This is a genomic window from Ruegeria sp. HKCCD6604, assembly GCF_013110635.1.
In the GTDB taxonomy this organism is placed as follows: Bacteria; Pseudomonadota; Alphaproteobacteria; order Rhodobacterales; family Rhodobacteraceae; genus Ruegeria.
Genome location: NZ_WVQW01000008.1, coordinates 79896 through 192496 on the forward strand (window position 1 = coordinate 79896; position 112601 = coordinate 192496).

At 58.3% G+C, this 112601-nt stretch carries 109 protein-coding genes and 1 riboswitch (1 of these 110 only partly in view); of the genes, 66 read left to right on the forward strand and 43 right to left on the reverse strand.

Going from position 1 to position 112601, the window contains the following annotated elements:
- From addB to GS614_RS17355, 5 genes are all read left to right on the forward strand, one after another.
- Window positions 1-2738: the 3' portion of a double-strand break repair protein AddB gene (addB, locus tag GS614_RS17335; protein WP_171726908.1), read on the forward strand. The gene continues 187 nt to the left of window position 1, outside the view; only the last 2738 of its 2925 coding nucleotides appear in the window; its start codon lies beyond the left edge, outside the window; its stop codon occupies window positions 2736-2738.
- A complete protein-coding gene (gene addA, locus GS614_RS17340; RefSeq protein ID WP_171726909.1) occupies window positions 2735-6091 on the forward strand; it encodes a double-strand break repair helicase AddA in 3357 nt (1118 codons plus the stop codon). Before addB ends, addA begins: the two co-directional genes overlap by 4 nt.
- Before the next feature lie 18 nt (window positions 6092-6109).
- Window positions 6110-6472, forward strand: coding sequence for a thioredoxin (gene trxA / locus GS614_RS17345; RefSeq protein WP_367396964.1), 363 nt, complete (start codon window positions 6110-6112; stop codon window positions 6470-6472).
- Between the two features lie 74 nt (window positions 6473-6546).
- A complete protein-coding gene (locus GS614_RS17350; RefSeq protein ID WP_171171547.1) occupies window positions 6547-6897 on the forward strand; it encodes a Lin0512 family protein in 351 nt (116 codons plus the stop codon).
- Window positions 6894-7256 (forward strand): Lin0512 family protein, encoded by a 363-nt coding sequence (locus GS614_RS17355; protein WP_171330680.1) that lies wholly within the window; start codon window positions 6894-6896, stop codon window positions 7254-7256. The genes GS614_RS17350 and GS614_RS17355 overlap by 4 nt, the downstream gene beginning before the upstream one ends.
- Before the next feature lie 61 nt (window positions 7257-7317).
- On the opposite strand, the gene GS614_RS17360 is transcribed toward GS614_RS17355, so the two are convergent.
- Window positions 7318-7512 carry a DUF1127 domain-containing protein gene (locus tag GS614_RS17360; protein ID WP_152459629.1) on the reverse strand — a complete coding sequence of 65 codons (195 nt, stop codon included), beginning with the start codon at window positions 7510-7512 and terminating at the stop codon, window positions 7318-7320.
- 197 nt (window positions 7513-7709) lie between these two features.
- On the opposite strand from GS614_RS17360, the gene hslV reads away from it, so the two are divergent.
- On the forward strand, window positions 7710-8267 hold the full coding sequence (hslV, locus tag GS614_RS17365; RefSeq protein ID WP_171171543.1) for an ATP-dependent protease subunit HslV: 558 nt from the start codon (window positions 7710-7712) through the stop codon (window positions 8265-8267).
- Here hslV and GS614_RS17370 read toward each other — a convergent pair.
- Window positions 8259-9500, reverse strand: a complete 1242-nt coding sequence (locus GS614_RS17370) for an MFS transporter (protein ID WP_171116678.1) — start codon at window positions 9498-9500, stop codon at window positions 8259-8261. The two genes, hslV and GS614_RS17370, sit on opposite strands and share 9 nt — an antisense overlap.
- 192 nt (window positions 9501-9692) lie before the next feature.
- Here GS614_RS17370 and hslU point away from each other — a divergent pair, with 192 nt between their 5' ends.
- The 3 genes from hslU to GS614_RS17385 all read left to right on the forward strand — a co-directional run bounded on the left by hslU (window position 9693) and on the right by GS614_RS17385 (window position 13416).
- Entirely contained in the window at window positions 9693-11000 is a 1308-nt protein-coding gene (gene hslU / locus GS614_RS17375; protein ID WP_152459626.1) for an ATP-dependent protease ATPase subunit HslU, read from the forward strand.
- 98 nt (window positions 11001-11098) lie between these two features.
- The gene (locus GS614_RS17380; protein ID WP_171726951.1) at window positions 11099-12199 is read left to right on the forward strand and encodes an alpha/beta fold hydrolase; all 1101 of its coding nucleotides are present in this window, start codon (window positions 11099-11101) and stop codon (window positions 12197-12199) included.
- Window positions 12199-13416, forward strand: a complete 1218-nt coding sequence (locus GS614_RS17385) for an MFS transporter (RefSeq protein WP_171726910.1) — start codon at window positions 12199-12201, stop codon at window positions 13414-13416. Before GS614_RS17380 ends, GS614_RS17385 begins: the two co-directional genes overlap by 1 nt.
- Here the strand turns inward: GS614_RS17385 and GS614_RS17390 are convergent.
- The 3 genes from GS614_RS17390 to GS614_RS17400 are packed head-to-tail and all read right to left on the reverse strand — an operon-like array spanning window position 13413 to window position 15696.
- The gene (locus GS614_RS17390; protein ID WP_171230156.1) at window positions 13413-14000 is read right to left on the reverse strand and encodes a Smr/MutS family protein; all 588 of its coding nucleotides are present in this window, start codon (window positions 13998-14000) and stop codon (window positions 13413-13415) included. The two genes, GS614_RS17385 and GS614_RS17390, sit on opposite strands and share 4 nt — an antisense overlap.
- Window positions 14000-15040, reverse strand: coding sequence for a murein transglycosylase A (locus GS614_RS17395; protein WP_171726911.1), 1041 nt, complete (start codon window positions 15038-15040; stop codon window positions 14000-14002). The genes GS614_RS17390 and GS614_RS17395 overlap by 1 nt, the downstream gene beginning before the upstream one ends.
- Window positions 15037-15696 (reverse strand): Tim44/TimA family putative adaptor protein, encoded by a 660-nt coding sequence (locus GS614_RS17400; protein ID WP_152459622.1) that lies wholly within the window; start codon window positions 15694-15696, stop codon window positions 15037-15039. The genes GS614_RS17395 and GS614_RS17400 overlap by 4 nt, the downstream gene beginning before the upstream one ends.
- A 108-nt stretch (window positions 15697-15804) precedes the next feature.
- Between GS614_RS17400 and GS614_RS17405 the strand changes: the two genes are divergently transcribed.
- Window positions 15805-16305, forward strand: a complete 501-nt coding sequence (locus GS614_RS17405) for an FxsA family protein (RefSeq protein WP_171726912.1) — start codon at window positions 15805-15807, stop codon at window positions 16303-16305.
- A 54-nt stretch (window positions 16306-16359) separates the two neighbouring features.
- A complete protein-coding gene (gene secB, locus GS614_RS17410; RefSeq protein WP_152459620.1) occupies window positions 16360-16860 on the forward strand; it encodes a protein-export chaperone SecB in 501 nt (166 codons plus the stop codon).
- Between the two features lie 24 nt (window positions 16861-16884).
- Here the strand turns inward: secB and dnaQ are convergent, their stop codons facing one another.
- The 4 genes from dnaQ to GS614_RS17430 are packed head-to-tail and all read right to left on the reverse strand — an operon-like array spanning window position 16885 to window position 19619.
- Complete coding sequence (dnaQ, locus tag GS614_RS17415; RefSeq protein WP_152459619.1) at window positions 16885-17607, reverse strand: DNA polymerase III subunit epsilon; 723 nt, start codon at window positions 17605-17607, stop codon at window positions 16885-16887.
- Window positions 17600-18193 carry a dephospho-CoA kinase gene (gene coaE / locus GS614_RS17420; protein ID WP_171726913.1) on the reverse strand — a complete coding sequence of 198 codons (594 nt, stop codon included), beginning with the start codon at window positions 18191-18193 and terminating at the stop codon, window positions 17600-17602. The genes dnaQ and coaE overlap by 8 nt, the downstream gene beginning before the upstream one ends.
- Window positions 18190-19023, reverse strand: coding sequence for a shikimate dehydrogenase (locus GS614_RS17425; RefSeq protein ID WP_171616643.1), 834 nt, complete (start codon window positions 19021-19023; stop codon window positions 18190-18192). The genes coaE and GS614_RS17425 overlap by 4 nt, the downstream gene beginning before the upstream one ends.
- Window positions 19020-19619 (reverse strand): nucleoside triphosphate pyrophosphatase, encoded by a 600-nt coding sequence (locus GS614_RS17430; RefSeq protein ID WP_171726914.1) that lies wholly within the window; start codon window positions 19617-19619, stop codon window positions 19020-19022. The genes GS614_RS17425 and GS614_RS17430 overlap by 4 nt, the downstream gene beginning before the upstream one ends.
- A 404-nt stretch (window positions 19620-20023) precedes the next feature.
- Here GS614_RS17430 and GS614_RS17435 point away from each other — a divergent pair, with 404 nt between their 5' ends.
- The 7 genes from GS614_RS17435 (at window position 20024) to GS614_RS17465 (ending at window position 27396) form a co-directional block, all read left to right on the forward strand.
- Window positions 20024-20473 (forward strand): CopD family protein, encoded by a 450-nt coding sequence (locus GS614_RS17435; protein WP_171726915.1) that lies wholly within the window; start codon window positions 20024-20026, stop codon window positions 20471-20473.
- Window positions 20474-20595: 122 nt separating this feature from the next.
- The gene (rho, locus tag GS614_RS17440) at window positions 20596-21867 is read left to right on the forward strand and encodes a transcription termination factor Rho (protein WP_170345848.1); all 1272 of its coding nucleotides are present in this window, start codon (window positions 20596-20598) and stop codon (window positions 21865-21867) included.
- Between the two features lie 31 nt (window positions 21868-21898).
- A complete protein-coding gene (gene mnmE, locus GS614_RS17445) occupies window positions 21899-23185 on the forward strand; it encodes a tRNA uridine-5-carboxymethylaminomethyl(34) synthesis GTPase MnmE (RefSeq protein ID WP_171726916.1) in 1287 nt (428 codons plus the stop codon).
- Between the two features lie 12 nt (window positions 23186-23197).
- The gene (gene mnmG / locus GS614_RS17450; protein ID WP_171726917.1) at window positions 23198-25066 is read left to right on the forward strand and encodes a tRNA uridine-5-carboxymethylaminomethyl(34) synthesis enzyme MnmG; all 1869 of its coding nucleotides are present in this window, start codon (window positions 23198-23200) and stop codon (window positions 25064-25066) included.
- On the forward strand, window positions 25063-25683 hold the full coding sequence (gene rsmG, locus GS614_RS17455; protein ID WP_171171518.1) for a 16S rRNA (guanine(527)-N(7))-methyltransferase RsmG: 621 nt from the start codon (window positions 25063-25065) through the stop codon (window positions 25681-25683). Before mnmG ends, rsmG begins: the two co-directional genes overlap by 4 nt.
- Window positions 25676-26479 carry a ParA family protein gene (locus tag GS614_RS17460; protein WP_152459610.1) on the forward strand — a complete coding sequence of 268 codons (804 nt, stop codon included), beginning with the start codon at window positions 25676-25678 and terminating at the stop codon, window positions 26477-26479. Before rsmG ends, GS614_RS17460 begins: the two co-directional genes overlap by 8 nt.
- 20 nt (window positions 26480-26499) lie before the next feature.
- Window positions 26500-27396 carry a ParB/RepB/Spo0J family partition protein gene (locus GS614_RS17465; RefSeq protein ID WP_171726918.1) on the forward strand — a complete coding sequence of 299 codons (897 nt, stop codon included), beginning with the start codon at window positions 26500-26502 and terminating at the stop codon, window positions 27394-27396.
- On the opposite strand, the gene GS614_RS17470 is transcribed toward GS614_RS17465, so the two are convergent.
- The 4 genes from GS614_RS17470 to rph are packed head-to-tail and all read right to left on the reverse strand — an operon-like array spanning window position 27386 to window position 30210.
- Window positions 27386-27739, reverse strand: a complete 354-nt coding sequence (locus GS614_RS17470) for a YbaN family protein (RefSeq protein ID WP_152459608.1) — start codon at window positions 27737-27739, stop codon at window positions 27386-27388. The genes GS614_RS17465 and GS614_RS17470 overlap by 11 nt on opposite strands.
- 2 nt (window positions 27740-27741) lie before the next feature.
- Entirely contained in the window at window positions 27742-28896 is a 1155-nt protein-coding gene (gene hemW, locus GS614_RS17475; RefSeq protein ID WP_171726919.1) for a radical SAM family heme chaperone HemW, read from the reverse strand.
- Window positions 28886-29500, reverse strand: coding sequence for an RdgB/HAM1 family non-canonical purine NTP pyrophosphatase (gene rdgB, locus GS614_RS17480; RefSeq protein ID WP_171171512.1), 615 nt, complete (start codon window positions 29498-29500; stop codon window positions 28886-28888). The genes hemW and rdgB overlap by 11 nt, the downstream gene beginning before the upstream one ends.
- The gene (rph, locus tag GS614_RS17485; RefSeq protein WP_171726920.1) at window positions 29497-30210 is read right to left on the reverse strand and encodes a ribonuclease PH; all 714 of its coding nucleotides are present in this window, start codon (window positions 30208-30210) and stop codon (window positions 29497-29499) included. The genes rdgB and rph overlap by 4 nt, the downstream gene beginning before the upstream one ends.
- Before the next feature lie 112 nt (window positions 30211-30322).
- Between rph and hrcA the strand changes: the two genes are divergently transcribed.
- Both hrcA and GS614_RS17495 read left to right on the forward strand, forming a co-directional pair.
- Window positions 30323-31387, forward strand: a complete 1065-nt coding sequence (hrcA, locus tag GS614_RS17490; protein ID WP_152459604.1) for a heat-inducible transcriptional repressor HrcA — start codon at window positions 30323-30325, stop codon at window positions 31385-31387.
- 10 nt (window positions 31388-31397) lie between these two features.
- Window positions 31398-31961, forward strand: coding sequence for a nucleotide exchange factor GrpE (locus GS614_RS17495; protein ID WP_171116719.1), 564 nt, complete (start codon window positions 31398-31400; stop codon window positions 31959-31961).
- 57 nt (window positions 31962-32018) lie between these two features.
- Here the strand turns inward: GS614_RS17495 and mutS are convergent, their stop codons facing one another.
- Entirely contained in the window at window positions 32019-34631 is a 2613-nt protein-coding gene (gene mutS / locus GS614_RS17500) for a DNA mismatch repair protein MutS (protein WP_171726952.1), read from the reverse strand.
- Window positions 34632-34792: 161 nt separating this feature from the next.
- Here mutS and GS614_RS17505 point away from each other — a divergent pair, with 161 nt between their 5' ends.
- A complete protein-coding gene (locus tag GS614_RS17505; RefSeq protein ID WP_171726921.1) occupies window positions 34793-37048 on the forward strand; it encodes an NADP-dependent malic enzyme in 2256 nt (751 codons plus the stop codon).
- Window positions 37049-37051: 3 nt separating this feature from the next.
- Window positions 37052-37924 (forward strand): ribokinase, encoded by an 873-nt coding sequence (locus GS614_RS17510; RefSeq protein WP_171726922.1) that lies wholly within the window; start codon window positions 37052-37054, stop codon window positions 37922-37924.
- Here GS614_RS17510 and msrA read toward each other — a convergent pair.
- From msrA to GS614_RS17530, 4 genes are all read right to left on the reverse strand, one after another.
- On the reverse strand, window positions 37921-38523 hold the full coding sequence (gene msrA / locus GS614_RS17515) for a peptide-methionine (S)-S-oxide reductase MsrA (protein ID WP_371809413.1): 603 nt from the start codon (window positions 38521-38523) through the stop codon (window positions 37921-37923). The genes GS614_RS17510 and msrA overlap by 4 nt on opposite strands.
- 260 nt (window positions 38524-38783) lie before the next feature.
- On the reverse strand, window positions 38784-39065 hold the full coding sequence (locus GS614_RS17520; protein ID WP_152459599.1) for an SCP2 sterol-binding domain-containing protein: 282 nt from the start codon (window positions 39063-39065) through the stop codon (window positions 38784-38786).
- Window positions 39066-39144: 79 nt separating this feature from the next.
- Window positions 39145-39549 (reverse strand): DUF1810 domain-containing protein, encoded by a 405-nt coding sequence (locus GS614_RS17525; RefSeq protein WP_171726953.1) that lies wholly within the window; start codon window positions 39547-39549, stop codon window positions 39145-39147.
- Between the two features lie 32 nt (window positions 39550-39581).
- Window positions 39582-40808 (reverse strand): argininosuccinate synthase, encoded by a 1227-nt coding sequence (locus GS614_RS17530; protein WP_171171502.1) that lies wholly within the window; start codon window positions 40806-40808, stop codon window positions 39582-39584.
- A 201-nt stretch (window positions 40809-41009) separates the two neighbouring features.
- Between GS614_RS17530 and GS614_RS17535 the strand changes: the two genes are divergently transcribed.
- Together GS614_RS17535 and ilvA are read left to right on the forward strand one after the other, a co-directional pair.
- Window positions 41010-41717, forward strand: coding sequence for a hypothetical protein (locus GS614_RS17535; RefSeq protein ID WP_371809411.1), 708 nt, complete (start codon window positions 41010-41012; stop codon window positions 41715-41717).
- Window positions 41718-41775: 58 nt separating this feature from the next.
- Window positions 41776-43002 (forward strand): threonine ammonia-lyase IlvA, encoded by a 1227-nt coding sequence (gene ilvA / locus GS614_RS17540; protein WP_152459596.1) that lies wholly within the window; start codon window positions 41776-41778, stop codon window positions 43000-43002.
- On the opposite strand, the gene GS614_RS17545 is transcribed toward ilvA, so the two are convergent.
- Window positions 42999-43328 carry an Hpt domain-containing protein gene (locus tag GS614_RS17545; protein WP_171726925.1) on the reverse strand — a complete coding sequence of 110 codons (330 nt, stop codon included), beginning with the start codon at window positions 43326-43328 and terminating at the stop codon, window positions 42999-43001. The genes ilvA and GS614_RS17545 overlap by 4 nt on opposite strands.
- Window positions 43329-43491: 163 nt before the next feature.
- Between GS614_RS17545 and GS614_RS17550 the strand changes: the two genes are divergently transcribed.
- Window positions 43492-44766: a PP2C family protein-serine/threonine phosphatase gene (locus GS614_RS17550; RefSeq protein WP_171726926.1), complete on the forward strand. Its 1275-nt coding sequence runs from the start codon at window positions 43492-43494 to the stop codon at window positions 44764-44766.
- Here GS614_RS17550 and GS614_RS17555 read toward each other — a convergent pair.
- The gene (locus GS614_RS17555; RefSeq protein WP_152459593.1) at window positions 44763-45206 is read right to left on the reverse strand and encodes an NUDIX hydrolase; all 444 of its coding nucleotides are present in this window, start codon (window positions 45204-45206) and stop codon (window positions 44763-44765) included. The two genes, GS614_RS17550 and GS614_RS17555, sit on opposite strands and share 4 nt — an antisense overlap.
- Before the next feature lie 76 nt (window positions 45207-45282).
- Here GS614_RS17555 and GS614_RS17560 point away from each other — a divergent pair, with 76 nt between their 5' ends.
- From GS614_RS17560 to GS614_RS17595, 8 genes are all read left to right on the forward strand, one after another.
- Window positions 45283-46269: an Hsp33 family molecular chaperone HslO gene (locus tag GS614_RS17560; RefSeq protein WP_171726927.1), complete on the forward strand. Its 987-nt coding sequence runs from the start codon at window positions 45283-45285 to the stop codon at window positions 46267-46269.
- Entirely contained in the window at window positions 46244-46858 is a 615-nt protein-coding gene (locus tag GS614_RS17565) for a CoA pyrophosphatase (protein WP_152459591.1), read from the forward strand. The genes GS614_RS17560 and GS614_RS17565 overlap by 26 nt, the downstream gene beginning before the upstream one ends.
- Complete coding sequence (locus tag GS614_RS17570; RefSeq protein WP_171726928.1) at window positions 46855-48009, forward strand: CCA tRNA nucleotidyltransferase; 1155 nt, start codon at window positions 46855-46857, stop codon at window positions 48007-48009. The genes GS614_RS17565 and GS614_RS17570 overlap by 4 nt, the downstream gene beginning before the upstream one ends.
- 191 nt (window positions 48010-48200) lie before the next feature.
- Complete coding sequence (locus tag GS614_RS17575) at window positions 48201-50039, forward strand: ABC transporter ATP-binding protein (protein WP_171726929.1); 1839 nt, start codon at window positions 48201-48203, stop codon at window positions 50037-50039.
- Complete coding sequence (locus tag GS614_RS17580; protein ID WP_171726930.1) at window positions 50036-51868, forward strand: ABC transporter ATP-binding protein; 1833 nt, start codon at window positions 50036-50038, stop codon at window positions 51866-51868. Before GS614_RS17575 ends, GS614_RS17580 begins: the two co-directional genes overlap by 4 nt.
- A 39-nt stretch (window positions 51869-51907) precedes the next feature.
- Window positions 51908-53137, forward strand: a complete 1230-nt coding sequence (locus GS614_RS17585) for a class I SAM-dependent RNA methyltransferase (protein ID WP_171726931.1) — start codon at window positions 51908-51910, stop codon at window positions 53135-53137.
- 21 nt (window positions 53138-53158) lie between these two features.
- Window positions 53159-53944 carry an ion transporter gene (locus GS614_RS17590; protein WP_152459586.1) on the forward strand — a complete coding sequence of 262 codons (786 nt, stop codon included), beginning with the start codon at window positions 53159-53161 and terminating at the stop codon, window positions 53942-53944.
- 59 nt (window positions 53945-54003) lie between these two features.
- The gene (locus GS614_RS17595) at window positions 54004-54522 is read left to right on the forward strand and encodes a murein L,D-transpeptidase family protein (RefSeq protein WP_171116742.1); all 519 of its coding nucleotides are present in this window, start codon (window positions 54004-54006) and stop codon (window positions 54520-54522) included.
- Between the two features lie 7 nt (window positions 54523-54529).
- On the opposite strand, the gene GS614_RS17600 is transcribed toward GS614_RS17595, so the two are convergent.
- The 7 genes from GS614_RS17600 to cysQ all read right to left on the reverse strand — a co-directional run bounded on the left by GS614_RS17600 (window position 54530) and on the right by cysQ (window position 62534).
- A complete protein-coding gene (locus tag GS614_RS17600) occupies window positions 54530-55957 on the reverse strand; it encodes a nodulation protein NodH (RefSeq protein WP_171171483.1) in 1428 nt (475 codons plus the stop codon).
- Window positions 55958-55963: 6 nt separating this feature from the next.
- Window positions 55964-57664 carry a beta-1,6-N-acetylglucosaminyltransferase gene (locus tag GS614_RS17605; protein WP_171206487.1) on the reverse strand — a complete coding sequence of 567 codons (1701 nt, stop codon included), beginning with the start codon at window positions 57662-57664 and terminating at the stop codon, window positions 55964-55966.
- Complete coding sequence (locus GS614_RS17610; RefSeq protein WP_171726954.1) at window positions 57661-58647, reverse strand: glycosyltransferase family 2 protein; 987 nt, start codon at window positions 58645-58647, stop codon at window positions 57661-57663. Before GS614_RS17610 ends, GS614_RS17605 begins: the two co-directional genes overlap by 4 nt.
- A gap of 184 nt (window positions 58648-58831) precedes the next feature.
- Entirely contained in the window at window positions 58832-59875 is a 1044-nt protein-coding gene (locus GS614_RS17615; protein ID WP_371809412.1) for a glycosyltransferase family 2 protein, read from the reverse strand.
- A 7-nt stretch (window positions 59876-59882) separates the two neighbouring features.
- Window positions 59883-60866 carry a UDP-glucose 4-epimerase GalE gene (galE, locus tag GS614_RS17620; RefSeq protein ID WP_171726932.1) on the reverse strand — a complete coding sequence of 328 codons (984 nt, stop codon included), beginning with the start codon at window positions 60864-60866 and terminating at the stop codon, window positions 59883-59885.
- Between the two features lie 70 nt (window positions 60867-60936).
- Window positions 60937-61737, reverse strand: coding sequence for a 3-deoxy-manno-octulosonate cytidylyltransferase (locus GS614_RS17625; RefSeq protein WP_152459580.1), 801 nt, complete (start codon window positions 61735-61737; stop codon window positions 60937-60939).
- A complete protein-coding gene (gene cysQ / locus GS614_RS17630) occupies window positions 61737-62534 on the reverse strand; it encodes a 3'(2'),5'-bisphosphate nucleotidase CysQ (protein WP_171233551.1) in 798 nt (265 codons plus the stop codon). The genes GS614_RS17625 and cysQ overlap by 1 nt, the downstream gene beginning before the upstream one ends.
- Window positions 62535-62656: 122 nt before the next feature.
- Here cysQ and GS614_RS17635 point away from each other — a divergent pair, with 122 nt between their 5' ends.
- Complete coding sequence (locus GS614_RS17635; protein ID WP_152459578.1) at window positions 62657-63481, forward strand: ABC transporter permease; 825 nt, start codon at window positions 62657-62659, stop codon at window positions 63479-63481.
- On the opposite strand, the gene GS614_RS17640 is transcribed toward GS614_RS17635, so the two are convergent.
- Window positions 63478-64080, reverse strand: a complete 603-nt coding sequence (locus tag GS614_RS17640; protein ID WP_171171469.1) for an alpha-ketoglutarate-dependent dioxygenase AlkB — start codon at window positions 64078-64080, stop codon at window positions 63478-63480. The two genes, GS614_RS17635 and GS614_RS17640, sit on opposite strands and share 4 nt — an antisense overlap.
- 212 nt (window positions 64081-64292) lie before the next feature.
- Here GS614_RS17640 and dnaK point away from each other — a divergent pair, with 212 nt between their 5' ends.
- The 14 genes from dnaK to radC all read left to right on the forward strand — a co-directional run bounded on the left by dnaK (window position 64293) and on the right by radC (window position 76798).
- Window positions 64293-66200 carry a molecular chaperone DnaK gene (gene dnaK, locus GS614_RS17645; RefSeq protein ID WP_152459576.1) on the forward strand — a complete coding sequence of 636 codons (1908 nt, stop codon included), beginning with the start codon at window positions 64293-64295 and terminating at the stop codon, window positions 66198-66200.
- A gap of 180 nt (window positions 66201-66380) precedes the next feature.
- The gene (locus GS614_RS17650; RefSeq protein WP_171116758.1) at window positions 66381-67106 is read left to right on the forward strand and encodes an FkbM family methyltransferase; all 726 of its coding nucleotides are present in this window, start codon (window positions 66381-66383) and stop codon (window positions 67104-67106) included.
- Window positions 67107-67109: 3 nt separating this feature from the next.
- Complete coding sequence (dnaJ, locus tag GS614_RS17655; protein ID WP_171116760.1) at window positions 67110-68258, forward strand: molecular chaperone DnaJ; 1149 nt, start codon at window positions 67110-67112, stop codon at window positions 68256-68258.
- 238 nt (window positions 68259-68496) lie between these two features.
- A riboswitch (TPP riboswitch) is annotated at window positions 68497-68602 on the forward strand.
- Window positions 68603-68646: 44 nt separating this feature from the next.
- Window positions 68647-69450 carry a bifunctional hydroxymethylpyrimidine kinase/phosphomethylpyrimidine kinase gene (thiD, locus tag GS614_RS17660; protein ID WP_171726933.1) on the forward strand — a complete coding sequence of 268 codons (804 nt, stop codon included), beginning with the start codon at window positions 68647-68649 and terminating at the stop codon, window positions 69448-69450.
- A complete protein-coding gene (gene thiO, locus GS614_RS17665; protein WP_171171462.1) occupies window positions 69447-70424 on the forward strand; it encodes a glycine oxidase ThiO in 978 nt (325 codons plus the stop codon). The genes thiD and thiO overlap by 4 nt, the downstream gene beginning before the upstream one ends.
- On the forward strand, window positions 70408-70602 hold the full coding sequence (gene thiS / locus GS614_RS17670) for a sulfur carrier protein ThiS (protein ID WP_152459571.1): 195 nt from the start codon (window positions 70408-70410) through the stop codon (window positions 70600-70602). The genes thiO and thiS overlap by 17 nt, the downstream gene beginning before the upstream one ends.
- A 2-nt stretch (window positions 70603-70604) precedes the next feature.
- A complete protein-coding gene (locus GS614_RS17675; RefSeq protein WP_171206481.1) occupies window positions 70605-71369 on the forward strand; it encodes a thiazole synthase in 765 nt (254 codons plus the stop codon).
- On the forward strand, window positions 71366-71962 hold the full coding sequence (locus GS614_RS17680) for a thiamine phosphate synthase (RefSeq protein ID WP_171171457.1): 597 nt from the start codon (window positions 71366-71368) through the stop codon (window positions 71960-71962). Before GS614_RS17675 ends, GS614_RS17680 begins: the two co-directional genes overlap by 4 nt.
- The gene (locus GS614_RS17685) at window positions 71959-72924 is read left to right on the forward strand and encodes a HesA/MoeB/ThiF family protein (protein ID WP_171171455.1); all 966 of its coding nucleotides are present in this window, start codon (window positions 71959-71961) and stop codon (window positions 72922-72924) included. Before GS614_RS17680 ends, GS614_RS17685 begins: the two co-directional genes overlap by 4 nt.
- Window positions 72925-72944: 20 nt before the next feature.
- Window positions 72945-73880 (forward strand): ABC transporter substrate-binding protein, encoded by a 936-nt coding sequence (locus GS614_RS17690; RefSeq protein ID WP_171116773.1) that lies wholly within the window; start codon window positions 72945-72947, stop codon window positions 73878-73880.
- The gene (gene tenA, locus GS614_RS17695; RefSeq protein ID WP_171116775.1) at window positions 73877-74551 is read left to right on the forward strand and encodes a thiaminase II; all 675 of its coding nucleotides are present in this window, start codon (window positions 73877-73879) and stop codon (window positions 74549-74551) included. Before GS614_RS17690 ends, tenA begins: the two co-directional genes overlap by 4 nt.
- The gene (locus GS614_RS17700; RefSeq protein WP_171726934.1) at window positions 74548-75276 is read left to right on the forward strand and encodes an ABC transporter ATP-binding protein; all 729 of its coding nucleotides are present in this window, start codon (window positions 74548-74550) and stop codon (window positions 75274-75276) included. The genes tenA and GS614_RS17700 overlap by 4 nt, the downstream gene beginning before the upstream one ends.
- Entirely contained in the window at window positions 75273-76007 is a 735-nt protein-coding gene (locus GS614_RS17705; RefSeq protein WP_171726935.1) for an ABC transporter permease, read from the forward strand. The genes GS614_RS17700 and GS614_RS17705 overlap by 4 nt, the downstream gene beginning before the upstream one ends.
- 35 nt (window positions 76008-76042) lie before the next feature.
- Window positions 76043-76798, forward strand: a complete 756-nt coding sequence (gene radC, locus GS614_RS17710) for a DNA repair protein RadC (RefSeq protein WP_152459563.1) — start codon at window positions 76043-76045, stop codon at window positions 76796-76798.
- A 3-nt stretch (window positions 76799-76801) separates the two neighbouring features.
- On the opposite strand, the gene GS614_RS17715 is transcribed toward radC, so the two are convergent.
- From GS614_RS17715 to secA, 3 genes are all read right to left on the reverse strand, one after another.
- Window positions 76802-78358 (reverse strand): phosphate ABC transporter substrate-binding/OmpA family protein, encoded by a 1557-nt coding sequence (locus GS614_RS17715; protein WP_171726936.1) that lies wholly within the window; start codon window positions 78356-78358, stop codon window positions 76802-76804.
- A 24-nt stretch (window positions 78359-78382) separates the two neighbouring features.
- Window positions 78383-79300 (reverse strand): hypothetical protein, encoded by a 918-nt coding sequence (locus tag GS614_RS17720; protein WP_171116782.1) that lies wholly within the window; start codon window positions 79298-79300, stop codon window positions 78383-78385.
- A gap of 99 nt (window positions 79301-79399) precedes the next feature.
- On the reverse strand, window positions 79400-82117 hold the full coding sequence (gene secA, locus GS614_RS17725; RefSeq protein WP_171726937.1) for a preprotein translocase subunit SecA: 2718 nt from the start codon (window positions 82115-82117) through the stop codon (window positions 79400-79402).
- A gap of 176 nt (window positions 82118-82293) precedes the next feature.
- Between secA and GS614_RS17730 the strand changes: the two genes are divergently transcribed.
- From GS614_RS17730 to mutT, 3 genes are read left to right on the forward strand one after another with little or no spacing between them, the layout of a single operon-like run.
- Complete coding sequence (locus GS614_RS17730) at window positions 82294-83142, forward strand: peptidylprolyl isomerase (RefSeq protein WP_171726938.1); 849 nt, start codon at window positions 82294-82296, stop codon at window positions 83140-83142.
- Window positions 83143-83148: 6 nt separating this feature from the next.
- Complete coding sequence (gene argJ / locus GS614_RS17735; protein ID WP_171726939.1) at window positions 83149-84375, forward strand: bifunctional glutamate N-acetyltransferase/amino-acid acetyltransferase ArgJ; 1227 nt, start codon at window positions 83149-83151, stop codon at window positions 84373-84375.
- The gene (mutT, locus tag GS614_RS17740) at window positions 84372-84770 is read left to right on the forward strand and encodes an 8-oxo-dGTP diphosphatase MutT (protein ID WP_171616574.1); all 399 of its coding nucleotides are present in this window, start codon (window positions 84372-84374) and stop codon (window positions 84768-84770) included. The genes argJ and mutT overlap by 4 nt, the downstream gene beginning before the upstream one ends.
- 24 nt (window positions 84771-84794) lie before the next feature.
- On the opposite strand, the gene GS614_RS17745 is transcribed toward mutT, so the two are convergent.
- The gene (locus tag GS614_RS17745) at window positions 84795-85223 is read right to left on the reverse strand and encodes a GFA family protein (RefSeq protein ID WP_253283952.1); all 429 of its coding nucleotides are present in this window, start codon (window positions 85221-85223) and stop codon (window positions 84795-84797) included.
- Between the two features lie 313 nt (window positions 85224-85536).
- On the opposite strand from GS614_RS17745, the gene GS614_RS17750 reads away from it, so the two are divergent.
- From GS614_RS17750 to GS614_RS17795, 10 genes are all read left to right on the forward strand, one after another.
- Entirely contained in the window at window positions 85537-87480 is a 1944-nt protein-coding gene (locus tag GS614_RS17750) for an AMP-binding protein (RefSeq protein ID WP_171616728.1), read from the forward strand.
- Between the two features lie 78 nt (window positions 87481-87558).
- The gene (locus tag GS614_RS17755) at window positions 87559-88377 is read left to right on the forward strand and encodes an ABC transporter ATP-binding protein (RefSeq protein WP_171116793.1); all 819 of its coding nucleotides are present in this window, start codon (window positions 87559-87561) and stop codon (window positions 88375-88377) included.
- 29 nt (window positions 88378-88406) lie between these two features.
- Complete coding sequence (locus tag GS614_RS17760; protein WP_152459553.1) at window positions 88407-89393, forward strand: branched-chain amino acid ABC transporter permease; 987 nt, start codon at window positions 88407-88409, stop codon at window positions 89391-89393.
- A 3-nt stretch (window positions 89394-89396) separates the two neighbouring features.
- Complete coding sequence (locus GS614_RS17765) at window positions 89397-89654, forward strand: hypothetical protein (protein ID WP_170345775.1); 258 nt, start codon at window positions 89397-89399, stop codon at window positions 89652-89654.
- 3 nt (window positions 89655-89657) lie between these two features.
- Entirely contained in the window at window positions 89658-90734 is a 1077-nt protein-coding gene (locus GS614_RS17770) for a branched-chain amino acid ABC transporter permease (RefSeq protein WP_152459551.1), read from the forward strand.
- A 74-nt stretch (window positions 90735-90808) separates the two neighbouring features.
- A complete protein-coding gene (locus GS614_RS17775) occupies window positions 90809-92092 on the forward strand; it encodes an ABC transporter substrate-binding protein (protein WP_171206469.1) in 1284 nt (427 codons plus the stop codon).
- 109 nt (window positions 92093-92201) lie between these two features.
- Complete coding sequence (locus GS614_RS17780; RefSeq protein WP_171171432.1) at window positions 92202-93035, forward strand: ABC transporter ATP-binding protein; 834 nt, start codon at window positions 92202-92204, stop codon at window positions 93033-93035.
- Window positions 93036-93054: 19 nt separating this feature from the next.
- Window positions 93055-94272, forward strand: a complete 1218-nt coding sequence (locus GS614_RS17785) for a phenylacetate--CoA ligase family protein (RefSeq protein ID WP_171726940.1) — start codon at window positions 93055-93057, stop codon at window positions 94270-94272.
- Between the two features lie 122 nt (window positions 94273-94394).
- Entirely contained in the window at window positions 94395-96059 is a 1665-nt protein-coding gene (locus GS614_RS17790) for an iron ABC transporter permease (protein ID WP_171364120.1), read from the forward strand.
- Between the two features lie 73 nt (window positions 96060-96132).
- Window positions 96133-96483, forward strand: a complete 351-nt coding sequence (locus GS614_RS17795) for a DUF2794 domain-containing protein (protein WP_117871396.1) — start codon at window positions 96133-96135, stop codon at window positions 96481-96483.
- Here GS614_RS17795 and GS614_RS17800 read toward each other — a convergent pair.
- The 3 genes from GS614_RS17800 to GS614_RS17810 form a co-directional block, all read right to left on the reverse strand.
- Window positions 96480-97217, reverse strand: a complete 738-nt coding sequence (locus GS614_RS17800) for an NlpC/P60 family protein (RefSeq protein WP_171726941.1) — start codon at window positions 97215-97217, stop codon at window positions 96480-96482. The genes GS614_RS17795 and GS614_RS17800 overlap by 4 nt on opposite strands.
- Window positions 97214-98596, reverse strand: coding sequence for a M17 family metallopeptidase (locus GS614_RS17805; protein ID WP_171726942.1), 1383 nt, complete (start codon window positions 98594-98596; stop codon window positions 97214-97216). The genes GS614_RS17800 and GS614_RS17805 overlap by 4 nt, the downstream gene beginning before the upstream one ends.
- A gap of 63 nt (window positions 98597-98659) precedes the next feature.
- A complete protein-coding gene (locus GS614_RS17810; protein ID WP_171116810.1) occupies window positions 98660-99049 on the reverse strand; it encodes a hypothetical protein in 390 nt (129 codons plus the stop codon).
- Between the two features lie 144 nt (window positions 99050-99193).
- Here GS614_RS17810 and GS614_RS17815 point away from each other — a divergent pair, with 144 nt between their 5' ends.
- A complete protein-coding gene (locus tag GS614_RS17815; RefSeq protein WP_152459543.1) occupies window positions 99194-99844 on the forward strand; it encodes a carbonic anhydrase in 651 nt (216 codons plus the stop codon).
- Between the two features lie 98 nt (window positions 99845-99942).
- Entirely contained in the window at window positions 99943-100479 is a 537-nt protein-coding gene (locus GS614_RS17820) for an SRPBCC family protein (RefSeq protein ID WP_171330590.1), read from the forward strand.
- On the opposite strand, the gene GS614_RS17825 is transcribed toward GS614_RS17820, so the two are convergent.
- The 5 genes from GS614_RS17825 to GS614_RS17845 all read right to left on the reverse strand — a co-directional run bounded on the left by GS614_RS17825 (window position 100476) and on the right by GS614_RS17845 (window position 106152).
- On the reverse strand, window positions 100476-101444 hold the full coding sequence (locus GS614_RS17825) for an endonuclease/exonuclease/phosphatase family protein (protein WP_171726943.1): 969 nt from the start codon (window positions 101442-101444) through the stop codon (window positions 100476-100478). The genes GS614_RS17820 and GS614_RS17825 overlap by 4 nt on opposite strands.
- Before the next feature lie 264 nt (window positions 101445-101708).
- Window positions 101709-102635, reverse strand: coding sequence for a DMT family transporter (locus GS614_RS17830; protein ID WP_171726944.1), 927 nt, complete (start codon window positions 102633-102635; stop codon window positions 101709-101711).
- A gap of 151 nt (window positions 102636-102786) precedes the next feature.
- A complete protein-coding gene (locus tag GS614_RS17835; RefSeq protein WP_171726945.1) occupies window positions 102787-103809 on the reverse strand; it encodes an aspartate-semialdehyde dehydrogenase in 1023 nt (340 codons plus the stop codon).
- A gap of 95 nt (window positions 103810-103904) precedes the next feature.
- Window positions 103905-104960, reverse strand: a complete 1056-nt coding sequence (locus GS614_RS17840; RefSeq protein ID WP_171726955.1) for a glycosyltransferase — start codon at window positions 104958-104960, stop codon at window positions 103905-103907.
- A gap of 19 nt (window positions 104961-104979) precedes the next feature.
- Entirely contained in the window at window positions 104980-106152 is a 1173-nt protein-coding gene (locus GS614_RS17845; RefSeq protein WP_171726946.1) for an MFS transporter, read from the reverse strand.
- A 141-nt stretch (window positions 106153-106293) separates the two neighbouring features.
- Between GS614_RS17845 and GS614_RS17850 the strand changes: the two genes are divergently transcribed.
- Window positions 106294-107436: a DUF3095 domain-containing protein gene (locus GS614_RS17850; RefSeq protein WP_171726947.1), complete on the forward strand. Its 1143-nt coding sequence runs from the start codon at window positions 106294-106296 to the stop codon at window positions 107434-107436.
- A 4-nt stretch (window positions 107437-107440) separates the two neighbouring features.
- On the opposite strand, the gene GS614_RS17855 is transcribed toward GS614_RS17850, so the two are convergent.
- Complete coding sequence (locus GS614_RS17855) at window positions 107441-108211, reverse strand: aldolase/citrate lyase family protein (RefSeq protein ID WP_171726948.1); 771 nt, start codon at window positions 108209-108211, stop codon at window positions 107441-107443.
- Between the two features lie 232 nt (window positions 108212-108443).
- Between GS614_RS17855 and hpaR the strand changes: the two genes are divergently transcribed.
- Window positions 108444-108878 carry a homoprotocatechuate degradation operon regulator HpaR gene (hpaR, locus tag GS614_RS17860; RefSeq protein ID WP_170345758.1) on the forward strand — a complete coding sequence of 145 codons (435 nt, stop codon included), beginning with the start codon at window positions 108444-108446 and terminating at the stop codon, window positions 108876-108878.
- Window positions 108879-109486: 608 nt separating this feature from the next.
- Complete coding sequence (locus tag GS614_RS17865; protein ID WP_171726956.1) at window positions 109487-110185, forward strand: fumarylacetoacetate hydrolase family protein; 699 nt, start codon at window positions 109487-109489, stop codon at window positions 110183-110185.
- Between the two features lie 3 nt (window positions 110186-110188).
- Here GS614_RS17865 and GS614_RS17870 read toward each other — a convergent pair whose 3' ends face one another.
- Window positions 110189-111409, reverse strand: a complete 1221-nt coding sequence (locus tag GS614_RS17870) for a winged helix-turn-helix domain-containing protein (protein WP_171726949.1) — start codon at window positions 111407-111409, stop codon at window positions 110189-110191.
- Window positions 111406-112431: a LacI family DNA-binding transcriptional regulator gene (locus GS614_RS17875; RefSeq protein WP_171116833.1), complete on the reverse strand. Its 1026-nt coding sequence runs from the start codon at window positions 112429-112431 to the stop codon at window positions 111406-111408. Before GS614_RS17875 ends, GS614_RS17870 begins: the two co-directional genes overlap by 4 nt.
- Window positions 112432-112601: the final 170 nt, after the last annotated feature.

Here is a 112601-nt window from a genome sequence, read left to right on the forward strand (position 1 = left end):
CTTGCCTTCTGCCCCGTCTCTCGTTGGTGACGGACTTGGGTGAAAGGGTTGATCTGGCGCGGATCCCGCCTGCTATCCCGCCTCTGCGGCGGCGTCTTGAGTTGACTCAGCTTGTATCCAAACTGCTGGAACAACAGCCGGACCTTGCCGCCCGGTCATCGATCTTTGACCTGTCCGACAGTCTGGCCGCGCTGATTGACGAAATGCAGGGCGAAGGCGTATCCCCCGAAGCGATTCGGCAGCTGGACGTCAGCGATATGTCCGGACACTGGTCGCGGGCACAAGCCTTTATCGGCATCGCGGATCAATTCATCGACACCGGCGGGCAGACGATGGATGCACAGGCCCGCCAGCGCCGCGTGGTCGAAAACCTGATCGCGCGATGGCAGATTGCCCCCCCGCAACACCCGGTCATTCTGGCGGGCTCTACCGGGTCCCGTGGCACCACCCTGATGTTGATGGAAGCCATCGCGCGCCTGCCGCAAGGCGCATTGGTGCTGCCCGGATTTGATTTCGACCAGCCGGATCACGTTTGGCAGGGGTTGGATGATGCGTTGACGTCTGAAGATCACCCACAATACCGTTTCCGCAAGTTGATGCGCGCGCTGGAACTTACACCGGGTCAGATCACCCAATGGACGGATTTATCGGCTCCCTCACCCTCGCGTAACCGCTTGATATCCCTAGCTTTACGTCCGGCACCCGTCACTGACGCCTGGATGACCGAAGGCCCCAGACTGTCCGATATAAAAGGCGCAACCGACGGCCTGACACTGGTCGAGGCTCAATCGCCTCGCGCCGAGGCATTGGCCATCGCCCTGCGCCTGCGGCAGGCGGCGGAAACAGGACAGACCGCCGCTCTGATCACGCCGGATCGCATGTTGACCCGCCAGGTCAGCGCCGCGCTGGATCGGTGGAACATCGTGCCGGACGACAGTGCGGGCCTGCCGCTGCAACTTTCCCCACCGGGACGTTTTCTGCGCCATGTGGCCAACCTGTTCACACGCCGTCTGGAAGGCGAGGCGCTGCTGACCCTTTTGAAGCACCCGCTATGTCATGATGGCGGTGACCGCGGAATTCATTTGCTGCACACGCGTGACCTGGAACTTGACCTGCGCCGTCACGGCCCGCCCTTTCCTGACAGTGCAAGCCTTGCGGCTTTTGCAGTGCGCAAAGAGGCCCAGGAAAGCTGGGTGAAATGGGTCGTGCAGCATTTCTGCGACCAGCAGATCACCAGTGAACTGCACCTCGCGGACTGGGTGGCGCGTTTGATGACACTGGCCGAGGCGATCTCGGCCGGCAGCACGGGTGAAACGGGCACTCTGTGGGACAAAAACGCAGGCCAAAAGGCACTGGGGGTGCTGAATTCTCTCAGCGCAGAGGCGCAGCATGGCGGCCTGATGACGGCCCATGACTTTGCCGATCTGCTGGGTGCTCTGCTTGCGGGTGAAGAGGTTCGTGACCGGGATGCGCCGCATCCGCACATCATGATCTGGGGCACGCTCGAGGCACGGGTGCAGGGCGCCGACCTGCTGATCCTTGGCGGGTTGAATGAAGGAAGTTGGCCAGAGGCGCCAACGCCCGATCCCTGGTTGAACCGGCAGATGCGTGACAAAGCCGGCTTGTTGCTGCCCGAACGCCGGATCGGCCTGTCTGCGCATGACTTCCAGCAGGCCATCGGCGCACCCGAAGTGTGGTTGACCCGCGCGACCCGCTCGGATGATGCCGAGACGGTACCGTCGCGCTGGCTGAACCGACTGACCAACCTGTTGCAGGGTTTGCCGGGTCAGGGTGGCCCCGAAGCTCTGGTCAAAATGCGCGCTCAGGGCGAAAAATGGTTGAACTGGTCCGAGGCACTGGAAGATGCGCCGCCGATCGACCCCGCACCGCGTCCTTCTCCGCGCCCACCGGCCGCCGCGCGTCCGCGCCGTCTGTCTGTGACCGAGATAAAGAGGCTGATCCGCGATCCATACGCGATATACGCCAAACATGTGCTTCGACTGAAACCGCTTGATCCGCTTGTACAGGCCCCCGATGCCTTGCTGAGAGGAATTGTGATTCACGAAATCCTCGAGCATTTCATCAAGGACAGCGTCCTCGACAGCGCTTTGCTGACGCGGGACAATTTCCTGAAACGGGCGCATGCTCTGTTGGATCAACACGTCGCCTGGCCGACGGCCCGCAAACTGTGGCTGGCCCGGCTTGAGCGGATCGCGGATGATTTCCTCGGGGCAGAGCTCGCGCGCCGGAAGGATGGTGGCCCCGTGGCATTTGAGGCAGCGATGAAACTGGCGCTGCGCCCCCTGGATTTCACCATTGTCGGGCGCGCGGACAGAATCGATTGCAACAGCCGGGGCGCGTTGCGCATCATCGACTATAAAACCGGCGCACCACCGACGGAAAGCCAGCAATCCAAATTTGACAAGCAGTTGCTGATCGAGGTGGCCATAGCCGAGCAGGGCGGGATTGAGGGCCTTGACCCGACAAGCGTGGCCCAAGCCATCTTCATCGGTATGGGTGGCAGCTATAAGGAGGTTGCGGCGCCTTTGGACAAAGAACCGACCGACAAGGTTCTTGCCGAGCTGAAAGAGTTGATTTCCGCTTATTTAGAGCCTGATCAGGGGTTTTCGTCCCGTCGTATGCTGCACAAGGATACGGATATGGGTGACTATGATCACCTGGCGCGGTTCGGCGAATGGGACCGGACAGCGGAAACGTACCCCGAGGATCTGTCATGAGCCCGCGCAACGATGCAACCGAACGGCAGGTACAGGCCGCGCGCCCCGATGCCTCGACGTGGCTGGCGGCCAATGCCGGGTCCGGCAAAACCCGGGTTCTGACCGACCGTGTGGCGCGTCTGCTGCTGGGCGGGGTCCAGCCTCAGCACATTCTGTGCCTGACCTACACCAAGGCCGCCGCCAGCGAGATGCAGAACAGGTTGTTCAAGCGCCTTGGCGAATGGGCCATGCTGGATGATACCCCCTTGTTGGAGGAGCTGACCGACCTGGGTGTACCCGGCGAAATCGGTTTCGACCGGTTGGCGCAAGCACGCACCCTGTTTGCCCGCGCCATCGAAACGCCGGGTGGTCTGAAAATCCAGACCATCCACTCGTTCTGCGCGTCATTGTTGCGACGCTTTCCGCTGGAGGCTGGCGTTAGCCCGCAGTTCACCGAAATGGAAGACCGCGCAGCAGCCTTGTTGCGAGAGGAAATTGTCGAAGATTTCGCCGCAGGCCCGCAGGCCGGGTTGATTGAAGATGTGGCCCGGTTCGTCACGGACACGGGGTTTGAGAAACTGACCGCTGCGATCACGCAAAAACGCAGTCTTTTTGCGCAGCCGCTCGAATGGTCCGATCTGCTGAAACGCTTCGATCTGCCCGCCGGCTTTGACGAAACAGTGCTGCTAGCGCGGGTTTTTCTTGGTGGCGAAGTCGAACTCATCCAATCCATGTTGCCCGCTTTGACCGAAAGCGGAGGCAACAATGCCAAGGCCGCCGCAAAACTGGCCGCGTTCAACGAAGCCAGATTGATACATCTACCCATGTTGGAAAGCGTGTTTCTGACCGGGAAGGGCGCAAAGGAACCCTTCACGGCCAAACTCAACGCTTTTCCCACCAAACCCCTGCGCGAAGGTGCGCTGGCCGACCGGATGCCGCAGATCGAGGCCTTCATGCAGCGGATCGAAACCGCGCGTGAACAACGCCTGGCGCTGGTCGCAGCGCAGAAAACCGCGGTTCTGCACCGCTTTGCCGCAGCCTTCCTGCCGGAATATGAACGGCGCAAGCAGTTGCGCGGCTGGCTGGATTTCGACGACCTGATCCTGCGCGCACGGCAGGTGTTGAACGATCCAGCAGTGGCCGAATGGGTGCTGTACCGACTGGACGGTGGCATCGATCATATTCTTGTGGACGAAGCGCAAGACACCAGCCCCGATCAATGGGACGTGATCGAGAAACTGGCACAGGAATTCACCAGCGGGGAAGGGGCCCGATCCGGGGTCGAGCGCACGATATTCGTCGTCGGCGACAAGAAACAATCGATCTATTCCTTTCAGGGCGCCGATCCACAGGCCTTTGACAGAATGCAGGAAGAGTTTGGCCGGAAATTGGCTGAATCAGGCTCTAAACTGTGGGATTCGACGTTGGAATACTCGTTCCGATCCTCCAGCGCGATCCTGACTCTGGTCGATATCCTGTTTGAAAACCGCTCTGGTGCGGGGTTTCACAAGGACAGTCTGCACCGTGCTTTCAAGGCCGATCTGCCGGGTCGTGTTGATCTTTGGCCCGTTGTCGAAAAAGTAGCGGATGCCGAAGTCGGGGATTGGACCGATCCGGTCGATCGTCCCGGCGCACGGCATCACACCGTCATTCTGGCCGAGAATGTCGCACAGTCGATCAAAGACATGATCGAACGGGGCGAGACGATCCCGGAAGATGACAAATCCGGCCAATTCGTTCGTCGAAAAGTGCAGCCGGGGGATTTTCTGATCCTTGTGCAACGCCGCTCGGACCTGTTTGCCGAGATCATCCGTGCCTGCAAGGCGCTGCACCTGCCTATCGCCGGAGCAGATCGGCTGAAAGTGGGCGCTGAACTGGCGGTCAAGGATCTTGCGGCCTTGCTCAGCTTTCTGGCCACGCCCGAAGACAGCCTGTCCCTGGCGACGGTTCTCAAATCCCCCTTGTTCGGTTGGTCCGAACAGCAGCTTTTCGATCTGGCGCACCGTCGGAAGGAACAGTTCCTTTGGGCCGCACTGCGCAACCGCGCCGAAGAGTTTCCGGAAACACTGTCCGTGCTGAATGATCTGCGCAGCCAGATCGACTTTCTGCGTCCCTATGATCTGATCGAACGTATCCTGACCCGCCATGACGGACGGCGCAAGCTGTTGGGGCGGTTGGGGGCGGAAGCCGAAGACGGTATCAACGCGCTGTTGTCCCAGGCTCTGGCCTATGAGCGAACGGATATCCCCAGCCTGACGGGATTTCTGGTCTGGATGCAGACTGACGATCTGGAAATCAAACGACAGATGACCGGCGTCGGCAACAGGATCCGGGTGATGACCGTTCATGGCTCAAAAGGGTTGGAGGCGCCGATCGTCATCCTGCCGGATACCGGCAAACGCCAGCCCCCGCGTGACGCCGAGATCATGTTGGCCGGCGGAACACCCTTGTGGAAAGTGTCGGCGGACGCGTCACCAAACCTGATCTCGCAGGCGCGGGAAGAGGCGCGCAACCGCGAGGAAAACGAACGGCTTCGGTTGCTGTATGTGGCTCTGACACGGGCGGAAAAGTGGTTGATCGTGGCGGCGGCAGGCGATTTGGGGAAAGACGGCAACAGCTGGTATCAGATGGTCGAGGCGGCGATGGATCGGGCCGGGGCCGCGCAGGTGCCGGGTACCGATATCCGCCGCCTGTCCCACGGGGATTGGGACGCGCTGCCCTTGATCGATCAACCGAACACTGTCGTTCAGCAGGTCGAACTGCCGGATATGTTCCAACATCCGGCACCGGATCCGGTTGCGCCTGCCGGCACGCTCAGCCCTTCGGATCTGGGTGGTCCTAAGGCGTTGCCCGGAGATGCCGGCCTAGATGAAGATGCGGCCAAACTGCGCGGAACCCGCCTGCACCTGTTGCTGGAACACCTTCCCGTGGCCGAGAAAGACCTTTGGCCAGAGCTTTGCGCGCGGTTGCTGCCCGATATGCACGAAACGGACCGGCACGAGATTTTGAACGAAGCCGTAACTGTGCTGACAGCGGAAGGTTTGCAGCCCGTCTTTGCACCTGACACGTTGGCCGAGGTGCCCATTACTGCCGCTCTGAACGGGCAGCGGATGCTTGGGGTTGTCGATCGTCTGATCTTGTCGGAATCGGACGTGCATGTGATTGATTTCAAATCAAATGCCACCGTTCCAGACCGCGCGGAAGACTGCCCCGACGGCCTGCTGCGACAGATGGGGGCATACGCGCAGGCGCTGGCGCAGATCTATCCGGATCGCAGCATTCGTACCGCCATTCTGTGGACCCGCACGGCGCGGCTGATGTGGTTGCCACACGATCTTGTGACAGATGCTTTGGCCCGCACCCAGATATCTTGACCTTACCCGAAGCGGCACATACGTTCTGTTCCCAAGTTTACCCCATTCAGGAGACAGAATATGTCGACCGTAGCCGTTACCGACGACACCTTTGACGCCGAAGTCAAGAATTCGACCGTTCCCGTGGTCGTGGATTTCTGGGCCGAATGGTGCGGCCCCTGCAAGCAAATCGGCCCTGCGCTGGAAGAGCTGGCGGCCGAGTATGGCGACAAAGTCAAAATCGCCAAGGTCGATGTGGACAGCAACCCGAACTCAGCCGCCGCCATGGGTGTACGTGGCATCCCCGCGCTGTTCATCTTCAAGGACGGTCAGGTCGTTTCCAACCGCGCGGGCGCGGCGCCCAAAGCTGCCCTGCAAAGCTGGATCGACGAATCCATCTGATCTGGTTCTAACAGATTATCTCGAAGGCGCCTCAGATCGGGGCGCCTTTTCTATTGAAGACATCGGAGACACCAATGGCAAAAACGCGGGTCCTTGTGGAATTCGGGATGGGCACATCCCTGCGCCGGATGGACTATACTCAGGCGTCACTGCGGGCGATCAAGGATGCGCTTTGGCACAACTCGGTCAACATGGCGGAACTGTTCGGGTTTCCGAAAGAGGCGATGATCATTGATGCCGAAATAGGGGTTCAGCAGCCGGATCAGGTGGACACCGAAGCGTTGAAAGCTGTCTTTCCCTATGGTCACCCCAACATTACTGTCACCAAAGGCGGGCTGGACATCGCAAAGCCCCACAGTGACGGACACACGGTCATTGCCAACGCCGCCCTGATCGTTTCCTTCGACATGGAGCCTGCACAATGAGTGAAAAACGCATCATTCTGGAGATGGGAACAGGTAACGATCTTTACGGCCAGGACTATACCAAGGCAGCCCGCCGCGCGGTGCAGGATGCTTTGCACCATTCATCCATCACGTTGTTTTCAAAGCTGGGGATCGACCATTCCGAAATGCGCGTCAGCGTCACGATCGGCGTGCAGGATCCTGAACAGGTGGATTGCGATCTGGTTGCCTCGGATCTGCCGCGGGGCAGGGCCGAGGTTCGCGCAGTCAAAGGTGGGCTTGACGTTGTCGACGAAGAAGCGGGAACGCGGCACGTGGTTGCAACTGCGGCGATCGAGGCGTTTCTGCCTGATCTTTCTGGAAAATACGTTCAGGGCTGAAAAAAGAAAAAGCCGCTCGGAAATCCGTGCGGCTGTCTCGAGTTGCTGATCTGCGGGAACATCAGAGATCGGCGATGTCTGCGCGGCTCAGGCCGATATCGTCAAGCTGGGCGTCGCTGAGTTCCGACAGGAGTTTGCGGGTTTTGCGGGATTCTTTCCATTCGACAACGGTGTTGACGACATTGGTGAACGCGTCCACTACGTGCAGGATGGTAGCTGCTCCGAGCGGCGCATGAATGTTAGCTGTGGTTGCCATGTGCGCGGTCCTTTGTGAAGAAACAGCCGACCCGTTGTCGGTTGTAAGCCTCATGTAGTCCTGCATGCCCGGACTCACAATTGCTGGTCTGGTAACCCCGGAATGCGTTTTTTGCATATCTTTTAGGCAATTGAAGAACGGGTTGCGCCAACCTGCGACCCAGCCCATATATACCGCCAGCGAAAACGGAGACGATCATGGCAGACAACGACTTTCCCGGTTGGCACGGCACGACGATCATTGGCGTCAAGAAGGACGGTCAGATCGTCATAGCCGGTGATGGGCAGGTCAGCCTGGGTCAAACCGTGATCAAGGGCACGGCTCGCAAGGTGCGTCGCCTGTCCCCTGGAGGGTCCGAAGTTGTCGCCGGCTTTGCCGGGTCGACGGCCGACGCCTTCACCTTGCTGGAACGGCTGGAGGCCAAGCTCGAGGCGACACCGGGCCAACTTGCCCGTGCTTCTGTGGAATTGGCCAAAGACTGGCGTACCGACAAATACCTGCAAAAGCTCGAGGCGATGCTGATCGTCACGGACGGCAAGGACATGTTCGTGATCACCGGGGCGGGTGACGTGCTGGAACCTGAACACAACGTGGCTGCCATCGGGTCCGGGGGCAATTTTGCCCTGGCCGCTGCCCGCGCGATGATGGACAGTGACAAGTCGGCGGAAGAGGTCGTGCGTCAGGCAATGGCCATCGCGGCCGATATCTGTGTCTATACCAATGGTAATCTGACGGTTGAGACGATCTCAGGCTAACAGCGCCGAGATCTCCTTGCCTTTCCAGCGGCGATGCATGCCGATCAGGCCAATGATCGCTGCGATGATCACGATGTAGTAGGGCACGCGGATATCGATGCTCATCAATCCGCCCCCGATCAGCGACATGATCCCGCCCGCAAGGCAGAACACGGCAGTGGTCACACCCATGACCCAGCCCTGATCCGCTTCGCTGACGCTGGAAGAGAACAGCCCAAGCATGGTGGGGTAGGCGATTCCGAACAGGAAATAGAAGAAAAAGACCGGCACATAACTGAACACGCCGCTTGGGCTGAAGGCGAACGCGAAACCGCAGATCACCATGACGATGAGTGACGTGTGGATTATCGCATGTTTGCTGAATTTCTCTTGCGCGGGTTTCACCAGGAACGTGCTGGAGAAGGCCAGCGCCACACCGATGACGACCATCGCCATACTGCCGCCGATGACTCCGTATCCGAAGGCGCTGGTCAGGAAATTGTCGACAAAGACGTAGAAGGTGACATTGGCGATCATGAAGAACGAATAGACCGGCAGGATCTTCAACACCATCGGATGACCACGCACCGCCATCAGGCTGTCTGTTATGTCACGGGGACGGAAGACAAAGGGCGCGCGATCCGTTCGGGTATCCTGGAAGAAAAACAGGACCAGAAAGATTGCAATCAGCACAAGGACAAATGCGCCGTAAAAAGGCGTTCTCAGCGTGGCGAAACCGCCCAGCAGGGCGGCGTCAGACAAGACCGCGCCGATGATCGGCCCGCCCACAAGGCCAAAGCTGACGCCCGTCACGATATAACCCATGTTCCGGTCCCGGTCTGTCGCGTCGGTGCTGCCGTCGATCATCGCCGCTTGCGCAATGGGTTGGTTGCCCGCAGTAAATCCGGTGATCGAACGCCCGACGATCAGCAGAAGAAGGCTGTTGAGATAAAGCGCGGCAATGGTCAGGGCATACCCGGCCAGAGCACCGCCCAGGCACACCAGCAAAGCGTTCTTGCGCCCGATCGAATCCGATACTTTCGAAACATAGACAACGCCCAAAAACCAGGACAGGAAAAAGCACCCGATCACGAGGCCGTAATAGAAATGCCTGCGCCCCTCGGGCGTGTTTTCGGGCAGAAACCCGGATTTCGTTTCCATGATCAGCGAGTTGATGATCGGAAAGACCAGCCCCTGTCCGATCAGATCCACAAACACCACAAACAGAAGGGTAATCTTGGCAATATTTGTCATGTCTTACGCTCCTGACCCTCAAACCCTTGAAATCACTGTAGCAGAGGGTTCGCGCATTCCCCAAGCAAAGCATTTGCAAACCTGAGCCGGCATTGCTAACCAACGCGGCCATGAATACAGGCTTGGTTGTTTTCGCCCGCGCGGTGATTACCTAAGCCGCATGACACAAATGCCGACCGAAAGGACTGCCCTTTGACCGACCTAACCCCGCGCGAGATTGTCTCGGAACTGGATCGCTTCATCATCGGGCAGAAGGACGCCAAGCGCGCCGTAGCCGTCGCCCTGCGCAATCGCTGGCGCCGCAAGCAATTGCCGGACGACATCCGGGAGGAAGTCTATCCCAAGAACATCCTGATGATCGGCCCCACCGGCGTTGGCAAGACCGAAATCAGCCGCCGTCTGGCCAAACTGGCACGCGCGCCGTTTATCAAGGTCGAGGCCACCAAGTTCACCGAAGTCGGATATGTCGGTCGTGATGTGGAACAGATTGTGCGCGATCTGGCAGATGCGGCCATCCTGCAAACCCGCGAGTTCATGCGCGAAGACGTCAAGGCCAAAGCCCATCAGGCCGCCGAAGATCGGGTGATCGAAGCCATTGCAGGCGCGGATGCGCGCGAAGGCACGCGCGAGATGTTCCGCAAAAAGCTGAAAGCCGGCGAACTGGACGACACGGTGATCGAGCTGGAACTGTCCGACACCTCGAACCCGATGCCGATGTTCGACATTCCGGGGCAGCCGGGCGGTCAGATGGGCATGATGAATCTGGGCGACATTTTCGGCAAGGCCTTTGGTGGACGGACCGTCAAGAAACGCATGACCGTCGCCGAAAGCTATGATGCGCTGATCGGGGAAGAGGCCGACAAGCTGCTGGATGATGAAACCGTCACCCGCACCGCGTTGGAATCCGTCGAACAGAACGGCATCGTATTTCTGGATGAGATCGACAAGGTGTGCGCCCGCTCTGACGCACGCGGCGGCGATGTCAGCCGCGAAGGCGTGCAGCGCGACCTTCTGCCCTTGATCGAGGGAACCACCGTCAGCACCAAGCACGGCCCGGTCAAAACGGATCATATCCTGTTCATCGCCTCGGGTGCGTTTCACATCGCCAAACCGTCGGATCTGTTGCCGGAATTGCAAGGGCGCCTGCCGATCCGCGTCGAACTGCGCGCCCTGACCGAAGAAGACTTCGTGCGCATCCTGACCGAAACCGACAATGCCCTGACCTTGCAATACACGGCGTTGATGGGCACCGAAGACGTGACCGTCAGCTTTACCGAGGACGGCATCGCGGCGTTGGCGAAGATTGCGGCTGACGTGAACCAGAGCATCGAAAACATCGGCGCGCGGCGGCTTTACACGGTCATGGAGCGGGTTTTCGAAGAACTGTCCTTCGCTGCACCGGACAAAGCCGGTTCGGAGATCACCGTTGATGCACAGTTCGTCAGCGACAATCTTGGTGAATTGACCAAGTCTTCTGATCTGAGCCGTTACGTTTTGTAACACGGCCAGCCGTTTTTTGCCGTTGTTTTGGTCTTGCCATGCTGGACGTCGGGCAAGAATAGGATAGCGTGTGCACAAGTCACCCCGAGGTCTGGCCCGTGCTGCGATACTTCGTCATTCTGTTCATATCCCTTTCGCTCAACGCCTGTGTCGACCGGACGGTGTCCGAGGTCGTGCCCGGTGCCGTGAACATCGGAACACCTGAAACCATCTTCGCAAGCACGACCCGCGCGCGTGAGGCCGATGGATCCTATGGATTCCGACGCGGTGAAACGCTCAGGTTCCTGGAAACGACGGTTTCTATTCCACCCACACATACTCCGGGTACTCTCCGCTTCTCCTACGCGAACCCGAATCCGCGGAAAGAATTCGTTCTGGCAGACGTGACCGAGTTGGATGGACCGCAGGGGCTGCGCAAACACCTGCGAGGACAGGATGACGTCACTATCTTTGTGCACGGCTACAATTCGACTCAAACCGAAACGATCTTCCGCGCGGCGCAGCTAACACATGACATCGGCCTCCCCGGATCAACGCTGGTGTATTCCTGGCCCAGCCGCGCGACGGGCTATGGATATGCCTATGATCTGGACAGTATGCTGTTCGCCCGCGACGGGTTGGAACAGACCATCCGCGAACTGAAAGCCATGGGTGTCAAACGCGTTATTCTGGTCGCGCATTCCATGGGCGGCGCGTTGACGATGGAGATGATGCGGCAAACCGAATTGCAGGAACCCGGCTGGGCCAAGCGAAACATCGAAGGGGTCGTTCTGATCTCGCCTGACCTTGATCTTGATCTGTTTCGCTCGCAGATGAAACGTATCGACAACCCCCCCGATCCGTTCATCGTAATGGTGTCGCAAAAGGACAAGATCCTGAACATCTCGGGCCGTTTGCGTGGCACGGATGAGGGCCAGCGGTTGGGGAACATCAGTTCGGTTGACTCGCTCGAGGAATTCCCGATCAGCGTGATCGACACGACTGCTTTCAACAGTGACGCGGCATCCTCGCATTTCGTTGCCGCGACCTCTCCGGCTTTGTTGTCGATCCTCAACTCGTTGCGGCGTGTCAACAATACCTTCGGGCGGGAAGACCGACCGGCCATTGATATTCTGGTGCCACCCAGCGAGCGCAATCCAGACGGGGCCACTGAAATTGTTCTGACGGAAACTGGGCAGGCACAGGTTACCACTCCGTGATGCGGTTCAAGCTGCGTCGGTATCTTCTGGACAATGCCACCTGGCTTGGCGCCGGCGTTCTTCTGACATTTTTATCCAGCTTCGGGCAGACATTCTTCATCTCGATCTTTGCCGGTGAAATCCGCGCGGAATTCGGCCTCGGCCACGGTGCGTGGGGTGGGCTATACACATTGGGCACAACCCTGTCGGCCATCGTGATGATCTGGGCCGGAGGGCTGACGGATATCTTTCGCGTCCGGGTGCTGGGTCCGGCGGTTCTGGCTGGGTTGGCCCTGGCCGCCCTTGTCATGGCGCTGAATACCTGGCTGCTCCTGTTGCCAGTGGTGATTTTTCTGTTGCGCCTGCTGGGTCAGGGGATGAGCACACATCTGGCCGCGGTCGCCATGGCGCGGTGGTTTACGGTCACGCGGGGCAAGGCGCTTTCCATTGCATCCATCGGCTATGCCATCGGTGAGGCCCTGCTGCCCCTGATCTTTGTTGCAGCCATGGTTTACCTGGACTGGCGTTGGCTGTGGGTCGTCGCGGCGGGGATGACTGCCTTGGGAATTCCCGTTCTGATGCGGCTGTTGCGCGAGGAACGAACACCGCAAAGCCTTGCCAGCGAATCCTCTGCCATTGGGATGCAGGGTCGCCACTGGAGCCGTCGCGACGCGTTGTTTGACCCCTTGTTCTGGTTCATGGTGCCCGCCGTGCTTGCGCCATCGGCATTCATCACCGCGTTTTTCTTCCATCAGGTCTATTTCGCCGAGGTCAAAGGCTGGCAGCATATCCAACTGGTCGCTCTGTTCCCGATCTTTACCGGAGTATCACTGCTGTCGATGTTTGCTGCGGGCTGGGCATTGGACAAATGGGGCACTGCGCGCATCATGCCATTCTATCAGCTTCCGATGGCGGTTGGGTTTGTGGTTCTGGGCATGACTGAATCAATCAGCGGCGCGACGATCGGGTTGGTGTTTCTTGGCCTGACGGTCGGAGCGAACAGCACGTTGCCCAGCGCGTTCTGGGCAGAATTCTACGGGACCCGGCATATCGGGGCCATCAAGGCGATGGCTGCGGCTGTCATGGTACTGGGGTCAGCCATCGGCCCCGGTCTGACCGGCGTTCTGATTGACCTTGGTATCCCGCTGAGCATTCAGTTTTTCTGGATTGGCCTGTTCTTCGTGCTGGTATGCAGCCTTGTTTGGGTCGGTATTTCCCGCGCGTGTCGCGACCTTTAACGCACCCGCCTGAGATACACGTAATACGCCCCGTCTCCGCCGTGGCTGATATGAGCCGGCGTGACCTGCAACACCGCCTGCGCCAGCGGTGGGATCGACAACCAGTGAGGAACCTGATTACGCAGAACACCGCGCGGCGTCGGAATTGGACCGGGCTCGTCCCGATCCTTGCCTTTGCCGGTCACGACCAAAACCAGACGCTTGCCCTGTGCTTGCGCGCTCAGGATGAATCGGATCAGCGCCGGATGGGCCGAAGCCACCCGCATACCGTGCAGATCCAGCTTGCCTTCGGGTTTCAGCTTGCCGCGCTTCATCCGGCCAAAGGCCTTGTTGTCCATTTGAACCGGTGCATTGCGCAACGCATCCGTCACCGTGGGCTTCAGGTCGTTCGGTTTCGGTTTCGACTGATGGGCCTGTCCAAGTTCGAATGCCTGAAAACGGGGTTTCGGGGTTTTCTTGGGCTTGGGTTTCGGCAAAGAGGTTGGATGGATCGTCTGCGGGATTTCCGGGTGCAGCCTCTCGGCTTGTTTGGCGACCTTGCGCCACAGCTCGATCTCTTCGCTTGTCAGTTTGCGCCGGGTCATCAGAATTCATCCGGCAGCAGGGCATAGGCACGCTGGATGGGCAGCAACAGCACCATCCGACCGGGATCCTTCAGCTTGCCCGCGGCCTGACCGGCTTCGTCCCCCGTTCCGAAAAAGATATCAGCCCGTTGCGCGCCTTTGATGGCCGCACCTGTATCCTGCGCGATCATCAGGCGGCGGATCGATTCCTTGCCGTCCTTTTCCACCCAAACCGGCGCACCCAGCGGGGTATAGGCGGGATCAACCGCGATGCTGCGCATGGTCGTGACAGATCGGTTCATGGCGCCCAGCGGCCCAAGCTCGGGCGCGACACGTGAAACTTCGCGGAAGAACACGTATGATGGGTTGTGGAGCAGCAATTCCGCGCCGGCCTCGGGGTTCTTGCGCACCCAGGCGCGGATCATCTGGGCGCTGACCTCATGCGCGCCAAGAATGCCGCGCCGCACCAGTTCCACGCCAATTGACCTATAGGGATGCCCGTTCGCACCGCCATACCCGACGCGCAAAGCGCCGCCATCCGGCAATCGAACGCGGCCCGAACCCTGGATTTGCAGAAAAAACAACTCTACGGGGTCATCGACCCAGGCAATCTCAAGCCCGCGGCCCTGCATGACATCACTGGTCAGGATTTCTCGCCGGCTCAGCCAGGGCCCCTCAGCGCGGGCCTCGGGCGGCATTTTGTAGATGGGATACTTGAAACGATCCGTCCGGGTACGCGCACCATCAAGTTCGGGTTCGAAATACCCCGTGAACAGGGCATCCTCACCATCCTCGACCAGAACAGGGCGAAAAAAGAGCTCAAAGAACGACCGTGCCGCTTCGGCATCATAGGTTCTTGCCACACCGCACAGGGCCCGCCAATCGGGATCCTTCAGATCCCCGCAGGTGTTCAGAAAAACTGACAGGGCTGCACCGTGGTCATCCTCGGCCCAGCCACGCAGATCATCGAACGACAGAATGGATCGCGTTGCCTCGGCCCCGGCAGCGCTGGTAGTGGTCATTGCACCCACCAGTAAAAGCGACCGGAGCGTGGCAATCATGCGTCCGTGGCAACAAGCAGCCAGTTCGGATCGTCCTTGCCCATCACACGGGCAAAGGTCCAGCTGTCCTTTTGGCGTTTCACGGTGTTGGGGCTGCCTTCGACGATATCGCCACCGCGATCCCGCACGACCGATGTCAGTTCACCCACGAATTTCATGGTGATCTCGGCCTGATTGGTATCCTTGTCGAACTTCACATCCGTCAGGGTTGTCTCTCGGACACCGATGAACTCGGCCTCGATCGTCAGGCCCTGATCTTCTCGTGCGGCGACGCCCGCAACGAAGGATTCAAAAACTTCTTCCGACAGGAATGGCTGGATCTCGTCCAGGTTGCCCTTCTCAAACCCCATCACGATCATTTCATAGGCACCGCGCGCACCCTGAACAAACTCGGTGACGGAAAAACCGGGTTCAACGCGTTTCATCGCCGCCAGCGTCTGTGCCAGCTCGCTGTCTTCCGGGACATGGTCTGTGATGTCATGATCCGGGCCGCCTTCGATCACTTCGAAATCGCGGCGCGACTTATGCGCTTCGGGCTGCTGCTGCACAGGCGGTTTCTCAAAACCTTCACGCGTGCCCAACACGCTCTTGAGGCGCAGGATCAGGAAAACGGCAATTCCGGCCAGGACCAGCAACTGGATCATGGGTTCGTTCATTTCATCCTCTTTTCAGAACCGCGGCTTTGTATACGCGGCCTCATGCCACTATGTAGGTGACCGTAGGTGGCAAGTCCACAGCCCGGCCTAAGGGAAAGGATAACGCAAATGTATCTGTTCTTGGCATTTTTGTTGGTGCCCATCATCGAGATTGCGCTGTTTATTCAGGTTGGCGGGTTGATCGGCTTGTGGCCAACCCTTGCCATCGTAGTACTGACGGCGGTTTTGGGCACTGTTTTGGTGCGGACACAAGGTCGCATGGCGTTGGGAAACCTGCAACGGTCGTTTGCCGAACTGGACGACCCGACCGAGCCGCTGGCGCATGGTGCGATGATCCTGTTGTCGGGTGCTTTGTTGCTTACACCGGGATTTTTCACTGATGCCATTGGATTTGCGTTGCTTGTTCCGGGCGTACGGGTTGCGGTTTTCAGGTACCTCAGATCGAAAGTCACCGTTGCCCAGTTTCAGATGGGTCAGGGCCCCGGTTTTCGGTCACGGGAAAATCCGTTCGATCAGGGTGACATCATAGACGGCGACTTTACCGAGGTCCGCCCGAAAAATGATCCGTCAAAGCCGTCTAAATGGGTGGAAGGCCCCCACCGGCATTGAGGTGCCGCGCCCAACTTGATAAGCAGTGGCGAATTTCATTTTTGGAGTAGATCCATGGCCGAAGAAAAAGCTGCAGAAAACACTGCGGCCAAAGCCGCCCCGCAAGTTCAGATGCGTGTTCTGGGGCAGTTCATCCGCGACATGTCCTTTGAAAACGTGATGGCCCAGAAGGGTGTTTCCGGTGACGTACAGCCCGAAATCGCGGTTCAGGTGAATCTGGACGCCAAGAAGCGCCCGGCAGACCACCAGTTCGAAGTGTCGATCAAGCTGAACCTGACATCCAAAGCCAAAGGTTTGGAAGACGTTCTGTTCCTGTGTGAACTGGACTATTGCGGCCTGTTCCACGTGGAAGGTGTGCCGGAAGACCAGTTGCACCCGTTCCTGATGATCGAATGCCCGCGGATGCTGTTCCCGTTCCTGCGCCGCATCGTCAGCGACATCACCCGCGACGGCGGTTTCCCACCGGTGAATCTGGACAATATCGATTTCGTCGCCCTGTACCGCAACGAACTGATGCGTCGTCAGGCCGAACAGTCCCAGAAGACAGATGCCTAAGGGTTTGGCCCGTGCCTGACAGGGTCAGGTGCGGGTCCATAGGGCATTGTCGCCCAGTTTTTCTATGAATGCATCATGTGCCGCGCGTTCATCCTCGGTAATACGAGACGGCAGTGGCGTTGCTCGTGGTGCCGGTCGCCAATCATCGCCGCCGCCTGCCACGGATGATGCAGATGTTGACAGTCCAAAATCGGGCTGTCGTCCTCCGATCAGCTCAAGATAAACCTCGGCCAGGATTTCAGAGTCGAGCAACGCGCCGTGCAGTACACGGTTCGAGTTGTCGATATTGAAGCGACGGCAAAGCGCATCCAGTGAGGCCGGCGAACCGGGAAACCGTTTGCGCGCAATCGCTAGCGTATCCAGCGCCTGTTCCATCGGGATGAGCGGGGCACCCATCCATTTCAGTTCGGCATTCAGGAACTTCATGTCGAAAGATGCATTGTGGATCACCAGCCGCGCATCGCCGACGAATTCGCGAAAAGCGTGACCGATCTTGGCAAAAACCGGTTTGTCTTTCAGCGTCACTTCACCCTTTTCGGGCGGGCGTGGGTTTTCCAACAGGTCCGGGCCGATGCCATGCACGCCAAATGCCTCTTCCGGCATCGAACGTTCGGGGTTGATATAGACGTGATACGTCTCACCCGTTGCGACGTGGTTCCACAGTTCAACGGCGCCGATTTCCACGATCCGATCACCGCTTTCAGGATCGAAACCCGTGGTTTCGGTGTCGAGTACAATTTCACGCATCTGCCATCCCCGCCCGTATCTGCCTGACCACATCCTGCACCTGCGCGCGGGCGTGGTCCAGAGTGTCGGTCACGATGACGTAATCCGACCGCGCGCATTTTTCTTCATTCGGCATCTGCTTGGCTCGGATTTGCTCGAACTGCGCCTCGGTCATTGTGCCCCGTTCCATGACACGCCGCTTTTGCTCGTCGGCCGGGATCGAAACACAAGCCACCGCGTCCATCGCCACGTCACCGCCCGTTTCAAACAAAAGCGGAATGTCGAACACCAAGATGTCGTTTGTCGCGGCTTCACGAAATGCTATGCGGTCAGCAGCGACCAGAGGGTGGACGATGGCTTCGATGGCCTTCAGCGCAGCAGGATCGGCGGCAATTATCTGCTTTAGCGCCTCCCGGTTGACCGCACCGTCCTGAATGGCCGACGGAAACAATCGTTCCATGGGGCCAACGGCCGCGCCCCCCCTGGAATACAGGCGATGCACCGCCGCATCCGCATCCCACAAGGCACAACCTTCTTCGACGAACATCTGCGCCGTTGTGCTTTTCCCCATGCCGATGGAACCGGTCAGGCCAAGCGCAAAATTCATGCCATGGCCGCCGCACGTGCATCAGCATCAACTTCGGGGCGCACGCCGAACCAGCGTTCAAAACCGGGCACTGCCTGATGCAACAACATGCCCAGCCCATCGACTGCGGTGCATCCAGCCTGTTCAGCGGTTTGCAACAGGCGGGTTTTCAATGGCGCATAAACCAGATCCGTCACCACGGCACCGGGCTGCAACCCATCAAGCGGAACCCGCAATTCCGGTTGGCCCTGCATGCCCAACGAGGTGGTGTTCACCACGAGTTCTGCGTTTTCGATGACATTTCCGGCCTGAACCCAATCCACCACGCGGATACGTTGACCGAATTCCTCTTTCAGATGATCCGCACGGGCGCGGGTTCGGTTGGTCAGCAGGATTTCCGGAACACCCGCGTCAGACAATGCCTGCAACACGGCGCGCGCGGCCCCTCCGGCCCCGAATACAACAGCTGGCCCGTCCTTTGCATTCCAGTCCGGCGCACCGGTGCGAAGATTCTCCATGAACCCGTATCCGTCAGTGTTATCCGCGTGGATCGAGCCATCTTCACGAAACACCAGAGTGTTCGCCGCACCTATCACCGTCGCACGGTCAGACGCATGATCCGCGATCTTCAGGGCGGCTTCCTTGTGGGGAACGGTCACATTGGCGCCGACAAAACCCGCCCTGGGCAGGGTGCGCAACACAGTTTCCAGGTCGGCGGGCGCCACATCCATCGGGATGTAGTGACCGGCAAGACCGTATGTCTTCAGCCAATGACCATGCAGTTTGGGGGATCGTGAGTGACCAATGGGATGTCCAATCACACCGGCCAAAGGAACCCGATAGTCCGTCATTGATCGATTACCCCTTTGACAGCCAGAAAGTTGAGCAGCTCCAACAGGGGCATACCCAAAACGTTAAAATAGTCGCCGTCAATGGTGGCGAACAGGCGGACACCTTCTTCCTCCAGCTTGTAAGCTCCGACGGCGTGGCGGATACTGTCCCAGTTTCGCGCGACGTAATCTTTCAGATAGGCATCGGAACTGGCCCGCATCCGCAATCGTACCTGCCCCACATGCCGCCAGACCGGCTGAGCATTCTGATAGATCACCGCTGCGGACAAAAGCATGTGACGCTTGCCACGCATGGCTTTCAGCTGGGCCAACGCCTGTTCGGGGGTTTCCGGCTTTGACATCAGCTGACCGTCAAAATCCAGAACCTGATCGCATCCCAGGACCATGGCACCGGGGTTTTTGTCGCTGACTTTCCGCGCCTTCATTTCTGCGAGTGTGTCGGCAATGTCCCGTGGAGATGCGTTTTCAGCCAGCAGGGCGCGTTTGGCCGTCTCTTCATCCACGCGCGCGGTTTGAACCAAAAACGGTACGCCTGCATTTTCAAGCAGCTGCGCGCGAATGGCAGACCCGGAAGCAAGAAGAATGGGGACAGACATGTGGAAAACCCCGTGTGCAAATCATTGAGAGTTCAGGGGTGCTTTGTATGGTTTTCCAGTTGACACGCAACCCCGGGGATTTCGCGCCAGAGATCCCCGAGTCGCTCAAATCCCATCCCGTCCGGACAAGGATAAGTCAGTTTCTCTGGAAAAGCCCGATATCCCAAATTCTCCTACCAGTTATCCCCAAGTGGAACAAGGAATACTGATAATAAATAATTGATTTTAAATGATAAAAATATCCACCAACAGAATCACATGAAAAAATCCATGTTCTGTCCACCTGGGGAAAACACTTGTGTAAAAAAGTAATCCACGGATTTTACTCACCCTACAAAACCATCATCCTTTTTCTTTTCTTATTTTTTTATTAGGGAGGGTCCCGAACAACGCCCGGAGCCGAAATGACCGATCTTCTGTTCACTTTGTACCCATGGGTGAAATCGCTCCATATCATGGCGGTGATTTCGTGGATGGCGGGCCTCTTCTATCTGCCCAGGTTGTTTGTCTATCACGTCGAAAAGGCACAGGCCGTAGAAGGCGCACAGGACATTTTCTTTGAAATGGAAGAAAAGCTGCTGCGTGTGATCATGAGACCGGCGATGATCGTTGCCTGGGTTTGTGGTTTGATCATGGTGTTTACGCCGGGCATCGTGGGGTGGGACTGGAGCTGGCCCTGGGTCAAGGGCGCTGCCGTGATCGGCATGACCTGGTTCCATCACTGGCTGATGGCGCGACGCAAGGATTTTCTGGAAGGGCGAAACAAGCTCACTGGGCGGCAGTTTCGCATGATGAACGAGGTCCCGACCGTTTTGATGGTTGCCATCGTTCTGGCGGTTGTTCTGAAGTTCTGAGGGCCTGTTTGACTCCGCCCCTCACTGCGCTTATGTAGGGATCAACACGCCCGTCCGGGCGGCGTATCTTCCATACTGAATTTCCACTTCGTGCCGCACTGTCAGCGGTGAAGGTATATATCATGACAACCGAATCCCTGAATCTTGCTGATCTGAAAGCCAAAAGCCCCAAAGACCTTCTGGCGATGGCCGAAGAGCTGGAGATCGAAAACGCCTCGACCATGCGCAAGGGCGAGATGATGTTCCAGATCCTGCGTGAACGCGCGGATGAAGGCTGGACCGTTGGTGGCGATGGCGTGCTTGAAGTGCTTCAGGACGGTTTCGGCTTCCTGCGCTCGCCCGAGGCGAACTATCTGCCCGGCCCGGATGACATCTATGTCTCACCCGAGATGATCCGCCAGCACTCATTGCGGACAGGGGATACCGTGGAAGGCGAGATCAAAGCCCCGGATGAGAATGAGCGCTATTTCGCGCTGACGAAGGTGACCAAGATCAACTTCGAAGACCCGGAAAAGGCCAAGCACAAGATCCTGTTCGACAACCTGACGCCGCTTTATCCGGATGAGCGGCTGAAGATGGAAATCGAGGATCCGACCATCAAGGACAAGTCCGCACGGGTGATCGACCTGGTCGCGCCGATCGGCAAGGGCCAGCGGTCGTTGATCGTGGCGCCGCCGCGCACCGGTAAGACGGTGATCCTGCAAAACATCGCGCATTCGATCGAGCGCAACCACCCGGAATGCTACCTGATCGTGCTGCTGATCGACGAACGCCCCGAAGAGGTGACGGACATGCAGCGGTCTGTGAAGGGCGAGGTGGTGTCCTCGACCTTTGATGAACCGGCGTCGCGTCACGTTGCCGTGTCGGAAATGGTGATCGAAAAAGCCAAGCGTCTGGTCGAACACAAACGAGATGTTGTTATCCTTCTCGACTCGATCACAAGGCTTGGTAGGGCTTTTAACACCGTGGTCCCATCCTCGGGTAAAGTTCTGACCGGTGGTGTGGACGCAAACGCCCTGCAACGGCCCAAGCGGTTCTTTGGTGCGGCGCGGAACATCGAGGAAGGCGGATCGCTGACCATCATCGCAACCGCACTGATTGATACCGGCAGCCGGATGGACGAGGTCATCTTTGAAGAATTCAAAGGTACAGGCAACTCGGAAATCGTTCTGGATCGCAAGATCGCGGACAAGCGAGTGTTCCCGGCCATCGACATCCTCAAATCCGGCACGCGGAAAGAGGATCTTCTGGTCGACAAGGGTGATCTGGCCAAGACCTTCGTTCTGCGGCGTATCCTCAACCCGATGGGCACGACCGACGCAATCGAGTTCTTGTTGTCCAAGTTGAAGCAGACAAAGACAAACAGCGAATTCTTCGATTCCATGAACACCTGACATTGGTCTTTAACTCTAGCGAGGCCTTCGAATGGATACGATATTCGCCTTGGCCAGCGCGCAGGGCAAAGCCGGGGTGGCGGTCATCCGCCTCTCGGGTCAGGACTCCCATTCAGCAGCGGCGCGCCTGACGGGTGGAGCGCTGCCAAAGCGTGGCATGGTCCTGCGCACTCTGACCGATCATGGCGGAGCACGTTTGGACGACGGATTGGTCTTGACCTTCCAGGCTCCGGCCAGTTTTACCGGTGAGGACGTGGCCGAGCTTCAGATTCATGGAAGCACCGCCTCTGTCAACGCCGTTCTGCGCTGCCTGTCGGATACAGAAGGGTTGCGCATCGCTGAACCGGGTGAGTTCACACGCCGAGCGCTGGAAAACGGCAAGATGGACCTGACTCAGGTTGAAGGCCTGGCCGATCTAATCGATGCAGAAACGGAAGCACAACGGAAGCAGGCTCAGACCATTCTGGCGGGTGAGCTGGGCACATTGGCTGAACGGTGGCGTCGGGATTTGATACGGGCTGCGTCCCTGTTGGAGGCTGTCATCGATTTTGCTGATGAAGAAGTTCCAACCGATGTCACGCCGGAAGTGCGCGAGCTGATCCAGGGCGTCATGTCCGACCTTCATCGCGAGGCAGATGGAGTCAAGATTGCCGAGCGAATTCGTTCAGGGTTCGAGGTTGCGATCGTCGGCCTTCCAAATGCGGGAAAATCCACCCTTTTGAATGCCTTGGCAGGCCGTGAGGCGGCCATTACTTCGGAATATGCTGGAACCACGCGTGATGTGATCGAAGTTCGAATGGATCTGGCTGGATTACCGGTGACCTTGCTGGATACGGCAGGGCTGCGAAAGACCGAAGATCATGTCGAAAACCTGGGTATCGAGCTAGCGCGCAGCAGAGCGGAGGCCGCCGATCTTCGCGTTTTCCTGTCTGAAACACCGAAGGACCTAGGGGTGGAGATGCGGGAAGATGATATACATGTTTTGCCCAAAGCAGATCTTAGAGGGATCGGGGAAAAGGGTGTGTCAGGGAAAACAGGCCAGGGAATAGATGCGTTAGTAGACGATATATCGTGTGTTCTGCGTCAGCGAACCACTACCCATGGTATTGCAACTCGGGAACGTCACCGCATTGCAATCACCAGAGCATTGGACTCACTCACATCTGCAATCTCGGTTCTGGAATCAGGCCCAGACCTGTATGATATCGCAGCAGAGGAGCTGAGAACCGCCATTCGCGCCCTTGAATCCCTGGTGGGCAGAATAGACGTGGAAACTCTGTTGGATGAAATCTTCTCCAGCTTCTGTTTGGGAAAATAAGGAGTGTTTCACGTGAAACATTCGAAGTTTGATGTCATCGTCATCGGCGCAGGTCATGCCGGAACCGAGGCCGCTCATGCATCAGCCAGAATGGGCGCTACAACGGCGTTGGTGACGCTGTCTGCAACGGACATTGGCGTCATGTCCTGCAATCCAGCGATTGGCGGTTTGGGGAAAGGCCATCTTGTGCGTGAGATCGACGCCTTGGATGGCGTCATGGGTCGCGTGGCGGATCAGGCCGGCATTCAGTTTCGATTATTGAACCGTCGAAAGGGGCCCGCCGTTCAGGGGCCGAGAGCGCAGGCGGATCGCGCCCTTTATCGTCTTGCTATGCAACAGGTAACGGAGAAGCAGGATAACCTGTCCGTCGTTGTTGGCGAGGTTGTCGATTTCCTGATGAACGGCGAAAAGGTTGCAGGTGTTGTTCTTTCCGATGGATCAGAACTTTCCGCCCGCGCCGTTATTCTGACGTCCGGTACGTTTCTAAGGGGCGTCATCCATATCGGTGACGTGTCTCGCCCAGGCGGGAGAATGGGGGATCGGCCCTCCATCAAATTGGCTGAGCGGTTGGATGGATACGATCTTCCTATGGGGCGATTGAAAACCGGCACACCGCCGCGTCTGGACGGGCGGAGCATTGATTGGTCCGATCTTGAAAGGCAGGACGGCGACGATGAGCCAACCCTGTTTTCTTTCATGTCGAAATCCGTTGTCGCGCCCCAGATTTCTTGCGGAATTACACATACAAATGCGCGAACGCATGAGATCATTGCGGAAAATCTTTCGAAATCTGCCATGTATGGCGGTCACATCGATGGGGTAGGCCCGCGTTATTGCCCTTCTATCGAAGACAAGATCGTACGCTTCGCCGACAAGGAATCGCATCAAATCTTCCTTGAACCCGAAGGGATCAACGACCACACAATCTATCCGAACGGCATATCGACATCTCTGCCCCAGGATGTTCAGCTGGACTATGTGCGGTCAATCAAAGGCTTGGAAAATGCAGAAATTCTGCAACCGGGATATGCAATCGAATACGACTATGTTGATCCGCGTGTCCTGAGCGCTTCTTTATCCTTGCCGGCTGTTCCCGGGCTATATCTAGCGGGACAGATAAATGGGACCACAGGATATGAGGAAGCCGCGGCTCAGGGCATGGTGGCTGGCCTCAACGCGGCGTTGGAGACCCAAGGGCGGGAGCCCATCCATTTTACACGATCCGACAGTTATGTTGGCGTAATGATCGACGATTTGACAACTCGAGGGGTTGCCGAACCTTACCGCATGTTCACGTCGCGCGCGGAGTTCCGGCTATCTTTGCGTGCCGACAATGCTGATCAACGGTTGACACCGCTTGGTTTGGAGCTGGGGTGCGTCGGAGAAGGGCGCAAGATTCAGTTCGGAGATAAAATGAACCAACTTGAGAGTGTGAAGTTAAAGCTGACGGAACGCACTTACACACCCAAGGAAGTTCTCGCTGCCGGTATAAACGTTAATCAGGACGGAAACCGTAGAGATGGGATGGCAATTCTGGCATTCCCTGATACCTCGTTTGAAGATTTGTTGCCTCTCGTTCCTGATTTGCAGGACGTCGACCCAAAAATCAGGCTCCAGATCGAGCGGGACGCCTTGTATGCCAACTACATTGCCAGACAAAAGCGGGATGTCGAAGCAATGAAGCGGGATGAATCCTATGTCATCCCGCATGAGTTCGACTATTTTGCCTTGGACGGCCTGTCATCGGAGATGAAACAGAAGCTGTCGCAAGCGAAGCCCGCCAATATCGCTCAGGCAAGCCGTGTCGAGGGCGTTACTCCGGCAGCGCTGACGCTTGTTCTGGCAAAACTACGCCGGGATCAAAGAGCTCGTCAGGCATGAAGGTTGATTTTTCGAAGTTTGAAGACCTGAATGTTTCACGTGAAACATTCGAGCGCCTCGTGACCTATGTTGATCTCGTGAAGCGTTGGAATTCTAAGATCAACCTCGTGTCTAAGAACAGTTTGGAGCATATCTGGGACCGGCATATTCTTGATTCCGTGCAAGTCTATCGGTGCGCTGACAGGTTTGATACTTGGGTGGACCTTGGAAGCGGAGGCGGATTCCCTGGTATGGTCTGCGCCATCATCGCTGCGGAAGAAAACCCAGGCGCCGCATTCAATATGATCGAGAGCGACCAGCGGAAATCGGCTTTCTTACGTAGCGTTGCGCGGGAATGCGGCATAAATTGTACGGTGATTTCAAAAAGGATTGAATCGGTTGATCCTTTGGCTGCAAGCATTATTTCCGCTCGAGCGCTGGCTGACTTGCGCACCCTGTTGTCCTTTTGTGACAGGCATTTACACACCAGCGGGACAGCGTTGTTGCCCAAAGGCGCAAATTGGAAAAAAGAGCTGGACGACGCACGTGAGGAATGGAATTTCGAAGCTGAGGCGATTACAAGTTTAACTGAACCTCAAGCCGTTATCCTTAAGATAAATGGAGTATCACGTGGTTGATTTGTCTCGACCTTCAGGGCCTCGGATAATTGCTGTTGCCAATCAGAAGGGCGGGGTCGGAAAAACAACCACAGCAATCAACCTTGCAGCGGGTTTGGCTGAATCCGGGTGTCGGGTCCTAGTGGTTGACCTTGACCCGCAGGGGAACGCTTCTACGGGTTTGGGTGTCGAAGATCGAGACTGGACAACTTATGATCTGATCCTTGACGACGCACCATTGGAGGCCGTCGTTCAGGAGACGGAAATCGAAGGTCTTTTCGTTGTTCCGGCGACCGTTGATCTGAGTTCCGCCGATATTGAACTGATCTCCAACGAAAAACGCAGCTATCTTTTGCATGATGCTTTGAGGCAGCCAGCCATAGATGCGTTTGAACTGGATTTTGTGCTTATCGACTGCCCGCCGTCCTTAAACTTGCTGACCGTGAATGCTATGGTTGCTTCGCATTCGGTGCTGGTGCCGCTGCAGAGCGAGTTCTTTGCCCTTGAAGGGCTTTCACAACTGATGCTCACGATTCGAGAGGTCCGCCAAACGGCTAACCCGGATCTGAGAATCGAAGGTATTGTGTTGACCATGTATGACAACCGCAACAACTTGTCCCGTCAGGTTGAAAAGGACGCGCGTGACAATCTGGGTGAGATGGTCTTTAAAACGAAAATACCCAGAAATGTGCGGGTCAGCGAAGCGCCGTCATATGCGCTGCCTGTTTTGCAATATGACTCGGGATCGCTTGGGGCCATGGCCTACCGGCATCTTGCTCGTGAGATCTTGCACAAGAACAATAAGACCGCTGCCTGAGCGGGAACGAGGAGGGCGACATGAGCGCCAAGAAAGCAAAGTCCAGAGGTTTGGGGCGGGGGTTGTCTGCCCTTATGGCGGATGTGAATCCTGAATCAGAAGGCCGGATTTCAACGGATGCACGCAGACCGGATCTGAAAGTCCCGATTGAAAAGCTGAAAGCCAACCCCAACCAGCCGCGCCGGACATTCATGCCCGAGCAGTTGGACGAGCTGGCAGCGTCGGTCAAGGAAAAAGGTATCATTCAGCCGTTGATTGTTCGCGCGACGGGGTCCGATGAATATGAAATCGTCGCGGGAGAACGCCGTTGGCGTGCGGCGCAGATGGCGCAGTTGCATGATATCCCGGTTATTGTACGTGATTTTGATGATACGGAAGTGTTGGAAGTTGCGATTATCGAAAACATCCAACGCGCGGATCTGAACGCGGTGGAAGAGGCCGCCGGCTACAAGCAGTTGATGGACCGGTTTGGTCATACACAGGAAAAGCTTGCCGAGGCCCTGGGCAAAAGCCGCAGCCACATCGCAAATCTTTTGCGGCTTCTGTCCTTGCCGTTGGATGTGCAAACCCTTGTTATTGAAGGTAAATTGTCTGCGGGGCACGCCAGGGCACTGATTACGGTGGAAAATCCGTCGGAACTTGCGAAACAGATCGTCAAGGATGGCTTGTCGGTGCGCGCAACCGAGGCTTTGGTCAAAAAACAGCAGCAAGGCAGTGCCGAACGTTCCGCACCCCGCTCCAGAAATCTGGATGCTGGAAAGGATGCAGACACACGTGCCTTGGAAAAAGACCTGTCCGCGATCCTGGCGATGAAAGTGTCAATCAATCACAAGGCCGGAACGGAAACGGGACAAGTTGTTCTGACCTACGAAAATCTGGATCAGCTGGACGACTTGTGCGCCAAGCTCAGCCGTTAGGACGTGACCAGATAAAGATCATGACACCGCCCAGCACAACCGCCTGAATGATCAACACGAAAAGCGGTGCTGACAACAAAACAGAGAGTCCGAAAACGGCGGCGATCGAGACGGTTGCCGCCTTTTTTGCGGCTGGTCGAATGGCGCCGGAGCTTTGCCAATCAAGAATCAGTGGCCCAAAAAGGTTATGGGTCACAAGCCAGTTGTGCAGCCGCGAGGATGAGCGGGCGAAGAAAAACGCGGCAAGCAGAAGAAAAGGCACCGTAGGAAGAAGGGGCAGGACAACCCCAACAGCCGCCATGGCAACACAAAGCAATCCCAGTCCGGCCCAAAGATACTGCATGCTCAGTCCAACAGCTCCCCGATGACTGCGTTCAATACGGCGCGCCCATCTGATGTCGCGATGAGGCGCCCGTTGCTGCGCCGAACCATGTTGATGTCGGTCAGATGATCTATGGTTTCAGAGGGAAGAGAGCGGCCAGACAAAGTTTGCCACCTGTCCATATCTAGTCCCTCAGTAATTCTCATACCCATCATAAGGTATTCATTTGCCTGATCTTCAAGGGGCAAAGCGCTGCGGTTCTTTTCACCACAGCCTTGATTGGCGGCATCAAGCCAACGCTGGGGGTTCAGATAGGTTTCGGTCGCGTATTTCTGACCATTCAGGGTAATCCTCCCATGGGCGCCGGGGCCGATGCCCACATAGTCGCCATACCGCCAGTAAATCAGGTTGTGCTGCGATTCTGCGCCCGGTCGGGCATGGTTCGAAACCTCATAGGCCGGCAAGCCATGTGCTTCGCAGATTTCCTGCGTGGCCAGATACATGTCGGCGGCACTGTCATCTTCGGGCAAGCCGCGTAACTTACCGACGGCGTATCGATCCCCAAAGGCCGTCCCGTCTTCGATCGTCAATTGATAGAGCGACAGGTGGTCGATGGCCATCGATAGCGCTTGGGTCAGTTCCTCTTGCCAGGCGTCCAGCGTCTGGTGTTGGCGCGCATAGATCAGGTCAAAGCTGACCCGGTTGAAACAGTTTCGGGCGATGTCAAAGGCGGCGCGGGCCTCTGCCACGGTGTGGATGCGGCCCAGCCGCCTCAGGTCTTCGTCATTCATCGCCTGAATGCCCATCGAAACCCGGTTCACGCCTGCATCGCGATAGGCGGCGAACCGCCCGGCCTCGACCGAACCGGGATTGGCCTCGAGCGTGATTTCCATGTCATTGGCGGGCCGCCACAGGGCGCGGGCGGTGTCGATCACGGCGGCGACAGTTTCGGGCGCCATCAGTGATGGGGTGCCGCCGCCAAAGAAGATCGTGTTCAAAACCCGATCGGGCGTTTCGGCAGCAGATCGGTGAAGCTCGGACAAATAGGCGTCAAGCCATTGTTTCTGATCAATATTTTTGGAAACATGGCTGTTGAAGTCGCAATAGGGGCATTTGGCCTCGCAAAAGGGCCAATGCACGTACAGGCCAAAGCCCCCGTTGCGCCAATCATCCGCCAAAGCAGCCTTTCACGAACATTTCCACCGCGCGACCACGATGGCTGATCTTGTTCTTTTCCCAGCGATCCATCTCGGCAAAGGTAATGTCGTAGCCGTCGGGGACAAACATCGGGTCATAGCCGAACCCATCCTTGCCGCGGATCGGCCAGACCAGATGACCGGGCGCGACGCCTTCGAACACCTCGTCGTGCCCGTCGGGCCAGGCCAGAACCAATGTGCAGCGGAATTGGGCCGTGCGGGGGTGCGGTGCGTTTTTTGCTTCGAGCTCATCTTGGGCGCGGGTCATGGCCATCAGAAAATCGCGGCCATTTCCGGTTTCGGCCCAATCAGCCGTGTACACGCCCGGCGCTCCGTTCAGCGCGTCGATGGTGATCCCGGAATCGTCGGACAGGGCGGGCAGTCCGGTGGCCTGTGCGGCGGCGTGAGCCTTTATCCGGGCGTTGCCGACAAATGTGTCCTCGGTCTCTTCCGGCTCGGGCAGGTCCATCTCGGCCGCGCCCACGACCGTCACGCCAAAGGGCTCGAGCAGATGCGCCATCTCTTCGAGCTTGCCTTTGTTGTGGGTGGCGACCAGCAACCTGTCGCCGTCGAACTTGCGGGTCATGCGGTGGCGGCCCTTTGCGCGGCCGCCAGTTCGGACACGCCTTTTTCCGCCAGATCCATCAGTTGATCCATTTGGGCGCGGCTGAAGACCGAGCCTTCGGCGCACATCTGCACTTCGATCAGTTTGCCGGATCCGGTCATGATGAAGTTGCCATCTACGCCCGCTTCGCTGTCTTCGGGGTAATCAAGGTCCAGCACCGGCTGACCTGCATAAATGCCACAGGACACGGCCGCGACCGGATCAACCAGCGGGTCCGAGATCACGTCGCCGGTCTTCATCAGCTTGTTCACCGCCAGACGCAGCGCGACCCAGCCGCCGGTGATTGACGCGCAGCGGGTGCCGCCATCGGCCTGGATCACATCACAGTCCACGGTGATCTGACGCTCACCCAGCGCAACCCGATCCACGCCGGCGCGCAGAGCGCGGCCGATCAGGCGCTGGATTTCGACGGTACGGCCCCCTTGTTTGCCCGCGGCCGCCTCGCGCCGCATCCGCGTATTGGTGGCACGGGGCAACATGCCGTATTCGGCTGTGACCCATCCCAGGCCCGAGCCCTTGATAAACGGCGGCACGCGATCTTCGATCGTAGCGGTGCACAGAACATGCGTGTCGCCCATTTTGATCAGGCAGGAACCTTCGGCATGTTTCGTGACTCCCGTCTCGATTGAAACGGCGCGCATTTCACTTAAATCTCTTCCAGAGGGTCGCATCGGAATTCCTTTGTTTGCTGGGTTGGGGATAACGCCCCGCAGCGTTACGATGCAACCCCGATTGACCTTTCATTTGCCTGCTATTTAATGACAAACGAGCAGGGGAACACGGATGAGCGAAGCGAGCAAGATTCTGGACGAGATGAACGACCGGTCACGCGAAGTGTTCCGGCTGATTGTCGAGAGCTATCTGGAAAGCGGAGAGCCCGTCGGCAGCCGTACTTTGACGCGTACGTTGTCAGAAAAAGTCAGCGCTGCAACTGTCCGCAATGTGATGCAGGATCTGGAGTTTCTGGGCCTTCTGGATAGCCCCCATGTCAGCGCCGGCCGAATCCCGACGCAGCAAGGCCTGCGAATGTTTGTGGACGGATTGCTTGAGGTCGGCGACCTGGGTGCCGATGACCGGCAGAAACTGGAGCAGACATTAGGCTCTAACACGGGTGATGTTGGTGGAATGCTGGACCGTGTCGGCTCTGCCTTGTCAAACGTGACACAAGGGGCCTCGCTGGTTCTGACGCCCAAGCATGAATCGGAAATCAAACATATCGAATTTGTTTCTCTGGGCCATGATCGGGCTTTGGTGGTTTTGGTTTTCTCGGACGGACATGTAGAAAACCGGCTGTTCACGCCGCCACCTGGGCAAACGCCCAGTTCCATGCGCGAGGCCGCGAATTTCCTGAACGCACTCATCGAGGGGCGGACACTCAGCGAAGTGCGGCGGCAAATGCAGACGCAGATCGATGCGCGCAAGCAGGAAATCGACACTCTGGCGCGTGAGATGGTCGAAAGCGGAATGGCCGTTTGGGACGGAGACGGAAGCGACTCGGCCCGTTTGATCGTGCGCGGGCGCGCGAATCTTTTGAACGAACCCGGTCAGGCCGAGGAACTTGACCGCATCCGCACCCTGTTCGATGACCTTGAGCGCAAGCGAGACATCGCCGAATTCCTTGAATTGACCGAAGAAGGCGAGGGTGTGCGCATTTTTATCGGGTCTGAGAACAAACTTTTCTCACTTTCGGGTTCCTCTTTGGTGGTGTCTCCTTATATGAACGCTGATCGAAAGATAATCGGTGCGGTGGGGGTTATCGGACCCACACGTCTGAATTATGGGCGGATCGTACCGATCGTGGATTATACGGCGCAACTGGTCGGCAAGCTGATATCCGACCGGAGCTAGAGGGTAAAAGATGGCAGAGCCGAAGAACGAAGATTTTCTGGACGATATCGCAACCGCCGAGGCCGAAGAGCTGGCCGAAGAGCTGATGGATATCAGCGAAGAAGAACTGGAACTGGACGCGCTGCGGGCCGAACGGGATGACTATAAAGACAAGTTCATGCGCGCGCTGGCGGATGCCGAAAACATGCGCAAGCGCAGCGACAAGGCGCGCCGCGATGCGGAACAGTATGGCGGGTCCAAGCTGGCCCGCGATATGCTGCCCGTCTATGACAACATGAAACGCGCCCTTGAAGCTGCGACGGATGAGCAGAAAGAAGTGGCTGCTGGTTTGCTGGAAGGCGTCGAATTGACCATGCGCGCTTTGAAGGATGTGTTCCAGAAGCACGGAATCGAAGTGATCACACCCGAAGTGGGCGACCGGTTTGATCCGAACGTGCATGAGGCCATGTTCGAGGCGCCTGTTCCCGGAACCAAGGCAGGAGACATCATTCAGGTGTCCGCCGAAGGGTTTATGTTGCACGATCGCCTGCTGCGCCCGGCACAGGTGGGCGTGTCGTCAACCCCGGCCAGCTGATACGCGCCCAAGGGCACGGCCTTCGGCGAGAGTATTTGGGAAAAGATGAAGGGGCGGTCAGGATCTGGCCGCCTCTTTCAGTTTGTAGATCAGATCGAGGGCTTCGCGCGGGGTCAGCTCGTCCGGCAGGATCTGGTCCAGCATATCGGTGACGGGCGACGCTTTCGGGACCGGCGGCGGGGGCGGTGCGGCGGAAAACAGCGGCAGATCGTCGATCAGCGCCTTCTGCTTGCCGCCCTCACGTTCCGTTTTCTCCAACTGGTCCAGAACCACACGCGCGCGCTCGACGACCGAAGCCGGCAGACCGGCCAGTTGTGCGACCTGCACGCCATAGGACCGGTCGGCCGCGCCCTTGTGGACCTCGTGCAGGAAGATCACCTCGCCGTCCCATTCCTTGACCGCGACAGTGGCGTTTTCGACGCCTTCCAGCTTGCCGGCCAGCGCGGTCAGCTCGTGGTAATGCGTGGCGAACAGCGCGCGGCAGCGGTTGGCGGCGTGCAGATGTTCCAGCGTGGCCCAGGCGATGGACAGGCCGTCATAGGTGGCGGTGCCACGCCCGATTTCGTCGAGGATCACCAGCGCCCGGTCATCGGCCTGGTTGAGGATGGCCGCGGTTTCCACCATCTCGACCATGAATGTCGACCGGCCCCTTGCCAGATCGTCAGAGGCGCCCACGCGGCTGAAAAGCTGGCTGACCACGCCGATATGAGCTTGCTCGGCCGGGACGTAGCTGCCCATCTGGGCCAACAGGGCGATCAGCGCATTCTGGCGCAGGAAGGTCGACTTACCGGCCATGTTGGGGCCGGTCAGCAACCAGATGGCAGCGCCGTCCTCTGCGCTGAGGTCGCAGTCATTGGCGATGAAGGCATCACCGTTTTGCTGGCGCAGCGCGTGCTCTACCACCGGATGCCGACCGCCCTGAACACTGAACGCCCGGGAGGCGTCTACCTGTGGTCTGCACCAGTTTTCTCCGCGGGCCAGATCTGCCAGCGCGGTGGTCTGATCCAGTTCGGCCAGCCCTCGGGCGGCTTGATTAAGTCGCGCAGCGAGGTTCAAAATCTCATCAGAAAGCCTTTGATAGAGCCTTTTTTCGATCTCAAGAGCCAGGTTGCCGGCGTTCAGGATGCGGGTTTCGATCTCGCTGAGCTCAACCGTGGTGAACCGCACCTGGTTGGCGGTGGTCTGGCGGTGGATATAGGTCTCGCTGAAGGGCGGGTTCAGCATCTTTTCGGCATGGGTGGCCGTGGTTTCGATGAAATAGCCCAGCACGTTGTTGTGCTTAATTTTCAGCGAGGCGATGCCGGTGTGTTCGGCGTATTTCTGCTGAAACCCGGCAATGACCGAGCGGCCTTCGTCCCGCAGGGTGCGGGCCTCGTCCAGTTCGGCGTCAAAGCCCGGCGCGATGAAGCCGCCATCGCGCGCCAGCAGCGGCGGGTCGGCGACCAGCGCCTGATCCAGCAGGTCGAGCAGATCGTCGAATCCCACAAGGTTCTGCACCGCAGTCGCCAGCAGCACCGGCAGGTCCTGACCTTCGCAAATCCCGGCGATCGCTGCGGCTTGGGTCAGCCCGTTGCGGATGGCGGCCAAGTCGCGCGGGCCGCCTCGGTCCAGCGACAGGCGCGACAAGGCGCGGTCCAGATCGGGCGTCTTGCGGAGCGCCTCGCGCAGATCGGCGGTGATCAGGCTGTCCTGGGCGGCAAAATCGACCGCGTCCAGCCGCGCGTGAATGACATCCAGATTGCGCGAGGGGCTGGACAGGCGTTGTTCCAGCAGGCGCGCACCGCCCGGGGTTACGGTCCGGTCCACCACCGACAGCAGCGATCCGGCCCGCCCGCCCGACAAAGATCGTGTCAGTTCAAGGTTGCGGCGGGTGGCCGCGTCGATCTGCACGACGCGATCTTCGGATTCTTTCAGCGGCGTTTGCAACAGGGGCAATTTGCCCTTCTGTGTGATCTCCAGATAATCAATCAGCGCGCCCATCGCGGACACTTCGGCGCGTCCAAAGCTTCCGAACGCGTCCAGCGCGCCCACGTGAAACAACCCGCAGATGCGTTTTTCAGCCGCCGTGCTGTCAAAACTGGCCCGTCCGACAGGGGTGAGAGAAATACCCAAATCGCGGACCGGCTCATTCAGTTTTTCCTGCACGCTGTCTGCCACGATCAGTTCCGACGGGGCCAGCCGGGCCAGCTCGGGGCTCAGCCGGACCGAGGTCAGCGGCATCACGTGAAACGCCCCGGTCGATATGTCCGCCCAGGCCAGTGCGGCCTCGTCGCGCACCTCGGCATAGGCGGCCAGAAAGTTGTGGCGGCGCGCCTCCAACAGCGCGTCCTCGGTCAGGGTGCCGGGGGTGACAAGGCGCACCACATCGCGCTTTACCACCGATTTAGAGCCTCTTTTCTTGGCCTCGGCCGGGCTTTCCATCTGTTCGCAGACGGCGACGCGAAAGCCCTTGCGGATCAACGTCAGCAGATAGCCTTCGGCCGAATGCACCGGCACGCCGCACATGGGGATGTCTTCGCCATTGTGCTTGCCGCGCTTGGTCAGGGCGATGTCCAGCGCCTCGGCGGCGTTCACGGCGTCTTCAAAGAACATCTCGTAGAAATCGCCCATGCGGTAAAACAGCAGGGCATCCGCGTGGGCCTCTTTGATTTCCAGGTATTGCGCCATCATCGGCGTGACGTTGGACAAGGCTGCTCCCCTCTGGCGTATTCCGGCGCGACCTTACAAACCCGGCTCCTGCGACGAAAGGTGAAAACGTATTGTCGTTGAGACGCGCCTTTGCCTGCGCTATGAGGCAAAAGCCCAACAGATGTAAAGAAACGACGTATCCGATGCCCAAAGCGAAGATCACCAAAGAAGAGGCGCTGGCCTTTCACCTCGACCCGACCCCCGGCAAGTGGGAGGTGCAGGCCACCGTCCCGATGACCACGCAGCGGGATCTGTCATTGGCCTACAGCCCGGGTGTGGCTGTCCCATGTGAAGCCATCGCCGAGGCGCCGGAAACCGCATATGACTATACCAACAAGGGTAATCTGGTCGCTGTGATCTCGAACGGAACGGCGGTTCTGGGTCTTGGCAACCTTGGTGCGCTGGGCTCGAAACCGGTGATGGAGGGGAAATCCGTTCTGTTCAAGCGGTTCGCCGACGTGAACTCGATCGATATCGAGCTGGACACCGAAGACCCGGATGAATTCTGCCGCGCGGTGCGACTGATGGGGCCGACCTTCGGCGGGATCAACCTGGAAGACATCAAGGCGCCCGAATGTTTCATCATCGAACAGCGCCTGAAAGATGAGATGGACATCCCCGTCTTTCACGACGACCAGCACGGCACGGCCGTGATCTGTGCGGCCGGGCTGATCAACGCGCTGCATATCTCGGGCAAGAAGATCGAGGATGTGAAGATCGTTCTGAACGGGGCCGGGGCGGCGGGGATCGCCTGTATCGAATTGCTCAAGGCGATGGGCGCGCAGCACGAAAACTGCATCGTCTGCGACACAAAGGGTGTGATCTATCAGGGCCGGACCGAGGGCATGAACCAGTGGAAATCGGCACATGCGATCACCACGGATCTGCGGACTCTGGAAGAGGCCATGAAGGGCGCGGACGTGTTCCTGGGCGTGTCGGTCAAGGGCGCGGTCACGCAGGAGATGGTCGCAAGCATGGCCGACAATCCGGTGATCTTCGCCATGGCCAACCCCGATCCGGAAATCACCCCGGAAGAGGCGCACGAGGTCCGTGTGGACGCCATCGTGGCGACCGGGCGCAGCGACTATCCCAACCAGGTCAACAACGTTCTGGGCTTTCCCTATTTGTTCCGCGGCGCGCTGGACATTCACGCGCGTGCCATCAATGACGAGATGAAGATCGCCTGTGCCCATGCACTGGCCAATCTGGCGCGCGAAGACGTACCGGATGAGGTCGCGATGGCTTATGGCAAATCGCTGACCTTCGGGCGCGACTACATTATTCCCACGCCGTTTGATCCGCGCCTGATCCACCGTATCCCGCCCGCTGTTGCCAAGGCGGGAATGGATACCGGTGCGGCCCGCCGTCCGATCATCGACATGGACGCATATGAGCTGAGCCTGAAGTCCCGGATGGACCCGACCGCAAGCATCCTGCGCGGGCTGAACGCCCGGGCGCGACAGGCGCAAAGCCGCATGATTTTTGCCGAGGGCGATGATCCCCGCGTGCTGCGTGCCGCCGTCATGTACCAACGTTCAGGCTTTGGTAAGGCGCTCGTGGTCGGTCGGGCAGATGATGTTAAAGACAAACTGGAAGCCACCGGTCTTGGCGATGCTGTGCGGGAAATCGAGGTTGTGAACGCTGCCAACACCGCGCATCTCGAGACCTATTCGAATTTCCTCTATGAGCGTTTGCAGCGTAAAGGCTTTGACCGCAAGGATATTCACCGACTGGCCGCGCGGGACCGCCATGTGTTCTCATCCCTGATGCTGGCCCATGGCCACGGAGACGGGTTGGTCACAGGTGCAACACGAAAATCGGCACACGTAATTGATCGTATCAATCATGTATTCGACGCCGATGCCGCCCATGGTGCTGCCGGTGTGACGGCACTTCTGCATAAAGGCCGGATCGTTCTGATCGGCGATACACTGGTGCATGAATGGCCGGATGAAAACGATTTGGCCAACATTGCCGAGCGTTCCGCAGCAGTGGCCCGACATATGGGTCTGGAGCCCCGGGTTGCTTTTGTCAGCTTCTCGACATTTGGATACCCGGTTTCGGAACGTGCCGAGAAGATGCACCGAGCGCCGGCGGTTCTGGACCAGCGCGGTGTCGATTTCGAGTATGAGGGCGAAATGACAGTGGATGTTGCCCTGAACGTGGATCAGCAAGCGGCTTATCCGTTTTCACGCCTGACTGGGCCTGCGAACATCCTGATCGTCCCCGCACGACACTCAGCGTCGATTTCGACCAAGCTGATGCAGGAAATGGGCGGTGCCACCGTGATCGGGCCGATCCTGTCGGGCGTCGACAAGCCGATTCAGATTTGCTCGACCGTCTCAACCGCGAACGATATTCTGAACATGGCCATTCTGGCCTCGTGCGACATCGGATAAACCATGACAATCTGGAACCTTGGCTCGATCAACGCGGATATGGTTTATGACCTGCCGCATCTGCCTGCGCCAGGGGAAACTCTGGCCGCCCACGGGCTGGACCGGTTCCTTGGCGGGAAAGGTGCCAATATGTCGGTGGCGGCTGCGCGGGCCGGATCACGCGTCAGCCATATTGGCGCCGTTGGGCATGATGGGCGCTGGGCGAAGGATCGACTGACGGAATATGGCGTGGACACACGCTATATCTCTGAGGTGGATCTTCCGACGGGGCACGCGATCATTGCGGTGGACGCCGAGGGTGAGAACCTGATCATCCTCTATCCGGGGGCCAACCACGCCTTGGATATCAGCCATCTGGGGCAGGCGCTGTCATCGGCAAGCACCGGTGATCTGTTGATCTTGCAGAATGAAACCAATGCGCAAGTCGAAGCCGCGCAATTCGGGCGCAAACTTGGATTGACCGTGTGTTATGCCGCCGCACCGTTTCAGGCACATGCGGTTCAGGCGGTTTTGCCCTGTCTGGATTTCCTGATCCTGAACGAGATCGAGGCCGAACAATTGCGGCAGGAAACCGGGATGGGTGCGGCTGACCTGCCCGTACGGCATGTCATTGTCACGCTGGGCTCAAAAGGGGCACGGTATTTGCAGCAGGGCAATGACCCGGTGGAATTTTCGGCTCACAATGTGCAGGCCGTGGATACCACCGGGGCAGGTGATACTTTTACCGGCTACGTACTGGCTGGAATGGATCGGGGAATGCCGATGGAACAGGCCATTCTGCAAGCGAACCGCGCCGCTGCCTTGATGGTCACGCGGCACGGGACTGCGGATGTCATTCCCGATCTGAGAGAAGTGCGCGACGCGACCTTCGATTAAGAACCGGCAAAAGGTGCATCTGAACCCCAAAGCTGTTTGACACGCGCGTCACGGCCACAGGCTTTGCGATATGCTTTATAGGCGTTTTGCTGACGTTTGGGCCCAAAGCGGGTAAAGATCAGCTTGTTCCCTTTGTAGTAATCCTGATGATAGGCCTCGGCAGGGTAAAACGTGCCCGCGTTCAGGATCGGGGTGACCACCTTTTGGCCCAATGCCCGCTCTGCGTCTTTCTTCGCCTGTTCCGCCAACGCCTTTTCGCCCGGGTTAGAGACGAAAATTGCGGTTCGATAGCTGTCGCCCCGGTCGCAGAACTGACCACCGGCATCCGTGGGGTCAACCGAGCGGAAGAACATGTTCAGAAGCGTTTCACGTGACACCCGGGCCGGATCGAAAGTGATCTGAACCGCTTCATAATGGCCAGTGCCACCTTTGGAGACCTGGTCATAGGTGGGGTTGGCCGATTTGCCGCCGGTATAGCCCGACACGGCCCCAATAACGCCCGGCACCGATTCAAAATCGGACTCGACACACCAGAAACAGCCTCCCGCAACTGTCAGCGTTTCGGCCCCTGCCGCGGGGGCGGGCAGAGCGCGTAACATCGCAGCCAACGTGATCAGGGTGAACAGAATGGCCGGTTTGAAGGCTTCCAGAAAAGCGGTTCGTGACATGTCGGGTCTCCTTTCGGCACCAAGGTGACCCGAACCCGAATGACATTCAATTGCCTGACATCTGATGTCACGGGCTGGTGAGGCAAGTTTATCGGCGGCGGATGTCGGTGGAACACCTTGCGCCGGGCCGTCTTGGCGGTTGGATAGGGCGCCCCGGCGAGGTGGAATTCCGCGGTGAACCTGCCTTCGGCTTAACCCAGAAGCTGCCCCAATTTCATCGCAACGCCCATATTGCCCGAGATTTTGAGCTTGCCCAAAGCGACACCTGTCATCGGGTTCAGTTTTCCGGTCAGAAGCTTGGTCAGGTTGTCCTGCGAGATGCGGATCGTGCAATCCGTTTCCTGGTCCTGTGTCGATGCCTGACTGTCGGCCAGAACAATCACGCCGTCCTCGCCACAATCGAATTTCAATGAGCCGTCAAAGGTTTTGCCGTTCAGGCCTTTTTGAATTTCGTCGGCGATATGCTGAAGCATCCGGGTTCCTTTCGCAGTTTCCGAATGCGTAAAACGTCAGGTATCGAACAGGCAAGGCTGACCCGACTGGAACTTCCGATCACGATGCGCCAAGGCTCTGAACGGTTCGCGCGCAAGGCTCGGCATCGTAGAAAGCGTCAAGAATTGCCTGAAACTCGGCCGGAGCATCTGCCACCAAGGAAAACAATGTCATCGAAGAGCGAAGCTTTTTCGCGTCAACCCCACCCAGAATGTCGCTGGCGGCGCGCCCCTGATGCAGCAACATCAACGAGGCCGCTTGCGTCAGACGGTGGCGCAGTACCGGGTGGTTCAGATAGCGCGTGGCTTCATCCAGATCTTCGATGCCGTAAAGCTGCGCCATATGGGACTGGCCCAGCTCGGCCAGTTGCGGAAACACGAACCACATCCAGTGGCTGGTCTTCTGCCCCTGTTCCAGTTCGCGCAGGACATCGGCCCAGACCGTGTCCTGCGCTTCGATGAACATTTCCAGTTCGTCGTTCAGACCGTCATCTTCGGTCACTTGGACAACCGCTTGTCGCGCGCGGCCAGCAGTTTCAGCCGCAGCGCGTTCAGTTGGATGAAGCCCGCGGCGTCTTTCTGATCATAGGCACCCGCGTCTTCTTCGAAGGTCACATGCGCTTCGGAATACAGCGAGTGATCCGACCAGCGGCCCACGGTCGAGGCTAGACCCTTGTACAGCTTCACGCGGACGGTGCCGGTGACGTGTTCCTGGCTCTTGTCGATGGCGGCTTGCAGCATTTCACGTTCAGGCGAGTACCAGAAGCCGTTATAGATCAGCTCGGCATACTGCGGCATCAGCTGGTCTTTCAGGTGCATCGCGCCGCGGTCCATGGTGATGGATTCGATACCGCGGTGCGCTTCCAGCAGGATGGTGCCGCCGGGAGTTTCATAGATGCCACGCGATTTCATGCCAACGAAACGACCTTCGACCAGGTCCAGACGACCAATGCCGTGTTTGCCGCCGTATTCGTTCAGCTTGGTCAGGATTGTGGCCGGGCTCATCGCTTCGCCATTGATGCTGACCGCGTCGCCTTTTTCAAAGCCGATCTCGATGAATTCGGGCTCGTTCGGCGCGTCCTCGGGGTGGACGGTGCGCTGATAGACATAGTCCGGCGCCATATCGGCGGGGTCTTCCAGAACCTTGCCCTCGGACGAGGTGTGCAGCAGGTTGGCATCGACCGAGAAGGGGGCCTCGCCGCGCTTGTCCTTGGCGATCGGAATCTGGTTCTGTTCGGCGAATTCCAGCAGCTTGGTGCGGCTTGTCAGATCCCACTCGCGCCAGGGTGCAATCACTTTGATGTCGGGGTTCAGCGCATAGGCCGCCAGTTCGAACCGCACCTGATCGTTGCCCTTGCCGGTCGCACCATGCGCCACGGCGTCAGCGCCGGTGGCTTCGGCGATTTCGACCAGACGTTTCGAAATCAGGGGGCGTGCGATAGACGTGCCCAGCAGGTACAGACCTTCGTACTGCGCGTTGGCCCGGAACATCGGGAAGACGAAATCGCGCACGAATTCCTCGCGGATATCCTCGATATAGATGTTCTCGGGCTTGATCCCCAGCAGCTCGGCCTTTTTGCGGGCGGGCTCCAGCTCTTCACCCTGACCCAAATCGGCGGTGAAGGTTACAACTTCACAACCATATTCGGTCTGCAACCATTTCAGGATGATCGAGGTATCAAGGCCACCGGAATAGGCCAGAACAACTTTCTTGGGCGCGGACATCTGACTTCCCTTTATGCGTAGAACGATTGGCCCCTAGCGGGTTTTGAGCGCGGGGGCAAGTTGTGAGGATTGACGCAGTACCTGAATTGGGGTGAAACGGGTGCAGAGAATAACAAGCATTGGTTGAAGGGGCGGTTTCAAATGTTGGGATGGCAGATTTTCTTGCATTCTGTGCGGATGGTATTTGGAAACATCAAGCAGGTGCTGCAGATTACGGTTGGCCCTGCTCTTATTGCGACGATCATCATCGTGGGCGTGTTCTTGGCGCTTGGTATTCCGCTTGAGGCGCTTGAAGACAACGCAGGCGCGTTGCCGTCAGGTGCAACTGCAGGTTCAGCCTTTGTTCTTGTGGTCGTTTTGCTGGCGGTAATGTCCGTCACGATGTTCTGGATTGCGGTGTCATGGCACCGCTTCATCCTGATGGAAGAGTATCCCACGGGAATACTCCCGACATTCCGCTTCGACAGGATTCTTGCCTATTTCGGTCGTTTTCTGATGTTGGGGATTTTGATGGTGATCGCGTATATCCCCATGGGTCTGGTCGCTGCTGCACTAGGCGAAAGCCTTGCGGTGCTTTCGACCATTCTGGTGATTGTTTACACCGTTTTTCTGGTCGTGTGCTTCTATCGCCTGTCAATTATTCTGCCCGCGGCGGCGATAGGAAATCCCATATCGATCGGTGAGGCATGGAACAACACGTCCGGGGTCAGCGGTGCAATCTTGTTGCTGCTACTCGTCGCCCTCCTGTTCCAGATTCTGGTGCAGCTGGCTTTCACCCTTCTGGCAATAATACCTGTGCTGGGCGTATTGCTGACCGTGTTCTTTGGCACGCTCATTCTGCCGATGATCAATGTCAGTATCCTGACCACGATGTACGGAATCTTCATCGAAAAACGCGAACTGTCCTGAGCGGCGTACACATATGTATTCCTTGCCCTTATCGCGATGATGGGGCAGGGAAATCGACATGACTGATTTCATGACCTGCGCCCGCGCTGCCGAACAGGCGATGCGCACCGTGTTTCCGGCAACACCGTTGCAACGGAATGCCCATTTGTCTGACCGTTATGGGGCCGATATCTGGCTCAAGCGCGAAGACCTCAGCCCAGTGCGGTCTTACAAGATCCGTGGTGCGTTCAATGCCATGCGCAAGCAGCAGGGGCAGGACCTGTTCGTCTGTGCCAGTGCTGGCAACCACGCGCAGGGCGTGGCGTTCATGTGCAAGCATCTGGACGTGCGCGGAGTGATCTTCATGCCGGTGACGACGCCGCAGCAGAAAATTCAAAAGACCCGCATTTTCGGCGGCGACAATATCGAGATCCACCTGACTGGCGACTATTTCGACGATACTCTGGCCGCCGCGCAAGCATGGTGCGCGCAGCAGGGCGGGTATTTCCTGTCACCCTTCGATGACGCTGATGTCATTGAAGGCCAGGCCTCACTGGCGGTCGAGATCGAAGAGCAAATGGGCGGTGTGCCGGATCACGTCGTTCTGCCGGTTGGCGGCGGCGGCATGTCCTCGGGCGTGGCCACGTGGTTCGGGGATCGCAGCCATTGTCTGTTTGTCGAACCGGCCGGAGGTGCCTGTTTGCGCGCTGCGCTGGCTGCGGGGCATCCTGTGTCGCTGGATCATGTGGATACCTTTGTCGATGGCGCTGCGGTTGGACGGATCGGTGAGAAACCGTTCGAACTGCTGAAATCACGCCATCTGTCGGACGTACTGGTTCTGTCCGAGGACCGAATCTGCACCACCATGATCGAGATGCTGAATGTCGAAGGCATTGTTCTTGAGCCCGCTGGCGCGCTGGCGATCGAAGCGGTGGGTGATATCCAAAGTTTTGTACGGGGCAAAACCGTGGTCTGTGTAACGTCGGGCGGCAATTTCGATTTCGAGCGCCTGCCCGAGGTCAAAGAACGCGCCCAACGCTATTCCGGGGTGAAGAAGTATTTCATCCTGCGCCTGCCGCAACGCCCCGGCGCGCTGAAAGAATTTCTGGGTATTCTGGGCCCCGAGGACGATATCGCCCGCTTTGAATACATGAAAAAATCGGCGCGCAATTTCGGCTCGGTCCTGATCGGGATCGAAACCCGCAAGCCTGAAAACTTCATGCGTCTGTTCGCGCATCTGGATGAGGCAGGGTTCACCTACACCGATATAACCGAAGACGAAACGCTGGCGCAGTTCGTTATTTAATCCAGATTCTGGCGCAGCTCAGCCTCGAATTTCTGTTTCGAGCTGTCAAATACGGCCAGAATAGCGGGCACATCGACATCCTCGCCCTGACCCGCGGCCGCCTGCCGTTCGCCGTCCTGACAGAGTTTCGAGAACTGATCGAATCCAAGACTGAGCGCGCTGCCTTTCAGGAAGTGCAGGTTCTGTTCCAGTTCGGACCGGCTTGTATCCTGATGCAGGCGGGCGATGACCTCCTGCACTTCTTCCAGAAAGATGTCGACCACCTCATCAAACTCATCCGGGCCAACCTCGTCCCGCAATTGTCGGACTCTGCCCCAGTGGATCATACTGCGTCACCTGCCGTTGAACATGCGTTTTCAGGAATAGGCAACAGCAGTAAAAACCGGGTTAACGGCCAAGCGGGATTGCTGCCTTCGGTCTTCACCGGATGTTAAAACCGCCGCCACTAGGATCGCCCTGTGTGAATGAACGCATCAGGTCAGAGGGCAAATGGTGCCAAGGGCGAGTCTTGAGGAAACCAGATCAGATCTGGATTTCGGCGCGATCCGAAAGGTGCTGGTTGTTGATGACAGCCGTCTACAGCGGCGCATCCTGGTCGCATCGCTCAGAAAATGGGGCTTTGAGGTGGTCGAGGCCGATACGGGCGATGCCGCTTTGGCGCATTGTCTGGACGATCCGCCCGATCTTGTTCTCAGCGATTGGGTCATGCCGGGGATGAGCGGGCTTGAGTTCTGCAATGCGTTTCGCGCCCTGGATTCCGATCAATATTGTTATTTCATCCTCCTGACTTCCAAAAGTGAAAAGCAGGAGGTTGCGCGCGGGCTGGATGCCGGGGCAGACGATTTTCTGATCAAACCCCTTGAGGCGGATGAATTGCGGGCGCGCATATCCGCAGGCGCGCGCATTCTGGACATGCAGCGCGAGCTTTCGCAGAAAAACCGCCTGATTGAATCCGCGCTGGAAGAACTCAGGCTGGCGCATGACGCGATCGACAAGGACCTCATACAGGCCCGAAAAATCCAGGAATCGCTGGTTCCGGAGTTCACGCGGAGCTTTGGAAAATCCCGGGTCAGCCTGTTGTTGAAACCCTGTGGCCATATCGGAGGAGACCTTGTTGGCATGTTTTCGCCCGGGGTCAATCGGCTGGGGTTCTACAGCATCGATGTATCAGGGCATGGCATCACCTCGGCCATGATGACGGCGCGTCTGGGCGGTTATCTTTCCAGCAAGCATTTCGATCAAAATGTCGCAATGGAAAAGAGGTTCAACAAATTCTATGCACTGCTGCCTCCGGAAGACGTCGCCAGTATGCTCAATTCCCGATTGATGGCGGATGAAGGGATCGAGGAATATTTCACGATGGTCTACGCCATTGTGGATCTTCGAAACGGGCATCTCAAGATGGTGCAGGCCGGGCATCCGCATCCGCTTCTGCTGCGGCAGGATGGCAGCACTGAATTTCTGGGTGATGGCGGGTTGCCGATCGGGCTGATCGAAGACGCGAGCTTTCAGCAAATCGAGATTCACATGAAACCCGGCGACAAACTGTTGGTGTATTCGGACGGATTTACCGAATGTCAGCTTGCCGAAGGCGGTTTGCTGGAGGAAGACGGTTTGCGACAGATGGCCCAGCAGTGCATTTCTGAAAAGGGCGGGTCGGAGTTTCTGGACGACATGTTCTGGCGATTGACCCAGGAGATTTCGCCCAAAGATGGCATTGGGGATGACGTATCCGCCGTTTTCTTTGAATATAACGGGCCTTAAAGCGAACTGAGATGCATTTCCGCAAAGTGCCGGTCACCGTCATTGCCCAGCAATTCAACGGCATCGGCGGCTTCCATCCACAGTGCTTCGTGGAATGCCTCACTCGGCGGGCCTTTGCGGCGTACGGGACGGGCGCGGTAGATCAGGCAGACCTTTTCGGCCCACAGATCGTATTCGGGCATATAGGTGAACCGGCGAAATGCGCCGATCCGACGCGGGTTGGCAACGTGCCACCCGGTTTCTTCATAGACTTCGCGATGCAAGGCCGAAATCGGTGATTCGCCCGGATCGATGCCTCCACCCGGCAATTGCAGATCCGGGCCCGGTTCGGTCTGACAGGTCAACAGCAATTGGCCGCCACGTGGCAAAAGGGCATATACGCCAACCCTTCGGGTGTATTTCCGCCCCGTCTCGGGGGTTTCACCGAACCGCCTGATCATGTATGGCCCCTTTCAACCCGATCTGTACGACCTATATGGTGCCGGTATGCCAACCCGTGGCGTGTAAGGAAACCCCATGTCTCTTGGAACAAAAATCGCGTGGGACGATATCGTCCTGCCCTTTCAACTTGATGCATCCGACATGCGCGGCCGCGTGGCCCGTCTGGATGGCGTGCTGGATGGTATCCTGAAACAGCATGACTATCCCGAGCAGGTCGAGGCGCTTGTGGCCGAGATGGCCTTGCTGACCGCGTTGATCGGCCAAACGGTTGCGTTGCGCTGGAAACTGTCGTTGCAGGTACAGTCCAAAGGGGCGGTGCGCATGATCGCAACCGACTATTATGCGCCGCAGGAAGAGGGCCAGCCCGCCCAGATACGGGCTTATGCCAGCTTTGACCGGGACCGGCTTTCCAATTCTGCGCCTTTCGATCAGGTGGGCGAAGGGTATTTTGCCATCATGATCGATCAGGGAGAGGGCACGCAGCCGTATCAGGGCATCACTCCGCTGGCCGGTGGATCGCTGAGCGCCTGCGCCGAGTCGTATTTTGCGCAATCCGAACAGCTGCCGACGCGGTTTTCGCTGAGCTTCGGCAAATCGACCGAGCCGGGCATGGGCGAGCATTGGCGTGCAGGCGGCATCATGCTGCAACACATGCCCAAAGCGTCGCCCTTTGCCGCGTCGGGTGAAGGAACCGGTGACATCCTGACCGCTGCCGATCTGGTCGATGGCGAAGAAGGTGAAAACTGGGGTCGCGTCAATATCCTGCTGGATACCGTCGAGGATTTGGAGATGATCGGCCCCTCTGTTGCGCCGACCGACCTTCTGGTTCGCCTGTTTCACGAGGAACAGCCGCGTGTCTATGATGCGCAGTCCGTGCAATTTGGCTGCACCTGTTCCGAGGATCGTGTGCGACAGAGCCTGTCGATCTATTCGGCCAAGGATATCGAAAAGATGACCACGCCCGAGGGCGAAGTCACCGCGGATTGTCAGTTCTGCGGGGCTCATTATGTGTTGGACCCGGCAACTGTCGGATTCGATGCCGAAGACCCCAAAGGTGCATGACCCGGTTGAAAAGATCCGGGCGGCCCTGCGCCGCCCCGGTCACGGGTCCAGCGACTTTGACTTGAACCCGGATACCGTTCTGCCGCCCGGACGACGGTTGCGACCCGCCGGTGTTCTGGTGGCCATTTCCCTGGCTGATGACACACCGCAGGTCATCCTGACGAAACGCTCATCCGCGTTGAAGCATCACCCGGGCCAGATCGCCTTTCCCGGTGGCAAACAGGACGAAACCGATGCTGATGTTACGGCTGCGGCTCTGCGGGAAGCTGAGGAAGAGATCGGCCTGCCCCCTGAAATGCCCGAGATCCTGGGATTTCTGCCGACGCATGAGACCGTGACCTCGTTCACAGTAACACCGGTTGTCGCAGTTTTGCGGGACAGGTTCCAACCCGTGCCTGAACCCGGCGAAGTGGACGAAGTTTTCTCGACCCCCCTTGCCCATCTTTTGAATCCTGAGAATTATCTGGTCGAGTCGCGCCGATGGCGCGGCCAGAGACGCAGATACTACGCAGTTCCGTACGGCCCCTATTACATTTGGGGCGCGACCGCCCGCATATTGCGCGGGCTTGCTGCACGGGTGAATGAATGATGCTGATTGACGAAGCTTGGATCAGTGAACCAGCGACGCAAAAGGTCTGTTCGGCCCTGACCTCATCCGGGGCTCAGGCGCTTTTCGTGGGTGGATGCGTGCGCAACGCGCTGCTTGGTGCTCCAGTGTCGGATATCGACATCGCCACCGATGCAAGGCCCGGGCAGATCGTCGAGCTGGCGCAGGCCGCCGGGCTCAGGGCCATTCCGACCGGCATCGAGCATGGTACGATCACGGTGGTCAGCGCGGGCATCCCGCACGAGGTCACCACCTTCCGCCGTGACGTGGAAACCGATGGCCGTCGCGCGGTGGTGGCATTTTCCGATCATGTCGAAGAAGACGCGGCGCGACGGGATTTCACCATGAACGCGCTCTATGCCCAACCCGATGGCACCGTGCTGGACCCTCTGGGTGGTCTTCCCGACCTCGAGGCCCGGTTGGTGCGGTTCATTGGAACCGCCGAGAACCGCATTCGCGAAGACTATCTCCGCTCGCTTCGCTACTTCCGTTTTCACGCCTGGTACGGGGATCCGGATGGCGGTTTCGACCCCGATGCCCTGGCCGCCATCGGCGCCAATCTTGACGGGCTGGAGTCATTGTCGCGCGAGCGGATCGGGGCAGAGCTGCTGAAATTGCTGGCATCGCCTGATCCGGCCCCTGCCGTTGCGACCATGCGCAGTACCGGTGTTTTGGCCCGGGTGTTGCCGGGGGCGGACGATCGGTCTTTGGCCCCTTTGATCGCGCTGGAACGGGCGGCCGGTGCCGATCCCGATCCGGTGCGCCGTCTGGCAGCCATTGCCGCGCCCGAGGATGCCGCGACATTGCGGTTGAGCCGTTCGCAGTTGCAACGCCTGACAAGGATGCGTGAAGAGGCACAGGCCGAAACCAGTATAGCTGAACTGGGATACCGCTATGGCGACGAAGGCGGATTGCACGAGACGCTTTTGCGCTGCGCCTTTCTGGAACAACCCTGGTCCGAAGATTTGCGGCGCGATCTGCATGCAGGCGCAGCAGCGCGTTTCCCTGTCCAGGCCAGGGATCTGATCCCCAACTTCACAGGCCCGGCGCTGGGCAAGAAGCTGGCCGAGCTGGAAAAACGCTGGATCGCTTCCGGTTTTGCGCTGTCTCGCGAAGAGTTGCTGGCACATTAGTGCGAAGTCTCAAGAAGGGATGACAACTTTGATCCTTTGTGCTTAGGTGCGCCTGTTACATGGATGGAGGACTGCGAATGTATTACGGGATCTGGTTCGGCTAAAGCCGGGACACTTGCCCCGTAAAGGGTGGTGTTCAGGCGCCATCTTTCTTCGCACGTCTTTGTTTCTGCAAAATCGGAGCACTCTCCATGTTTCGCTATTTCGAAAACCTTGTTGACCCTTTTGTTGCCTACCGCGAGGCTGACATTCCGCCGACGCGCTTGTGGCCCTTCATGCTGGACTATTCGCGACCGTTCTTTCGGGTATTTGTATGGGCGGCGCTGATTTCCATTGTCGTCGCGGGCGTTGAAATCGGGCTCATCTACTACATGGGTCGCGTTGTGGATCTGTTGGGCGGCACGCCGTCAGAGGTCTGGCAAAATCACGGAATGGAATTGTTGTTGATGGCGGCCTTTGTATTGCTGTTGCGTCCGCTTCTGCATTTGGTCGACGTACTTCTGCTGAACAATACGATTTTGCCGAACTTTGGTACGCTGATCCGTTGGCGTGCGCACAAACACGTGTTGCGTCAGTCGGTCGGCTGGTTCGAAAACGACTTTGCCGGGCGGATTGCAAACCGGATCATGCAGACACCGCCCGCGGCGGGCGAAGTGGTCTTTCAGGTATTTGACGCGATTTCATTTTCGCTGGCCTATCTGATCGGTGCGGCGATCCTGCTGTATGCGGCGGATCCGCGATTATTGATCCCGCTGCTGATCTGGTTTGCGTTCTATGCGGCACTGGTTCGTTGGACCGTTCAGCGTGTCGGCCCGGCGTCAAAGGCGGCATCGGACGCGCGTTCGACGGTCACGGGACGGGTGGTGGACAGCTATACCAACATCCATTCGGTCAAAATGTTTGCCCATGGCCCGCAAGAGCTGGACTATGCCCGCGAGGCGATCGAGGAAACCCGCCGGACATTTCAGATCGAAATGCGGATTTTCACCATCATGGATGCCGTTCTGGTCACTTTGAACGGTATGCTGATCGTGGGTGTTGTGGGCTGGGCGATCGCGTTGTGGATGCAGGGCAGCGCTTCGGTCGGAGTTGTTGCGGCGGCTACCGCCTTGACCCTGCGCCTGAACGCCATGACCGGATGGATCATGTGGGCCCTGACCAGCTTTTTTCGCCAACTTGGTATCGTGGCCGAGGGGATGGAGACCATTGCCCAGCCCATCGATTTGATCGACGCACCTGATGCAAAACCCTTGCGGCTTACCAAGGGAGAGATCCAGATCCGCGACCTCTCGCATCACTATGGACGCGAGGCCGGCGGTTTGGACCATATCAACCTGACCATCCAACCGGGTGAAAAGATTGGCCTGATCGGTCGCTCCGGCGCTGGCAAGTCAACCCTGGTAAAGCTGCTGTTGCGGTTCTACGACGTCGAACGCGGTGCGATTTATATTGACGGTCAGAACATTGCGAACGTCACCCAGGACAGTCTGCGCAGCCATATCGGTATGGTTCAACAAGACAGCGCCTTGCTGCATCGCTCGGTTCGCGACAACATCCTTTATGGCAGGCCGGATGCGTCCGAGGCGCAGATGATCGCCGCCGCCAAACAGGCCGAAGCGCATGAGTTCATCCTCGATTTGCAAGATCCGCAGGGTCGGACCGGGTACGACGCGCATGTCGGTGAACGGGGGGTGAAGCTGTCAGGTGGCCAGCGGCAGCGTGTGACGCTGGCGCGGGTGATCTTGAAGGATGCGCCGATCTTGTTGTTGGATGAGGCGACATCCGCCCTAGATTCTGAGGTCGAAGCGTCAATTCAGGAAACCCTCTACGGCATGATGCAAGGAAAAACCGTAATCGCCATTGCCCACAGGCTCAGTACCATCGCGCAGATGGATCGCATTCTGGTGATGGATGCAGGCCGTATCGTCGAGGAAGGCACGCATTCCGATCTTCTGGCGCAAGGTGGCCTTTACGCCCAATTCTGGGCGCGGCAATCTGGTGGTTTCATGAACCCGGAGGCTGCTGAATGAGGATTGCCGACCTCATCTATCCGTTCAGGAACATCGAAACGCCCCCACCGCAGACGTTGGGGGCGTTCATCCGCTGGAGCCTGTCCGGGGCGTGGCCGATGCTGTTTGTTGCGGCGTTCTTCTCGGCCATTGCAGGCGCGATGGAGGCGGTCACGGCATGGATGCTGGGCCGCGTGATTGATGTGGCGACCGCCAGCGGGCCCGAGAATTTTCTGACCGCTGCAAATATGTGGATGATCCTCGGTGCGGTCGCCTTCTTCATGTTGCTTCGCCCGATCCTGTTTGGCCTGTCATCCTTGTCGAACAACTACATTGTCATGCCAAACATCACACCTTTGGTTCTGGCCAAGCTGAACCGTTGGACCTTGGGTCAGTCGGTGACCTATTTCGACGATGATTTTGCCGGTCGGATCGCGCAAAAGCAGATGCAGACATCGAACGCCATGGCTTCGGTCGTGTCGGAAACGATCAGCGCGATTGTGTTTGCCCTGGCGTCTCTGGTGGGGTCTTTGCTTTTGTTAGGGTCTATTCATCCTTTGGTGATGCTGCCCTTCGCGGCATGGCTGGCTGTGTATTTCATGCTGGTGCGCTGGTATCTGCCGCGCATCCGCAAACGTTCCGCCGCGCGGGCCGGGGCGCGGGCGATGGTGTCTGGGCAGGTGGTCGATACGATCACCAACATCAAAACCGTGAAGCTGTTCGCCCACTCAGAATTCGAAGATCAGGCGGCGCGTGAATCGATGGTGGATCTGCGTGAAAAATCGCTGGATTTCGGCAAGTTGTCGGCAAGTTTCCGGTTCATCCTCATGACGCTGGCTGGTGTCCTGCCTGTCTTGCTGCTGGGCGCGACCTTGTGGCTGTGGCAGGGCGGCATGGCGACCGCCGGGGATATCGTGGCTGCCGGGGCCGTTTCGATCCGAATTGCTCAGATGACCGGTTGGGTCAGTTTCACCTTGATGGGGCTGTATGCCAATGTCGGTGAAATCGAAAACGGGATGAAGACGCTGGCCAAGCGTGACCGGGTCGAAGATATGCGCGGGGCGAAGGACCTTGACGTGACCGAAGGGTCGATTTCTTTCGAAGGCGTCAGCTTTGCTTACGGTCGCGATATCGGTGGCGTCACGGATTTGAGCCTGACCGTCAACCCGAGCGAAAAGCTGGGCATTGTCGGTGCATCCGGGGCGGGGAAATCCACGCTCGTCTCACTGTTGCTCAGGCTCTATGACAGGGAAAGTGGCGCCATTCGTATCGATGGCCAGGACGTGTCACAGGTAACGCAGGACAGCCTGCGCCGACAGATAGGAATGGTCACGCAGGAAACGGCGATGTTCAACCGGTCTGCTCGTGAGAACATTCTGTATGGCCGGCCGGACGCCTCAGAGGCCGAGATGATCGAGGCCGCAAAAAAGGCCGAAGCGCATGATTTCATCCTGAGTCTTGAAGATGCTCATGGTCGAAAAGGCTATGATGCTCATCTGGGTGAACGGGGCGTGAAACTCAGCGGCGGGCAACGACAGCGGATTGCTCTGGCGCGCGCCATTCTGAAAGATGCTCCAATTCTGGTTCTCGACGAAGCGACATCGGCTCTGGATTCCGAGGTTGAAGCTTCGATTCAGACCGCGCTGCATCGGGTGATGCAGGGCAAAACGGTTCTGGCCATCGCGCACCGGCTGTCGACACTCAGCGAAATGGACCGGATTGTTGTTTTGGACGAGGGCCGGATCGTCGAAACCGGAACGCATGAGGCGCTGCTGGACCTGGGCGGCCTGTATGCGCGGTTCTGGCACCGCCAGTCGGGCGGGTTCATTCAGGCAGAAGCTGCGGAATAAGGGTTTTTTTGCTGCGAAAGCCCGGCTATCAGGCCTCTCATGACGCAGCAATTCACAATCACACGGCTTGGACATCAGGGCGACGGCATTGCCGATGGTCCTGTTTACGCCCCTCGTACCCTTCCCGGCGAGATCGTCAGCGGCACCCTTGTCGGTCAGCAAGTGACCGATATCCGGGTCGAGACACCGTCCGAACACCGTGTCAAAGCGCCTTGCCGCCACTACAAAGCGTGCGGTGGCTGCCAGTTACAGCACGCATCCGATACATTTGTGGCCGACTGGAAAATGCAAATCGTCCGCAAGGCGCTGATGGCGCAGGATCTCGAAGCACCCTTGCGCCCGATACACACATCGACCGAACGGTCACGTCGGCGGGCTACGATTGCCGTAAGGCGCACGAAAAAGGGCACGTTGGCGGGGTTTCACGGTCGTGCATCCGACACAATCACCGAGATACCCGATTGCCGGTTGCTTGACCCGGCCTTGATCGCGGCCATTCCGGTGGCCGAGGCGCTGGCCAACCTGGGCGCAAGCCGCAAGGGCGTTCTGGCTGTCACGCTCACACTGTCCGAAGCTGGTCTGGATGTGGCCGTAACAGGTGGCAAACCGCTGGACGGCCCCTTGGAACTGGCGTTGGCGCAGGCGACCGAGAAACATGGGCTGGCCCGGCTCAGTTGGGATGATGAGGTTATTGCCATGCGGCATGCGCCGGTTCAGCGCTTTGGAGCAGCCGGAGTCACGCCACCCCCCGGAGCTTTCTTGCAAGCAACAAAGGACGGAGAAAAGGCTCTGTCAAAGGCAGTTTCCGAGGCTACACGGGGTGCGAAACGTATCGTAGACCTGTTTGCAGGCTGCGGAACGTTCTCTCTGCCGTTGGCGGAAAGCGCCGAAGTTCACGCGGTTGAAGGCGAGGCCGCCATGATTGATGCGCTAGATCAGGGCTGGCGCCGGGCACACGGGCTGAAACGCGTAACAACCGAGGCCCGTGACCTGTTCCGCCGCCCGCTGATGCCGGACGAGCTGAAATCTTTCGACGCCATTGTTCTGGATCCGCCTCGTGCCGGTGCCGAAGCTCAGGTAGATGAGATTGCACAGGCGCAACGCCCGGTGATCGCCTATGTCTCGTGCAATCCCGTCACCTTTGCGCGTGATGCGAAAACGCTGGTTAACGCGGGTTACACCCTTGAATGGGTACAGGTCGTTGACCAATTTCGATGGTCAACACACACGGAACTTGCTGCGCGGTTTGTTCTGAACGCAGCATCTTGATCTTACCGGGGAAACTGACACATGGGGTCCAAACAGCGTTTGCTGAATATTATCGAAGCGCCCGTTTTCGGGCGGTTCATAACGGCCGTGATCATTTTCAATGCCATTCTTTTGGGGATGGAGACATCGCCGACCCTGATGGAACTGGCCGGCCCCTTGATCGTGGCGCTGGACAGGCTTTGCCTGGCGATCTTTGTGGCTGAAATTTCCATGAAACTGATTGCCACCGGGCGCAGGTTCTTCACAAATGGCTGGAACATATTCGATTTCCTGATCGTTGGAATTGCCCTGGTTCCCAGCGCCGGAGGTCTGTCGGTGCTGCGCGCCCTGCGAATTCTGCGGGTGTTGCGCGTGATTTCCGTGGCGCCTCGTCTGCGTCGCGTGGTCGAAGGGTTCATCTCGGCCCTTCCCGGCATGGCCAGCGTGTTTCTGCTGATGGCAATTCTGTTCTATATCGGTGCGGTAATCTCGACCAAGCTGTTTTCGGCATCGTTCCCGGATTGGTTCGGCGATCTGGGCCTGTCTGCTTATACGCTGTTCCAGATCATGACGTTGGAAAGCTGGTCGATGGGCATCGTGCGTCCGGTGATGGAGGTCTATCCCTATGCCTGGGTCTTCTTTGTTCCCTTCATCATGGTCACGACCTTTGCGGTGGTGAACCTGTTGGTGGGTCTGATCGTCAATTCGATGCAGGATGCCCATCATGCCGAGGATGAGGTTAAAACCGATGCCTATCGCGATGAGGTTCTGGAACGGCTGGAAAGCATCGAACGTAGACTGGCCGAGCAGTCGAACATCAAAAAGTGATTTCAGTTTTTCCCATTTTTGGCATAATGATCGAAAAAAAGCAGAGCAGGCAGTGAAACATGGATCGTCGAGTATTCGGTTTAGGCGCGTTGGCAACGCTGAGCCTTTCGGCTTGTGCCTCTAGCGGCCCAAGATTTCTGACTTATAACGGACCCGAGGTGACCTCTTTGGTGGTCAACAAGGGCACGCGCAAACTTTACTTGTTGCACAACGAAAAGATCCTCAGGGAATATGACGTCGATTTGGGGTTTGCGCCGAATGGAACAAAGAACCAGCGCGGTGACGGCAGAACGCCCGAGGGCACCTATCTGATTGACCGTCGCAACCCCAGAAGCCGGTATCATCTGTCTCTGGGCATTTCTTATCCCAACTCGCAGGATGTCGCCAAAGCCAAGGCTGCGGGTGTTGATCCGGGTGGGGATATTTTCATCCACGGTGAACCCAATCTGCGTTCTGAGCGGAGACGCGCAAAAAAGAAGCGGGATTGGACAGCTGGATGCATCGCGGTCAAGAATGACGAAATCGAAGAGATTTATGCGATGGTTAACAAAGGTACGCTGATAACCCTGCGCCCTTAGGACGTTTTTAGCGCCAGTCACTGAATCCGAATGCTTCATAGTCGCGCTGATAGGCGTCAACCGCCAGCGCTTCGAGGTTTTTGTCGTAGATCTGGTCCAAAGCGTATGGTTCATCCGGTGCGCAGGAGCCAGGCTGAGGCGGGTTTGAATGCCCCATGCTACGCGCCAGATCCGGCAAGGCCGTCATCAGATCCTCTTCTCTCAGAATCAGATCTGGCATCGTGAAGGATGCGATTCCCTCCAACGTCCTGGACTGGCTGCACCACGTTCCGTCCACACGGACCGGTGTCTGCCCGTTGAGGTTAAGGCGCAGAAAGTCCAGAAAGCCCGAAAAAGCTTCGCGGTGTTGTTCGGCAGAATAATTGTTGTCCCGCACTTGCCCCGGGATCGGCAGCTTAAGCCGGTTGCGAAGATAATTCCGCACCATCTTGTAGCTGCCTGGTCCGGTATTCAGAATGTGACTGCAAAACGCCGTATGTGCCCGCGCCAGAGGGTGACGCAGAACAGTGAATTGCCGATGTCCGGGATGGCCCTGTTTCCATGAGCGGACCTGTTTGCGGTTTCGATCCGTGATCAGCTTGTCGGTCTGACATCCGTCCAGATCAGCCAGCCATTGCACGATAACAGGCTCTATTCCGCCCCGAATGGGCAAATACATCAAAGGAGACCTTGCAGCGGCAACATAAAGCGGTACAGCCGCGCCGCGCTGCGGCTCAAAGCTTGTTGACCGATGCAATCCGAACCGATCCTGATCGCACAGGGCTTGTTTCATTTCATCAGGATTGGTGACCTTCGACAATGCCGGCGCCGGGTTTTGCGGTTTCAGGGTATCATCCAGTCGGGTCAGCCGCCCCTCAACCCCCAGCCATACAGCCAGCCCGTTTATGACCTCCAGCTCGGTCAGGTCGTCATAGTGAATGAAGAACCCGGTTTGGCCTGTCTTTTGCAGGTGCCGTTGCACCATAAGCTGATGGTCTTGCAGCTGGTTCAGGTAATCCGAAAATTCGTCGGCGTCGAAGTCAACCTGCGCGTCGACGCGGCGTTTCACATTCTTCAGCAGCCACTGCTGCGTTTTCTGTGCTATTTTCAGCGACAGGTAACTGTCCAATGGGTTGCGGGTCAGAATGATCTTGGCACAGCGCGGGTCGTTCAGCATGGATTTCAGGATACGTGGGTCATGGTCTTCGAAATATCGGAAGCCATTGATGTCACCCGGTGCTGATTTGATGGCCTTGAGCATTCTCATGGGGTCCGCATCCCGGTCTTCCAGCGAAAGGCCAAGCAGACGATCGGATTTCAGGCTGCCCGCAAAATGCGGATTGAACGCCTCTCCGTGACAGGTGACCCCTTCCAGCGCGTTCAGGTTGGCCTCAAGCAGGTTCGAACCTGTGCGCATGGCGGCCAGAATCACGAAGTAATCAAAATGGGCTGACATGGGCAATCACTGCACCAGATACGGTTTTCGATATGGCTTTTCCTGGCGACCGAACACATCGTCCGCCGGGAAATCACCCATCAGATATGGGTGCATTCCCTGATTCTTGAGGTTTTGCAGAAACTTCCCGAATCCGGACAGATCGACCATGGTTGGCACTTCGGTCAGATGGCTGGTCTGCTGCATGCCGATTTCTTCTAGAATACCCTGCAAGGCATCCATCGGAGATTCAATGAAGTCGGCCAGCGTCCAACTGCGCATCCGCGCCTTGGTCCAGACCGATGTCAGCACCTCCAGCTGCTTGGTTTCAATCTGTTGCAGGCGCGCCGCTTCACTCCGGATTTCCGAGAAGTTCATATTGGATCGGAACAATGGGATCGCCCAAGCGCCGGTGATGACCGAAATCTGAGCGTTCTTGTCCCGCGCCAGAAACCAGTTGATTTCCTGAGTGTCCCGCGGGCTGAACTGGAAACACTGGCGTTCACCGCGCGTATTCCAGATCAGGTTCGACAGAAAGGCGGTCGGGTTATAGTCCCGCAGCGCCGCACTGTCGCTGAGGGCACCATTTGTTATGGCTTCTCCTTGCGAAAATTCGGCGCGTTCCGGCCCGAATAGATGCCCGTGGACTCTGGCTCCGGTGGTTGCGGCCAACCAAGGTTCGAAATCCTCGAACAATTCCGAAAAGCCTTGGAATACGGAATATTGTGACGATGTCAGACCGTTTTCACTGCCATGGCGGGGAAAACGGCTTTGCATATACAGCCCGTCGCGCCCACGAGTTCGCCGTTCCACCGCTTTGGAAAATACGCGATCTATCTTGCCCGGATTGGGTTCCGCCGGTTTCATCGCCCCGGCCTGATCTGTCAGGAATGCCTGGTACAATCGCTCTGCGCGGGGCCAGATTTTTCGGGCGACAAAACAATCCGATCGACGCAGCAATTGCAGATGATCGTCATAAAAGATGTGCGGGCGGCCCTGGTAATCGAATTTGGATAGGGTCAGGGACCTGCTTTCAATATGCGTGGAATACAACCGCGCAAGCGTCTGGAAATAGCTTTCATCCGGAATCCAGACATGACGGAAATACTTGTCATACAGCTTGCGCCTGGGGTCTTGAAGGATTGCCGACAGCGTTTGGCGGGTCAGGCACCACCACTGGCTTCCCATATGCGGAACCAGGCCGTCGGGGATTTTCCTGCGAAACCCTATCAGACGCTGAAGTTTTACATATGTGTCGAATAGTTTGCGATGCTTGCGCCACGAAAACGGAAACCGCAAGGTGAACCGTTCATGATCCAGCCCGCCGATGGTCCAGCTGACATCGGATGTCGTCGCGCTTTCGATGAAATCGACACGCGGCCGGTCAGACAGGTAATCGATCAGTTCCTGAACCGGTCGCAATGGCAGGCAGGCCCCCGAGGCAAGAAATACATGCCGAACTTCGGGGAAACGCTCCAGCATCAACTCGGACGCGCTTTGCGAGGCGGCAACGATACCCCAGCCCCCCCAATCGCACCGATGTCGGTCTGAAAACACGATCGATGGATTGTTCGAACAGGACGCAACAAACCGGGAATAGACAGTGTCTGGCACCTTGCGATCGACATGGATGACCACCGGGCATCCCGCTGCTGTCCAGTGGCGCGCGACCTGCTCGGCACGGTCCAGTGAGGTATGAACCAACATGACAATACCTAGACCGCTCATGCCCAGTTTCCTTTCGACATGAGGCCCAGGATCTCAAGCTGTCGCCAGTTGATATAGGCCTCCGACCACTCGCACCAGAAAACAGGCTTGTCCTCAAGCTGAGTGGCATAGGCCTTGTATTCGCCCGAGCCCCGGTAGTGCTGGCCACGCAGCAATTCCTCGCGGGCTTTTTCCCCAAGAGTATTGATCAACTTGGCATGAAGCAGTGACCCGCTGGCCTTTTCGCCGCCCCATTCGTCGTAAACCTGGTTGAGCCCGCGTGGCAAAAGCGAATGGGTCGAGCTGACATAGACATAGCGCCGGTTCCATTTTACCAGCGGAATCTTGTTCAGCGCCGGTGCTTTGGAGGGGTTGTCCTGAAAGAACACGCGCGCCCGTGGGCCCCCTTGAATCCAAAGGTTCTTGTACTCGGGGTTCTTGGTGATCATGTAATTCCCGGGATCGAACCAGCGCGCGATTTCGAACGGGTTCTGACCTTCGGCATAGGGGTCGGCGTCCACCGGACCTTCGGGGTACATGTCGATCAGCATCGTGCCAAAACTGCGCACGGCACTGCCATCCAGCCAATCCGTCAAGGCTCGGATTGGACGGGTGTCGCAGAACGGATAGATGAAGAATTCGTCCGGATCGACGCTCAGCACCCAGTGATCGTGCGCGTATTTGCGCAGCAGATAGTTCGACCAGTCCAGACCATAGCTTGCCCGTTTGTAGCTGGTCGTCGTCCGCCAGACCGAAACGTCAGCCTGTTCTTTCAAAAATTCAAAACTGCCATCATCGCTGTTGTTGTCGACAAACAGAAAATGGTTGATGCCCAGTTTGCGATAATATTCAAGAAAGAAGGGCAGGCGAACTTTCTCGTTCCGCACAACGCTCATCAGCAGGATATCATCACGCCGTATAGCTTGTGTGTTGTTGCTGACTGGCTTGAGCTCGCGGCGTCGTCTGAGGCAGCGCAGAATACGGCGCTTGCGCCGCAATCTCATTTTGTAGGATTCAAACAGGCTCACGTGACTGCCCAACCTTTTTATAACGCGAGCTTTCCCCGAACCAGCCGTGACCGTTGGCACGACATGGCATTACCGGTTTATGCCATCTTTGCATCTTCTGACGCAACGTCTTTAAAACCCGCAAACTGTAAACGTGCGGTTGATGCCCTTGTTTTCGTTTTCAATCCCAGCCTCCGCCGTTCATCAGACCCAACTGTTCCAGCTGGCTCCACCCGGTGTAGCGCACCGACTGTGGGGTCCACATGTCCGGCTGGTTGATTATCCCATCGTAGTATGGCCCGAATTGGTCCGGATCATGAAAATGTTGGCGTCGCTGCTTTTCGGTGTTGGATTTCTCGATAACGTCCGGCAGGAACTTCGTGTGCAGCAACACGCCCGACGGGGTATCGCCGCCCGGTCCATCATAGGTTTCGTTCAGACGGCGCGGCAGTGCGGAATGGCATGAGTTCACGTAGGCATAGCGCCGCGACCAGCGCATCAGCGGGATCTTGTTCAGTGTGGGCGATCTTTGCCGCGTTTGCGTAAAGAACATCCGTTCCCGCGCGCCACCCTGCACCCACAGATTGCCCATCGGGCTTTGCCGCTGCGCGCGATACGGTCCTGCATCGAACCAGCACAGCAGATTTGTGGGGTCGGTGTCCGGGTCATAAGCCGCATCACCCAAGGGGCCCTTGGGATAGAGGTCCAGCATCAGCGTCCCAAACCCGATCTTCCCGTGCCGGTCCAGCCAGGTTGTCAGGTCATGCAGGGACCGGGTGTCGCAGTGGGCATAGACCAGCAGTTCATCCGCATCCACCATCAGGCACCAGTGGCGGTGGCCATAGCGCATCTGCAACCAGGTCAACCAGTCCAGGCCAAACCGCGATCCACGATAGCTGGAATGGGTTCTCCACACCGAGACATCCGGTTGATCTTGCAGATACTCGGATGATCCATCGTCGCTGCCGTTGTCGACGATCAGAAAATGATCGACGCCCAAGGCGCGATAGTGACGAAAGAACCAGGGCAGGCGGATGATTTCATTGCGCAAGGTGACAAAGGCCAATATGTCACCCCGCTGGATTCGGGATGTCTGATCTTTTTGGCAGGTCAACTGATGTCGGCTGCGTAGCGACCTCCAGAGCAGCCGCCGGCGTTTCCAGCGCAACCTGTACTTCCGTGCCCATCCGATCCGGGGAAGTGTCAAAGCAGTGCTGGATGTCACCGGGTCCTCATTTTTCGTAGTGGCCGTTCTGGTGCCAGCGCCAGGCATCTGCGATCATCGTCTCTAACGTAGATCTTTTGGGCTTCCATCCCAGTTCATTTTCAGCCCGCACAGAACCAGATACCAGCTTGGTGCAATCTCCCGCGCGACGAGGGCCTACAGTATACGGCACGGGACGGTTGGTGACGGACCTGGATTGCTCGATCACCTCTAGAACGGAAAACCCGGACCCGGTGCCCAGATTGAAGACACGGCTGCCTTTGCCCTGTTCCAGCCAGCCCAGCCCCAGAATATGCGCATCTACCAGATCGCAAACATGTACATAATCGCGGATACAGGTGCCGTCGGGCGTATCATAATCCGTGCCAAAGACGGTCAGACCGTCCCGCTTGCCGTCAATCGCGTCCAACATCAGCGGGATCAAATGGGTTTCAGGGCGATGAAACTCGCCCACGTCCCCTTCGGGGTCTGCACCTGCAACGTTGAAATACCGGAAAATGACATGGCGCAGCCCATGAGCCGCCTCGAAATCCTTGAGGATATCTTCGATCGCGCGTTTTGATGCCCCGTAGGCGTTCAGGGGATACTGCGCCGTGGATTCATCAAGAACCACATTGTCGTGCTCGCCATATGTGGCACATGTGGACGAAAAGACGAAATCCAGACAGCCGGCCGCAACGGCTGCTTCAATCAGATTCAGTGAACCCGTGACATTGTTCGACCAATACACGCCGGGCTGACGCATGGCATCGCCAACCTGGCTGAGCGCCGCGAAATGCATCACTGCATCTGGTTTGTGTTTCGCGAACACCTCATCCAGGCGGTCCCGATCCAAAAGGTCGCCCTGTTCAAAAGGGCCAAATTGCACCGCATCCTGCCAACCCGTGATCAGGTTGTCGTAGGTCACAGGAAGGTAACCTGCCTGCGCAAGCGCCTTGCAGGCATGTGAGCCGATATACCCGGCACCACCGGTGACAAGAATTGTCTTCATGGCATATCCATCGGGGCTGGTTGAGGAACAGTTTCGCCAAAGGCGCCGTCAGAGTCATGGGGAAAAGACGTCACTCCAGCCCCATGGCTGCCATCATCTCTTCAATCTTGGGCACGTCCTGCGGGTTGTTCAGCTCCCAGAACTGACGGCCCCTTGCCTCGACCTCGACGCACAGAACCTTGCGCCCGTTTTCCATGAACCTGAGCTGTTCCAGGCCTTCCAGCTGTTCCAGAGGCCCGGCTGGCCAGCCCGGATACGCCGCAAGGGCGTCGGGCCGATAGGCGTAAACGCCGACATGGTGAAACACGGGTGTCGCTTCATCGCCGGCGTATGTCTGCGACGTGAAGGGGACGACCTCTTTCGAGAAGTACATCGCACTGTGATCGCGTCCGAACACTGCCGTCGTGCCACCGACACGGCCATGCTTGCGGTCGTTCAGCAGACTGTTCAGCGCACTGCCGTCACAGCGCAGGACAGGGGTCGCAACACCGGCATCCGGGGCGGCGCGCAGGCCGGAAACCAGATCTTCGACAAACCAATGCGGGGTCAGCGGAGCGTCGCCTTGCAGGTTGACGATGATGTCATACCCGCCACCCAGAACCTCATGCGCTTCGGCGCATCGTTCGGTGCCGTTCTGACAGGTTTCCGAGGTCATCACGACCTCGGCCCCAAAGCCCTCGGACACGTCGCGAATGCGCTCATCATCCGTCGCAACAACAACGCGATCGACACCCGAGACTGACCTGGCTGCACGCCAGGACCGTTCGATCAGTGTCATGGACGCGCCTTTTGCGCCGGTCAGGGGAACCAGCGGCTTGCCGGGATAGCGGGTCGAAGCGTAACGGGCGGGAATGGCAATCAGTACAGACATCAGGCTTCCTTCAACTCAACACCCGGAGCGTAGGCAATAAAGAACGGATTTGCATAGCCATCCTTGCCATAAAGCAACGGAGTATGGTCGTCAAAACGCACAACCCGGCCACCGGCTCCGGCCAGTACCGCATGGCCTGCCGCCGTATCCCATTCCATCGTGCGCCCGACGCGCGGATAGATGTCCGCCTCGCCCGTGGCAACCAGACAGAACTTGAGTGACGACCCCGCGCTTTTGCTGTCCTTCACGTGATATTTGTTGATGTAGTCCTCGGTGGCCTGATCCCTGTGGGACTTCGACGCCACGACCAAAAGCCCGGAATTATCCGGTTCAGAGACTGATACGGGTGTCAAAGGACCGGTCTCGTTTTTGTCGAAAGCGCCTGTTTCCTCGACCGCGCGGCCATCAGCCAGCGTGAAGAACATACGACCCCGCGCCGGGGCATAGACCACTCCCCGGGTTGGCACTCCGTTTTCGACAAGTGCGATGTTGACGGTAAAGTCGCCGCGACGGTTGATGAACTCCTTGGTGCCGTCCAGCGGATCAACAATGAGGAAAGTGTCGCCTTTTTCAGAATGGGAAGCGGCCTGTTCTTCGGTGACCAGAAGAATATCCGGGAATGCCGCACGCAAGCCTGCCGAAATCAATGCATCAGCGGCTTCGTCTGCCTCGGTCACAGGGCTGGAGTCGGATTTGACTTTGACATCGAAATCATCCGCCTCGTAGATTTCCATGATCTTGTCGCCTGCCTCCAGAGCCAGTCGCCGGATGACGGGAATAAGCGCGTCGTAGGTCACAAAAAAGCTCCGTTCCTGTGGTTTGTTGATCCAAAATCGCGATCGACTTATGATGCGGCGGTTACGGAACGGCAAGATATTCATGCCAGTTTAGAGGCGACGAAGCAGAAAAGACCCTTTGAATGTTCTATTTCAAGCGCAACCAAACGCTGCTGGGCGGCGCTTTCACGACGGCTGAGCTGGTATTCCATGCCACCGTGCGAAAGGTGCGCTCGCAACATCCGAATGCAATAGTCGCCATCCTGATCAATGTTTTGCAGCTTGTGGTGATGGGAACCACTTTCTACCTGCTCATGTCACTGATGGGCCGGGGTGGAATACCGAAAATCAGGGGCGAATTTCTGCTGTATGTCCTGTCCGGCGTGTTCCCCTTCATGCTGCACATCCAATCGATAGGCGCGATTTCAGGGGTTGGGTCCGCGAACAATCCGATGATGCTCCATTCGCCGATGAATGTGATGGTGACGATCCTGTCTGCGGCGCTCGGTATTCTTTACAAGCAACTGCTGGCCATGTTCGTGATCCTGTTCATCTACAGTGTCGCGGTCGCCCCGATCGAGGTGCAGGATCCCGGCGGTGCTTTCGCGATGCTGATAATGGCCTGGTTTACCGGATGCGCGGTGGGTTTGGTGTTCATGGCGATGAAACCATGGTTTCCGACGACTGTGGGAATGCTCACCAATATCTACCGTCGCCTGAACATGGTGTTTTCGGGAAAGATGTTCGTTGCAAACACACTGGGCGGCGGATTGCTGATGATGTTCGCCTGGAACCCGCTGTTTCATATTATCGACCAGTGCCGGGGCTTCATCTTCCGAAACTACTTTCCGCGAAACACAAGTTGGGAATACGCGCTATGGGTCGGGATAGCCTTGTTGATGATCGGTTTGATGGCTGAGTTTTTCACGCGCCAGCATGTTTCGCAAAGCTGGAACGCGCGCCGCTAACATGCGACCCGCAGCGTCAAGTTGATCCGTCCGCCTTTTGGCAACAGTCGGGATGATCCGTATCTGATCCGGTCGATTCCGTGATAGGCCAATCGTGCCGGACCGCCCATGATCACCACGTCGCCCGAGCCAAGCCAGATCGACTCGGTCTTGCCGCCACGGGTTGTGTTCCCAATTCGGAACAAGGCGTCATCGCCCAGGGAAACCGACAGAACGGGCCAGGAAAAATCTGCCTCGTCCTTGTCCTGATGCAGGCCCATTTTGGCGCCTTCCCCGTAGTAGTTGATCAAACAGCAATCCGGCGCGCGCTCGGTGCTGACCAGATCGTGCCAGATATCAAGAATGACCGGGGGGATTTCAGGCCAGACCCCGCCTTTCGGGTGCTTATCCTGATAGCGATAGCCTGCCTTGTCGGTCACCCACCCCAGATCCCCGGCCGAGGTCATGCGCACCGACATCTCTTTGCCCGACGGCGTGACGGGTCGAAACAAGGGTGCCGCTTTCAGAATCGGTCGAAGGGCCGCGATCAGCCGTGCCTGGGCAGCAGGGTCAATATAGCCTTTTCTGATTTCGAACCCTCGCAAGACCACCCGCGTCATTCCGGAAACCCCAAACCTTTCCAATTTCTTGCCAAAAAAGACCTCAAATTCCCGAAAACCTGCACTCTACGGTGCTTGCAGGCCTCTTGCCTCGCCCTTATATACGCCGGGACGCGCGATGGTAGTGCTGTCGCGCACATCAGATCGGGGGTGGGATGCCATAAAGGGTCCGACCCTCGGGACATCGCCTTGAAGAGAAAGGGATTGCAAAAATGGGAAAAGTAATCGGGATTGACCTCGGAACCACGAACTCCTGCGTAGCCATTATGGAGGGCTCGCAGCCGAAGGTCATCGAAAACGCCGAAGGGGCGCGGACCACGCCTTCGATCGTCGCCTTCACCGAAGATGAGCGACTGGTCGGTCAGCCTGCAAAACGTCAGGCGGTCACCAACCCCGACAACACGATCTTTGGCGTCAAACGTCTGATCGGTCGTCGCGTGGATGATGCCGAAGTAGAAAAAGACAAGAAAATGGTGCCGTATTCCATCGTGAATGGCGGCAATGGTGACGCGTGGGTTGAAGCCCGCGGTGAAAAATACTCCCCCAGCCAGATTTCCGCTTTCATTCTGGGCAAGATGAAGGAAACCGCCGAGAGCTATCTGGGCGAAGATGTCACCCAGGCGGTCATCACCGTTCCGGCATATTTCAACGACGCCCAGCGTCAGGCCACCAAAGATGCCGGTAAAATCGCCGGTCTGGAAGTTCTGCGGATCATCAACGAACCGACAGCTGCTGCGCTGGCCTATGGTCTGGACAAGGAAGAAACCCAAACCATCGCGGTCTATGACCTTGGTGGTGGTACTTTCGACGTGACAATCCTGGAAATCGACGATGGCCTGTTCGAGGTCAAATCGACCAATGGTGACACCTTCCTGGGTGGTGAAGACTTTGACATGCGCATCGTCAACTACCTGGCGGATGAGTTCAAAAAGGAACACGGTGTCGATCTGTCTCAGGACAAGATGGCCCTGCAGCGTCTGAAAGAAGCCGCGGAAAAAGCCAAGATCGAACTGTCCTCGACCTCGCAGACCGAGATCAACCAACCCTTCATCTCGATGGGCGCCAACGGTCAGCCGCTGCACATGGTCATGAAACTGACCCGTGCCAAGCTGGAATCGCTGGTGTCGGACCTGATCAAGAAGTCGCTGAAGCCCTGCCAGGCCGCTCTGAAAGACGCGGGTCTGTCGGCTGCTGACGTGGACGAAGTTGTTCTGGTCGGTGGTATGACCCGGATGCCGAAAGTGATCGAAGAGGTCACCAAATTCTTCGGCAAAGAGCCGCACAAGGGCGTGAACCCGGACGAAGTGGTTGCCATGGGCGCCGCCATTCAGGCCGGTGTTCTTCAGGGCGACGTCAAAGACGTGGTTCTGCTGGACGTGACCCCGCTGTCGCTGGGTATCGAAACGCTGGGGGGCGTGTTCACCCGCCTGATCGACCGCAACACCACGATCCCGACCAAGAAGTCTCAGGTCTTCTCGACCGCCGAGGACAACCAGAACGCCGTGACCATCCGCGTGTTCCAGGGTGAGCGTGAAATGGCTGCGGACAACAAGATCCTGGGTCAGTTCAACCTTGAAGACATCCCGCCGGCACCGCGCGGCATGCCTCAGATCGAGGTGACTTTTGACATCGACGCCAACGGCATCGTCTCGGTTTCGGCCAAAGACAAAGGCACTGGCAAAGAACAGAAGATCACCATCCAGGCATCGGGCGGACTGTCCGACGAGGATATCGAAAAGATGGTCAAGGACGCCGAAGAGAACGCGGAAGCCGACAAGGAACGCCGCGAGCTGATCGAGGCGAAGAACCAGGCGGAAAGCCTCATCCATTCGACCGAAAAGTCGATGGAAGAGCATTCCGACAAGGTCGACCCGACCACGATCGAAGCCATCGAGTTGGCGATCGCCGCGTTGAAGGACGAGCTGGAAACCGAAAATGCCGACAAGATCAAGTCGGGCATCCAGAACGTCACCGAAGCCGCGATGAAGTTGGGCGAAGCCATCTATAAGGCGCAAGCCGAAGAAGGCGAAGAGGAACCTGCTGCCGCAGACGCTGCACCAGGCGACGATGACATCGTCGACGCCGAGTTCGAAGACCTCGACGACGACAAGCGCGCCTAACGCGTTAATCGGTTCCGGCAGGCCTGGTTCGGGCCTGCCGGAACGGTCTTGACCATGCAGCACGCGTCTCCGAAACCTTCTTTTGGCACCTACGCTCTCTCACATCGGATGGAAATATTGCGCCGGTGGTCTGAGGGCATGCCGCGTCAATGGATGTCGTCCGGAATTCGCAGGATAGTAATGGCCTCTCAGCGAGAGCCTTACGATGTTGAGGTGTTTGGCGGACAGAAATGCCGATTGTACCCATCTGACAACTGGGCCGAACGTCGCGTCATAACCGGCTCGCAGTTCTTTGATCTGGATGAGCGTCAATCGCTGGCCAACCATATGTCGCAGGGCTCTGGCGATTATGTCTTTGTCGACGCCGGTGAAAATGTCGGGCTGTACACCCTGTGGGTCAGATCAGTTGCGCAGAAGTTGGGGCGCAACCTGAAAACACTGGTTGTTGAACCGGATCCGGTCAACAAGGCTCGCCTTGGTACCAATCTGGCTGCCAATCAAGCCAGTGAGGTCATCCATTGCGACAAGGCCTTGTCCAACAAACCGGGTGAGGTGTGGTTCGAATCCGCGAACCTTGGCGATCGGGGTCATGCCAAAGTTGCCGAGTCGGGCGATCTGTGCGTTCAGGCGATTCCGTTGTTGGACGCGATACGCGATGCCGGGCTGACCAAGGTTGATGCCATGAAAATGGATATCGAAGGTCAGGAAACCCGCGTATTGCGCGCTTTTTTCGAAGACGCACCGCGGGAGATTTGGCCCGAAGTGCTGCTGATAGAAATCAAGCATTCGGATGACGGGCTTGACGAGGTCTTGAATAAGGCAGGTTACGTGGCCAGTTTTGCAAACAACACCAACGGCGTGTACAGGCTCAATGAAAGCACCGCGTCCGGCGGCACGAAGGAATAACAAATGTCAAAGCGCGACTATTACGAAGTGCTCGGCGTGTCCAAGGGCGCTTCGTCGGATGAGATCAAGAAGGGTTTTCGCAGGAAAGCCAAAGAGCTGCACCCTGACCGCAACAAGGACAACCCGGATGCCGAGGCGCAGTTCAAGGAAGCCAACGAGGCTTACGACGTTCTGCGTGATGCCGAAAAGAAGGCAGCTTACGATCGCTTTGGCCATGCCGCATTTGAAAACGGCATGGGCGGCGGTGGCCGCCCCGGTGGCGGCTTTGGCGGTCAAGGCGACTTCTCCAGCGCATTTTCGGATGTATTTGACGACCTGTTCGGCGATTTCATGGGTGGTCAAAGGAGTGGCGGCGGGCGTCGCGCCGCGCGCGGCTCGGACCTGCGCTTCAACCTGCGTGTGACGCTGGAAGAAGCCTACTCGGGCCTGCAAAAAACCATCAACGTGCCAACGGCCGTGGCGTGTTCGTCCTGCGAAGGTACCGGGGCTGAAGGTGGCGTTGAACCCACATCCTGCCCCACCTGTTCGGGCATGGGGAAAGTGCGGGCACAACAGGGCTTCTTTACGGTGGAACGGACTTGCCCCACCTGTTCGGGGCTGGGTCAGATCATCAAGAACCCCTGTAAATCCTGTCAGGGGGCCGGCAGGGTCGAAAAAGACCGCGCTTTGTCGGTGAACATTCCTGCCGGTGTCGAAACCGGTACGCGAATTCGTCTGGCAGGCGAAGGTGAGGCGGGAATGCGCGGCGGCCCTCCGGGCGATCTGTATATTTTCGTCGAAGTGGCCGAGCACAAACTGTTCGAACGCGACAGCGTGAACCTCTACTGCCGCGTGCCGGTCAGCATGGCCAAGGCGGCGCTGGGCGGATCGATCGAGGTTCCGACCATCGATGGCGGTCGCGGCCGCGTTCAGATTCCGGCCGGAAGTCAGTCGGGTCGGCAAATGCGTCTGCGCGGCAAAGGCATGCCTGCGTTGCGCGGCGGTGGTGTGGGTGACATGTTCATTGAGCTGGCCGTGGAAACCCCGGTCAACCTGACCAGCCGTCAGAAAGAATTGCTGCGCGAGTTTGATGATCTGGGTGAAGACAACCATCCGGAATCAAAAAGCTTTTTCTCGTCTGTCAAGTCTTTCTGGGACGGTATGAAAGGCTGAACGACCAGGAACGGGGGCTCTGCTCCCGCCGCCCTTCGGGCGACTCCCCCGGGATATTTGCAGCCAGATGAAGCATGGGACCCGTTCTTCATCTGGCCCAAAATATCCCGGAGCGCGAGGCAGAGCCTCGCATGCCTCTGTCATTTACATGCAGTTTTGGCCTTAGCAGAAAGCTGAAAGTGGCAATATATCTGGAAAATTGAGTCTTGATTCCGGCCCTCGACCCTGAGATTGTCCGCCTCAACCGTTGGGGTGCCCTTTGAGAGGGCTGAGAGACGCAACCGCGTTAACCCATCGAACCTGATCCGGGCAATTCCGGCGTAGGGAACGGTCTCTTGAACACAGACGTTTTCTCTACTCCGTTGCCCATAGAAGATGGAGCAACGACATGGCGGCAATTGCCCTGACCATAGCAGGATCCGACAGTGGCGGCGGCGCGGGAATTCAGGCTGACCTGAAGGCAATGTCGGCGCTGGGTGTTTTTGGCGCAAGTGTCATCACCGCCGTTACCGCGCAGAACACGCAAGCTGTCACCGCGGTGCATGGGATTCCGCTGGATGTGATTTCCGCTCAAATCGACGCGGTTCTGAACGATCTTGACGTCAGGGCCGTCAAAATCGGCATGCTTGGCACACCTGAGATCATTCATACGGTCGCCAGGGGGCTGGCGGCTTTCGAGGGTCCCGTGGTTCTTGATCCGGTCATGATCGCCAAATCCGGCGACGCTCTGTTGGCGCAAGAGGCGGTCCGGACGCTGCGCGATGTGTTGTTGCCAACGGCGACGGTTCTTACGCCGAATCTGCCTGAGGCGGCGTGCCTGCTGAACATGCCAGCGGCGGAAACGCGTGAGCAGATGGCTGAACAGGGCCGGGCATTGTGCGCCTTGGGTGCGGGTGCAGTCGTGATGAAAGGCGGACACGGGTCAGGTGAAATCTGCCACGATTTTCTGATCGATCGGTCGGGTGTCATGGCCGAGTTTCAGGCCCCGCGTCAGGATACGAAAAACACCCATGGAACAGGATGCACCCTGTCGTCATCCATCACCGCCGGTTTGGCCACGGGGCTGACCCTGAGGGACGCGGTTGCGCAGGCGCATGACTATCTGCAAGGGGCCATCGCGCGCGCGGATGAGTTGAATGTCGGCGCTGGGCACGGCCCGGTGCATCATTTCCACCGGGTTTGGCCCTCGTGACGCTTTGGTCTGTCATAGGGGCAGGGGTTGCCGGTCTTGCCGTTGCCAGCGAACTGGTGTCGCGCGGTGCAAAAGTGCAGATATTCGACCCCGGCGGGCCACCGGGCCCGCATGGGTGTTCGTGGTGGGCCGGGGGAATGCTGGCACCTTGGTGCGAATATGAAAACGCGGAAGAACCGGTGCTGCGCCTTGGGCAGTCAGCGATTGAATGGTGGGCCCAACGTACCAAAGTGACCCGTCGGGGAACGCTTGTTGTCGCAAGTGCCCGTGATGTGCCGGACCTGCGCCGATTTGCGCGTCGGACAAAAGAGTTCACCAAGGTCGAACGGGCAGAAATATCTGAATTAGAGCCTGATCTGGCAGGGTTTGGCCAAGGCCTGTTCTTCGAACGCGAAGCCCATGTTGATCCGCGTCAGGCGCTGCAAGATCTGTGTCGTCAATTGCAAAGCCAGGGTGTCGCGTTCCACCGGAAGCTGGCGCCCGCTCAGTTGGAAAAAGCAATTGACTGCCGTGGCCTTCACGCCCGCGAATACCTGCATGATCTGCGCGGCGTGAAGGGTGAGATGCTGGTCATACGATGCCCTGACGTGGAACTGACGCGCCCGGTTCGTTTGCTGCACCCGCGGATGCCGCTTTATATCGTTCCGCGCGGCGGCGGTGTCTATATGTTGGGTGCGACCATGATCGAATCCGAGGACAGCAGCCGCATTACCGCCCGTTCGATGCTGGAATTGCTCAGCGCGGCCTATGCCGTGAACCCGGCTTTTGGCGAAGCCGAAGTGTTGGAGATAGGCGTCGATCTGCGCCCCGCCTTTCCCGACAACTTGCCGCGCATCCGGCGTTTGGGCCGGACGATCTATGCCAACGGGCTTTATCGCCACGGATATCTGCTGGCACCGGCGCTGGCGCGGGGTGTTGCAGATCTGGCGCTGAACAACACACATTCGGAGATGGTCGATGAAGATCGTGCTTAACGGCGAGACGCGCGAGGTGCGCGCCGAAACCCTGTCGGAATTGTTGGATGAATGCGGTTTCTCGGGCCGTGTGGCCACCGCCGTGAACGAAGATTTCGTGCCCTCAAGTCTGCGCGTCGCTCACAAGCTGGCCGAAGGCGACCGGGTCGAGGTCGTCGCACCGATGCAGGGGGGCTGAAGATGAAGACGTTTTACGGCACTGAACTGCCCAACCCGCTGATGCTGGGCACGGCGCAATATCCAAGCCCGGCCATTCTGGAACAGGCGTTTCGCGAAAGCGGTGCAGGCGTTGCCACTGTATCCTTGCGGCGCGAAGCGGGTGCAGGCCAGACCTTTTGGAACATGATCCGCGAATTGGGAGTTCTGATCCTGCCCAATACGGCCGGTTGCCATACGGTGAAAGAGGCCGTTACGACCGCCCATATGGCCCGCGAAGTGTTCGAGACCCGATGGATCAAGCTGGAACTCATCGGACATACGGACAGTCTGCAACCGGACGTTTTCCAACTGGTAGAAGCCGCCCGCATTCTGACCGAGGATGGGTTCGAGGTGTTTCCCTACACCACCGATGATCTGATCGTGGGCGAACGCCTGTTGGAAGCGGGATGCGAGGTGCTCATGCCCTGGGGCGCACCGATCGGGTCAGGACGAGGGCTGAACAACGAATACGCCCTGCGTGCGATGCGGGCCGAATTTCCTGACATTCCCCTGGTGGTGGATGCCGGTATCGGTTTGCCCAGCCACGCGGCCCGCGCGATGGAGCTGGGCTTTGACGCGGTTCTGCTCAACACCGCTGTGGCCCGTGCCGGAGATCCGGTTCTGATGGCCAAGGCAATGGCGCAGGCAACCCTTGCCGGGCAATTGGCCCATCAGGCCGACCCGATCGAGCCGCGCGATATGGCGGAACCCTCTACCCCTGTTGTTGGAAAGGCCTTCCTGTCATGACGCTGGACCGTTTCTATCCGATCTTTGATCACTCGGACTGGCTGCGGCGGATGTTGCCGCTGGGTGTCAAACTGGTGCAGCTGCGCATCAAGGATCAGCCAGACGATGCGGTGCGCGACCAGATTGCCGTCTCACGCGAATTGTGCCGCGACCATGGGGCGGTTCTGGTGGTCAATGACTATTGGCAACACGCGATCGATCTGGGCTGCGACTGGATCCATCTGGGGCAGGAAGATCTGGACGACGCCGACCTGAAAGCCATCCGAAAAGCGGGTCTGAAACTGGGCGTTTCCACCCATGACGATGATGAGCTTGAGCGTGTGCTGGCCATGGATCCCGATTACGTGGCATTGGGCCCGGTCTACCCCACCATTCTGAAAAAGATGAAATGGCATCAGCAGGGCCTGCCCCGCGTAACGGAATGGAAGGCGCGGGTTGGTGATATTCCCTTGGTCGGTATTGGCGGGATGAGTGTCGAGCGCGCGACCGGTGTGCTGAAGGCCGGGGCGGACATCGTCTCGGCGGTCACGGATATCACACTGAACCCCGACCCCGAAGCACGGGTGCGCGCGTGGATCGAGGTCACACGATGAGCCGATATGCCCGCCAGACGCTTTTGCCCGAAGTCGGGGCGCAGGGGCAGGCACGCCTGTCGGCGGCCCGTGTTCTGGTCGTCGGTGCGGGCGGTCTGGCTGCACCGGTTCTGCCACTTTTAACAGGGGCCGGGGTGGGGCGGATTACGGTCATGGACGGTGATACCGTCGATCTGTCCAACCTGCACCGTCAAACGTTTTTCTCCGAGGCCGATTGCGGGCACTCCAAGGCGGAAACCGCCGAGGCGCGCTGCCGCGCGCTGAATGGTGAAACTGATGTCATCGGTCTGAATCAGGCTCTGACCAGTGAAAATGCGCCTGGCTCGGTGTCGCAAGCCGATATCATTCTGGATTGTGCCGACAGCTACGCAGCCAGCTACATCCTGTCGGACACGTGTCTGGCGCAGGGCAAGCCTTTGATCAGCGCCTCGGTGCTGGGGCTTTCGGGTTATGTGGGCGGGTTCTGCGGCGGGGGCCCGTCGCTGCGCGCTGTGTTTCCCGATGCACCGGACAGTGGCGCCAGTTGCGCCACTGCGGGGGTTTTGGGCCCCGTGGTTGGCGTGATGGGGGCGATGCAGGCGCAGATGGCGCTCAGCTTGATCCTTGGACTTGATCCCTCGCCCCTTGGGCAGTTGGTTCAATACGATGCAAGAACCCTGCGCAGCACCGGGTTTCGCTTTGATGACGCACCCGAGCCCGGCAACTGCTTTCGCTTTCTGTCCGCAAGCCAGCTGAAAGACACGGATCAGATCATCGAGCTGCGCAGTTCGCAGGAAGCCCCTGTTCCCATCCATTCGAACGCGACGCGCATTTCACCGGATAATTTGCGAAGAATAGATCCTAACAAAGGAAAAAGGCTGGCTCTTTGCTGTGCCACCGGTTTGCGGGCATGGCGTGCCGCCGAACAGATTCAACCAGATTGGCCGGGCGAGATTGTCCTCGTCGCGGCCTCAACCTCGTGAAGAAAAGGGAAACGCGAGACATGAAAAAGCTGATGACAGCCATCGCCCTTCTGGCCGCCGGGCCGGCATGGGCCGAAGACAAAATGACCGTCCTGCTGGACTGGTTCATCAACCCTGACCATGGTCCCATCATCGTGGCGCAGGAAAACGGCTACTTTGCCGAACAAGGGCTTGAGGTCGAGATCGTTCCGCCCGCCGACCCGTCCGCCCCGCCCCGTTTGGTGGCTGCCGGCCAAGCCGACCTGGCGGTGTCTTACCAGCCGCAATTGCACTTGCAGATTCACGAGGGCCTGCCGCTGAAGCGCGTCGGCACATTGGTTGCGACGCCGCTGAACTGCCTTCTGGTGCTGGAAGACGGGCCGATCAAGTCGCCTGCTGACCTCAAGGGTAAAAAAATCGGCTTCTCGGTCGCGGGGGTCGAAGAAGCCATCCTTGGCACCGTTCTGGGCAAATATGATGTTGCGCTGGGCGATGTCGAGCTGATCAATGTCAACTTTTCCCTCTCGCCGTCGCTGATGACCGGTCAGGTGGATGCGGTGATTGGCGCATATCGCAACTTCGAACTGAACCAGATGGATATCGAAGGTCGTCCCGGCACTTGCTTCTATATCGAGGAAGAGGGCGTTCCGTCCTACGATGAACTGATCTATGTCGCCAATCCTGAAACGATGGACAAGGACAAGATCGCCCGGTTCCTCGCCGCGACTGAAAAAGCGACCCAATATATCGTCAACAATCCGGAAAAAAGCTGGGAAATCTTCGCGGCGACCTCGCCGGAACTTCAGGACGAGCTGAATGCCCGCGCCTGGGTCGATACACTGCCGCGCTTTGCGCTGCGCCCGGCAGGTTTTGATGCCGGTCGTTATGCCCGGTTCGAAACCTTCCTGAACGAAAGCGGGATGATCGACAGCGTCCTTCCGGTCAGTGACATCACCATCGACGTGACCGCGCAATGAGCAATTATGGCAAAGCCTTTGCGCTGATGCGCGATGCTGCGGCGGAGCCGTGGCGGGATTATACCCGCCACGCCTTCGTAGAGGGCATGAAAGACGGAACGCTGCCACGCGAGGCGTTTCTGCACTATCTGCGGCAGGATTACGTGTTTCTGATCCACTTCTCACGCGCCTGGGCGCTGGCCGTGGTGAAATCAGAAACGCATGAAGAAATGCTTGCCGCATCGCGAACTGTGAACGGTTTGATCAGCGAAGAGATGAAACTGCATATCGGTATCTGCGAGGCAGAAGGTATCTCGCAGGCAGAGTTGTTTGCCACGCCAGAGAGGCACGAGAATCTGGCCTATACCCGGTTTGTCCTGGAAGCAGGCTACAGCGGAGATCTTCTGGACCTGCTGGCGGCCCTTGTTCCTTGCGTCATGGGGTATGGTGAGATCGGTACGCGCCTGTCCGCCGAGGCAACGTCCGAGGCATATCGCGGCTGGATCGACACTTATGCCGGCGAAGATTACCAAGGCGCATGTGTGGCGGTTGGCGAGTTGCTGGATCAGGCTCTAACACGGCGTATCGGGGCTGATTTTCAGGGGTCGCCACGCTGGGATCGACTGTGCCAGACCTTCCGCAAGGCGACAGAGCTTGAAGTCAACTTCTGGCAGATGGGGTTGACGCCATGACACCTGCGCCCGAACTGACCATCAGTGGCACTGCCACGATCGACGGCGCGACCCTGTTTGCGCCGTTGTCCCTGACCCTTGGGGCCGGGGCGTGGGCATGCCTGCTGGGCGGTTCGGGCGTGGGAAAAACAACGGTTCTGAGGTTGATTGCGGGGCTCGAGACCGGGGCTGTCTTCGCTGGGCGGATCACGGCCAGTGATGGCTTGCCTGTGGCTGAGCGTGTCGCATACATGGCGCAGGATGATCTTCTTTTGCCTTGGGCAACCGTCGCGCAGAATGTCTCGCTGGGTGCGCGTCTGCGCGGGGAAACCGTTGATCTTGATCGACGCGGCCGCCTTATAAAACGTATGCGGTTACAGGATCACATGAACAAGAAGCCTAGCGCGTTGTCCGGCGGGCAACGTCAGCGTGTCGCCCTGGCCCGGACGCTGATGGAAGATCGCCCCGTTGTTTTGCTGGACGAGCCCTTTTCGGCCCTTGATGCCCGCACCCGCGCTGACATGCAGGATCTGGCCGCCGAAGCATTGCACGGTCGAACCGTCCTTCTTGTGACCCATGATCCCGCAGAGGCCGCGCGTCTGGGGCAATCCATCGTGGTGATGACGGAACACGGATTGACGCAGTGCGAACCGCCCCGGGCCCCGGCCCCGCGCCGCGTGGATGATCTGGAGACATTGGAAACCCAGGGTGCCTTGCTGCGTCTTCTCCGCGAGGGCGCGGCATGAAGTATTTTTCTGCATTGGCCGCAACTTTGTTTGCCTTGCTGATCTGGCAGGGCATCGCGACCCTGACCGGGTTGCCGAAGTTCATCCTGCCCGGACCCGCCGTCGTGGCCGAAACCTGGTGGCAGAACCGCTGGGTGATCGCAGAGCATACCTGGATCACCGCGATCGAAGTGGTGATCGGTCTGGCATGCGGAACGCTGCTGGGTGTCGTTACTGCGTTGCAACTGGCGAATTCGCGGGCGGCGCGGGTGCTGGTGCAGCCGATGCTCGTGTTTACGCAAGCTCTGCCGGTATTCGCATTGGCGCCGTTGCTGACGCTGTGGTTGGGCTATGGGCTGTGGTCCAAGGTCGCCATGGCGGTGTTGATCATCTATTTCCCGATCACCTCATCCTTTTTTGACGGGCTTATGCGCACCCCTTCGGGGTATCTGGATCTGTCCCGAACGATGCAGGCCAGCAGGCGCGCCGTATTGTGGCATATCCGTATTCCGGCCGCTCTTCCGTCGCTGGCGTCGGGGATGCGGCTGGCGGCGGTCTATGCCCCGATTGGAGCGGTGATCGGCGAATGGGTCGGCTCGTCGCAGGGGTTGGGATACCTGATGCTGCTGGCCAATGGACGTGCCAAGACCGATCTCATGTTTGCCGCGATGCTGACCCTGGGCGTATTCTCGATTCTTCTGCACATGATTGTCCGCCGGGCCACGGCACGCATGGCGGGTGAGGTGCGTTAACCAATCAGAAACCGATTCTGGGTCAGGGTGCGCTCATGACACAGGACGCCTTTGCTGAAGCCCCGATGCTGTTTGATACGGACGAAGCCCCGGCGCAGCCGCTGCCCTCTGGCCGGCTACCCTCCTACATAAAAGACCACCGCAAGCGGCTGCGCGAACGGTTCATGACCGGCGGATCGGCGGCGATGCCGGATTATGAACTGCTTGAACTGGTCCTGTTCCGGTCCATTCCCCGGCAGGATGTGAAGCCACTGGCACGGGCATTGATGGACACTTTTGGTGATTTCAATCGTGTCCTGACCGCGCCCGAGGAACGACTGCGCCAGATCAAAGGCGTTGGCGATACCGTGGTTACCGACCTGAAAATTCTTGAGGCCTGCGCCCACAGGATGGCCCGCGCCCGGGTGATGCAGCGGCATGTGATCTCGGGCTGGGATGCGCTGCTGGATTATTGCCACACCACCATGGCGCATCGTGAAATCGAACAGTTTCGCGTGTTCTATCTGGATCGCAAGAACGTAATGATCGCGGATGAGGAACAGGCCAAAGGCACCGTGGATCACGTACCGGTTTACCCGCGTGAGGTTGCCAAACGAGCGCTGGAACTGAATGCCTCGGCCCTGATTCTGGTGCACAACCACCCGTCGGGTGATCCGACGCCCTCGCAATCGGATATCGACATGACAAACCGTATTCAGGATGCCTGTTCGGCGTTGGGCCTGACCCTTCACGACCACCTGATCATTGGAAAATCGACCGAGTTGAGCTTTCGCTCCGAAGGGTATCTGTGACCTTCACTGCACCCAGATTTCAACCCGGCGGTTGACCTTGCGGCCCCATTCGGTGTCGTCACAGGCCATCGGCATTGCTTCGCCAAACCCTTCCGCGACCACCTCGATACTGTCTGATATCGATGTCTCGGCCGCAGCCAGTACCGCGTTTCGTACGGTCTGTGCACGCCGCAAGGCAATGCGGGCGTTGGTGGCGGCCCCGCCATCCCCGTCGCTGAAGCCGGCAAACACCAGCTTGCGTGCCTTCAGTGTTCCGGCGTCAAGCATATGTGCCAGTTGCTGAATATTGGAGCGTGACTGCGCATCAGGTCGGGATGATCCGGGCTCGAACCGAACCGACAGGGACAGGCGCGACAGCGGGCGCAGCGTTTCGATCATGCGCTGAAGCTCGTCCAGCCCAACTTCGGGCCCACCGGTGGCGATGGCATTGGCAAGCCGGTCGCCTTGTACGCCAACCGGCAAGGTTTCAGGCGACTGATCCACATAACCTGCGTCACGAATGGCCATCTGGGCCCCGGGGCTTAGACTAAAGGCCAGAAACTGCCGTGCGATCCGTGGCAGGCGGCGTTCGGGCAGATACAGGAACATCGGCAGATTCAGCGGATAATCTTCGGTCTTGATCGATTGACGGGTTGCGGCCAGCGGATGCCCACACCCTCCGGTCAACGGCAGGGCGCGGGTATCGCCGGCTGTCGCCTTGCTGGCGATTCCGATGGAAAACGGGTCTTTGGCCACGGCCTTGGTCAGGTCGTTTGTTCGAATATGACGAATTGCGGTATCGGTCAGTTCCACACCAGCGGTCTTCAATACCTGATCCTCGACAGCCTGCGCCAGCCCCGAACCCGGATCCGGCACATGCAAGGCGATCGGAGCATCCGGCCCGCCCAGGTCCACCCAGTTCTTCACTTCACCTGACAGAATGCGCGCCAAATCGGCCAGCGAAATCTGACGCATCACACTATCGGGCGCCACCACCGGAACCATGGCGTCCAATGCAACAACCCTGGATCGCCGGGCCCGTTTCAAATCACCCAGCCCCGCGGCTTCGGCTGCATCCCGCTCTGCCTCGCGTACTTCGCGCAGGGCCATCACGATATCTGTCTGGTCTTCGATCAGCTTGGCGAACCCACGATCCGTGGTCCCGACGTCAAAGTAGAACCGCGCCAACGGGGCGTCACGGCCTGACTGAAAAAGTTCATAGACGAAGGTGTCCGAATCCACGCGGGCAGGCGTTGCGGTCAGATCTTCCTGCCGCGCAAACCCGATGATCAGGGCGGGCAGGACCGTTTCGGCCATGACAGACGATCCGGAAAACCACAACTCGGCTACGAAATCCGTCAGGCTGGGGCACGCAGGTCCGTCGCAGGTGACGCCCGAGCCATCAACGGTCAACTCACCGAACTGCGTATCGACGCGGTAGAATTCGCCGTCAAAGCCCAGCAGGTTGCCTGTTACTTCGACCTTGCCGTCATGAGACGTCAGCGTGATGTCCTGCGCCATTGCACAGGTCGCACCTGCAACGGTAAACAGCGCGGTCACAGCCGCACGAAAGAAAGTCATAAGAGAGTCGAGCCTGCCTGCGGATTACTTTGCCGCAATTGTCAGGTCTGAGAGCAGATTATTCAACACCAGAAACTCACCGGCCTGCGAACAATCCGGAAGGGTCAGGGACATGTCGCGCGACCGCAGGCGGCTATCTGACAGAAGTTCCAGCGCCTGCACATTCAGCGTTTGCCCGCAGTTGGATTTGGTCACTTCGGCTTCGACCGTCAGGTCGATGCTGCCGGACCGATCCGACGCGCCCGTCGGAAAGGAATATACTTCGATATTCTTGGCACGACCCAGACCCGTCTGGCCCAGGCGCAGAACCTCTCCTGCGCCATTTGCCGAGGAATCATCCCACACGTGGCCGCTGCTGCCATAGCTTGCCCCGAATTCCAGCGCGTGAATCTGCAACTCGGTTTCACCCTGCCATTGCAGGACGACGCGGTCATATTCGGCAATGTCGGTCACGTGAGTGGTGGCGACCGTACCCGTTTCATCTTCGAACGAAATCAGGAAAATCGCGTATTCCGACAGTGCCGGAATGGTCATGTCCAAGGCGCCGGAATCGTCGGTGTTCTGGCTGACCGTCAGGCCGCTGTGATGAATTTCAACGCGTTCGTTTCGGTGGCAGGGTGCCCGCAGCGACAGCTGTGCCATGGCGCCGGGGACGGCGACGGCGCGCGCGCTAATGTTGCAATCCGTCGTTTTCGGTGCTGACGGAACTGCGCGAGGTTCGGGCGCTGCCGCCCCGGAATCTGCGTCAGACGCCGAAGCCGAAGTCAGTACGATAGCATCCAACCCCGACAGAACCGAGGATTGCTGAGATGCCGAGGCAACATCAACACTATCCCCCGCGTTCGCCGGCTGCGCGGTTGGTCCGTTTTGCATCAGGTAGCCTATGCCCAAAGCACAAGCGACCGTGCCGCACATGGTCACGTAGTTTCGAACTACAAACAAGACACCCTCCCCAGTTGAAGGAGCAAATCGCACATTCGCCACGAATCGCGGCCAATTTGTGGCCGCGAGACGAACACATTGTGGATTCGGCGGGTGACGTTAGGTCAGTCGGCCATGGCAGTGTTTGAACTTCTTGCCCGAGCCACACGGGCACGGATCATTTCGCGACGGGTTGCCCCAGGTCGATGGGTCGCTTTCGTCGAACCCCGGAAGCGCATCACCCGAGGCCGCAGCCTCGGCCTTGGCTTCGGCCTGTTTCGCGGCCTTGTCCACGGCCTCCTGCGCCTGAGCCTGCTGCCCTGCCATCTGCGCCAGCATTTCTTTCTGTTCTTCTTCGGTCAGCGGACGTACGCGCGACAATTGCTGTGTCACGGTCTCGCGCAGGGAATCCAGCATGCTTTCGAACAGCTGAAAGCTTTCGGTCTTGTATTCGTTCAGAGGATCGCGCTGGGCATAACCGCGGAACCCAACGACCGAGCGCAGATGTTCCAGGGTCAGCAGATGCTCGCGCCATTTGCTGTCGATGGTCTGAAGCAGAACCTGTTTTTCGATGTTGCGCATGTTTTCAGGGCCAAAGGCGACGGCCTTCTGGGCCATCATCTCATCCGCGGCCTTGATCAGACGTTCGCGCACCTGCTCGTCATCCACGCCTTCTTCGGCGGCCCAGTCCTGAACCGGGACGTCCAGGTTCAGCTTGTCCTTTATTGCCTCGTGCAGACCCTCAGTATCCCACTGATCAGCATAGGATTTCGGTGGCATGTATTCGTCAATCAGGTCGTCAATCACCTGTTCGCGCATATCCGAGACGATCTCGGACAGGTCGTTCGCAGACATGATTTCGCGGCGCTGGCTAAAGATCACCTTCCGCTGGTCGTTCATCACGTCGTCGAACTTCAGAACGTTCTTACGCATGTCAAAGTTGCGTCCTTCGACCTTGGACTGCGCGCGTTCCAGCGACTTGTTCACCCAGGGGTGAATGATCGCCTCGCCTTCTTTCATGCCCAGCGTGGTCAATACCTTGTCCAGCCGTTCCGAGCCGAAGATGCGCATCAGGTCATCCTCGAGGCTCAGGTAAAATACCGTTCGGCCCGGGTCGCCCTGACGGCCGGAACGGCCACGCAGCTGGTTATCGATGCGGCGGCTTTCGTGGCGTTCCGACGCCATGACGTAAAGGCCGCCAGCAGCCAGAACCTTTTCTTTTTCTTCGGCGTGGCGTGCTTCTTCGGCAGCCCGCAGCTCGGACGGATCCGCGTCTGGATTCTCGGCAATCGCTTTCAGCACCTTCATCTCGACATTGCCGCCAAGCTGAATGTCGGTGCCGCGACCGGCCATGTTGGTGGCGATGGTTACCGCGCCCAGACGACCGGCATCGGCAACGATCTGAGCCTCTTGTTCGTGCTGGCGAGCGTTCAGAACGTTGTGCTTGATACCTTCCTTGGTCAGCATCTGGCTGAGCAGTTCGGATTTTTCGATCGACGTGGTCCCCAGCAGAACCGGCTGGCCCTTTTCCTGCGCCTTTTTCGTCTCGGCGATCATTGCATTGTATTTTTCGGCGGCAGTACGATAGACCTGATCATCTTCGTCGATACGAGCAATCGGCAGGTTGGTCGGAACTTCGACCACGCCCAGACCGTAGATCTCGGCAAATTCTTCGGCCTCGGTCAAAGCAGTGCCGGTCATGCCGCTCAGTTTGTCGTACAGGCGGAAATAGTTCTGGAATGTCACGCTTGCCAACGTGACGTTTTCCGGCTGGATCTGAACCTTTTCCTTGGCTTCGATCGCCTGATGCAGACCTTCGGACAGGCGACGCCCCGGCATCATGCGGCCGGTGAATTCATCGATCAGAACGACGTTGCCGTCGCGCACGATGTAATCCTTGTCGCGCTGGAACAGCTTGTGTGCACGCAGCGCCTGGTTGACGTGATGCACGACGGTGGTGCTTTCCGGATCATACAGGGAATGGCCTTCGGGAATCAGGCCGGCCTGAAGCAGCTGTGCCTCAAGAAATTCGTTGCCTTCATCGGTAAAGGTCACATTGCGCGATTTTTCGTCCAGGGTGTAATGATCATCGCTCAGCGTCGGGATCAGGGCATCAATGGCGGTGTACAGATCCGACCGGTCCTGCGCAGGACCCGAGATGATCAGCGGCGTCCGTGCTTCATCGATCAGGATCGAGTCGACCTCGTCCACAATCGCAAAGTTGTGATGTTTCTGGTAAACCTGCTCCAGATCCGCCTTCATGTTGTCGCGCAGATAGTCAAAGCCCAGCTCATTGTTGGTGGCATACGTGATGTCACAGGAATACGCGGCCAGTTTTTCCGCGTCGGGCTGGCCGGACCAGATCACACCAGTTGTCATGCCTACGGCCGCAAACACCTTGCCCATCCATTCCGCGTCACGTTTGGCCAGGTATTCGTTCACCGTGACAACATGCACGCCCTTGCCGGTCAGCGCGTTCAAATAGGCCGGGAAGGTGGCGACCAGAGTCTTGCCTTCGCCCGTCTTCATTTCCGAGATGTTGCCCTGATGCAGGAAAATGCCGCCCATCAACTGCACGTCAAAGGCCCGCAGGCCAAGTGCGCGCTTGGCGCCTTCGCGTACGTTGGCAAAGGCCTCGGGCAGCAGGTCGTCCAGGCTTTCGCCATCCACTGCGCGCTTGCGCAGGTCTTCGGTCTTGTCGATCAGACCTTGATCTGAAAGCTTTTCAAACTCTGGTTCCAGCGCATTGATCTTTTCGACCAGAGGGCGGGTCGCCTTGATCTTGCGGTCGTTCGGTGTTCCGAACACCTTTTTGGCGAGCGTTCCGAGTCCCAGCATGTTCACTCCAGAGGATCTGTTCTTTTCGTGGTTGCGACAGGCTTGCCCACCTTGCGCGCAACCCATAGATACGGGGGGTGAAAGGCGGCCCTGTCCAAGGCTTCAAAGCGATGTAAGCGGCAGGTTCCAGAGTGTCAACGCCGCGCCCTGTCGCGGCAAGAAAATAGGATGATTCAATGCCCAAAGGTCTCACTTTTCTGCCATCGCTGGCCCTGGCCGCTGTGATGGCCCTGCCGCTGGCCGCCGAAACCCAGCCGGATGCGTCGACCGTGGTCGCTCGGGTAAACGGGGATGAGATCACATTGGGTCACGTGATCGCCACCGTCGCTTCTCTGCCACCGCAATATCAACAGGCGGAAGACGACGTGCTGTTCGATTTCGTTCTGGAACAGCTGATCCAGCAGCAATTGCTGGGACAGCAACAGGACGGCCTGAGCAAGCAAAACGCGCTGACACTCGACAATGAAAAGCGGTCGCTTCAGGCGGTTCAGACGGTCGCGGCTCTGACCAACGATCTCGTCACAGAGGAAGCCATTCAGGCCGCTTACGATGCGCGTTTCAATGATTTTGCGGGTGAAGACGAATTCGACGCCAGCCATATTCTGGTGGAATCGGAAGAAGAAGCCAAAGCGCTCAAGGCACAGCTTGATGATGGCGCCGACTTTGCGGAACTTGCCCGCGAGAACTCGACCGGTCCGTCCGGCCCGAATGGTGGCGCGCTGGGATGGTTCGGAAAAGGCCAGATGGTACCTGAATTCGAGGCAGCAGTGATCGCGCTGGAAAAAGGGCAGGTGTCGGCTCCGGTGCAAACACAATTTGGCTGGCATCTGGTCAAGCTGAACGACAAGCGCAAAACCGAAGCCCCCGAACTGGACGCGGTGCGCGATGAGCTGGCCCAAACGATCCAGCAAGATGCCATTCAGGCGCGGATCGACGAGTTGACGCAGCAGGCACAGATCGAACGCCCCGCGCTGGAAGGCGCAGGCCCCGAGATCATGCGCCAGCTGGACCTGATTCAGGAGTAAAGACCAGTGGCCACGATCACGAAGGTTTCGCCGCTGGCGCCGGCGTCTTTCCCTGAACTGCCTGCGATTGACGGTGTGCGTTTTGCCACCGTCGAAGCGGGTGTGCGCTATCAGGGTCGCACGGATGTCATGCTGGCTGTTCTTGATCCGGGCACGTCGGTGGCGGGTGTCTTCACCCGCTCGGCCACCCGCGCGGCACCGGTTCTGGATTGTCAGGAGAAAATCGGCGGCCCCAGCGATGGGCCTGCGACGATCCTTGTGAACTCGGGCAACGCCAACGCCTTTACCGGGCATTATGGCCAGACATCGGTTGCCGAGGTGACGCAGGCCGTTTCCAAAGCGACCGGTGTCCCCGTCGAACGGGTCTTTACCTCGTCCACCGGTGTCATCGGTGAACCGCTGCCGCATGATCGCATCATCTCGCAGCTTGAGGCGTTGAAATCCGGCCTCAGCCGCCATGCAATCGAAGACGCCGCGCGGGCGATCATGACGACGGACACGTTCCCGAAAGGGGCGAGCGCACAGGTCGAAATCGGTGGCAAAACAGTCTCTATTGCAGGGATTGCGAAGGGTTCTGGAATGATCGCGCCAGACATGGCGACGATGCTGGTCTATACCTTCACCGACGCACGGGTTGAGCAATCGGCGTTGCAGGAAATGCTGAGTGCCCAGACAGATCGCACCTTCAACTGCATCACTGTGGACAGCGACACCTCGACCTCGGATACGCTGCTTTTGTGCGCCACCGGGGCCTCGGGCGTCGATGCCACCGCCAACGCTGCATTTGCCGAGGCGCTGGAAGGCGTGATGCTGGATCTGGCGCAACAAGTGGTGCGTGACGGGGAAGGCGCCACGAAATTCGTGGAAATCCGCGTGACCGGAGCCGCCTCGGACGCTGACGCCAAGACCCACGGTCTGGCCATCGCCAACTCCCCTCTGGTGAAAACTGCCATTGCCGGTGAGGACCCGAACTGGGGCCGTATTGTCATGGCCATCGGCAAGTCGGGCGCGGCGGCCGATCGCGACAAGCTCAGCATTTCCTTCGGTGATATTCTTGTGGCCGAGAACGGCTGGGTCAGTCCCAACTACCGCGAAGAGGACGCCGCCGAATACATGAAAGGCCAGGATTTGGTGATTGCCGTTGATCTGGGGCTGGGCGAGGGGAAATCCACCGTCTGGACCTGTGATCTGACCCACGGCTATATCGAGATCAACGCGGATTATCGCTCGTGAGAACCGTGTTAGTCTCTGCTGTCGCCCTGATCGACATCGAGGGCCGCGTGCTGCTGGCCCAACGCCCAGAAGGCAAATCCATGGCCGGATTGTGGGAATTCCCCGGCGGCAAGATCGAGCCCGGCGAAACCCCCGAGGCCGCCCTGATCCGTGAATTGCACGAGGAACTGGGCATTGACACCTGGGCCTCGTGCTTGGCGCCGCTGACCTTTGCCAGCCACAGCTATGACGATTTCCACCTGCTGATGCCGCTGTTTGCCTGCCGCAAATGGGACGGCATCCCGCAGTCGAAAGAGGGTCAGGCGCTGAAATGGGTGCGCGCGAAAGATCTGCGGAACTACCCGATGCCGGCTGCCGATGTGCCGCTGATTCCGATTTTACGGGATTGGCTTTAGGCGTTACTTAGACCCTGAATCGGCCTATTCGTCATAAGCACTCAAATCCTCTGGGGCGTGAAGGAGTGTGCCCTCGTACTTCGTCAGATCGTCTTCGATACGCAGCCATGGAAGTTTGCTTTGGTAGTTGACGTGGAAGGTCGGAACAAAGTCCTCTGGGTATTCCATTGAAGCGGCATATAAATGCATCCCGCCAGGGTAATGGTCTGCTTCAAAACCAACTGGAGAACCACAATCGCGGCAGAAATGCCGAAATACACCTTTTGAGCTTTCCAGTGTTTTGGGTGCTTGGGCAGTCCATTTGAAGTTCCGAAGTGGAACACCCAACCATGCAACTATGGGTGCGGCACAGTTTCGACGGCAATCATCGCAATGGCAGTAGCACGCCCATGTCACATCCCCGATAAACTCCCATTTCGTATTTTTGCACAGGCAATTGCCTCGCGTTGTCATGCCAAGCTCCTTGTTCATTTGCCAATGTGTATTGGCACGCCCATTGGCCCAAGACTGTTTGAAAGCGGACAGTTAAAGTACAAAACACGACTAGAATATGCGGTTTGAAACAGGATCAGACGATCACCCCTCCATTGTTACAATTCGTAAGAATTGAGAAAACATCACGAAAAAGTTGACGCTGATCGTCCTCCTTGTCCTTAATCGGGGCAACAGCGTTCCGGTCTGACCCGGCGACGCCGTTCCGGCCCGACCCGGGGCCGGATGGGGAGGAGAGATAGAATTGGCTCAGACGCAGTCGGGCGCCGAAGGGATGCACTCCCTTCCGGCGCTGCTACATCGCAATGCGACGCAGTTCGGGGATGCCCCGGCTTACCGCGAAAAGGAATTCGGGATCTGGCAATGCTGGACCTGGGCGGAAACGGTCGCCGAGATCCGCGCGCTGGCGCTTGGACTTCTTGAACTTGGCGTTGAAAAGGGTGACCACATCGCCGTAATCGGGCGCAACCGTCCCGCACATTACTGGTCAATGGTTGCGGCGCAGATGGTCGGTGCCATTCCGGTCCCTCTCTATCAAGACGCGGTTGCCGAAGAGATGGCCTATGTGCTGGAGCATTGCGGAGCGAAATATGTCGTCTGCGGCGATCAGGAACAGGTCGACAAGGTCATCGAGATTCAGGAAAACCTGCATCAGGTCAAACACATCCTCTATACCGACAAGCGCGGTATGCGGAAATACGACCACAGCCAGATGAATGCCCTTGACGACATCAAGGCCGAGGGCAGCGCCGGTCATGCGCGTTTCGACGCCGAACTGGACAGGCGCATCGGCGAGATCACCTATGACGACACCTGCGTGATGCTTTATACCTCGGGTACCACGGGCAAGCCCAAGGGCGTGGTGCTGTCGAACCGCAACGTGATCGAAAGTGCAAAGAACTCAGCCGAATTCGACCACCTGACCCGCAACGAGGACATCCTGTCCTATCTGCCGATGGCCTGGGTCGGGGATTTCATCTTTTCCATCGGTCAGGCTTATTGGTGCGGGTTCTGCGTGAACTGCCCCGAAAGCGCCGACACGATGATGACTGACCTGCGCGAGATCGGGCCGACCTATTTCTTCGCGCCGCCGCGGGTCTTCGAGACCCAGCTGACCAATGTGATGATCCGAATGGAGGATGCCAGCAAGCTCAAGCAGCGCATGTTCCACTACTTCATGGCGCATGCCAAGAAGGTCGGCGGCCGGTTGCTGGATGGCAAGCCGGTGAGCTTGGGTGACAAGGTGAAATATGCGCTGGGCAATCTGTTGGTTTACGGGCCGCTCAAAGACACGCTGGGATATGGGCGCTTTCGGGTGGGCTATACGGCGGGTGAGGCGATCGGGCCGGAGATCTTTGATTTCTATCGCTCTTTAGGCATCAACCTGAAACAGTTGTACGGCCAAACCGAGGCGACCGTGTTCATCACCGTCCAGCCCGACGGCGAGGTGCGCGCCGACACCGTTGGCGTCCCGGCCCCCGATGTCGAGATCAGGATCGACGACAAGGGCGAGATACATTACCGCTCGCCCGGTGTGTTCGTCGAATACTTCAAGAACCCGGACTCGACCGCATCGACCAAGGACGCTGAGGGCTGGGTGGCCACGGGCGACGCGGGGTTCATCGAGGAAAGCTCGGGTCATCTGCGGATCATCGACCGCGCCAAGGACGTGGGCAAGATGGCCGACGGGTCGATGTTCGCTCCGAAATATGTCGAGAACAAGCTGAAGTTCTATCCGGATATTCTGGAGGCGGTGATGTTCGGCAATGGCAAGGATCGTTGCGTGGCCTTCATCAATATCGATCTGACCGCGGTCGGCAACTGGGCCGAACGCAACAACGTGGCCTATGCCTCGTATCAGGAACTGGCGGGACATCCGCGCGTGTTAGAGACGATCAAGGCCCATGTGGAAGAGGTGAACAAGTCGGTCGCCGCTGACGAGATGCTGTCGGGTTGTCAGGTGCACCGCTTTGTGGTGCTGCACAAGGAACTGGATGCCGATGATGGCGAGATGACCCGGACCCGCAAGGTGCGGCGCGGGTTTGTCGAGGACAAGTTCAGCGACATCATTGCCGCGCTTTATGACGGGTCCAAGACGGTTTCGACCACGACCGAGGTGACCTATGAGGATGGTCGCAAGGGATCGATCTCGGCGACGCTGGAGATCGTTGACGCGCCGGTTGTTCCCGTCGCCCAACACAAGGTTGCCGCAGAATGAGGGCCGTACGAGCGCCGCTCGACCTGCGGTCATCGCCCCGCCCGCCGTCCCGTTTTCGCGCAAGTCAGGGAGTGACCGATGCTGGATAATTCCGAAGGATATGTCACCGAAGACGGTCGCAAGATCGGCGGTGTGGTGATGGAAATGAAGAACATCACCCTGCGTTTTGGCGGTGTGGTGGCGATCAAGGATATCTCGTTCGATATCCGCGAGGGCGAGATCCGCGCCATCATCGGGCCGAACGGCGCCGGGAAATCCTCGATGCTGAACGTGATCTCAGGCTTCTATGTTCCGCAGGAAGGCGAGGTCTGGTTCCATGGGTCCAGGCGCCCGCCGATGCGGCCTTTTGAAGTCGCCCAACAGGGAATCGCGCGGACGTTCCAGAACATCGCCCTGTTCGAGGGTATGAGCGTTCTGGACAACGTGATGACAGGTCGTCTGAACTTCATGAAGACCAACATCCTCCAGCAGGCGATCTGGCGCGGCAAGGCCGAAGCGGAAGAGGTGCAAAACCGCGAGGCGGTCGAGAAGATCATCGACTTTCTTGAAATCCAGCACATTCGCAAGACGCCTGTGTCGCGCTTGCCGTATGGCCTGAAAAAGCGGGTCGAACTGGCGCGGGCGCTGGCGGCGGAGCCCAAGCTGCTGCTGTTGGATGAACCGATGGCGGGCATGAACGTCGAAGAGAAAGAGGACATGAGCCGCTTTATCCTGGACGTGAATGATGAGTTCGGGACCACGATTGCCCTGATCGAGCACGATATGGGCGTTGTGATGGATCTCAGCGACCGGGTGGTCGTGATGGATTACGGCAAGAAGATCGGCGACGGCACACCCGACGAGGTGCGCAACAACCAGGAAGTCATCGACGCCTATCTGGGGGTCAGCCATGATTAAGCTCTGGGCAGAATTGGGGAGGGGCTGGCATGCCTGAACAACTTATCTTCGCGATGGAAGTCATCCTCAACGGTCTGATGGCCGGGGTGCTCTATGCGCTGGTCGCGCTGGGCTTTGTGCTGATCTACAAGGCGTCCGGTATTTTCAATTACGCCCAAGGGGTTATGGCCCTGTTCGCGGCCATGACGCTGGTCGGGATCATGAATGGGCAGGTGCCGTTTGCGCATCTGATCAACGCGACTTTCGGCACCCATATCCATTATTTCGGGTGGAATGTGCCAGCGTTGTTTGCGATCATTCTGACGATGGGTGTGATGGTGTTGCTGGCCTGGGCCGTGCAGCGGTTTGTCATGCGCCATCTGGTGGGGCAGGAACCGATCATTCTGTTTATGGCGACCATTGGTCTGGCGTACTTCCTTGAAGGCGTGGCCGACCTGATGTGGGGGTCTGAAATCAAGACGCTGGATGTGGGTCTGCCGCAGGGCATCAATCTGTGGATTGACGAGACCACCTATAACATCTTCGACTACGGCTTCTTCATCGACAATCTGGACATCGTGGCAACGATCATTGCGGCGCTGTTGGTGGCCGCTCTGGTGGCGTTCAGCCAGTACACCAAGCAGGGCCGGGCCATGCGCGCGGTGGCGGATGACCATCAGGCGGCGCTGTCGGTGGGCATATCGCTCAACTTCATCTGGGTCATGGTCTGGTCGGTGGCCGGGTTCGTTGCTCTGGTCGCGGGCATCATGTGGGGCACCAAATCGGGGGTCCAGTTTTCACTGTCGCTGATCGCACTCAAGGCGCTGCCGGTGCTGATGCTGGGCGGGTTCACCTCGATCCCCGGTGCCATTGTCGGCGGTCTGATCATCGGCGTGGGTGAAAAGCTGTTCGAATTCGCAATCGGACCGATGGTCGGTGGCGCAACCGAGAACTGGTTTGCCTATGTGCTGGCGCTGATCTTCCTTGTGTTCAGGCCGCAGGGCCTGTTCGGAGAAAAGATCATCGAGAGGGTGTAGGGCATGACCAAGCTGATCGCCATCATCAACGTGATCGCATGGGCGGGGTTCTGGGCCTTTGGCTACATCGCTCTCACATCAGACGATCTGACCGAAGGCCAACTGACGATTGCAGCGATCCTGGCCTTTGCAGGGCTGATCATGGGGGTTCTGGCCTACTTGAAGCTGGTGCGCGCCTCGGAGGCGAGCGGATATGCCAAAGGGTCCAATCAACTGGACGCCGAAGCCCGGAACCGGGCACAGGAACAATGGGGAAAGTAAGACATGTTCTATCGTGAGGCCGGAGATTTCAAAACCTCCTACGTGGATGACAGCCAGACTTTCCCGATCAAGTTCGATCGGTATCGGTACTATGTGGTGCTGGCGGTGGCATTCGGGATCATCCCGTTCATCATCAACGACTACTGGGCCAATGCACTTCTGCTGCCCTTCCTGATTTATGCGATCGCGGCCATTGGGCTGAACATTCTTGTGGGGTATTGCGGGCAGGTCAGCCTGGGTACCGGGGGGTTCATGGCCGTTGGGGCCTATGCCTGCTACAAGCTGATGACCGCCTTTCCAGACGTGTCGATGTTCATCCACGTGATCCTGGCCGGTGGCATCACTGCCATCGTGGGCGTGCTGTTCGGCTTGCCATCCTTGCGGATCAAGGGGTTTTATCTTGCGGTGGCGACGCTGGCGGCGCAGTTCTTTCTGGTCTGGCTGTTCAACCGGGTGCCGTGGTTCTACAACTACTCGGCTTCGGGGCAGATCAACGCGCCGGAACGGGATGTGTTCGGCATCATCATCACCGGTCCGAATGCATCGGCTTGGGCCACCTATCTGTTCTGTCTGATTTTCCTGACCGCCTGCGCCATCGTTGCGCGCAACCTGACACGTGGTACGACAGGGCGGACATGGATGGCGATCCGCGACATGGACATCGCCGCCGAGATCATCGGGGTGAACCCTCTCAAGGCGAAACTGACCGCCTTTGCCGTAAGCTCGTTCTTTGTGGGTATCGCGGGCGCGCTGTTTTTCGCGGTCTATCTGGGCGCGGTTGAGGTTGGCGAGGTGTTCGGGATCCAGAAATCGTTCCTGGTTCTGTTCATGGTCATTATCGGCGGATTAGGGTCTATTTTTGGATCCTTTGCCGGGGCCGCTTTCCTGGTGTTGCTGCCGGTGGTTCTGAAACTTGTTGGCGTTGATTTGCTGGGCTGGCCCACCGACATCGTCGCGCATCTTAACTTGGTGATCGTGGGTGCGCTGATCATCATGTTCCTGATCCTAGAACCACACGGGCTGGCACAGCTGTGGCGCGTGGCGAAAGAGAAACTCAGACTCTGGCCGTTCCCGCACTAAGGGGCAGGCCCAAGGAAAAGACGGGTGCGAAGCCCGAAACTCAACATCGGATCAATCAAGGGAGGACACACCCGATGAACAAGAAACTGGCAACCCTGGCGCTGGGCGCCGTGATGGCCGCAGGTCCGGTCATGGCCGACCTGGTGTTCCCATCGCTCAGCTACCGGACTGGCCCATACGCAGCGGGCGGCATTCCGTTCGCGGATGGCTATGCGGACTATTTCACTCTGCTGAACGAACGCGATGGCGGTATCGGTGGCGTTCCGGCCAAGGTTATCGAGTGCGAAACCGGCTATAACACCGAAAAAGGTGTGGAATGCTATGAATCGACCAAGGGTGAAGGCGCCCTGGTCTATCAGCCTCTGTCGACCGGCATCACCTATCAGCTGATCCCGAAAGTAACGGCAGACGGCATCCCGCTGCACACGATGGGCTATGGCCGGACCTCGGCTGCCAACGGCAAGGTGTTCAGCCATGTGTTCAACTATCCGGCCAACTATTGGAACGGTGCATCCGGCGCGATCAACTATCTGCTGGATGAAAATGGCGGAGATCTGAGCGGCAAAAAGATTGCGCTGGTCTATCACAACTCTGCCTACGGCAAAGAACCGATCCGCACACTTGAAACCCTGGCCGAAAAGCATGGCTATGAACTGACCCTGCTGCCCGTTGACCATCCCGGTCAGGAGCAAAAGTCGCAGTGGTTGCAGATCCGCCGTGAAAAGCCTGACTATGTCATCATGTGGGGCTGGGGCGTCATGAACCAGGTCGCGGTTCAGGAAGCCGCCAACATCCGCTTCCCGATGGAAAATTTCATCGGCGTCTGGTGGTCGGGCGCGGAATTTGACGTTGAGCCGGCAGGTGAAAAAGCCAATGGCTATAAAGCGTTGACCTTCACCGGCCTGGGTATGGACTATCCGGTCTACGACGATCTGAAGAGATACGTTGTGGATGCCGGTAAAGCCGCCGGCGCAGGTGATCAGCTGGGAACGGTTCAGTACAACCGTGGTCTCTATGCCGCGATGTTGGCAGCCGAAGCCGTGAAGACCGCACAGGAGATGCACGGAACCGCCGATATCGACGCATCGATGATGCGTGACGGAATGGAAGCGCTGGAGATCACCAATGCCAAGATGGAAGGTCTGGGCATGGCAGGTTTTGGACCCGAATTCGCGGTAAGCTGTGAAAACCATGGCGGACCCGGTCTTGTGGGCGTCGTTCAGTGGGATGCGGCAGCAGGAACCTGGAACCCGGTTCAGGATTTCAAACCGACCGATGTCGAGGTGATCAGCGCGCTGATCGAAGAAGACTCGGGCGCATATGCGGCTGAAAACAACATCTCTCCGCGTTGTGAATGATAAATTGATCGCCCCGGACATTCCGGGGCGGTGCAGACAACCGGAGCGGCGGTTTGCCGCCGCTCCTCACGAACAGTCCCGAAGGGGACAGGCATGAGGACACGCGCTGATGCTTGATGCGGCACAAACCACTGACGTGCAGGCGGAAACCCTGCTTGAGGTCAACAATATCGAGGTGATCTACAACCACGTGATCCTCGTGCTGAAGGGCGTAAGCCTGACTGTGCCCAAGGGCGGTATCACGGCCTTGCTGGGGGGCAATGGCGCGGGCAAGACGACCACGCTCAAAGCAGTCTCTAACCTGCTGCATTCAGAACGCGGCGAGGTCACGAAAGGCACGATCAAGTATCGTGGCCAAAGCGTACACGAAAGCGACCCCGCCGTATTGGTTGAAAAAGGCGTGATTCAGGTGATGGAAGGCCGTCACTGTTTCGAACACCTGACGGTTGAAGAAAACCTGCTGACGGGCGCGTATACCCGCAAGGACGGCAGCGCAGCGATCCAGCAGGATCTGGAGCTGGTCTACAATTACTTTCCCCGCCTGAAAGAGCGCCGCCGCTCGCAGGCAGGCTATACGTCGGGTGGTGAACAGCAGATGGTCGCCATGGGCCGGGCACTGATGTCGCGCCCCGAGACAATCCTGCTGGACGAACCTTCGATGGGACTGGCGCCGCAGTTGGTCGAAGAAATTTTCGGTATCGTGAAGGATCTCAACGAGAAAGAGGGCGTTTCCTTCCTGTTGGCCGAGCAGAACACAAATGTTGCCCTTCGGTTCGCGCATTACGGATACATTTTGGAATCCGGGCGCGTTGTGATGGATGGCCCGGCCGCAGAACTGCGCGAGAATCCGGATGTCAAAGAATTCTACCTCGGCATGTCTGACGAAGGCCGCAAGAGTTTTCGCGATGTGCGGTCCTATCGTCGCCGCAAGAGGTGGCTGTGAGCGGATGGAGGATATCGCGATGACCTATTTCGACGCACTCGAAACACGCTCGGCGGACGAACGAACTTCGGATCAGGCTGCAGCTCTGGTAGAGCAGATCAAGCGTGCTGCATCGGCACCCGGGTTTGCTGCACATTTTTCTGATTCAGACACTAACAAGGTGATTTCGGCAGATGATTTGCCGATGCTGCCGGTGCTGCGCAAGTCGGACCTGATCCGCGCGCAGACGGAGCGCCCCCCTTTTGGTGGGTTCACCGTGAAGCCTGCGCGCCACTTTCATCACGTGTTCCAGTCTCCCGGTCCGATCTATGAACCGGGCAGCACCGATCACGACTGGTGGCGTATGGGCCGGTTCCTGCATGCCGCTGGTGTTGCAGCTGGCGATATTGTTCAGAACTGCTTTGGCTATCACCTGACGCCGGCTGGCATGATCTTTGAAAACGGTGCCCGCGCAGTTGGTGCTGCCGTTTTGCCGGCGGGAACCGGGCAGACCGAACTGCAGGTGACTGCCGCGCGTGACGTTGGCTGCACCGCCTATGCGGGCACTCCTGATTATCTAAAGGTCATCCTGGACAAGGCCGACGAGATGGGCGTTTCGCTGAATTTCTCCAAGGCCGCTGTTGGTGGTGGCGCGCTGTTCCCGTCCCTGCGTCAGGAATATGGGGATCGCGGTATTTCGTGCCTGCAATGCTATGCAACGGCGGATCTGGGTAACATCGCCTATGAAAGCGCCGCGATGGAAGGGATGATCATCGACGAACACGTGATCGTCGAAATCGTGACGCCCGGAACCGGAATCCCGGTAGAGCCGGGCGAGGTGGGCGAAGTTGTCGTGACCTCTCTCAACCCGGATTACCCGCTGATCCGCTTTGCGACTGGGGATCTTTCTGCAGTCATGCCGGGTGTCTCGCCCTGTGGCCGGACCAACACCCGGATCAAAGGCTGGATGGGTCGCGCCGATCAGACCACCAAGATCAAGGGAATGTTCGTACGCCCGGAACAGGTTGCGGCCCTGGTCGACAAGCATGAGGAAATCGTCAAAGCCCGCGTCATCGCAGCCCGCCAAGGTGAGATGGACACGATGACTGTCCGGATCGAAAGCCCACGCGGTGACGACCCGGCATACGCCAAGTCAGTGGCCGAATTGTTGAAACTGAAAGGTGCGATCGAGGTCGTGGCACCCGGATCCCTTCCCAAGGACGGGGTGGTGATCGAGGATCAGCGCGTCTACGAATAGTGGTGTTTTTCAGGTCTGCGGCAGATTGTGCCGCAGATTTGTTGACCGATGCACTGGTGTTTCCGAGCTTTTTGGTCGATTAAAGGCGAACCCTTCGCCTTTGCCAATCACAAGCCGGGATGATGGCCGAAATCGAGTTTTCACAGAACGGATCGCGCAATCGCGGTGTACGCGGTACCCGACTGCTGGCGGGGATCGCCTATGTCGTGGCTGCCGCATGCCTTTTGCCGATGATCGCCGTGGTCCTGGCGGCTGTAACCGGGGGAACGGACACGATCTCGCACCTGATGGAGACGGTGCTGCCTCGCTATATCGCGACGACCCTGATTCTTGTGGTCCTGGTCGCGGCCGGCACGTTCAGCATCGGCACCGGGGCGGCCTGGCTGGTAACGATGACCCGTTTTCCCGGCGTGCGGTTTCTAGAGATCGCACTGGTCCTTCCGCTGGCCTTTCCGGCATATGTTCTGGCCTATGCCTACACCTTCATTCTGGATCACCCGGGCATCGTTCAAAGCACGCTGCGTGATGTAACGGGGTGGGGCCCGCGCGACTATTGGTTCCCGGAAATCCGCTCGACCGAGGGTGCGGCGGTCATGTTGATCCTGGTGCTTTATCCTTATGTCTATCTGCTTGCGCGGGCTGCGTTCCTGCAACAAAGCGCGACCGCATTTCTGGCGGCGCGGGCGCTGGGCAACAATCCATGGCTGGCGTTTCGGCGCGTGTCACTGCCAATGGCGCGGCCTGCCATTGCAGGCGGCGTTCTGCTGGCCGTCATGGAGACCATCGCTGATTTCGGAACCGTGTCGTATTTCGGCGTGCAGACCTTTGCCACCGGGATCTACACAAGCTGGTTTTCCATGGCCGACCGAGCGGCGGCTGCACAACTTGCGCTGTGCCTGCTGGTCTTTGCCCTGATCATGGCCGTGGCCGAGCGCACCCAGCGCGGCAAGGCAAAATACTATCAGGCCGGGAAACAGCATGTGGCGCAACCGGCGGCAAATCTGACGGGCCTGCGGGCCTGTGGCGCATTCCTGCTTTGTGCTATACCTGTTCTTTTCGGATTTTTGCTGCCTGTCATCATTTTGGTCGAGATGGGCCTGGAATCCGAACAGAACCTGCTGTCGCAGCGCTATATCGATTTCATTCAGAATTCTCTGATCCTTGCTGGTACGGCGGCGGTCATCACCGTTTTTGCGGCGATCAGCGTCGGGTTCTTTCAACGTCTGAGACCGGGGCGCGCCTCGTCTGCGACCGCCTATATGGCGCGTCTGGGATATGCCGTGCCCGGTGGTGTCATCGCGGTTGGTTTGATCGTCCCCTTCGCGAGCTTTGACAACGCGCTGGATGTGTGGATGCGGCAGACCTTCGACGTGTCCACGGGGCTGTTGGTTACAGGTTCGATCTGGCTGCTGGTCGCTGCCTACATGGTGCGGTTCCTGGCTGCCGCGCTCAGCGCCTATGAAGGGGGTCAAAGCACTGTACATGCGAATATGGATGCCGCAGCCCGTTCGCTGGGTCAGACGCCGTTGGGAACATTGCGACGGGTTCACCTGCCGATTCTGACCCCCTCTCTGCTGACGGCCCTGCTGATCGTGTTCGTGGACGTGATGAAGGAGCTTCCCGCCACGCTGATCATGCGCCCGTTCAATTTCGACACATTGGCGGTGCAGGCGTATCGGCTGGCCTCGGACGAGAGGCTGGAGGGCGCCGCCGTGCCTTCGCTGGTCATTCTGGCGGTAGGTCTGTTGCCTGTAATCCTGATCTGCCGTCAGGTCGGCCGACGGTAACACTTGTGTCGCAATTGTAGGACAACTGCGCATCAGGCTTGATTCAAACACGATTTCCGGCAAGGCTGGAGGTATGAATATGCAGCCTCCCAGCCGGTTCTCGGCAAGCGCAGCGCAGATGCCCGTGGCTTTCGACCGGCATGAGATGTCTCAAATCCTATCCGTTTATGGTCGGATGGTCGCCGCCGGAGAATGGCGTGACTATGGTATTTCCAACCTGCGCGACATGGCGGTGTTCTCGATCTTTCGGCGCACCGCGGAACATCCGATCTACCGCGTCGAAAAGCACCCGCGCCTGAGGTCCCGGCAGGGAATGTATTCCGTCATAGGTATGGATGGCCGCATCCTGAAACGCGGCCACGATCTTCGGGCAGTCCTGCGGGTACTGGAACGCAAGCTGATCCGGGCCGTAAACCCGGATTAGAGCCTTTTGTGGGCCGTGACGGGCCCGTCACCCTGATTCATTATGCGGTGGATCGCCTGATCCATTGGCTCGAATACCACCGCCATATGGCTGGCGTTCGCATGCAGCAGCATGTTGTCGCCCGAAACCCAGGCCACATGCCCTTTCCAGAACAACAGATCACCCCGTTGCGCAGGGGCCCCTTCGATCACGGTTTTGCCCAAAGCGCGTTCCTGATCGCCGCTGTCGCCGGGGCACGGCAGGCCACAAGCCAAAAGCGCCGCCTGCACCAACCCGGAACAATCGATGCCGAACCGGCTGTTGCCGCCCCACAAATAGGGTGTGCCCAGAAACAGCTGGGCCACTTCGACCGGGTCGTCAGGCTTTTCGGTCATCGGCGCCGTGTGTACCTTTGGGATATATCCCAGTTCGGTTTCAACAAACCGGTCCGTCTCGGTCCTGGCTTGGATTTTGCTTCCGAAACTCAGCGACACCAGATCGCGGCTTTTGAAATTCGCTTCCTGGTAGGCATGCGTTGCAGGCGCCGTGATCCAATGCGTCGCAGGCGCATCCGCCGTCAGCTGATCTGTTCGCAACCAGCCGGTATACCCGTCTTTGTCTGCGATGACTCTGTTCCACCCGCTCTTTGTTTCCTCGATCCGAACCGTATCACCGAACAACAATTGCCGGTCACGTGGCCCGTCTGGGCTGCGCAGCAAATCGACAACGGGTGCGGAAATTCGATGGCGTGTCACAGTTCCAATATCTCCGACAACGCCGTCAGCACGGCACGTGGCCCCTGACCCAGACCGCCCTTGGCGCGCCCCGGTTCTTTGCTGGGCTGCCAGGAATAGATGTCGAAATGGATGTAGCGGCATGCGCCCACGAACCTGCGCAGAAACAGGGCGGCTGTGATCGACCCTGCAAACCCGCCCGACGGCGCGTTGTCCAGATCGGCGATGCCGGGTTCAATCATCGCTTCATAGGGCGTGTGGAACGGCATGCGCCAGACCGGATCAGCCGAAGCCTCTGCGGCATGCGACAGGGCAGACGCGCAGCGCTGATCATCGGTGTAGAACGGTGCCAGATCGGGGCCCACAGCCACACGGGCGGCCCCGGTCAGCGTCGCCATCGAGATCACCAGATCGGGCTCTCCTTCAGCCGCCAGCGCCAGCGCATCAGCAAGCACCAGACGCCCTTCGGCATCCGTATTGTTGATCTCGACCGTCAGTCCCTTGCGAGAGGTCAGGATGTCACCAGGGCGGAAGGCATTTCCCGCAAGCGCGTTTTCGACCGCCGGTATCAGGACCCTCAATTGCAGGGGAAAACCCAGCTGCATGATCATCCGCGCCAACCCCAACACATTGGCCGCGCCACCCATGTCTTTCTTCATCAGACCCATGGATGCGCCCGGTTTCAGGTTCAATCCGCCCGTATCGAAACACACCCCCTTGCCGACCAGAGTCAGCTTGGGGCCGCTGCTGCCCCAATTCAGCTCGATCAGCCGGGGGGCCTGTTCGGCGGCGCGCCCTACGGTGTGGATCATGGGAAAATTCTGTTCCAGCAAGGCCGCGCCGCTGATCACGCTGCACGCGGCACCGAATTCGCTGGCCAGAGCCTCGACCGTCTGCTGCAACTGCTCAGGACCCATATCCGAGGCTGGCGTATTCACCAGATCGCGGGTCAGAACTTCGGCATTGGCCATCGCTTCGATACGGTTGGCGTCGACACCTTCGGGCGCAACCAGCGCCGCGGTTCCAGCGGATTGAGACGCGTAACGATCGAAGGCGTAGCCGGTCATCAACCAGCCAAAGCACTCCATCTCCAGACGATCAGCGGGAATGCCGGACGCGATATGATAGGTTCCTTCGGGCAATGCCATGGCTGCGGCGGCCAATGGGAACCTTTTTCGCGCGCGCTTGTCTTCTGTTCCATACCCGGCCAGCACAAAATCAACCGCGCCATGCGCGCCTGGCGCCAGCAGGGTCTGCCCCATCGCACCTGTAAACCCGTTTGCGGCAACCCAGGCCCGGACGGTATCCGGCTGGTCCTGCAACCAACTGTCCAAATCCGGCTGCGCAATCACATGAAGCGGTATGGACGGGTCAGAGGATGGGGCGAAGGACAGGGTCATGGGCGTCTCGGCTGATGGTTTCTGCGCACAGACTAGCCGCGCATGATCTGCCCGCAACCCCTGTCAGACGGAAAGGTCCTGCTGGTCCCAGACGGCGGTCAGCGATCGTTCGCCCACGCGGATCAAACGCCCAAGCGTCGCGCCCGCCGCAACGGCGTCACCGGCATCGACGGTGTGGGCCACGTCACCCGCCACCTGGGCCAGGGCCGTCATCCCGATCTGTTCGGATATAGCGACCAGTGACCTGGCGCATTTGCGCAGGTCCGCCCATTCGCGCCGACGCCAGTAGCGTTCGCAGTTTGACAGGCGCACGGCAAGCTCTTCGACCGTGCGACACAGAACATCCAGCGCGTTCTTGTCGCCAAGTTGCCGGTACAGCCCGCTTAATTGATCCGAGTCCAGACGGACGGATTCCTTGTGTTCAAGCGTGATAATCTTTTCCACCACATTCACCCTAGTTCAAACGCCCCCACGGCGCGGTGTTGATCCTGGCAGAAAATTCCTTTGCAAAACCTTGCAGGGAAACTGGATAATGGCTCGAATTTTCTTTGAATTCGGTTTAGATCATCCGTCAGCGACAAGAACGGGGACATTGAAATGGAATTTGCCAAACCTCTGCCGAGCTACCTTGTAAAACGGTATCACGGATGGAAGGCCACAACATATTCGGAAAACCAGGTTTGGTATCGCCGTCTCGCCGATGAAGGGCAACGCCCCCGCGCCATGGTCATATCCTGCTGCGACAGCCGGGTTCACGTCACGTCCATGTTTGGCGCTGACCAGGGCGATTTCTTTATTCACCGCAATATCGCCAACCTGGTGCCGCCCTATGCTCCGGACGGGGACCACCACGGCACCAGCGCCGCCATCGAATATGCCGTAACGGCGCTCAAGGTCGCTCATTTGATCGTGCTGGGGCATTCGCAATGCGGCGGCGTGCAGGGCTGCATCGACATGTGCAAGGGGCAGGCGCCGCAGCTGGATGCCAAGGACAGCTTTGTTGGCCGCTGGATGGATATTCTGAAGCCGAAATTCGAACTGGTCGCGGATATCGAGGACGGTGTCGAACAGGCCCGGCAGTTCGAACGTCAATCGGTTGTCGCTTCGCTGGAAAACCTGATGACCTTCCCCTTCGTCTCGTCCGCCGTTGATCAAGGCGCGCTGAGCTTGCACGGCTTGTGGACGGATATCGGCGCAGGCGGGCTTGAAAGCTATGACCCTTACCAAAAAAAGTTCGTCCCGGTCTGACAGCGGCAGAGCTGGAGATCCGAAACAGCAATGGTGGCTCTGATTCAGGGCCGTTTTTGGTATACTCCACCCATTACAAATGAAAATCGGAGCCTGCCATGAAAGTCATCAAGCGCATCTTCGCTGGATTGGTCGTTTGTATTCTGGTTCTGGTCGCGGTTTCCTATCTGTTGCCGGGAAAGGCGGAAGTTTCGCGTAGCATCGCGATCGACGCGCCGCCAAGCGCCATCTTTCCTTACGTGAATTCGATGCAGGAAACCGAAAAGTGGTCTCCGTGGCTGCACCGGGACCCCGAAACCAAATTGACTTATTCCGGCCCTGCCGCCGGGGTCGGGAACACTCTGAACTGGGCGTCGGATCACCCGCAGGTCGGCACGGGATCCCAGGAAATCGTCGAAAGCGTGGAAAACCAACGGGTCAAAACGGCGCTGGATTTTGGCCCGATGGGTACCGCCACAGCGTCCTTCATCCTTGAGCCTGACGGGGCGGGAACCAGAGTGACCTGGGGGTTTGACTCGGATCTGGGTCTCAACCCCATGTCCCGCTGGATGGGGTTGATGATGGATACATGGGTGGGCGAGGATTATGACCGTGGTCTGACCAATCTGAAAGCACTGGTTGAACACCAAAGCTAGGCCGCTTGTTTGTATGGAAGCATGCGGCGGCGTGCTTGACCGAAGTCCAAGCCCAGTCGAAACCGGGCAAGCTTTCCCAGGTGATCGGATCCCATGAAGGGGCGCAGCTCAACCGTTCCGGTTGTGCCTTTGGGGAACAACAGGTTGTCTATCGGCAATGGGATTTTCCAACTGCCGAGGTTGTGGGTGTTCAGGACGGTTCCAAAGCTTTGGTTATTTGCGGCTGCTCCGATCCGTCTGACGCTTTCGCCCCAGGGCACCATATTGAAATCCCCGGCAATCAGAACCGGTCCTTCAAGTTGGCTGATGCGGTCGGCAATCACCTGGCTTTGCCTGGACTGGTCGTAAGGAAATGGCCAGTTCAGATGAACTGAAACAACCCAGACCAAGTCACCGCCGGGCGCTTTGACCTGTAACCCCACAAGCCCATAACCTTGCAGACAGAACTCGGAATTCTCGACAATCGGCAAGGTCGTCAGGATGGCGACGTTTTGTTCAGTACGGAATTCACAGATCGCCTGTTCGGGGTAATGCTCGAACAGATTGCTCATGTACTTGCGGTTGTGGCTGGAGACTTCCTGCAAGGTCACGATCTGCGCGCCTGATTCAAGGATATCATCGGCCAGCGAATACCGGGGCCAGGCTTTGCTCATGAGGTTCTTCTGGTACAGCGTCAGGCAGGAGTCGTCGCAATCGTCCGAGGGCGCGGCAACGCTGGCCGCGATGGACCCGATGGCCACCCCGGAAAAGAGCAAGGTGGCCAATGCAAGATATCTGGCGCGCATGAAAAGAAGAATTACCGCGCAGGGGAGAAGCAAAACACCAGCCTGAGGCCGGAGCAGAGCGATTGAATCTCCTACGGCAAAAACCTGCCCCGTAAAGCCAATGACGACCAGTATCATCAGAATGCATGTGCATCCGATGGTCAGGGTTCTGGCAATCCTGCGTCTGGTCGAAATGTGCATGCCCTGCCTCTTTTTCCCTGCACGAGACACTATTATTCGGACTTCCGGCATCCGCCACGAACAAGGTTCAGTTTTAGGTGGCAAGCGGCTCTGGTTTTGTCAACAGGTTGGCGATTTTCACCGCGCGAAAGACTGTACCCTAACCGAGGTTCATAGCGCAGCCATGATGGATGCAGGTGATGGACCGGAAGGTGCCGGTTTGGTGGGAGAGGTGATCCGAGCCGGTTCTGCTGAGCGCATTGACGGGCCACCTCGGGCGCGGACTCACCTGTGACGTTGACTGCTGATCACGGTGGTAACGGTTCGTGTTGCGCGACTTTGTGCAATTGCGATGGCGCTCAAAACCAAGGCACAGGCCACTGCTTGCGCACCTGTGATTGTTTCACCGAAGGCAAATACGCCCACGGCAAACATTGTCGGCAGTTCAATGCTGCCGATAACGGCCGTGCGCGATGCCCCGATGACAGGGGAACAGACGGTGTAAATCAGCTGGGGAACCAGTGCCGTCATAAGACCGATCCCGACGATCAGAAACCAGTCACTGCCGCCTGCTGGCAGGACTTCGCCAATTTCCGAAGAGATAATCAAAGGGGTTAGCCCGACGACCGACCCCAACGAAACCGACGCTATCCTGGCCAAAGGAGCAATTCGCGAAAGACGGTGTACAAGCACGCATATGCCGAAGCCAAATCCGAAAGGTGCAGCCAAAGAGACAAGCAACGTTGGAATTTGGTCAATCGGTACGGATGCCGGAGACCCTGCAATGCCTGCCGCAAGAACAATCAAACCGGCCGCAACAAGGCTGCGCCGCGTCGGCGGATCCGCGAACATCGCCCAGGCGATGATGATCGTAAACACCGGGTAGGTCATGTAAAGAACACCCACCGTTGATGTCGGCACTGTTTCAAGTGCGGTAACATATCCGACCCACCCAAGCCCCATGACTGCCCCCGCAGCCATACCCCAGACTATTTCCCGCCGGTTTGAACGATGCTTCAAAAGGGTGGGCAACAATAGGATCGCCGTCAAAATGTACCGATAAAACGCAACTGCGTAGGGCGCGAGTCCCTGGTCAGTGAGACCTCGGCTGAAATAGGGTACAAAGCCAAAACAGATGGATGCAAAGAACACTCCCGCCCCGGCAAGGGCGTAGGGTATTGGATCGTGCTTGGTTGATGTTGGCCGGCCCATCTTTGACACCTACCATGCAGTATTTCCGTTGGCATCAGCAACCTGACCGAACCGTCACGTCGTCCGTAAACCGGCTATAGGAAAACGCAAAAAAACCCGCTGAACAATCAGCGGGTTTCCTGGTTTTCAAGCTTTGACGAAAATCGGGATGTCAGCCCTTTTTCAAAACCTCGCGGCCCAGAAGTTCCGCGATCTGCACCGCGTTCAGGGCGGCGCCCTTGCGCAGGTTGTCGCTGACGCACCACAGGTTCAGACCGTTCTCGATGGTCGAATCCTGGCGGATACGGCTGATGAAGGTGGCGAAATCGCCCGCGCATTCGATGGGCGAGACGTAGCCACCCGCTTCGCGCTTGTCGATCACCATGATGCCCGGTGCTTCGCGCAGGATGTCGCGGGCTTCGTCTTCGTCCAGGAATTCCTCGAACTCGATATTCACGGCCTCGGAATGGCCGACGAAAACCGGCACGCGGACACAGGTCGCGGTAACCTTGATCGACGGGTCGACGATCTTCTTGGTCTCGACAACCATCTTCCATTCTTCCTTGGTCGAGCCATCTTCCATGAAGACGTCGATCTGCGGGATGACGTTGAAGGCGATCTGCTTCTGGAATTTCTTCGGCGGCACGTCTGTGGTGGGGTTATAAACCGCCTTGGTCTGATCCCAAAGTTCATCCATGCCTTCCTTGCCCGCGCCCGACACCGACTGATAGGTCGACACCACGACGCGCTTGATCCTGGCGCGATCATGCAGCGGCTTGAGTGCCACCACCATCTGCGCGGTCGAACAGTTCGGGTTGGCGATGATGTTCTTGTTCTTGTAGTCGTGGATCGCCTGCGGGTTACATTCCGGCACGATCAGAGGGATCTCGGGGTCATAGCGATACAGCGACGAGTTGTCGATCACCACACAGCCAGCCGCAGCCGCCTTGGGGGCATAGGTCTTGGTTGCGTCCGAGCCGATGGCAAACAGGGCCATGTCCCAGCCGGTGAAATCGAAGGTTTCGATGTCCTGGGTGGTCAGTGTCTTGTCGCCAAAGCTTACTTCCGTACCCAGCGAACGACGGCTTGCCAGCACGGCAAGTTCATCGACGGGGAACTGGCGTTCCGCCAGAATGTTCAGCATTTCGCGGCCCACGTTACCCGTGGCGCCGGCGACAACGACGCGATAGCCCATTTCATGTCTCCAAAGTTAAGGACGCGCGTTCATAGCCGCGTTGCAGCAAAGAAAAAAGGTCTATCACGGGTGATTTGGCCGAATTGACGTCGATTTTAACCCGAATGCGCTTTTTCACCCGTGTTCAGCAAAGACCGATAGACACGCACGATGGCCTCGGCCTCGCCTTCGATTCGAAAATGCTGCTCGACACGCTGTCTTGCGGCCTGACCGGATTGCACCAGCTTGTCCGGATCGCTCAACATCTGTTCCAGTGCTTCGGCCAGCGCCCCGGCGTTGTCCTTTTCGATCAAGCGGCCGGTTTTCCCGTCCTCGATCTGGGCACTGAAGGCTCCGACCCCGTGGCAGGCGATTGCAGGCACGCCGGAGGCCATCGCCTCAAGCGGTGTAAGGCCGAACCCTTCGTGTCGGGCCGGGGCCACGAACAGGTCAAGGGCGCGGTAGGTTTCAACGATCTCTTCCCAAGGGCGCTCGCCCAGAAAGTGCACCCGTTCCGACAGCCCGGCAGCTTTGAGTTTGGCCTCCTGTTCCTGTTGGAACGCTTCAAATTCTTTGGTGGCGCGCCCGGTGAACACGATGCTGGCGTCGGGATGGTTCGGCAGAACCTCGATCGCCGCATCCACCAGCAGATCGACACCTTTCTGAGGTCGAATACGCCCGAAACACCCGATCAAGGTTCCTTCTGGCAGCCCCAGCTTCTGTCGCAGGGCGGTTTTGTCTTCTGCCGGGTGAAACAGTTCGGTGTTCACACCGTGCATGATGACGGTTGCGGGATGTTCCAGAAACGACGCCGCTTGCGGCGTTGTGGCGATCAGCGCATCCATCTTCGAAATCAGCCATTTGGTGAACCCCGAATGATTTCGTTGCGCAGCCGAGGTGAACAGAAGTTTCAGATTGCGTCGGAGCACATGTTTCAGAAACAAACCCATCAGCATTTCGGTGTTGCGCCGCGCATGCCACACCCGGAGCGTTCTGTTCGAAAGGAACGGAATTTTGATCAACCGGATATGAGGCAGATCACCCGGCAGGCCGGGTCCCGTGGCGACGATCCTGATCATATGCTTCTGGAACGGCAAAAGGCGGATGACGGTTGTGGTGACGCCGGAGAGGCTGTGTTTCAGGTTCGGCGCTATAACCTCGATATCCTGCACGGCTTGCTCCGCAATTGCTTCAATCCACATTATCCCGGCTGAATAGATATATCACGCAACCGAAGGCAAGGGTTACGGCAAAAAACCCGAAAATCGCGGTGTAGGGCGCGGTCGTTCCGGCCTGGGCCGTGGCGGCATGAATGCGCCCGGTGACAAATTGGGCGATGCCGACGCCTCCGATCCCGAACAGGTTCAACAGGGTCACGCCTCGGCCCACCAGATGGGCGGGAACGAAGGCCCGACCATGGGCCATGATGACCGGAAAACTGGCCCCGGTGAACCCTATGATGGCCAACAGCAGAACGGACAGCCATGTGGCATGGTCGATCCAAACGCAAAGCAGGGTCAGTGCCACGACACCCAGCGCGTTGCCCGTGAAGATAACCCATTTCCGAGTGCCGAAGACGCGATCCAGCGGTCCGTAGACAAAGGTACCGACGATCATCGCAGACCCCATGACCAGAGTCGCGGTGCCGATCTGGGTGGTGTTGAGCCCGAAGACATCGTTCAGATACGGCCCGGCCCATAGCCCGCGCAGCGCGGCAGAGGGCGCATAGGCCACCAGCATCAAAGGCATGATCAGCCACAGTGCAGGCTCTTTCAGCAGGTCCAGAAGTGAACCCTTGTGTTCCGTATCAACCTTTGCTGGGTCACGCAGGCTCAGCCAAGTACCCAAAGCAATCGCAGCAGATATCACGGCCAGCCCAACCATGGTGGCGCGCCATCCCATCCATTCGACAGCCAGCGCAGTCGGATAAGAGGCCACGAGATTGCCCACCGAGCCAACACCCAGCATGACGGCGGCCAGTGTCGCGAATTTCGCGGGCGGGTATTCGCGGGCAAAGATGAAGTAAGAAGCCATCAGAACCGGAGAGCACCCAACCCCGATCAGGCCCATGGCAATGCTGACATGCAACGGTGAGGTCGCGACCGCAAAAATTGCGGATCCTCCTGCACCGCCAACCAGAAGAAGCGCGGCTGCGGTCAGCCTGGGCCCAACCTTGTCCAGCGCCCAGCCGACCGGGATTTGCATTGCAGCGAACACCAGAAACCAAAGGCCGGATGCAAAAGCCAGATCTTCGGGTGTAGCACCGATATCGCGTTCAAGATCCAGGCTGAGCACAGCCAGAAATGCACGGAAAAACTGGCTGAGCACATAGCCCAGGCACAAAACCACCAAACCCGCCTGCATATCCCGCCTCTTTTCCGCTCATCCGAAAGGAATGCTTGGCACGCAATGATGCAACGCACAAGCATGTGTACTATGTTTCAAAACGAGGACTCGGGCCGCATTCCGGCTATCTTTGCCAGAAGTTTGATTTCGAGGGGGAAAATGAAAGACCTCCATTCCGCGTTTTACGAAAACCTGCCCCTGCTGAGGGATTTCACCCGTCTGGCGGACCCGGCGCAGTTTTCGCCGGTGCCCGACGACTGGTTTCTGGGGGTTGCCGACATCGTCGATTCAACCGGCGAGATCGCGCGGGGACGATACAAAACCGTCAACACCGTGGGGGCTGCTGTTATCTCGGCGATGATAAACGCGATGGGCGGCAAGTTGTTTCCCTATGTCTTTGGCGGCGACGGGGCGGCGTTTGCGATCCCCCCCAGCGAAGTTGAAGCAGCGCGGGATACTCTGTCAGCCATGCGGCGCTGGGCGGAAGAAGAGTTTTCCATGCCGTTGCGTGCGGCGCTGGTGTCGGTGGCGGATATCCGAAAAGCCGGCAGGGACTTGCGCGTCGCTCGTTTTGCGCCTTCTTCCGGGGTGGATTATGCCATGTTCTCTGGCGGAGGCTTGGCCTGGGCCGAGGCAGAGATGAAAGCGGGTCGTCATATGATCGCGCCTGCCGAACCGGGTGCGCAGCCGGACCTGACAGGCCTGTCATGCAGATGGTCAAACAGCCCGGCGCGACACGGTCAGATCGTGTCACTGGTCGTTGAACCCACCGCGTCGGCAACTGAACGCGACTTTGCCGACCTTGCGCAATCGGTTCTGTCCGCGTCAGAAGAGCTGGAGCGCGCAGGTCATCCGGTGCCGATGAATGGTCCGCCCATGACGTGGCCGCCCCCCGGCCTCGACATTGACGCGCATGTTTCGCGCAACGGGCGGAATTTGTTTCTGCACAAGCTCGTTCTTCTGTTTCAGAACCTGCTGATCGCGATATTGTTCAAAACAAGCAAGAAGCTGGGACAGTTTGAACCCGAACATTACAGGATGATGGTCAGCAGCAATGCCGATTTCCGCAAGTTCGATGACGGCCTGAAGATGACGTTGGATTGTGACCCGGCCACTTTGCGACAGATCGAACACTTGCTGAAAGAAGCGCGCGGGCGCGGCAAAATCCGATACGGTCTGCACGTGCAGGACGAGGCGATGATGACCTGTTTCGTCCCGTCGGCCACACGGGACGATCATGTGCATTTCGTCGACGGTGCTTCGGGCGGATACGCCCAAGCCGCAGCGGCCATGGACCGTTGAACGTTCAGTCGGCTTTCCATCGTGCGGCGAGATCACGTGCCGTTTGCGTCAGAAGCATCACATCAATGCCAACCGCCAGGAACTGTGCGCCCATATCCAGATATACCTGACGGGCCTGGTCATTTGTGGCCAGAATGCCCGGCGCTTTGCCTGCGGCCTTGATCCGGGCCAGTGCATCCCGGATAACCGCTCGCACCTCGGGTGCCGCGCTGTTGCCCTGATGGCCCATATCGGTCGACAGATCAGCAGGGCCTATGAATACGCCATCCACGCCTTCAACATCCAGAATGTCGTCCAGAGCAGCAATTCCGGCGCGGGTTTCCACCTGCAACAACAGGCAAATCTCCTGATCTGCTGTCTGAATATAATCTCCGACCGATCCGTACATCGTCGCCCGCGATGCCATCGCGCCCACGCCGCGGACACCGGCAGGGGGATAACGGCAGGCCCGAACCAGCTCTTGCGCCTGCTCGGCGCTTTCCACGATCGGAACCAGAATGGTCTGAGCACCCGCATCCAGAACCATCTTGATCAGCCAGGTCTCACCCACGGGAACCCGCACAACCGCATGAGAGTCGCTTGCCGCAAGCGCCAGAAGCTGGTCCCGGATCGACCGGATATCGTTTGCGGCATGCTCTCCATCGATTACCAGCCAATCAAAACCGGCGGTTCCCATCATCTCGGCCGCTATAGGCTCCGCAAAGCTCATCCAGCACCCGATCTGCATTTCTCCCCTTTTCAGAGCCTGTTTGAACGCGTTCTGCTGCGCAGCCATACTGTTTCCTTTGTTGCAAAACCTTCAGCGCCACGTGGTCGCGAAAGCGGCCGTTTCCACATCTTCTTCCGTGGCGCGAAATTGTCCAGTTTTAATGCAATTTGGCGTCATCGGATCGACGGCGGCAAAGGCGCGTCACGCAAGGGCGGCGGCGTCCCGGCGGTTCTTGTGCTTCAAACCGAAGACTGAGGGTTCCCTTGCGTAAATCACGGATTTCGGCGATAATTTTGGCATGACCGACGACCTCCCACTGACGTCGCGATCTTTGCCCATTGCGCTTTTGCGGGCGCGGGAAAAGGTTATGGGACCGATCCGAGCAATGCTGGCCGACGCCGGTGTCACCGAACAGCAGTGGCGCGTGTTGCGCGTGTTGAACGAAGAAGGCCCGCAGGAACCGACGCATATTGCCGAACGCGCCTGTCTGTTACTGCCAAGCCTGACACGGATATTGCAGAAACTGGAGCATCGCGGCCTGATCTCCCGACGATGCCACCCGGCTGACCGGCGTCGCCAGATTGTCGAGATCGGCGAGCGTGGCGTTCAGATTATTCACGCCAATCAGCCCGCCAGTATGGCGCAGGCGGAACGCATTCGTTCCCGCCTGGGGCCGGAAAAACACGAATTGCTGTTGGATCTTCTGAACGAGTTGAACGACCTGGATACCTGATACCGGCCGCAGAACATGGGTGTCATCTGCAAGGCCCCGCCGGAGATTTTAGGGGCGATCTCCGACGGGGTGGCCAGACTTGGATTTGGGTTAGGCCTGGCCTGAGGCCGGTTGCGTCACGCCTTGCCTGACGGTCCGGCCTGCGCATCGGAGTATATGGCGAGCCGGAAATGTGGCTCTGATTAGGGCCTTTTGGCCTTTTGGGGGAAAGGCCGTGCACCTTTGCTCTCCGAAACAGTCTTGGGCAATTGCCGAAGGAAAAACTGGCCCGCAAGGCATGACTTGGCGTCATTCTGGCCGAATGTTCCCGCATGTGCGGTGATTTGCTGCCATCGCACACCTCAAGATAGATGCGCCCCGCAATTCCTATTTAAGACCTAGCCCGACTTGCGCCAGAGCCAAGTTAATTTCCGATCTGTCCAAGTTCCGGCGCATCAATAAAGACGGATGTGAAACAGCATTGGAACGGCACTGGGCGTTCAGGTCAGAATTGAGCAGGTTCGCGCTGAAACAACTCTTGGATATTGGCGAAATCCAGCGTGCAATCCCGGCTTGCTGGCAGCTCTGGCGGGCGTAAGATGGCAGCGATGAAAAATTCAGGAACCACGATGTCAAACAGCCTGTTTTCCCTTCCCGATCCTATAACCATTCCTGTCGTTGGCGAGACGGCCGGGTACCCTGTCGGGCGCATTTTCTGCGTCGGGCGAAACTATGCCGCGCATGCAGCAGAGATGGGGAATGAGGTGGATCGCGATGCGCCCTTCTATTTCACCAAATCCGCGCCAAACGCAATCCTGTCCGGCGCGACGGTTCCGTACCCGGCGGGGACGAAGAATTACCATCACGAAATGGAGCTGGCGCTGGCAATCGGAAAACCGGTGTTTCGTGCCTCGAGTGCGCAGGCTTGGGATGCGGTTTATGCCTATGGCTGTGCGCTCGACATGACACGCCGCGATCTGCAACTCCGCGAGCGGGACAAACAGCGGCCTTGGGATCTGGGTAAGGACGTCGAAAACGGAGTAGTCTTCGCGCCGCTGACCCCTGCCGCGGACTGGTCGCCGGACGATGGCAAACATATCCGGCTGAGCGTGAACGGCGAACTACGTCAGGACGCTACCCTGGAAGAGCTCATCTGGAAGATCGATGAAATCGTCAGCCATCTGTCCGGTTTCTACCATCTGCGCCCCGGCGATCTGATCCTGACAGGTACACCGGCCGGCGTAGGCCCGGTTGTGGCCGGCGAAATCATAACAGGAGAGATTGACGGGCTGGAGCCGATCAAACTGACCCTGACGGACGCGGAATAGGCCCTATTTAGGGTCTTTCAGCCAGCCCCTTGCAAATTCCACTTGGGTTACGCCTGCCAGCCGGCGCACCCGGTCCAGCTCGGCGTTCAGGCGTCGGCTGCGGGCGTTAGACCAGCGCACCCCGCGTTCGGGCCAGAGCGCTTTGACATGCAGCAGGTCGCGATCCCGATGCGCCTTCATGTCGATCCGGCCGATCAATCGATCGCCTTCAAGCAAGGGGAAGACGTAATACCCATATGTGCGCCTGGCTTCGGGAACGAAAACTTCGATGCGATAGTGAAAGCCAAACAGCCGCTCGGCCCGGTTTCTGTCCCGAAGCATGGGATCAAACGGGCTGAGCACGCGAATCCGACCGGGCGGTTGCGGCAAGTCGGTTGCCCGATCCATCAAATCAGGGCGGGCAAAGGTTTTGCGCAGGCGTCCATCGGCGCAAATGACCTCGATCTCTTCGATATTTCCTTGAGCCAACGCCGTGGCACACCAGTCTTTGGCTTCGGCGGCGGTGACCGTGCCCCAGAACGCGGCCAGCTCTCCGGACGTGGCAAACCCCAACCGGTCCAGCGCTGCGTTGCACAGCCAATCCACGGTTGCCGTCGCATCACAGGCCATGGTCCCGGGGCACAGGTGGGTTTCGATCACACGTTCGGTCAGATCATAACGTTTCTGAAACCCGTCGCGGCCCACAACGGTCAGGGCCCCGGAACGCCACAGAAACTCCAATGCGGTTTTTGACGGGTGCCAGTCCCACCAACCGCCCGAGCCTTTCTTTTCATCCTTGCCAACGTCTGACGAACACACGGGCCCGTGGTCGCGGATGTGTTGCAAGACAGTCTCGAACTGTTGCTCGAACCCATCCCGCCGCCAGTTCTTCCAACGGGCCTTCAACAGATCCGCATCACGCTGAAAGCGCAGATGCCAGTGCGGATAGAACGACATCGGGATCACGGCCGCATCATGTGTCCAGTGTTCGAACAGCGCTTTTTCCCTTTCATAGAGCCTTTTCAGGTTGGCGCTGCGATACGCAGGCCGTCGGGAAAACAGGATCATGTCATGAGCGCGGGCAACCGTGTTGATGCTGTCGAGCTGCACGAACCCCAACCGCTGGACAAGGTCCAGAAGCTCGGCGCCCTTGGCCGCGCCCGCGGGTTGTTCGGCCAAAGCATGGCGATCCAGAAAAATGGCGCGGGCCGTCCGGTTGTCGAGCCGCTTCAGGGGCGCATTCATCGTCGTTTCAGGGTATCGCCATAGCTGATCTTGGGGGTCAGCGTGACCCGTGTCTCGATTTCGGACTCCGGGTCCTTCAGGCGTTCAGCGATGATCTGCGCGGCCTGACGTCCTATATCCAGACGACAGGCATCCATCGTCGCCAATTTGCGCGGAAGACCCTGCAAAAGTTCCACGTTGTTGAACCCGGCCAGACCGATCTGCCCCGGAATATCCACGCCTTGCTCCAGCAGGTACAACAGACCACCGGCGCCGATCATGTCGTTGGAATAGTAAAGAAAATCCAGATCGGGCGACCGATCAAGCATGGCCTGTGTCATCTCGCGCCCCTTGGCCAGGGCAGAGCCACCGGAATAGAACTCGCGATCTTCAATCTCGATCCCGTGTTTGCCCAGCACTTCGGTAAACCCTTCAAAGCGTTTTCGGGCACGGTGATCCAATGGCATCTTGGTGCCCATGAAGCCGATATGTTGATACCCGGCCTTCAGAATCGCCTGCGCCATCTCGCGCCCGGCGCGGCGATGCGAGATGCCCACCATCGCGTCGACAGGTTTGCCGTCGGTATCCATGATCTCGACCACCGGAATGCCCGCCGAATCCAGCATGGCGCGGGCCGCGTCGGTGTGTTCCAGCCCGGCAATGATCACGCCCGAGGGTCGCCACGAGAGCATCTCGTACAGCACTTTTTCCTCTTTCTCGGGCAGATAATCTGTCACGCCAACCACGGGTTGCAGTTCGGTATCTTCCAGCACCTGATTGATGCCGGTCATCACCTCGGGAAATACCATGTTCGAAAGCGAGGGGATGATCACCGCGACCAGGTTGACCCGGCTGGATGCCAGCGCGCCCGCGATCTTGTTGGGGACATATCCCAGCTCTTTCGCGGCCGCCAGAACGCGGGTGCGGGTGGCGTCGGACACATCCCCCCTGTTACGCAGTACCCGGCTCACCGTCATCTCTGAGACACCGGAAGCCTCGGACACATCACGAAGGGTAAGCGGGCGTTTGGTTTCACTGTTCACGGGAGGCACCTGCGTAGTTGTTTTGTCCGATGCTAGCGCGAACAGGTCGGTGTGTACAACAATTGTGCAAAGGCGATGACAACACGGAAATTCCCGGTTACAGAAGGCGGGGCGCGGCCCCGTGGCTCAACTGGATAGAGCAGCCCCCTCCTAAGGGGCAGGTTGCAGGT

Bases quoted from the DNA above. Each gene is read 5' to 3' on its own strand.
- GS614_RS17550 (WP_171726926.1), top strand. From the start codon at position 43,492: ATGGTGCCAAGGGCGAGTCTTGAGGAAACCAGATCAGATCTGGATTTC.
- GS614_RS17770 (WP_152459551.1), top strand. From the start codon at position 89,658: ATGTTCTATCGTGAGGCCGGAGATTTCAAAACCTCCTACGTGGATGAC.
- galE (WP_171726932.1), bottom strand. From the start codon at position 60,866: ATGAAGACAATTCTTGTCACCGGTGGTGCCGGGTATATCGGCTCACAT.
- GS614_RS17565 (WP_152459591.1), top strand. From the start codon at position 46,244: ATGCCGAAGACCCCAAAGGTGCATGACCCGGTTGAAAAGATCCGGGCG.
- GS614_RS17580 (WP_171726930.1), top strand. From the start codon at position 50,036: ATGAGGATTGCCGACCTCATCTATCCGTTCAGGAACATCGAAACGCCC.
- secA (WP_171726937.1), bottom strand. From the start codon at position 82,117: ATGCTGGGACTCGGAACGCTCGCCAAAAAGGTGTTCGGAACACCGAAC.
- thiS (WP_152459571.1), top strand. From the start codon at position 70,408: ATGAAGATCGTGCTTAACGGCGAGACGCGCGAGGTGCGCGCCGAAACC.
- GS614_RS17795 (WP_117871396.1), top strand. From the start codon at position 96,133: ATGAATATGCAGCCTCCCAGCCGGTTCTCGGCAAGCGCAGCGCAGATG.
- GS614_RS17730 (WP_171726938.1), top strand. From the start codon at position 82,294: ATGCCCAAAGGTCTCACTTTTCTGCCATCGCTGGCCCTGGCCGCTGTG.
- GS614_RS17625 (WP_152459580.1), bottom strand. From the start codon at position 61,737: ATGTCTGTACTGATTGCCATTCCCGCCCGTTACGCTTCGACCCGCTAT.
- GS614_RS17815 (WP_152459543.1), top strand. From the start codon at position 99,194: ATGGAATTTGCCAAACCTCTGCCGAGCTACCTTGTAAAACGGTATCAC.
- GS614_RS17755 (WP_171116793.1), top strand. From the start codon at position 87,559: ATGCTGGATAATTCCGAAGGATATGTCACCGAAGACGGTCGCAAGATC.
- GS614_RS17525 (WP_171726953.1), bottom strand. From the start codon at position 39,549: ATGTTCATCGAAGCGCAGGACACGGTCTGGGCCGATGTCCTGCGCGAA.
- GS614_RS17675 (WP_171206481.1), top strand. From the start codon at position 70,605: ATGAAGACGTTTTACGGCACTGAACTGCCCAACCCGCTGATGCTGGGC.
- radC (WP_152459563.1), top strand. From the start codon at position 76,043: ATGACACAGGACGCCTTTGCTGAAGCCCCGATGCTGTTTGATACGGAC.
- GS614_RS17495 (WP_171116719.1), top strand. From the start codon at position 31,398: ATGGCAGAGCCGAAGAACGAAGATTTTCTGGACGATATCGCAACCGCC.
- GS614_RS17785 (WP_171726940.1), top strand. From the start codon at position 93,055: ATGACCTATTTCGACGCACTCGAAACACGCTCGGCGGACGAACGAACT.
- dnaK (WP_152459576.1), top strand. From the start codon at position 64,293: ATGGGAAAAGTAATCGGGATTGACCTCGGAACCACGAACTCCTGCGTA.
- GS614_RS17685 (WP_171171455.1), top strand. From the start codon at position 71,959: ATGAGCCGATATGCCCGCCAGACGCTTTTGCCCGAAGTCGGGGCGCAG.
- GS614_RS17470 (WP_152459608.1), bottom strand. From the start codon at position 27,739: ATGCAGTATCTTTGGGCCGGACTGGGATTGCTTTGTGTTGCCATGGCG.
- ilvA (WP_152459596.1), top strand. From the start codon at position 41,776: ATGACTGATTTCATGACCTGCGCCCGCGCTGCCGAACAGGCGATGCGC.
- GS614_RS17680 (WP_171171457.1), top strand. From the start codon at position 71,366: ATGACGCTGGACCGTTTCTATCCGATCTTTGATCACTCGGACTGGCTG.
- GS614_RS17465 (WP_171726918.1), top strand. From the start codon at position 26,500: ATGAGCGCCAAGAAAGCAAAGTCCAGAGGTTTGGGGCGGGGGTTGTCT.
- tenA (WP_171116775.1), top strand. From the start codon at position 73,877: ATGAGCAATTATGGCAAAGCCTTTGCGCTGATGCGCGATGCTGCGGCG.
- GS614_RS17390 (WP_171230156.1), bottom strand. From the start codon at position 14,000: ATGACCCGGCGCAAACTGACAAGCGAAGAGATCGAGCTGTGGCGCAAG.
- GS614_RS17545 (WP_171726925.1), bottom strand. From the start codon at position 43,328: ATGATCCACTGGGGCAGAGTCCGACAATTGCGGGACGAGGTTGGCCCG.
- GS614_RS17865 (WP_171726956.1), top strand. From the start codon at position 109,487: ATGTCAAACAGCCTGTTTTCCCTTCCCGATCCTATAACCATTCCTGTC.
- msrA (WP_371809413.1), bottom strand. From the start codon at position 38,523: ATGTTACGCGCTCTGCCCGCCCCCGCGGCAGGGGCCGAAACGCTGACA.
- hrcA (WP_152459604.1), top strand. From the start codon at position 30,323: ATGAGCGAAGCGAGCAAGATTCTGGACGAGATGAACGACCGGTCACGC.
- addA (WP_171726909.1), top strand. From the start codon at position 2,735: ATGAGCCCGCGCAACGATGCAACCGAACGGCAGGTACAGGCCGCGCGC.
- rdgB (WP_171171512.1), bottom strand. From the start codon at position 29,500: ATGACCCGCAAGTTCGACGGCGACAGGTTGCTGGTCGCCACCCACAAC.
- GS614_RS17355 (WP_171330680.1), top strand. From the start codon at position 6,894: ATGAGTGAAAAACGCATCATTCTGGAGATGGGAACAGGTAACGATCTT.
- secB (WP_152459620.1), top strand. From the start codon at position 16,360: ATGGCCGAAGAAAAAGCTGCAGAAAACACTGCGGCCAAAGCCGCCCCG.
- GS614_RS17715 (WP_171726936.1), bottom strand. From the start codon at position 78,358: ATGACTTTCTTTCGTGCGGCTGTGACCGCGCTGTTTACCGTTGCAGGT.
- GS614_RS17780 (WP_171171432.1), top strand. From the start codon at position 92,202: ATGCTTGATGCGGCACAAACCACTGACGTGCAGGCGGAAACCCTGCTT.
- hpaR (WP_170345758.1), top strand. From the start codon at position 108,444: ATGACCGACGACCTCCCACTGACGTCGCGATCTTTGCCCATTGCGCTT.
- GS614_RS17595 (WP_171116742.1), top strand. From the start codon at position 54,004: ATGGATCGTCGAGTATTCGGTTTAGGCGCGTTGGCAACGCTGAGCCTT.
- GS614_RS17870 (WP_171726949.1), bottom strand. From the start codon at position 111,409: ATGAATGCGCCCCTGAAGCGGCTCGACAACCGGACGGCCCGCGCCATT.
- GS614_RS17760 (WP_152459553.1), top strand. From the start codon at position 88,407: ATGCCTGAACAACTTATCTTCGCGATGGAAGTCATCCTCAACGGTCTG.
- GS614_RS17830 (WP_171726944.1), bottom strand. From the start codon at position 102,635: ATGGGCCGGCCAACATCAACCAAGCACGATCCAATACCCTACGCCCTT.
- hslV (WP_171171543.1), top strand. From the start codon at position 7,710: ATGGCAGACAACGACTTTCCCGGTTGGCACGGCACGACGATCATTGGC.
- GS614_RS17610 (WP_171726954.1), bottom strand. From the start codon at position 58,647: ATGAGATTGCGGCGCAAGCGCCGTATTCTGCGCTGCCTCAGACGACGC.
- GS614_RS17555 (WP_152459593.1), bottom strand. From the start codon at position 45,206: ATGATCAGGCGGTTCGGTGAAACCCCCGAGACGGGGCGGAAATACACC.
- GS614_RS17590 (WP_152459586.1), top strand. From the start codon at position 53,159: ATGGGGTCCAAACAGCGTTTGCTGAATATTATCGAAGCGCCCGTTTTC.
- GS614_RS17560 (WP_171726927.1), top strand. From the start codon at position 45,283: ATGTCTCTTGGAACAAAAATCGCGTGGGACGATATCGTCCTGCCCTTT.
- dnaQ (WP_152459619.1), bottom strand. From the start codon at position 17,607: ATGCGTGAAATTGTACTCGACACCGAAACCACGGGTTTCGATCCTGAA.
- GS614_RS17845 (WP_171726946.1), bottom strand. From the start codon at position 106,152: ATGCAGGCGGGTTTGGTGGTTTTGTGCCTGGGCTATGTGCTCAGCCAG.
- GS614_RS17820 (WP_171330590.1), top strand. From the start codon at position 99,943: ATGAAAGTCATCAAGCGCATCTTCGCTGGATTGGTCGTTTGTATTCTG.
- GS614_RS17530 (WP_171171502.1), bottom strand. From the start codon at position 40,808: ATGTCCGCGCCCAAGAAAGTTGTTCTGGCCTATTCCGGTGGCCTTGAT.
- GS614_RS17570 (WP_171726928.1), top strand. From the start codon at position 46,855: ATGATGCTGATTGACGAAGCTTGGATCAGTGAACCAGCGACGCAAAAG.
- GS614_RS17430 (WP_171726914.1), bottom strand. From the start codon at position 19,619: ATGTCTGTCCCCATTCTTCTTGCTTCCGGGTCTGCCATTCGCGCGCAG.
- rsmG (WP_171171518.1), top strand. From the start codon at position 25,063: ATGAAGGTTGATTTTTCGAAGTTTGAAGACCTGAATGTTTCACGTGAA.
- mutS (WP_171726952.1), bottom strand. From the start codon at position 34,631: ATGATGGCGCAATACCTGGAAATCAAAGAGGCCCACGCGGATGCCCTG.
- GS614_RS17510 (WP_171726922.1), top strand. From the start codon at position 37,052: ATGACAATCTGGAACCTTGGCTCGATCAACGCGGATATGGTTTATGAC.
- GS614_RS17750 (WP_171616728.1), top strand. From the start codon at position 85,537: ATGCACTCCCTTCCGGCGCTGCTACATCGCAATGCGACGCAGTTCGGG.
- GS614_RS17385 (WP_171726910.1), top strand. From the start codon at position 12,199: ATGCGGTTCAAGCTGCGTCGGTATCTTCTGGACAATGCCACCTGGCTT.
- thiD (WP_171726933.1), top strand. From the start codon at position 68,647: ATGGCGGCAATTGCCCTGACCATAGCAGGATCCGACAGTGGCGGCGGC.
- rph (WP_171726920.1), bottom strand. From the start codon at position 30,210: ATGCGACCCTCTGGAAGAGATTTAAGTGAAATGCGCGCCGTTTCAATC.
- GS614_RS17805 (WP_171726942.1), bottom strand. From the start codon at position 98,596: ATGACCCTGTCCTTCGCCCCATCCTCTGACCCGTCCATACCGCTTCAT.
- GS614_RS17435 (WP_171726915.1), top strand. From the start codon at position 20,024: ATGACCGATCTTCTGTTCACTTTGTACCCATGGGTGAAATCGCTCCAT.
- GS614_RS17745 (WP_253283952.1), bottom strand. From the start codon at position 85,223: ATGACAACGCGAGGCAATTGCCTGTGCAAAAATACGAAATGGGAGTTT.
- GS614_RS17705 (WP_171726935.1), top strand. From the start codon at position 75,273: ATGAAGTATTTTTCTGCATTGGCCGCAACTTTGTTTGCCTTGCTGATC.
- GS614_RS17690 (WP_171116773.1), top strand. From the start codon at position 72,945: ATGAAAAAGCTGATGACAGCCATCGCCCTTCTGGCCGCCGGGCCGGCA.
- GS614_RS17765 (WP_170345775.1), top strand. From the start codon at position 89,397: ATGACCAAGCTGATCGCCATCATCAACGTGATCGCATGGGCGGGGTTC.
- coaE (WP_171726913.1), bottom strand. From the start codon at position 18,193: ATGAATTTTGCGCTTGGCCTGACCGGTTCCATCGGCATGGGGAAAAGC.
- GS614_RS17855 (WP_171726948.1), bottom strand. From the start codon at position 108,211: ATGGCTGCGCAGCAGAACGCGTTCAAACAGGCTCTGAAAAGGGGAGAA.
- GS614_RS17405 (WP_171726912.1), top strand. From the start codon at position 15,805: ATGTATCTGTTCTTGGCATTTTTGTTGGTGCCCATCATCGAGATTGCG.
- GS614_RS17775 (WP_171206469.1), top strand. From the start codon at position 90,809: ATGAACAAGAAACTGGCAACCCTGGCGCTGGGCGCCGTGATGGCCGCA.
- GS614_RS17425 (WP_171616643.1), bottom strand. From the start codon at position 19,023: ATGACGGACTATCGGGTTCCTTTGGCCGGTGTGATTGGACATCCCATT.
- GS614_RS17605 (WP_171206487.1), bottom strand. From the start codon at position 57,664: ATGAGCGGTCTAGGTATTGTCATGTTGGTTCATACCTCACTGGACCGT.
- GS614_RS17585 (WP_171726931.1), top strand. From the start codon at position 51,908: ATGACGCAGCAATTCACAATCACACGGCTTGGACATCAGGGCGACGGC.
- GS614_RS17850 (WP_171726947.1), top strand. From the start codon at position 106,294: ATGAAAGACCTCCATTCCGCGTTTTACGAAAACCTGCCCCTGCTGAGG.
- GS614_RS17790 (WP_171364120.1), top strand. From the start codon at position 94,395: ATGGCCGAAATCGAGTTTTCACAGAACGGATCGCGCAATCGCGGTGTA.
- dnaJ (WP_171116760.1), top strand. From the start codon at position 67,110: ATGTCAAAGCGCGACTATTACGAAGTGCTCGGCGTGTCCAAGGGCGCT.
- GS614_RS17640 (WP_171171469.1), bottom strand. From the start codon at position 64,080: ATGACGCGGGTGGTCTTGCGAGGGTTCGAAATCAGAAAAGGCTATATT.
- GS614_RS17650 (WP_171116758.1), top strand. From the start codon at position 66,381: ATGGCCTCTCAGCGAGAGCCTTACGATGTTGAGGTGTTTGGCGGACAG.
- GS614_RS17400 (WP_152459622.1), bottom strand. From the start codon at position 15,696: ATGAACGAACCCATGATCCAGTTGCTGGTCCTGGCCGGAATTGCCGTT.
- GS614_RS17520 (WP_152459599.1), bottom strand. From the start codon at position 39,065: ATGCTTCAGCATATCGCCGACGAAATTCAAAAAGGCCTGAACGGCAAA.
- GS614_RS17825 (WP_171726943.1), bottom strand. From the start codon at position 101,444: ATGCACATTTCGACCAGACGCAGGATTGCCAGAACCCTGACCATCGGA.
- GS614_RS17635 (WP_152459578.1), top strand. From the start codon at position 62,657: ATGTTCTATTTCAAGCGCAACCAAACGCTGCTGGGCGGCGCTTTCACG.
- mnmE (WP_171726916.1), top strand. From the start codon at position 21,899: ATGGATACGATATTCGCCTTGGCCAGCGCGCAGGGCAAAGCCGGGGTG.
- GS614_RS17360 (WP_152459629.1), bottom strand. From the start codon at position 7,512: ATGGCAACCACAGCTAACATTCATGCGCCGCTCGGAGCAGCTACCATC.
- GS614_RS17350 (WP_171171547.1), top strand. From the start codon at position 6,547: ATGGCAAAAACGCGGGTCCTTGTGGAATTCGGGATGGGCACATCCCTG.
- GS614_RS17575 (WP_171726929.1), top strand. From the start codon at position 48,201: ATGTTTCGCTATTTCGAAAACCTTGTTGACCCTTTTGTTGCCTACCGC.
- GS614_RS17395 (WP_171726911.1), bottom strand. From the start codon at position 15,040: ATGATTGCCACGCTCCGGTCGCTTTTACTGGTGGGTGCAATGACCACT.
- GS614_RS17370 (WP_171116678.1), bottom strand. From the start codon at position 9,500: ATGACAAATATTGCCAAGATTACCCTTCTGTTTGTGGTGTTTGTGGAT.
- GS614_RS17700 (WP_171726934.1), top strand. From the start codon at position 74,548: ATGACACCTGCGCCCGAACTGACCATCAGTGGCACTGCCACGATCGAC.
- GS614_RS17505 (WP_171726921.1), top strand. From the start codon at position 34,793: ATGCCCAAAGCGAAGATCACCAAAGAAGAGGCGCTGGCCTTTCACCTC.
- rho (WP_170345848.1), top strand. From the start codon at position 20,596: ATGACAACCGAATCCCTGAATCTTGCTGATCTGAAAGCCAAAAGCCCC.
- GS614_RS17600 (WP_171171483.1), bottom strand. From the start codon at position 55,957: ATGTCAGCCCATTTTGATTACTTCGTGATTCTGGCCGCCATGCGCACA.
- GS614_RS17835 (WP_171726945.1), bottom strand. From the start codon at position 103,809: ATGGGCTATCGCGTCGTTGTCGCCGGCGCCACGGGTAACGTGGGCCGC.